General features: G+C 71.9%; 115 protein-coding genes and 1 pseudogene (1 of these 116 cut by a window edge). 39 read left to right on the top strand and 77 right to left on the bottom strand.

Translation table 11 applies throughout. The features are described 5' to 3' along the window. From AB0H75_RS00580 to AB0H75_RS00530, 11 genes are all read left to right on the top strand, one after another. Positions 1–111, top strand: partial view of an acyl carrier protein gene (locus tag AB0H75_RS00580; RefSeq protein ID WP_367787797.1) — the end only. Its footprint begins 135 nt before the window's first position; 111 of the gene's 246 nt are visible here — the last part of the coding sequence; the start codon falls outside the window, past its left edge; the stop codon is at positions 109–111. A 244-nt stretch (positions 112–355) separates the two neighbouring features. Continuing rightward, positions 356–1,486, top strand: a complete 1,131-nt coding sequence (locus AB0H75_RS00575; protein ID WP_367787795.1) for an SDR family NAD(P)-dependent oxidoreductase — start codon at positions 356–358, stop codon at positions 1,484–1,486. Positions 1,487–1,701: 215 nt separating this feature from the next. Beyond that, entirely contained in the window at positions 1,702–3,009 is a 1,308-nt protein-coding gene (locus AB0H75_RS00570; RefSeq protein ID WP_367787793.1) for an AMP-binding protein, read from the top strand. An 88-nt stretch (positions 3,010–3,097) separates the two neighbouring features. Next, entirely contained in the window at positions 3,098–4,123 is a 1,026-nt protein-coding gene (locus AB0H75_RS00565) for an acyl-protein synthetase (RefSeq protein WP_367787790.1), read from the top strand. Beyond that, the gene (locus tag AB0H75_RS00560; RefSeq protein WP_367787787.1) at positions 4,123–5,421 is read left to right on the top strand and encodes an acyl-CoA reductase; all 1,299 of its coding nucleotides are present in this window, start codon (positions 4,123–4,125) and stop codon (positions 5,419–5,421) included. The genes AB0H75_RS00565 and AB0H75_RS00560 overlap by 1 nt, the downstream gene beginning before the upstream one ends. Further along, positions 5,418–7,712 carry a hypothetical protein gene (locus AB0H75_RS00555; RefSeq protein ID WP_367787785.1) on the top strand — a complete coding sequence of 765 codons (2,295 nt, stop codon included), beginning with the start codon at positions 5,418–5,420 and terminating at the stop codon, positions 7,710–7,712. Before AB0H75_RS00560 ends, AB0H75_RS00555 begins: the two co-directional genes overlap by 4 nt. 107 nt (positions 7,713–7,819) lie before the next feature. Next, positions 7,820–9,172, top strand: coding sequence for a glycosyltransferase (locus AB0H75_RS00550; protein ID WP_367787782.1), 1,353 nt, complete (start codon positions 7,820–7,822; stop codon positions 9,170–9,172). A gap of 8 nt (positions 9,173–9,180) precedes the next feature. Next, positions 9,181–9,882 (top strand): class I SAM-dependent methyltransferase, encoded by a 702-nt coding sequence (locus AB0H75_RS00545; RefSeq protein WP_367787780.1) that lies wholly within the window; start codon positions 9,181–9,183, stop codon positions 9,880–9,882. A 218-nt stretch (positions 9,883–10,100) separates the two neighbouring features. Continuing rightward, positions 10,101–10,814, top strand: a complete 714-nt coding sequence (locus AB0H75_RS00540; protein ID WP_367787778.1) for a polysaccharide deacetylase family protein — start codon at positions 10,101–10,103, stop codon at positions 10,812–10,814. Between the two features lie 63 nt (positions 10,815–10,877). After that, on the top strand, positions 10,878–12,353 hold the full coding sequence (locus tag AB0H75_RS00535; RefSeq protein ID WP_367787776.1) for a hypothetical protein: 1,476 nt from the start codon (positions 10,878–10,880) through the stop codon (positions 12,351–12,353). Between the two features lie 25 nt (positions 12,354–12,378). After that, complete coding sequence (locus tag AB0H75_RS00530) at positions 12,379–13,512, top strand: glutamate--cysteine ligase (protein ID WP_367787774.1); 1,134 nt, start codon at positions 12,379–12,381, stop codon at positions 13,510–13,512. 43 nt (positions 13,513–13,555) lie between these two features. Here AB0H75_RS00530 and AB0H75_RS00525 read toward each other — a convergent pair whose 3' ends face one another. The 3 genes from AB0H75_RS00525 to AB0H75_RS00515 are packed head-to-tail and all read right to left on the bottom strand — an operon-like array spanning position 13,556 to position 16,820. Continuing rightward, positions 13,556–14,023, bottom strand: a complete 468-nt coding sequence (locus tag AB0H75_RS00525) for a response regulator (protein WP_367787771.1) — start codon at positions 14,021–14,023, stop codon at positions 13,556–13,558. Next, on the bottom strand, positions 14,020–15,645 hold the full coding sequence (locus AB0H75_RS00520) for an ATP-binding protein (RefSeq protein WP_367787768.1): 1,626 nt from the start codon (positions 15,643–15,645) through the stop codon (positions 14,020–14,022). Before AB0H75_RS00520 ends, AB0H75_RS00525 begins: the two co-directional genes overlap by 4 nt. Continuing rightward, positions 15,642–16,820, bottom strand: a complete 1,179-nt coding sequence (locus AB0H75_RS00515; RefSeq protein WP_367787765.1) for a PP2C family protein-serine/threonine phosphatase — start codon at positions 16,818–16,820, stop codon at positions 15,642–15,644. Before AB0H75_RS00515 ends, AB0H75_RS00520 begins: the two co-directional genes overlap by 4 nt. Positions 16,821–17,107: 287 nt before the next feature. Here AB0H75_RS00515 and AB0H75_RS00510 point away from each other — a divergent pair. Together AB0H75_RS00510 and AB0H75_RS00505 are read left to right on the top strand one after the other, a co-directional pair. Next, a pseudogene (locus AB0H75_RS00510) lies at positions 17,108–17,218 on the top strand (RNA polymerase subunit sigma-70); the annotation flags it as partial. A gap of 20 nt (positions 17,219–17,238) precedes the next feature. Beyond that, on the top strand, positions 17,239–17,601 hold the full coding sequence (locus tag AB0H75_RS00505; RefSeq protein ID WP_367787762.1) for a hypothetical protein: 363 nt from the start codon (positions 17,239–17,241) through the stop codon (positions 17,599–17,601). 16 nt (positions 17,602–17,617) lie between these two features. On the opposite strand, the gene guaA is transcribed toward AB0H75_RS00505, so the two are convergent. Next, positions 17,618–19,165 carry a glutamine-hydrolyzing GMP synthase gene (gene guaA / locus AB0H75_RS00500; RefSeq protein WP_367787759.1) on the bottom strand — a complete coding sequence of 516 codons (1,548 nt, stop codon included), beginning with the start codon at positions 19,163–19,165 and terminating at the stop codon, positions 17,618–17,620. A gap of 97 nt (positions 19,166–19,262) precedes the next feature. Between guaA and AB0H75_RS00495 the strand changes: the two genes are divergently transcribed. After that, positions 19,263–20,246, top strand: coding sequence for a hypothetical protein (locus AB0H75_RS00495; protein ID WP_367787756.1), 984 nt, complete (start codon positions 19,263–19,265; stop codon positions 20,244–20,246). Here AB0H75_RS00495 and AB0H75_RS00490 read toward each other — a convergent pair whose 3' ends face one another. Together AB0H75_RS00490 and AB0H75_RS00485 are read right to left on the bottom strand one after the other, a co-directional pair. Beyond that, positions 20,247–21,095 (bottom strand): SDR family NAD(P)-dependent oxidoreductase, encoded by an 849-nt coding sequence (locus tag AB0H75_RS00490; RefSeq protein ID WP_367787753.1) that lies wholly within the window; start codon positions 21,093–21,095, stop codon positions 20,247–20,249. A 10-nt stretch (positions 21,096–21,105) separates the two neighbouring features. Beyond that, the gene (locus tag AB0H75_RS00485; protein ID WP_367787750.1) at positions 21,106–22,599 is read right to left on the bottom strand and encodes a DUF885 family protein; all 1,494 of its coding nucleotides are present in this window, start codon (positions 22,597–22,599) and stop codon (positions 21,106–21,108) included. A 65-nt stretch (positions 22,600–22,664) separates the two neighbouring features. On the opposite strand from AB0H75_RS00485, the gene AB0H75_RS00480 reads away from it, so the two are divergent. After that, a complete protein-coding gene (locus AB0H75_RS00480; RefSeq protein WP_367787748.1) occupies positions 22,665–23,408 on the top strand; it encodes an N-acetyltransferase in 744 nt (247 codons plus the stop codon). Positions 23,409–23,429: 21 nt separating this feature from the next. Here AB0H75_RS00480 and AB0H75_RS00475 read toward each other — a convergent pair whose 3' ends face one another. The 3 genes from AB0H75_RS00475 to AB0H75_RS00465 form a co-directional block, all read right to left on the bottom strand. Continuing rightward, positions 23,430–24,407: a PLP-dependent cysteine synthase family protein gene (locus AB0H75_RS00475; protein ID WP_367787745.1), complete on the bottom strand. Its 978-nt coding sequence runs from the start codon at positions 24,405–24,407 to the stop codon at positions 23,430–23,432. Between the two features lie 162 nt (positions 24,408–24,569). Further along, the gene (locus AB0H75_RS00470; RefSeq protein ID WP_367787742.1) at positions 24,570–26,231 is read right to left on the bottom strand and encodes an FAD-dependent oxidoreductase; all 1,662 of its coding nucleotides are present in this window, start codon (positions 26,229–26,231) and stop codon (positions 24,570–24,572) included. Beyond that, positions 26,228–27,733, bottom strand: coding sequence for a succinic semialdehyde dehydrogenase (locus AB0H75_RS00465; RefSeq protein ID WP_367787739.1), 1,506 nt, complete (start codon positions 27,731–27,733; stop codon positions 26,228–26,230). Before AB0H75_RS00465 ends, AB0H75_RS00470 begins: the two co-directional genes overlap by 4 nt. A 73-nt stretch (positions 27,734–27,806) precedes the next feature. On the opposite strand from AB0H75_RS00465, the gene AB0H75_RS00460 reads away from it, so the two are divergent. Further along, positions 27,807–29,984: a protein kinase gene (locus tag AB0H75_RS00460; RefSeq protein ID WP_367787737.1), complete on the top strand. Its 2,178-nt coding sequence runs from the start codon at positions 27,807–27,809 to the stop codon at positions 29,982–29,984. A gap of 31 nt (positions 29,985–30,015) precedes the next feature. Continuing rightward, positions 30,016–32,043, top strand: a complete 2,028-nt coding sequence (locus tag AB0H75_RS00455; RefSeq protein WP_367787734.1) for a beta-propeller domain-containing protein — start codon at positions 30,016–30,018, stop codon at positions 32,041–32,043. A gap of 66 nt (positions 32,044–32,109) precedes the next feature. Here AB0H75_RS00455 and AB0H75_RS00450 read toward each other — a convergent pair whose 3' ends face one another. Next, complete coding sequence (locus tag AB0H75_RS00450) at positions 32,110–33,834, bottom strand: glycerol-3-phosphate dehydrogenase/oxidase (RefSeq protein ID WP_367790443.1); 1,725 nt, start codon at positions 33,832–33,834, stop codon at positions 32,110–32,112. A gap of 62 nt (positions 33,835–33,896) precedes the next feature. Further along, positions 33,897–34,667: a DeoR/GlpR family DNA-binding transcription regulator gene (locus AB0H75_RS00445; RefSeq protein WP_367787731.1), complete on the bottom strand. Its 771-nt coding sequence runs from the start codon at positions 34,665–34,667 to the stop codon at positions 33,897–33,899. Between the two features lie 127 nt (positions 34,668–34,794). Here AB0H75_RS00445 and AB0H75_RS00440 point away from each other — a divergent pair, with 127 nt between their 5' ends. From AB0H75_RS00440 to AB0H75_RS00425, 4 genes are read left to right on the top strand one after another with little or no spacing between them, the layout of a single operon-like run. Beyond that, positions 34,795–35,667 (top strand): SIS domain-containing protein, encoded by an 873-nt coding sequence (locus AB0H75_RS00440; protein ID WP_367787728.1) that lies wholly within the window; start codon positions 34,795–34,797, stop codon positions 35,665–35,667. After that, positions 35,664–36,797: an N-acetylglucosamine-6-phosphate deacetylase gene (gene nagA, locus AB0H75_RS00435; RefSeq protein ID WP_367787725.1), complete on the top strand. Its 1,134-nt coding sequence runs from the start codon at positions 35,664–35,666 to the stop codon at positions 36,795–36,797. The genes AB0H75_RS00440 and nagA overlap by 4 nt, the downstream gene beginning before the upstream one ends. Next, positions 36,797–37,705, top strand: a complete 909-nt coding sequence (locus tag AB0H75_RS00430; RefSeq protein ID WP_367787723.1) for a 1-phosphofructokinase family hexose kinase — start codon at positions 36,797–36,799, stop codon at positions 37,703–37,705. Before nagA ends, AB0H75_RS00430 begins: the two co-directional genes overlap by 1 nt. 10 nt (positions 37,706–37,715) lie before the next feature. Next, positions 37,716–38,540: a class II fructose-bisphosphate aldolase gene (locus AB0H75_RS00425; RefSeq protein WP_367787721.1), complete on the top strand. Its 825-nt coding sequence runs from the start codon at positions 37,716–37,718 to the stop codon at positions 38,538–38,540. Between the two features lie 17 nt (positions 38,541–38,557). Here AB0H75_RS00425 and AB0H75_RS00420 read toward each other — a convergent pair whose 3' ends face one another. From AB0H75_RS00420 to AB0H75_RS00405, 4 genes are all read right to left on the bottom strand, one after another. Beyond that, the gene (locus tag AB0H75_RS00420) at positions 38,558–39,340 is read right to left on the bottom strand and encodes a phosphotransferase family protein (protein ID WP_367787718.1); all 783 of its coding nucleotides are present in this window, start codon (positions 39,338–39,340) and stop codon (positions 38,558–38,560) included. 40 nt (positions 39,341–39,380) lie between these two features. Beyond that, positions 39,381–39,797, bottom strand: a complete 417-nt coding sequence (locus AB0H75_RS00415) for a nuclear transport factor 2 family protein (protein ID WP_367787715.1) — start codon at positions 39,795–39,797, stop codon at positions 39,381–39,383. A 123-nt stretch (positions 39,798–39,920) separates the two neighbouring features. Further along, positions 39,921–40,742 carry an alpha/beta fold hydrolase gene (locus AB0H75_RS00410; protein ID WP_367787712.1) on the bottom strand — a complete coding sequence of 274 codons (822 nt, stop codon included), beginning with the start codon at positions 40,740–40,742 and terminating at the stop codon, positions 39,921–39,923. Then, the gene (locus tag AB0H75_RS00405; RefSeq protein WP_367787709.1) at positions 40,739–41,326 is read right to left on the bottom strand and encodes a TetR/AcrR family transcriptional regulator; all 588 of its coding nucleotides are present in this window, start codon (positions 41,324–41,326) and stop codon (positions 40,739–40,741) included. The genes AB0H75_RS00410 and AB0H75_RS00405 overlap by 4 nt, the downstream gene beginning before the upstream one ends. A gap of 135 nt (positions 41,327–41,461) precedes the next feature. Here AB0H75_RS00405 and AB0H75_RS00400 point away from each other — a divergent pair, with 135 nt between their 5' ends. After that, positions 41,462–41,725, top strand: a complete 264-nt coding sequence (locus AB0H75_RS00400) for a hypothetical protein (RefSeq protein WP_367787706.1) — start codon at positions 41,462–41,464, stop codon at positions 41,723–41,725. Further along, entirely contained in the window at positions 41,722–42,480 is a 759-nt protein-coding gene (locus AB0H75_RS00395; RefSeq protein WP_367787704.1) for a hypothetical protein, read from the top strand. The genes AB0H75_RS00400 and AB0H75_RS00395 overlap by 4 nt, the downstream gene beginning before the upstream one ends. Before the next feature lie 110 nt (positions 42,481–42,590). On the opposite strand, the gene AB0H75_RS00390 is transcribed toward AB0H75_RS00395, so the two are convergent. Beyond that, positions 42,591–43,712: a GuaB3 family IMP dehydrogenase-related protein gene (locus AB0H75_RS00390; protein ID WP_367787701.1), complete on the bottom strand. Its 1,122-nt coding sequence runs from the start codon at positions 43,710–43,712 to the stop codon at positions 42,591–42,593. A 7-nt stretch (positions 43,713–43,719) separates the two neighbouring features. Next, positions 43,720–45,201 (bottom strand): IMP dehydrogenase, encoded by a 1,482-nt coding sequence (gene guaB / locus AB0H75_RS00385; RefSeq protein ID WP_367787698.1) that lies wholly within the window; start codon positions 45,199–45,201, stop codon positions 43,720–43,722. A gap of 477 nt (positions 45,202–45,678) precedes the next feature. Here guaB and AB0H75_RS00380 point away from each other — a divergent pair, with 477 nt between their 5' ends. Further along, a complete protein-coding gene (locus AB0H75_RS00380; RefSeq protein WP_367787696.1) occupies positions 45,679–46,689 on the top strand; it encodes a LuxR C-terminal-related transcriptional regulator in 1,011 nt (336 codons plus the stop codon). 165 nt (positions 46,690–46,854) lie between these two features. Beyond that, complete coding sequence (locus tag AB0H75_RS00375; protein ID WP_329585425.1) at positions 46,855–47,232, top strand: DUF5319 domain-containing protein; 378 nt, start codon at positions 46,855–46,857, stop codon at positions 47,230–47,232. Between the two features lie 231 nt (positions 47,233–47,463). Here AB0H75_RS00375 and AB0H75_RS00370 read toward each other — a convergent pair whose 3' ends face one another. Next, positions 47,464–48,099 carry a sigma-70 family RNA polymerase sigma factor gene (locus AB0H75_RS00370; RefSeq protein ID WP_242372127.1) on the bottom strand — a complete coding sequence of 212 codons (636 nt, stop codon included), beginning with the start codon at positions 48,097–48,099 and terminating at the stop codon, positions 47,464–47,466. A 281-nt stretch (positions 48,100–48,380) separates the two neighbouring features. On the opposite strand from AB0H75_RS00370, the gene AB0H75_RS00365 reads away from it, so the two are divergent. Beyond that, positions 48,381–49,376, top strand: coding sequence for a serine hydrolase domain-containing protein (locus AB0H75_RS00365; RefSeq protein ID WP_367787693.1), 996 nt, complete (start codon positions 48,381–48,383; stop codon positions 49,374–49,376). Here the strand turns inward: AB0H75_RS00365 and AB0H75_RS00360 are convergent. Beyond that, positions 49,373–49,996: a hypothetical protein gene (locus AB0H75_RS00360; RefSeq protein WP_367787690.1), complete on the bottom strand. Its 624-nt coding sequence runs from the start codon at positions 49,994–49,996 to the stop codon at positions 49,373–49,375. The genes AB0H75_RS00365 and AB0H75_RS00360 overlap by 4 nt on opposite strands. A gap of 43 nt (positions 49,997–50,039) precedes the next feature. Continuing rightward, positions 50,040–50,411 (bottom strand): winged helix-turn-helix transcriptional regulator, encoded by a 372-nt coding sequence (locus tag AB0H75_RS00355; protein ID WP_367787688.1) that lies wholly within the window; start codon positions 50,409–50,411, stop codon positions 50,040–50,042. Positions 50,412–50,466: 55 nt separating this feature from the next. Here AB0H75_RS00355 and AB0H75_RS00350 point away from each other — a divergent pair, with 55 nt between their 5' ends. Further along, entirely contained in the window at positions 50,467–50,853 is a 387-nt protein-coding gene (locus AB0H75_RS00350) for a DUF4440 domain-containing protein (RefSeq protein WP_367787685.1), read from the top strand. Positions 50,854–51,028: 175 nt separating this feature from the next. Here the strand turns inward: AB0H75_RS00350 and groL are convergent, their stop codons facing one another. The 3 genes from groL to AB0H75_RS00335 all read right to left on the bottom strand — a co-directional run bounded on the left by groL (position 51,029) and on the right by AB0H75_RS00335 (position 54,084). Next, a complete protein-coding gene (gene groL, locus AB0H75_RS00345; protein ID WP_367787682.1) occupies positions 51,029–52,648 on the bottom strand; it encodes a chaperonin GroEL in 1,620 nt (539 codons plus the stop codon). Between the two features lie 71 nt (positions 52,649–52,719). Beyond that, positions 52,720–53,034 carry a co-chaperone GroES gene (gene groES, locus AB0H75_RS00340; RefSeq protein WP_203885800.1) on the bottom strand — a complete coding sequence of 105 codons (315 nt, stop codon included), beginning with the start codon at positions 53,032–53,034 and terminating at the stop codon, positions 52,720–52,722. Between the two features lie 195 nt (positions 53,035–53,229). Beyond that, complete coding sequence (locus AB0H75_RS00335) at positions 53,230–54,084, bottom strand: NAD-dependent epimerase/dehydratase family protein (RefSeq protein ID WP_367787679.1); 855 nt, start codon at positions 54,082–54,084, stop codon at positions 53,230–53,232. A 90-nt stretch (positions 54,085–54,174) separates the two neighbouring features. On the opposite strand from AB0H75_RS00335, the gene AB0H75_RS00330 reads away from it, so the two are divergent. The 3 genes from AB0H75_RS00330 to AB0H75_RS00320 all read left to right on the top strand — a co-directional run bounded on the left by AB0H75_RS00330 (position 54,175) and on the right by AB0H75_RS00320 (position 58,129). Further along, positions 54,175–54,738, top strand: coding sequence for a MarR family winged helix-turn-helix transcriptional regulator (locus AB0H75_RS00330; RefSeq protein ID WP_367787676.1), 564 nt, complete (start codon positions 54,175–54,177; stop codon positions 54,736–54,738). A gap of 11 nt (positions 54,739–54,749) precedes the next feature. Then, a complete protein-coding gene (locus AB0H75_RS00325) occupies positions 54,750–55,928 on the top strand; it encodes a methyltransferase domain-containing protein (RefSeq protein ID WP_367787673.1) in 1,179 nt (392 codons plus the stop codon). 194 nt (positions 55,929–56,122) lie between these two features. Continuing rightward, positions 56,123–58,129 carry a hypothetical protein gene (locus tag AB0H75_RS00320; RefSeq protein ID WP_367787671.1) on the top strand — a complete coding sequence of 669 codons (2,007 nt, stop codon included), beginning with the start codon at positions 56,123–56,125 and terminating at the stop codon, positions 58,127–58,129. A 51-nt stretch (positions 58,130–58,180) separates the two neighbouring features. Here AB0H75_RS00320 and tsaD read toward each other — a convergent pair whose 3' ends face one another. The 12 genes from tsaD to AB0H75_RS00260 all read right to left on the bottom strand — a co-directional run bounded on the left by tsaD (position 58,181) and on the right by AB0H75_RS00260 (position 68,848). Then, positions 58,181–59,212, bottom strand: a complete 1,032-nt coding sequence (tsaD, locus tag AB0H75_RS00315; RefSeq protein WP_367787668.1) for a tRNA (adenosine(37)-N6)-threonylcarbamoyltransferase complex transferase subunit TsaD — start codon at positions 59,210–59,212, stop codon at positions 58,181–58,183. Continuing rightward, positions 59,205–59,636: a ribosomal protein S18-alanine N-acetyltransferase gene (gene rimI / locus AB0H75_RS00310; RefSeq protein WP_367787665.1), complete on the bottom strand. Its 432-nt coding sequence runs from the start codon at positions 59,634–59,636 to the stop codon at positions 59,205–59,207. Before rimI ends, tsaD begins: the two co-directional genes overlap by 8 nt. Positions 59,637–59,701: 65 nt before the next feature. After that, complete coding sequence (gene tsaB / locus AB0H75_RS00305; protein WP_367787662.1) at positions 59,702–60,379, bottom strand: tRNA (adenosine(37)-N6)-threonylcarbamoyltransferase complex dimerization subunit type 1 TsaB; 678 nt, start codon at positions 60,377–60,379, stop codon at positions 59,702–59,704. 144 nt (positions 60,380–60,523) lie between these two features. Then, positions 60,524–61,447 (bottom strand): aminoglycoside phosphotransferase family protein, encoded by a 924-nt coding sequence (locus tag AB0H75_RS00300; protein WP_367787659.1) that lies wholly within the window; start codon positions 61,445–61,447, stop codon positions 60,524–60,526. Beyond that, on the bottom strand, positions 61,444–61,983 hold the full coding sequence (locus AB0H75_RS00295; protein ID WP_367787657.1) for a class F sortase: 540 nt from the start codon (positions 61,981–61,983) through the stop codon (positions 61,444–61,446). The genes AB0H75_RS00300 and AB0H75_RS00295 overlap by 4 nt, the downstream gene beginning before the upstream one ends. 4 nt (positions 61,984–61,987) lie before the next feature. Then, positions 61,988–62,683 carry a hypothetical protein gene (locus tag AB0H75_RS00290; protein ID WP_367787655.1) on the bottom strand — a complete coding sequence of 232 codons (696 nt, stop codon included), beginning with the start codon at positions 62,681–62,683 and terminating at the stop codon, positions 61,988–61,990. A gap of 131 nt (positions 62,684–62,814) precedes the next feature. Next, positions 62,815–63,261, bottom strand: coding sequence for a tRNA (adenosine(37)-N6)-threonylcarbamoyltransferase complex ATPase subunit type 1 TsaE (gene tsaE / locus AB0H75_RS00285; protein WP_367790438.1), 447 nt, complete (start codon positions 63,259–63,261; stop codon positions 62,815–62,817). 23 nt (positions 63,262–63,284) lie between these two features. Next, positions 63,285–64,337 carry an alpha/beta fold hydrolase gene (locus tag AB0H75_RS00280; protein WP_367787652.1) on the bottom strand — a complete coding sequence of 351 codons (1,053 nt, stop codon included), beginning with the start codon at positions 64,335–64,337 and terminating at the stop codon, positions 63,285–63,287. Positions 64,338–64,356: 19 nt separating this feature from the next. Continuing rightward, positions 64,357–65,487, bottom strand: a complete 1,131-nt coding sequence (alr, locus tag AB0H75_RS00275; RefSeq protein ID WP_367790435.1) for an alanine racemase — start codon at positions 65,485–65,487, stop codon at positions 64,357–64,359. A gap of 120 nt (positions 65,488–65,607) precedes the next feature. Then, the gene (locus AB0H75_RS00270; RefSeq protein ID WP_367787649.1) at positions 65,608–67,068 is read right to left on the bottom strand and encodes an NAD(P)H-hydrate dehydratase; all 1,461 of its coding nucleotides are present in this window, start codon (positions 67,066–67,068) and stop codon (positions 65,608–65,610) included. A gap of 9 nt (positions 67,069–67,077) precedes the next feature. After that, positions 67,078–67,428 (bottom strand): holo-ACP synthase, encoded by a 351-nt coding sequence (locus AB0H75_RS00265; protein ID WP_367787647.1) that lies wholly within the window; start codon positions 67,426–67,428, stop codon positions 67,078–67,080. 7 nt (positions 67,429–67,435) lie between these two features. After that, the gene (locus AB0H75_RS00260; RefSeq protein ID WP_367787644.1) at positions 67,436–68,848 is read right to left on the bottom strand and encodes a PhoX family phosphatase; all 1,413 of its coding nucleotides are present in this window, start codon (positions 68,846–68,848) and stop codon (positions 67,436–67,438) included. A 183-nt stretch (positions 68,849–69,031) separates the two neighbouring features. Here AB0H75_RS00260 and coaA point away from each other — a divergent pair, with 183 nt between their 5' ends. From coaA to AB0H75_RS00230, 6 genes are read left to right on the top strand one after another with little or no spacing between them, the layout of a single operon-like run. After that, complete coding sequence (gene coaA / locus AB0H75_RS00255) at positions 69,032–69,934, top strand: type I pantothenate kinase (RefSeq protein WP_367790432.1); 903 nt, start codon at positions 69,032–69,034, stop codon at positions 69,932–69,934. Positions 69,935–69,985: 51 nt separating this feature from the next. Then, positions 69,986–70,912, top strand: coding sequence for a DUF389 domain-containing protein (locus AB0H75_RS00250; RefSeq protein WP_367787641.1), 927 nt, complete (start codon positions 69,986–69,988; stop codon positions 70,910–70,912). A 40-nt stretch (positions 70,913–70,952) separates the two neighbouring features. Then, positions 70,953–71,861, top strand: a complete 909-nt coding sequence (locus tag AB0H75_RS00245; RefSeq protein ID WP_367787639.1) for an ABC transporter ATP-binding protein — start codon at positions 70,953–70,955, stop codon at positions 71,859–71,861. Further along, positions 71,854–72,711 (top strand): ABC transporter permease, encoded by an 858-nt coding sequence (locus tag AB0H75_RS00240; RefSeq protein ID WP_367787638.1) that lies wholly within the window; start codon positions 71,854–71,856, stop codon positions 72,709–72,711. The genes AB0H75_RS00245 and AB0H75_RS00240 overlap by 8 nt, the downstream gene beginning before the upstream one ends. Next, positions 72,708–73,622, top strand: coding sequence for an ABC transporter ATP-binding protein (locus AB0H75_RS00235; protein ID WP_367787636.1), 915 nt, complete (start codon positions 72,708–72,710; stop codon positions 73,620–73,622). The genes AB0H75_RS00240 and AB0H75_RS00235 overlap by 4 nt, the downstream gene beginning before the upstream one ends. After that, on the top strand, positions 73,622–74,338 hold the full coding sequence (locus AB0H75_RS00230) for an ABC transporter permease (RefSeq protein WP_367787634.1): 717 nt from the start codon (positions 73,622–73,624) through the stop codon (positions 74,336–74,338). The genes AB0H75_RS00235 and AB0H75_RS00230 overlap by 1 nt, the downstream gene beginning before the upstream one ends. A gap of 90 nt (positions 74,339–74,428) precedes the next feature. Here AB0H75_RS00230 and glmM read toward each other — a convergent pair whose 3' ends face one another. From glmM to rplM, 3 genes are read right to left on the bottom strand one after another with little or no spacing between them, the layout of a single operon-like run. Next, entirely contained in the window at positions 74,429–75,775 is a 1,347-nt protein-coding gene (gene glmM, locus AB0H75_RS00225; RefSeq protein WP_367787633.1) for a phosphoglucosamine mutase, read from the bottom strand. 1 nt (position 75,776) lies between these two features. After that, the gene (rpsI, locus tag AB0H75_RS00220) at positions 75,777–76,301 is read right to left on the bottom strand and encodes a 30S ribosomal protein S9 (protein WP_367787631.1); all 525 of its coding nucleotides are present in this window, start codon (positions 76,299–76,301) and stop codon (positions 75,777–75,779) included. Positions 76,302–76,328: 27 nt separating this feature from the next. Then, positions 76,329–76,772, bottom strand: a complete 444-nt coding sequence (gene rplM, locus AB0H75_RS00215) for a 50S ribosomal protein L13 (RefSeq protein WP_367787630.1) — start codon at positions 76,770–76,772, stop codon at positions 76,329–76,331. Between the two features lie 371 nt (positions 76,773–77,143). Between rplM and AB0H75_RS00210 the strand changes: the two genes are divergently transcribed. The 3 genes from AB0H75_RS00210 (at position 77,144) to AB0H75_RS00200 (ending at position 82,281) form a co-directional block, all read left to right on the top strand. Then, on the top strand, positions 77,144–77,857 hold the full coding sequence (locus AB0H75_RS00210) for a CAP domain-containing protein (protein ID WP_367787629.1): 714 nt from the start codon (positions 77,144–77,146) through the stop codon (positions 77,855–77,857). Between the two features lie 129 nt (positions 77,858–77,986). Next, positions 77,987–78,985 (top strand): hypothetical protein, encoded by a 999-nt coding sequence (locus AB0H75_RS00205; RefSeq protein ID WP_367787627.1) that lies wholly within the window; start codon positions 77,987–77,989, stop codon positions 78,983–78,985. A 1,421-nt stretch (positions 78,986–80,406) separates the two neighbouring features. Then, positions 80,407–82,281: a hypothetical protein gene (locus tag AB0H75_RS00200; RefSeq protein ID WP_367787625.1), complete on the top strand. Its 1,875-nt coding sequence runs from the start codon at positions 80,407–80,409 to the stop codon at positions 82,279–82,281. On the opposite strand, the gene truA is transcribed toward AB0H75_RS00200, so the two are convergent. The 39 genes from truA to AB0H75_RS00005 form a co-directional block, all read right to left on the bottom strand. After that, positions 82,246–83,130 carry a tRNA pseudouridine(38-40) synthase TruA gene (gene truA / locus AB0H75_RS00195; RefSeq protein WP_367787622.1) on the bottom strand — a complete coding sequence of 295 codons (885 nt, stop codon included), beginning with the start codon at positions 83,128–83,130 and terminating at the stop codon, positions 82,246–82,248. The genes AB0H75_RS00200 and truA overlap by 36 nt on opposite strands. A 74-nt stretch (positions 83,131–83,204) precedes the next feature. Further along, a complete protein-coding gene (rplQ, locus tag AB0H75_RS00190; RefSeq protein ID WP_367787619.1) occupies positions 83,205–83,792 on the bottom strand; it encodes a 50S ribosomal protein L17 in 588 nt (195 codons plus the stop codon). A 105-nt stretch (positions 83,793–83,897) separates the two neighbouring features. After that, the gene (locus AB0H75_RS00185; protein ID WP_020542283.1) at positions 83,898–84,914 is read right to left on the bottom strand and encodes a DNA-directed RNA polymerase subunit alpha; all 1,017 of its coding nucleotides are present in this window, start codon (positions 84,912–84,914) and stop codon (positions 83,898–83,900) included. Positions 84,915–85,011: 97 nt separating this feature from the next. After that, on the bottom strand, positions 85,012–85,638 hold the full coding sequence (rpsD, locus tag AB0H75_RS00180) for a 30S ribosomal protein S4 (RefSeq protein ID WP_367787615.1): 627 nt from the start codon (positions 85,636–85,638) through the stop codon (positions 85,012–85,014). Positions 85,639–85,661: 23 nt separating this feature from the next. Further along, entirely contained in the window at positions 85,662–86,066 is a 405-nt protein-coding gene (rpsK, locus tag AB0H75_RS00175; RefSeq protein WP_020542285.1) for a 30S ribosomal protein S11, read from the bottom strand. 45 nt (positions 86,067–86,111) lie between these two features. Next, positions 86,112–86,492: a 30S ribosomal protein S13 gene (gene rpsM / locus AB0H75_RS00170; RefSeq protein WP_080043219.1), complete on the bottom strand. Its 381-nt coding sequence runs from the start codon at positions 86,490–86,492 to the stop codon at positions 86,112–86,114. Positions 86,493–86,704: 212 nt separating this feature from the next. After that, the gene (gene rpmJ, locus AB0H75_RS00165; RefSeq protein ID WP_003956441.1) at positions 86,705–86,818 is read right to left on the bottom strand and encodes a 50S ribosomal protein L36; all 114 of its coding nucleotides are present in this window, start codon (positions 86,816–86,818) and stop codon (positions 86,705–86,707) included. Between the two features lie 85 nt (positions 86,819–86,903). Further along, positions 86,904–87,125 carry a translation initiation factor IF-1 gene (infA, locus tag AB0H75_RS00160; protein WP_030451477.1) on the bottom strand — a complete coding sequence of 74 codons (222 nt, stop codon included), beginning with the start codon at positions 87,123–87,125 and terminating at the stop codon, positions 86,904–86,906. A 296-nt stretch (positions 87,126–87,421) separates the two neighbouring features. Further along, a complete protein-coding gene (locus AB0H75_RS00155) occupies positions 87,422–87,835 on the bottom strand; it encodes a hypothetical protein (protein ID WP_367787610.1) in 414 nt (137 codons plus the stop codon). A 100-nt stretch (positions 87,836–87,935) separates the two neighbouring features. Continuing rightward, positions 87,936–88,343 carry a DUF1707 domain-containing protein gene (locus AB0H75_RS00150; protein ID WP_367787607.1) on the bottom strand — a complete coding sequence of 136 codons (408 nt, stop codon included), beginning with the start codon at positions 88,341–88,343 and terminating at the stop codon, positions 87,936–87,938. A 35-nt stretch (positions 88,344–88,378) separates the two neighbouring features. After that, on the bottom strand, positions 88,379–89,188 hold the full coding sequence (gene map, locus AB0H75_RS00145) for a type I methionyl aminopeptidase (protein ID WP_367787604.1): 810 nt from the start codon (positions 89,186–89,188) through the stop codon (positions 88,379–88,381). A 110-nt stretch (positions 89,189–89,298) separates the two neighbouring features. Further along, positions 89,299–89,949, bottom strand: coding sequence for an adenylate kinase (locus AB0H75_RS00140; protein WP_367787602.1), 651 nt, complete (start codon positions 89,947–89,949; stop codon positions 89,299–89,301). Then, positions 89,949–91,253: a preprotein translocase subunit SecY gene (secY, locus tag AB0H75_RS00135; protein WP_367787599.1), complete on the bottom strand. Its 1,305-nt coding sequence runs from the start codon at positions 91,251–91,253 to the stop codon at positions 89,949–89,951. Before secY ends, AB0H75_RS00140 begins: the two co-directional genes overlap by 1 nt. 171 nt (positions 91,254–91,424) lie before the next feature. After that, entirely contained in the window at positions 91,425–91,880 is a 456-nt protein-coding gene (gene rplO / locus AB0H75_RS00130) for a 50S ribosomal protein L15 (RefSeq protein ID WP_367787596.1), read from the bottom strand. 2 nt (positions 91,881–91,882) lie between these two features. Continuing rightward, the gene (gene rpmD / locus AB0H75_RS00125; protein WP_020542293.1) at positions 91,883–92,065 is read right to left on the bottom strand and encodes a 50S ribosomal protein L30; all 183 of its coding nucleotides are present in this window, start codon (positions 92,063–92,065) and stop codon (positions 91,883–91,885) included. A 2-nt stretch (positions 92,066–92,067) separates the two neighbouring features. Beyond that, positions 92,068–92,697, bottom strand: coding sequence for a 30S ribosomal protein S5 (gene rpsE, locus AB0H75_RS00120; protein ID WP_043623468.1), 630 nt, complete (start codon positions 92,695–92,697; stop codon positions 92,068–92,070). 27 nt (positions 92,698–92,724) lie between these two features. Further along, positions 92,725–93,108: a 50S ribosomal protein L18 gene (gene rplR / locus AB0H75_RS00115; protein ID WP_367787592.1), complete on the bottom strand. Its 384-nt coding sequence runs from the start codon at positions 93,106–93,108 to the stop codon at positions 92,725–92,727. 2 nt (positions 93,109–93,110) lie between these two features. After that, positions 93,111–93,653 carry a 50S ribosomal protein L6 gene (gene rplF / locus AB0H75_RS00110; RefSeq protein WP_367787589.1) on the bottom strand — a complete coding sequence of 181 codons (543 nt, stop codon included), beginning with the start codon at positions 93,651–93,653 and terminating at the stop codon, positions 93,111–93,113. A 16-nt stretch (positions 93,654–93,669) separates the two neighbouring features. Beyond that, entirely contained in the window at positions 93,670–94,068 is a 399-nt protein-coding gene (gene rpsH / locus AB0H75_RS00105; RefSeq protein ID WP_080043229.1) for a 30S ribosomal protein S8, read from the bottom strand. Positions 94,069–94,226: 158 nt separating this feature from the next. Continuing rightward, the gene (locus AB0H75_RS00100) at positions 94,227–94,412 is read right to left on the bottom strand and encodes a type Z 30S ribosomal protein S14 (RefSeq protein ID WP_219467984.1); all 186 of its coding nucleotides are present in this window, start codon (positions 94,410–94,412) and stop codon (positions 94,227–94,229) included. A gap of 4 nt (positions 94,413–94,416) precedes the next feature. Beyond that, positions 94,417–94,992: a 50S ribosomal protein L5 gene (gene rplE, locus AB0H75_RS00095; RefSeq protein WP_367787585.1), complete on the bottom strand. Its 576-nt coding sequence runs from the start codon at positions 94,990–94,992 to the stop codon at positions 94,417–94,419. Then, the gene (rplX, locus tag AB0H75_RS00090; RefSeq protein WP_367790429.1) at positions 94,992–95,288 is read right to left on the bottom strand and encodes a 50S ribosomal protein L24; all 297 of its coding nucleotides are present in this window, start codon (positions 95,286–95,288) and stop codon (positions 94,992–94,994) included. The genes rplE and rplX overlap by 1 nt, the downstream gene beginning before the upstream one ends. An 8-nt stretch (positions 95,289–95,296) precedes the next feature. Continuing rightward, a complete protein-coding gene (gene rplN, locus AB0H75_RS00085) occupies positions 95,297–95,668 on the bottom strand; it encodes a 50S ribosomal protein L14 (protein WP_043623452.1) in 372 nt (123 codons plus the stop codon). 191 nt (positions 95,669–95,859) lie between these two features. Continuing rightward, positions 95,860–96,168 carry a 30S ribosomal protein S17 gene (gene rpsQ / locus AB0H75_RS00080; protein WP_367787582.1) on the bottom strand — a complete coding sequence of 103 codons (309 nt, stop codon included), beginning with the start codon at positions 96,166–96,168 and terminating at the stop codon, positions 95,860–95,862. Continuing rightward, a complete protein-coding gene (gene rpmC, locus AB0H75_RS00075) occupies positions 96,161–96,397 on the bottom strand; it encodes a 50S ribosomal protein L29 (protein ID WP_055507390.1) in 237 nt (78 codons plus the stop codon). The genes rpsQ and rpmC overlap by 8 nt, the downstream gene beginning before the upstream one ends. After that, positions 96,397–96,816 (bottom strand): 50S ribosomal protein L16, encoded by a 420-nt coding sequence (gene rplP / locus AB0H75_RS00070; protein ID WP_020542304.1) that lies wholly within the window; start codon positions 96,814–96,816, stop codon positions 96,397–96,399. The genes rpmC and rplP overlap by 1 nt, the downstream gene beginning before the upstream one ends. A 2-nt stretch (positions 96,817–96,818) precedes the next feature. Next, positions 96,819–97,658 carry a 30S ribosomal protein S3 gene (gene rpsC, locus AB0H75_RS00065; protein ID WP_367787579.1) on the bottom strand — a complete coding sequence of 280 codons (840 nt, stop codon included), beginning with the start codon at positions 97,656–97,658 and terminating at the stop codon, positions 96,819–96,821. After that, the gene (gene rplV, locus AB0H75_RS00060) at positions 97,658–98,011 is read right to left on the bottom strand and encodes a 50S ribosomal protein L22 (RefSeq protein WP_020542306.1); all 354 of its coding nucleotides are present in this window, start codon (positions 98,009–98,011) and stop codon (positions 97,658–97,660) included. The genes rpsC and rplV overlap by 1 nt, the downstream gene beginning before the upstream one ends. Positions 98,012–98,042: 31 nt before the next feature. Further along, positions 98,043–98,321 carry a 30S ribosomal protein S19 gene (gene rpsS / locus AB0H75_RS00055; protein WP_026214153.1) on the bottom strand — a complete coding sequence of 93 codons (279 nt, stop codon included), beginning with the start codon at positions 98,319–98,321 and terminating at the stop codon, positions 98,043–98,045. Between the two features lie 11 nt (positions 98,322–98,332). Continuing rightward, on the bottom strand, positions 98,333–99,169 hold the full coding sequence (rplB, locus tag AB0H75_RS00050; RefSeq protein ID WP_367787575.1) for a 50S ribosomal protein L2: 837 nt from the start codon (positions 99,167–99,169) through the stop codon (positions 98,333–98,335). Positions 99,170–99,270: 101 nt separating this feature from the next. Beyond that, positions 99,271–99,573, bottom strand: coding sequence for a 50S ribosomal protein L23 (gene rplW / locus AB0H75_RS00045; RefSeq protein ID WP_132337002.1), 303 nt, complete (start codon positions 99,571–99,573; stop codon positions 99,271–99,273). Beyond that, the gene (gene rplD, locus AB0H75_RS00040) at positions 99,573–100,223 is read right to left on the bottom strand and encodes a 50S ribosomal protein L4 (protein ID WP_367787573.1); all 651 of its coding nucleotides are present in this window, start codon (positions 100,221–100,223) and stop codon (positions 99,573–99,575) included. The genes rplW and rplD overlap by 1 nt, the downstream gene beginning before the upstream one ends. After that, complete coding sequence (rplC, locus tag AB0H75_RS00035) at positions 100,220–100,873, bottom strand: 50S ribosomal protein L3 (RefSeq protein WP_367787570.1); 654 nt, start codon at positions 100,871–100,873, stop codon at positions 100,220–100,222. Before rplC ends, rplD begins: the two co-directional genes overlap by 4 nt. A gap of 14 nt (positions 100,874–100,887) precedes the next feature. Further along, positions 100,888–101,196 (bottom strand): 30S ribosomal protein S10, encoded by a 309-nt coding sequence (gene rpsJ / locus AB0H75_RS00030; RefSeq protein ID WP_012887830.1) that lies wholly within the window; start codon positions 101,194–101,196, stop codon positions 100,888–100,890. A 255-nt stretch (positions 101,197–101,451) separates the two neighbouring features. Then, positions 101,452–102,645, bottom strand: coding sequence for an elongation factor Tu (tuf, locus tag AB0H75_RS00025; protein WP_367787567.1), 1,194 nt, complete (start codon positions 102,643–102,645; stop codon positions 101,452–101,454). 111 nt (positions 102,646–102,756) lie between these two features. Beyond that, on the bottom strand, positions 102,757–104,856 hold the full coding sequence (fusA, locus tag AB0H75_RS00020; protein ID WP_367787564.1) for an elongation factor G: 2,100 nt from the start codon (positions 104,854–104,856) through the stop codon (positions 102,757–102,759). A gap of 40 nt (positions 104,857–104,896) precedes the next feature. Beyond that, the gene (gene rpsG / locus AB0H75_RS00015) at positions 104,897–105,367 is read right to left on the bottom strand and encodes a 30S ribosomal protein S7 (RefSeq protein WP_020542314.1); all 471 of its coding nucleotides are present in this window, start codon (positions 105,365–105,367) and stop codon (positions 104,897–104,899) included. Positions 105,368–105,369: 2 nt separating this feature from the next. After that, positions 105,370–105,744: a 30S ribosomal protein S12 gene (gene rpsL / locus AB0H75_RS00010; protein WP_020542315.1), complete on the bottom strand. Its 375-nt coding sequence runs from the start codon at positions 105,742–105,744 to the stop codon at positions 105,370–105,372. 498 nt (positions 105,745–106,242) lie between these two features. Continuing rightward, complete coding sequence (locus AB0H75_RS00005; RefSeq protein ID WP_367787560.1) at positions 106,243–110,118, bottom strand: DNA-directed RNA polymerase subunit beta'; 3,876 nt, start codon at positions 110,116–110,118, stop codon at positions 106,243–106,245. Positions 110,119–110,242: the final 124 nt, after the last annotated feature.

The following is a 110,242-nucleotide window of genomic DNA, read 5'->3' as shown; positions in this document are numbered from 1 at the left end:
ATGGAGGACGAGTTCTCCATCATGATCGACACCGACGAGATGATCGACATGAGCTCGTTCGCCAGAGCGGCCGAGCTTCTCGAGAAACACGGCATCGACGCCGCCGTCTGACCCGCGCGCTCCGGGTCGCGGGCACCTCTCCGCAGGGGTCCGCGACCCGGAGGCCGTCGGGGAGGGCGGGAGGTCGGCGACCGGGACGTTCCAGGCGTCGGGGGACGCCACCTGACCACACGAACCAGCCCAGCCCACCTCCGGGCCACCGGAGGTGTCACGAGACCGGGCCAGCCATCGTCCGAGCCATTGGGGGCGGCATGACAACGGACCAGGCAGCGTCTGCCGAGCACGGGAGGGCGCGATGACACCGGAGCAGGAGACCACCGGGGGCCACCCCCGCACGGCACCGTCCGAAGGCCCCGGCGACCCTACACCACCACCCCGCCCCAGCTCCGCCGTCGGCCAGGCGCCCACGCCGGGCAGCCCCGCCGTCGGCCGGACGCCCACACCGGGCACCGCCGCCGCCGTCACGACCGCCGCCGCCGGGGGTGAGCAAGCGGCCTCCGATCCCGAGCTTTCAGGGGCGGAGGAGCAGGAGCGCATCGATCTCGCGCGAGCCGTCCCCGGTCTCGGCACCCCGTGGCCGGAGCCGGACTTCGCGACGGCATGGGCCGGTCTGGGCAGCCGCTCGGCGGCGGCGTCCGCATCCGTCCCCGCGCAGGCCCACGCCACCCACCGGCGGCAGATCCAGCCGGTGGGCGCCCGCGTCGTCCTCGTCACCGGCTCCACGACGGGGATCGGGCGCGCGGTGGCGGTCCGGCTGGCCGCGCACGGCGACCGCGTCGTCCTGCACGGCCGCGACGAGGAGCGGGCCGAGAAGGCCGCCGCCGAGGTCGCGGCGCAGACCGGCGGCCTGACGGACTCCGTCCACGGCGACGTCGCCGACCCCGCCCTCATCTCGGCCATGATGCGGCGGATCCAGCAGCGCCACGGCCGCCTCGACGCGCTCGTCGTCAACGCCGGCATCCACGCCGCCGGGCTGCTCGGCATGGTCCGCCACGAGACGGTCGGCCGGCTCTTCGAGGTCAACGCCGTCGGCGCGACCCACACCCTGCAGGGGGCGATCCGGCTCCTGCGGCGCGGCACGTTCCCTGCGGTGGTGCTCGTCTCCTCGGTCATGGGCCGCGCGGGCGGCCCGGGGCAGGCCGTCTACTCCGCCTCCAAGGCGGCGCTCATCGGCCTCGCCCTGGCCGCCGCCAAGGAGCTGGGCCGCTCGGGCATCAGGGTCAACGCCGTGGCTCCCGGCTACATCCAGACCGACATGCTGGCCACGCTCGACCCCGAGACCCGCACCTCCACGATCGCCGCCACCCCGCTCGGCCGCCTCGGCCGTCCCGACGACGTCGCGGGCGCGGTCGCGTTCCTGCTCTCCCCCGACGCCGATTTCATCACCGGCCAGATCCTGGGCGTGGACGGAGGTCTGGTGCCATGACGAACCACCGGCGGCAGCCGCCTCCACCACCACCGGCACCACCACCTGCCTTCGCGAAGCCTGCCCCGCAGCCCCTGCCGGCGGCCTCCGCGGCACACCACCCGCGCGCCCATCCGTACGGCCACCCGGCGCCGCCCGGGGAGACGGCCGCGGCGGGCGGGCCGGCGGCGGGCGCTCCGGCGATCGGGGCAGCCGGTTCCGCGGGCGATGACCCGATGTTCCCGCATCCGCAGGCTCAGCTCATCATCGCCGGGGAGGCGGTGGTGCTGGGGGTGGGCGAGCTGGAGCGGCGGATCACGCGGACGGCGGAGGTGCTGGCGCGGCTGCGACCCGGGCCGCTGTTCTGCGGCATGCGCAACAACCTGGCCTCCGTGCTCCGTTACCTGGCCGCCTTCCGCTCCGGGCGGCCGGTGGCGCTGCTGGACCCCGATCTGTCGCCGGGTGCCCTGGCCGAGCTCGCGGGGCGGTTCCGGCCCGCGGCGCTGGTGGGGTTCACGCACGCCGCCGACGGGGTGCCGCCGGTCCGCCGCGACGCGCCCGACCCGCACCCCGACCTCGCCGTCCTCCTCGCCACCTCGGGTTCCACGGGCAACCCCAAGCTCGTCCGCCTGTCGCGCCGGGCCGTCCTGTCCAACGCCGCCGGCATCGCCACGGCACTGTCGATCACCCCCGGCGAGATCGCGCCCACGAGCCTCCCGCTGCACTACAGCTACGGCCTCTCGGTGCTCAACAGCCATCTCGCGGCGGGCGCGACCGTGGTGCTGACCGAGGCGGGGCTGCTGGAGCGATCGTTCTGGGCCCATCTGGACGCGCACCGCTGCACCTCGCTGGCCGCCGTCCCCTACCAGTACGAGATGCTCCGCCGCCTGCGCTACGACCGTTGCGAGCATCCGACCATCGCCACCCTCACGCAGGCCGGCGGGCGGCTCGCCCCGGCGCTGGTCACGGAGTTCGCGGCCAAGGCCGACCGGTTCTTCGTCATGTACGGGCAGACGGAGGCCACCGCGCGCATCGCCGTCCTGCCGCCCGACCGGCTGGCCGACAAGCTCGGCTCAGTGGGCGTGAGCGTGCCCGGCGGGCGGCTGGAGATCCAGGACGGCGAGGTCGTCTACCACGGGCCCAACGTCATGATGGGCTACGCCGAGACGGCCGCCGACCTGGCTCGCGGCGACGACCTCGGCGGCGTGCTGCGCACCGGCGACCTCGGCCACCTCGACCCTGACGGCTTCCTGCACATCACCGGGCGGCTCAAGCGCATCGCCAAGATCTTCGGCGTCCGGGTGAACCTCGACGACGTGGAGCGCCTGCTGCGCAACACCGGGCCGGTCGCGGCCACCAGCGGCGACGACCGGGTGACGGTGTGGGTCGAAGGGCTGGACGCGACCGGTTGCGCGGGGCTCGCCCGGCGGCTCGGCGCCGAGCTGCGGCTCCACTGGAGCGGGTTCGACGTCCGGCCGATCGATCGCCTGCCCCTGCTCGCCACCGGGAAGATCGACTACCGATCCCTGGAAGGCCGCTCGTGAGCGGGCCGGGGCGCGGCGGGCGGCGAGGGCCGGCGGCCTCGGCGCCGGAGGCGGCGGGAGCAGGGCTCGGGAGCGTGGAGGGCCCGGCATGAACGTCTTCAGCCTGCGCGAGGAGGAGCGCGAGGCGCGGCTCGTCGAGGAGCTGGCCGAGCTGACCGCGTGGCACCGGCAGGCGTGCCCGCCGTACAGGCGGATCCTCGACGCGATCGGGGCGCGGCCGCCGTACGAGCGGCTGGTGGACCTGCCGTGGCTGCCGGTGCGGCTGTTCAAGACGCACGAGTTGCGCAGCGTGCCGCGGGAGCGGGTGTTCCGGGTGCTCACCTCCAGCGGCACCACCGGGCAGCGGCCGAGCCGGATCTACCTCGACCGGGAGGCGGCGGCCGCGCAGACGCGCATGCTGGCCGCGACGCTCAAGGTGGTGCTGGGCGAGCGGCGGCTGCCCATGCTGGTGGTCGACAGCCGGACCGTGGTACGCAGCGCGACGCTCAGCGCCCGCGGGGCCGGGGTGCTCGGGATGATGAACTTCGGCAGGGACCACACGTTCGTCCTCGACGAGCAGGGGCGGGTGGACGCCGAGGCGGTCAAGGGGTTCCTGGCCCGGCACGGCGGGCGGCGGTTCCTGGTGTTCGGGTTCACGTTCATGGTGTGGCTCTACCTGCTGGACCTGGGGGTGGACCTGTCGCAGGGGGTGCTCGTCCACTCGGGGGGATGGAAGCGGCTGGCCGAGCAGGCGGTGGACAACGCCGAGTTCCGGCGGCGGCTGGGGGCGGAGTGCGGGCTCGTCCTGATCCACAACTTCTACGGGATGGTCGAGCAGATCGGGACGATCTTCCTGGAAGGGCCCGAGGGAGACGGGCTCTACTGCCCGGATTTCGCCGACGTGGTGATCCGGGATCCGGAGACCTGGGAGGAGGCGCCGCCCGGTGTGCCAGGGCTGGTCGAGGTGGTCAGCACGCTGCCCGCCTCCTATCCCGGGCACGTGCTGCTCACCGAGGACCTGGGCGTGGTGCGCGGGGTCGATGACGGGGCGTGGCCGGGGAAACGGTTCGAGGTGCTCGGCAGGCTGCCGCGGGCTGAGGTGCGCGGCTGTAGTGACACCTTCGGGCAGGGCTGATGACGGGCGAAGGGCTGGATGCCGTGACGGCCACCGCTCCCGATGACGGGCACGGGAGCGAGGGCGGGTGTGTGGTGCGGGTGCGGTTTCCCGCTGTGGAGGCCGTGCCCGTCGAGGTGCTGCTCCACGGGCTGCGGGACCGGCGCTCCCCCGGTGCTGGGCTGGAGGTCGGGGACGAGCGGGTGCGCGGGTTCCTGGCGGCGCTCGGGAAGCGGCTGCTGCGGCCCACGCTGGCGCGGCGGTATCCGGAGCTGGGGTCCCTCGGGTTCTTCCTGCGGCCCAGCGAGCTGGCCCGTACCGTGGACGCGCTGGCGGGGGCGCGAGTGCGGGTGCCGCGCGGCCTGGTCTTCCACGTGCCGCCGGCGAACGTGGACACCGTCTTCGTCTACTCGTGGGCCCTGTCCGCGTTGATGGGCAATCGTAACGTCGTGCGGCTCTCGCCACGGGCCGGGGCGGTCGCCGACGTGATCGTGGAGACGCTGCGGGAGGCGCTGGCCGAGGCCGATCCCGTCGTGGGCGAGACACAGCGGATCGTCTCCTACGACCGGTCCCGCGAGGCCGTGACGTCGGCGCTGTCGGCGGCGTGCGACCTGCGGGTGGTGTGGGGCGGCGACCGTACGGTGCGGGAGGTGCGGCGGCATCCGCTCGCGCCGCACGCCCGGGACCTCGCCTTTCCCGACCGCTCGTCGTTCGCGGTGGTGCGGGCGGCGGCGTGGTCGTGCGCGCCCCGGGACGCGCGGGTGACCGTGGCGGAGGGGTTCGTCAACGACACCTACTGGTTCGACCAGGCCGCCTGCTCGTCGCCGCGGACGGTGTTCTGGGTGGGCGCGGAGGGCGACTGCGAGACGGCGCGGGCCGACTTCACCGACCACGTGACGCGGGTGCTCGGCCGGCGCGGGTGGGGCGGGGACGCGGGGATGGCGGTGGAGAAGCGGGTGGCCACGTACGGGCTGGCCGCCGACGGCGTCGCCGAGAGCGTGGAGTTCCGGGGGAACGCGCTGGCCAACGTGACCTTGGCGGACGGGGTGCCGCTGCCGAGGCGGTGGCTGGGGGCCGGGACGTTCGTGCACTGCCGGATCGGGGCGCTGGCGGAGCTGGCCGCGGTGGTGGAGCGGCGGGATCAGACGATGACGCACTTCGGGTTCGGGCGGGAGGAGCTGGAGGAGCTGGCCCGGCGGCTGGGCGGGCGGGGGGTCGACCGGATGGTGCCGGTGGGGAGCGCGCTCAGCTTCGACCGGGTCTGGGACGGGGTTGACCTGCCGGTCGAGTTCACGCGGCTGGTGACCGTCGTCCGATGACGGGCGGGGTCCCCGGGGTTCCCGGGGTCGAGCGGGAAGAGGCCGGGCCGGGGGCGCGCGGACGCGGGTGGCTGCCTGCTCTGGTGGTGGTCGCCGGGGCGGCCGGGGTGTTCCTGTGGTGCGGGGTCTCCGGGCGGGATCTTCTCGCGTTCGGGGCGTACCTCGGGGGTGGGGTGGCGCTGCCGGGAGTGTTGTTGTGGCGGGCGCTGACCGGTGGCGGGCGGTCGGTGGCCGAGGACGTCGCGGCCGGGCTGGCGCTCGGGTACGCGGTGGAGGTGCCGGCCTACCTCGCGGCCAGGGCCGCCGGGGTGCCGGTGCTGGTGATCGGGCCGGCGGTCGTGGTGGTCGGCGCGTTCGTGGCCGTCCCCCGGTTGCGGCGGCACTGGCGGGGCGCGGGTGTTGCCGGAAGCGGTGCGGGCGCGGGTGCGGGTACGGGTGTTGCCGGAAGCGGTATGGGCGCGGGCGCGGGGCGGGAGAGGGTGCCGGGCTGGTGTGCGTGGGGGTTGGCCGGGGTCGTCGGGTATCTGGTGGTGTGGAGTGCCCTGTTCCTCTACCGGGTGCCGGTGGGCCGGGCGTACGTGGACCTGCCCTATCACCTGGCGCTGGTCGGGGAGCTCAAGCGGCAGGTGCCGCCCACGTTCCCGTCCGTCCTGGGCGAGCCGCTGTCCTACCACTGGTTCGTGCACGCCGAGATGGCGGCGACGAGCTGGGTGACCGGGATCGAGCCGGTCACGCTGGTCTACCGGCTGTCCACGTTGCCGATGACCGCCGCGCTCGTGGTGCTGGTGGCCGTGCTGGGGCGGCGGGTCGGGGGTGGCTGGGGGGCCGGGGCGGCGGCGGTCGGGGTGACGTACTTCCTGTTCGGGCCCGTGTTGCGGGAGGGCGTGGTCTTCACGTCGCGGTCGATGTTCACCGCCTGGGCGAGCCCTACGCAGACGTTCGGCGGGCTGCTGTTCGCGCCCGTGGTGTTGTTGCTGGTGGGGCGGGTGCGGGGGCGGAGCTGGGTGGCGCTCGGCCTGTTGCTGGCGGCGTTGACCGGGGCCAAGGCCACCTTCCTGCCGCTGCTGCTGGCCGGGCTGGTGCTGGTGGCCGTGGTGCGGTGGGTGGTGGAGCGGCGGGTGCCGGGCGAGTGGCTGGGGGCGGCGGCGCTCGTGCTGGGGTTCCTGGTGGTCGCGCAGGTGGTGGTGTTCCGGAGCGGGGGGCAGGGGACGGTGGTCGCGCCACTCGCGACGGCGCGGGGGCTCTGGGGGGCGGTGGCGGGGATCCGGCCGCCGGAGCTGGCGGCGGTCCCGGTCGCTCCGGTGGCGGTGCTGGCCTGCGTGCACCTGTTCTGCCTGGCGTGCGTGTGGGGCGGGGTGGCCGGGCTGGGGCGGCGGGTGTGGGAGCCGCCGTGGTCGTTGCTGGTGGGGATGGGGGGTGCCGGGATCGGGGCGGTTCTGGTGCTCGGGCATCCGGCGGAGTCGCAGCTCTACTTCCTGGAGAGTGTCCGGCCTTACCTGTCGGTCGCGGCCGTGTGCGGGGTGGTGACGGCCTGGCGGGCGCGGGCGGGCATGGGGCGGATGGTCGCGTGGGCAGGGGTCGGGGCCGTGGTGGCGTGGGTGGTCGCGGGGGCGGGGGGGCTCCTGGTGGCGGAGCACGTACGGCCGGAGGCGGGGGCGCTCCCGACGGTGGAGGCCGTGCGGCCGGGGGCGGGGGTGCTGGGATGGGTGGTGGGGCCCTATCTGGTGCTGGCGGTGGTCGCTCTGGTGGTGTGGCGGCGCGGGGCGGTGCTGGCCGTGGCCGGGTTGATGGCGGGGTACGGAGTGCCGGCGTCCGTACGGGAAGTGGTCGAGCACGTGGTGCCCGGCCCGGACCTGCGGGAGCGGGAGGTCCCGCGCGGCGGGCGGGAGGCGGCCCGGTGGATACGGGGGCACTCCGCGCCCGGCGACGTCGTGGCCACCGATCTGCACTGCCGGCCGGTCACCGCGCCGGCGTGCGACAGCAGGCATTACTGGGTGGCGGGGTTCAGCGAGCGGCGGGTGCTCGTGGAGGGGTGGGCGTACGCCGAGAGCACGCTGTCGCGGACCAGGCTGTTCGGCGGGTCGTACCTGGAGGTGCCGTTCGCGGACGGGGCACGGCTGGCGGCCAATGACGCGGTGTTCGCCGCGCCGACAAGGGAGAACGTCCAGAAACTTGCCCGCGTTTATGGCGTCCGGTGGCTTTTGAGCAGGAATGACAGCAAACTCGATGGATATGCCGCCCTGCGGTTCCGGAACCGAGAGTTTTCCGTTCACGAGCTCGTTCCGAGGTAAAAGTATTTCCAGCTCACGGAATGGCGAACAGAAAACGCGGACGCCTCGCCGCACGTCACATCACCATTTCCCTGAACGACGGCCACAGGCAGAGATCAGGGAGCTCGATGGACACGCGCGCCGCCACGCAGCCGACCCCCCGCGTCCTGGACACGGCGGCCCGGCCGGCGAGCGTCGACATCGTCATCCCCGTGCTCAACGAGGAGCGCGCCCTGCCCGGCTGCGTACGCACGCTGGCCGCTTTCCTCGACGACGGTTTCCCGCTGCCGTGGCGCATCACGATCGTGGACAACGGCAGCACCGACGCCACCTGGCCGGCCGCGACCAGGCTGGCCGGTGAGCACGAGCGGGTGTACGCGCGCAGGATCGGCGTGCGCGGGCGGGGGGCGGCGCTGCGGGCGGCCTGGCAGGAGAGCCAGGCCGACATCGTGGCGTACATGGACGTCGATCTGTCCACGGATCTCGACGCCCTGTTCCCGCTGGTCGCGGCGGTGGCGAGCGGGCACTCCGAGATCGCGATCGGCACCCGGCTGGGGCACGGCGCGCGTACCCACCGCTCGGTGCGCCGCGAGGTGATCTCGCGGGCCTACAACGCGCTGCTCAGGCACGGGTTCGGGGCCGGGTTCAGCGACGCCCAGTGCGGGTTCAAGGCGGCCAGGGCAGGCGTGGTGCGGCCGCTCATGGACAAGGTCGAGGACGACGGCTGGTTCTTCGACACCGAGTTGCTGCTGCTGGCCGAGCACAACGGGCTGCGCGTCCACGAGGTGCCGGTGGACTGGATCGAGGACGCCGACTCGCGCGTACGGGTGGTCAGGACGGCGATCGACGACCTGAAGGGGCTGGCCAGGGTCGCGTGGTCGATGGCGGCGGGGCGGGCCCGGGTGCCGGTCGCCCGCCCGGAGCCGATGCCACGGCACCCGGACGCGGTCCTGGGCCGGGCACGCCCCGCGCGAGCGGCACGGTCCGTACGAACGGCACGGCCCGTACGGGCGGCCCGCGCGGCACAACCCCCACAACCCGGACGGGCGGCACGGGCGGCACGGGCGGCGCAGCCCCCGCAGTCCGGGCGGGCGGCGTGGGCCGCGCGGCCCGCCAGGTTCGGGGCGGTGGCGGGCGGCGGGTTCTCCGTCGCGCTCTACGTATTGTGCTCCGTCCTCCTGTACGCGTTGTTCTATTTGCCGCTGCGCGAAATCCAGGAACCCGTTCCAGCCAATATGTGCGCGCTCGTCCTGACCGGAATGGCCGGTGCGGCGGCGGGCCGCCGGACGGGCGGCGTGCGGCGTACCTCCCCGCATTTCCGCGCGGTCGTGTTCGTCGCGGCGAATTACGCGCTCACCTCCGCCGCCCTGCACCTGCTGCCGCCCCGCGCCGGGCGGCCGGCCGAGGTGGGTGCGGTCGTGGCCGCCTACTGCCTGCTCATGGTGATCCGTGTCACCGCTTCACCCCTCACGAGAAATTGAGACACACGATGGAGACCGAGGAAATCCGCCGGCTGATCGCGCTCGAGGACAGCCACTGGTGGTACCGCGAGCGGCGGGCGATCCTGCGCCGGGAGCTGCGCGAGCTGGGCCGGCCCGGAGTGGCCCTGGACGTGGGCGCGGCCGGCGGCGGGAACACCCGCGTGCTGGCCGAGGCGGGCTGGGACGCCACGGCCACCGACACGAGCGAGGCGGCCCTGGAGGTCGCGCGGCAGCGTGGCGTCAACGCGGTCCGGGCGGACGCGCGGGCGCTGCCGTTCGAGTCGGGCAGCGTCGATCTGGTGACCGCGTTCGACGTGCTGGAGCACATCCGCGAGGACCACCTGGTCACCGAGGAGATCGCCCGGGTGCTGGCGCCGGGCGGGCACGCGCTGATCGCGGTGCCGTGCGACATGACGCTGTGGTCGGCGCACGACGACGCGGTGGGGCACCTGCGGCGCTACCGGCGGGAGTCGCTGACCGTCGTGGTCGAGAAGGCCGGGCTGGAGGTGGACCGGATCTGGAGCTGGAACGTGCTGCTGCGGCCGCTGGTCACCTGGCACCGCCGCCGCCGTTCGGTGGGCAGTGACCTGCACGAGATGCCGCTGCTGGTCAACGCGGGGCTGTCGGCGGTGGTGCGGGCCGAGCGGTATCTGCCGGTCAGGTCGTTGCGGGGGGTGAGTCTCTTCCTGCGGGCCCGCCGGGGCCGGTGACGCGGGCTCACCGCGCCCGCCGGACACAGCGGGCGGAGCGGACGGAGCGGGCGCGGCGGACGGAGCGGGCGCGGCGGACGGAGCGGGCGCGGCGGACGGAGCGGGCGCGGCGGGCGGAGCGGGTGCGGCGGGTTCGGGTCACGGTTTGGTGAGGCTCGGGTCACGGACGGGTGAGGCCCGGATCACGGGCACTTGGTGTTGGCTTTACTCTTTACCCCGTGGTGACTCATGCCCTCCTCGCCGCTGCCCTGACGTTGACCGCCGCCCCGGCCGCCGCTCCGGCCGCGGCCGCCGCGTCCGCCCCCGCCGCGTCCGCGCAGGCGCCGGTGGACTGCGCGCGGGTGAAATGCCTGGCGCTGACCTTCGACGACGGCCCGGGCCCGCAGACGCCGGCCCTGCTCAAGACCCTGCGGAAGGCCGGCGCGAAGGCCACGTTCTTCCTGGTCGGCAAGAAGGTCGAGCAGCGCCCGCGGATCGCCAGGCAGACCCTGGCGCAGGGGCACGCGATCGGCAACCACACCTACTCGCACACCTCGCTCCCCCGGCTGCTCGACGAGGAGATCAGCCAGGAGATCCGGGTCGCCCAGACCGTGATCGAGAAGGCCACGGGCTACCGGCCGACGATGTTCCGCCCGCCGTACGGGCACACCGACGAGCGCGTGCTGCGCACGGCCGACGAGGCGAACCTCGCGCAGGTCCTGTGGAGCGGCACGACGCTCGACTGGTCGCTCCAGGACGCCGCCAAGATCAAGAAGACCGTCCTCAAGCTGGCCAGGCGCGACGGCGTGATCCTCATGCACGACACGGTGCCGGCCACCGTCAAGGCCATGCCGGACATCCTCATGGAGCTGAAGAAGCAGGGCTACCATCTCGTCACGGTGCCCACGCTGCTGCGCGGCAAAGGCCCGAAGTCCGGAGTGAGCTACCCCTAGGAGGAGCCGGCCACCCGGCCCGGGATTGCGAGAGTCATGGGGAGCGACGCCACGGTGACGACCGTGACCAGGCCGAGGGGGCCGTGGGCGGCGCTCGCCACCTTCCTCGCCGTTCAGGCGGTGCTCGGATGCTGGTGGGCGGCCTTCTACCCCGGCCTGTTCAGCCGCGACTCGGTCCTGTACCTCAGCCACACGGTGGTCGGCCCGTGGGTGAGCGACCATTCGGTGCTCTACGACGCGATCCTGTGGCTGAGCTTCACCGAGACCGGTGACCTGGGCGCGGTGACGTTCGCGCAGACCACGGCCATGGCCGGGGCGCTGACGTTCCTGGCGCAGTCGCTGAAGGCGCTGGGCGCGCCGCGCCGGCTCACCACGGTGGTGGCGGTGCTGATGCCGCTGGCGCCGCCCGTGGGGGCGTTCACGGTCACGTTGTGGAAGGACGTGCCGTTCACGATCTGCGCGGTGGCGATCGCGGGCGTGTGCGCGCGGTTCGCGGCCGCGCGGCGGGTGACCGGGCTCGGGCTGGCCGGGCTCGGGGCGCTGATGCTGGCGCTGGGGCTGTTCCGGGCGAACGGCTTCCTGGTGGTGGGCGTGGCCGTGGTCGCGCTGGTCGTCGTCGTACGGACGGCGCGGGTGCGGCTGCTGCTGGTGGGCACGGTGACGGCGGCGCTGCCGCTCGTGCTGACGAACGTGGTGCTCCCCCAGGTCGGCATCGTGGCGCCGGCCAAGACGTACGTCTACCACACCGCGTTCGGCGACATCGCGGTGGCCTTCCGCGACCGGCCGCGGCTCTTCGGCACCCGGGACCGGGCGCTGCTGGAGTCGGTGGCGCCGCTGGACCGCTGGTGGTGGGGCGGCACCTGCTACACGATCAACACGCTGATCTGGCGCAAGGATTTCAGCTGGCAGCAGGCCGACGCGCACGCCGGCGAGCTGCTCGGCCTGTGGAGGCGGCTGCTGACCGAGGATCCCCGGCTGATCGTGGACGCCCGGCTGTGCCGGGGGTCGATCGCGTGGCGGCCGGTGGGCGACCCGCTGATGACGGGCGGCTCGACGTACCGCCTCTCGCTGCGGCCGACCGCCGACAGTTACGTCGGCCCGGGCAAGGTGGCCGACTTCCCCGGCCGGTGGGTGTACTCGCTGCGGCCGCTGTCGCACGAGCTGTACCACGTGGCCGAGCCGTGGCTGACGGGGTCGCTGGCTCCCGAGTACGACTGGGCGTTGTGGCGCGGGGCGTCGTGGGCGTACCTGTCGTACCTGGCGGTGGCGCTGGGGGCGGTGGCCCGGCGCAACCGGTACGTGCTGGGGGTGGCGGCCGTGGTCGCCGGGCAGCAGCTCGCGGTCCTGGCCAACATCTCGGCCCAGGACTTCCGCTACATGGCCTCGCCGATCCCCATCGGGGCGCTGCTGGTGCCGCTCCTGCCGGCCGGCGCGTGGCGGCTTTCGCGGGCTCTGGCCCGGCGGGCGGCGTGGTCGCGGCCGGCTCGCGTACTGACCAGGTGCAAAAGCCTCATTTCTGGAAAGAGAACCCCTCTCTGAACCGGGCGTAGAGGCGGGAGACATCATGGCAGATTGGACAGGACCGTTGACGGTGGGTGTCGAGGAGGAGTTCCACGTCGTGGATCTCCGCACCAAGTACCTGTCCACCCGTTCAGGACCGCTGCTCGAAGCCCTCCCCCAGAGCCGCTTCTCCAAGGAGCTGCAGCGTTCCACGGTCGAGGCCAACAGCGAGCCGTTCGCCCGGCTGGAGGATCTCGCCAAGGACCTCTGCGAGCTGCGTGACATGGTCATCCAGACCGGGCAGGAGCTGGGCCTGGGCATCGTGGCGGCCGGCACCGTGCCGCTGGCCGACAAGTCGAGCATGAAGATCTCCGACGACCCGCGCTACGAGCGCATGCTGGACGACTACCAGCTCCTCACCCGCGAGCAGCTCATCTGCGGCACGCAGGTGCACGTGCAGGTCGAGGACAAGGACCTGGCGACGGCGGTGGCGCACAGCGTGACGCCGTGGCTGCCGCCGCTGCTGGCGCTGTCGTGCAGCTCCCCGTTCTGGTTCGGCGAGGACACCGGGTACGCCAGCTACCGCACGCTCGTGTGGCAGCGCTGGCCCACGTCCGGGCCGATGGCCAAGTACGAGTCGGCCGCCGACTACGAGCGCATGATCGACAACCTCATCCAGGCCGGGACGATCACCGACCCCGGCATGATCTACTTCGACGTGCGGCCGTCCGCGCACGTGCCCACGGTGGAGCTGCGGGTCTGCGACTCCTGCCCCCGCGTGGACGACATCGTGCTCATCGCCGGGCTGTTCCGGGCGCTGGTGACCCGGGAGCTGGCGGCGGTGCGGCGGGACCCGCACCGGGAGATGCAGCTCGAACCGGTACGCGCCGCCACCTGGCAGGCGACCCGCTCCGGGCTGGAGGGCGACCTCGTCGACCCGGTCGAGGGCGTGCCGCGGGCCGCCGCCGAGGTGTTCATGAACCTGGTGGACGGGCTGCGGCCGGAGCTGGAGGAGACCGGCGACTGGGAGCTGATCTCCAACCTGGCCCGCGACGCCCTGGCCCGGGGCAGCTCGGCCGCCCGGCAGCGGCGCGCGTTCGAGCGGGAGGGGCGGTTGTCGGACGTCGTGGACCTGCTGCTCGAAGAGACCCGGGCGTGCACCTGGACCGGCCCGTCGTCCTACCGGCCGGCGGCATAGCGGCCGGCCCGGCACCGGCCCGGCGCCGGCTCGGCCCCGCCGCTCAGACGTCGTCGTGCGTGCCCACGGCGCGCTGGCGGCCGGGCAGGCGGACGACCGTGACGAAGAACTCGTCGATCTGGCGGATGACGGTCAGGAACCGGTCCAGATCGACGGGTTTGGTCACGTACGCGTTGGCGAACAGGTCGTAGCTGCGCAGGATGTCCTCCTCCGCCGAGGAGGTCGTCAGGACCACGACGGGGATCGCGCGCAGCTCCGGGTCACCCTTGATCTTCTCCAGGACCTGGCGGCCGTCGTACTTCGGCAGGTTGAGGTCGAGGAGGACGAGGTCGGGGCGGGGCGCGTCGGCGTACCCGCCGCGCCGGTAGAGGAAGTCCAGCGCCTCCAGGCCGTCCCTGACGACGTGGAGGTTGTTGTGGATCTTGTTGTCCTCGAACGCCTCGCGAGTGATCAGCTCGTCGCCGGGATCGTCCTCGACGAGAAGCACCTCGATGGCCTGCGGAGTGGTCATGCGCTGCTTTCCTGGGTGGCAGTGGCAGTGGCGGTGGCAGTGGCGGTGGCGGCATCGGAAACGGTGTCGGAACCAGTGTCGGGCAAAGTGAAGCAGATCCGGGTGCCACCGGTGTAATCGGTGTCGAGCCAGATGCGGCCACCGTGATTCTCGACGATCTTCCGGCACATGGCCAGACCGATGCCGGTGCCACCATAGGTCTCGCGGCTGTGCAGGCGCTGGAAGATGACGAAGATCTTCTCGGCGAACTCGGCCTCGACGCCGATGCCGTTGTCGGACACCGACAGCAGCCATTCGCCCTCGTCGCCGCGCCCGCACTCGATGCGGATCTCCGGCGCCTCGCCGGGACGGCGGAACTTGACGGCGTTGCCAACGAGGTTCTGCCAGAGCAGGCCGAGCAGGGTGCGGTCGCCGATCACGGTGGGCAGCCCGGCCGGGCGCTCGACGCGGGCGCCGGACTCCTCGATGGCCGTGGACAGGTCGTCGAGGGCCTTGTCGAGGGCCTCGCCCAGCTCGACCGGCTTGCGGTCGTCGTACATGCGGCCCACCCGGGAGAAGCTCAGCAGGTCGTTGATGAGCACCTGCATGCGGGTCGCGCCGTCCACCGCGAAGTGGATGTACTGGGTGCCGCGCTCGTCGAGCACCGAGCCGTACCGCTTCTGCAGGAGCTGGCAGAACGTGGCGATCTTGCGCAGCGGCTCCTGCAGGTCGTGCGAGGCCACGTACGCGAACTGCTCCAGCTCGGCGTTCGAGCGGCGCAGCTCCACCGCCTGCGCGTCGAGGTCGGCGGTCTGGGCGCGCAGCCGGCCCTGGGCCTCGTTGGACTCCTCCAGCGCGCGGACGAGCTTGGCGCGCATCAGGTCAAGGTCACGGGAGAGCTCGCGGAGGTCGGCCGGGCCGCGCGCGGGCATGGGATGGTCGAAGTCGCCGGTCGCGATGTGCCGGGAGGCCACCCGCAGCTCGTCCAGGGGGCGGCCGACCGCGCGGCGCAGCAGCACCGTCATCGAGACGCCGGCCAGCAGGAACAGCACCAGCATGGCGACGAAGGCCCAGTTGCGGATCCGCTCGGCCCGCTGCAGCTCGGCCCGCTCGGCGGCGCGGGCCTGCGACAGCTCGGTGGAGAGCTGGTCGAGCCGGGCGCGGACGACGTCGAAGGTGCGCTTGCCGCCCTCGTCGCCCGAGGGGACGGCGCCGCCGGACTCCTTGGCGGCGATGACGGGCCGGGCGTAGTCGCGCCGCCACGCCTCGGCCGCGACGCGGACCGCCTGCACGTCGGCGACCAGGCGCGGGCGCTCCTGGAGGAGGGACGCGATCCGGTCGGCGCTGCGCTGCTCGGCGCCCACGCCCAGGGTGTACGGGTCCAGGAAGTCACGCCGGCCGGACAGCAGGTAGCCGCGGACGCCGGTCTCCTGGTTGAGCAGCGCGTTCTCCAGCTGGGCGGCCTCGATCCTGGCCGGCGAGATGCGCTCGGTGAGCTGGTCGGACAGGCGGGCGGTGCGGTCCAGCATGATCGTGCCCACCACGGCACAGGTGATCACCAGGACCGTGACGACCGCGAGCACGGCCACGAACCAGCCGTGAATCGTCAGGCGGCGCCAGCCGCTCTCTGAAGTGTTGTTCACAGCTCGTCTTTCCAGCGGAGGTGGACCACGGCGAGGTCGTCGGCGGCGGTCTCGGGGGCGGCGGTCTCGACGTCCTCGACGAGCGCGTTGAGGAACGCCTCGCCGTCGAGGTGCGCCCGCCGCCTGGCCAGCTCCAGCAGGCCCTCCTCGCCCAGCCAGCGGGCCGGCTCGCCCGGCAGGCGGCGCTCGAACAGGCCGTCGGTGAACAGCGTCAGCCCGCCGCCGGGAGGCAGCTCCATGACGTGCTGCTCCCAGTCGAACTCGATCGGCAGGCCGAGCGCGGGGCCCTGCGCCGGGTCGGCCAGCTCGACCCCGTCAAGCGTGTGCAGGAGCATGCCGGGGTGGCCGGCCCGCCAGACGCGTACCGTGCGCTGGTCGGGCTCCAGCACGAGCGTGGTCATCGTCACGAAGATCTCGGGGCTGGAGCGCTCGGCGTCCAGGATGCGTTCGAGCTGCCGCAGCAGCGCGCTGCCCGTCACGCCGCTCAGCACCAGCGCGCGCCAGGCGATGCGCAGGCAGACGCCGAGCGCCGCCTCGTCGGGGCCGTGGCCGCACACGTCGCCGATGACCGCGTGGACGACCTTGTCGTCGGACTCGACGACGTCGAAGAAGTCGCCGCCCAGGGTGAGGGAGCCGCGGCTGGCCTGGTAGCGCGAGGCGACCTGGATCGGCATGGTCTGCAGCAGCGGGGTCGGCAGCAGGCCGCGCTCCAGGCGGGCGTTCTCCTTGGCCCGGACGCGCTCGGCGTGCAGCGCCACCGCCGCCTGCTCGGCCTGCTTGCGCTGCATGGCGTAACGCAGCGCCCGGCCCAGCCACTCGGCCTCCACCCGGCCCTTGACCAGGTAGTCCTGGGCGCCGGCGGTCACCGCGGCGAGGCCCGCCTGCTCCTCGGCCAGGCCCGTCAGCACCACGACGGCCGCGTCGCCGGCCTCCTCCAGGACGGCGGACAGCGCCGAGAACTCGAACGCGTCAGGCAGGTCGAGGTCGAGCAGCACGCACTGGGGCCGCAGCCGGACCAGCGCCTGGCGCGCCTCCTTCACCGAGCGCGCCCACTCCAGGCGTACGGTCAGGCCGCTGTCCTCCAGCAGCTCACCGACGATCAGCGCGTCCTGTGGATCGTCCTCCACGAGCAGGACCAGCGGCGGCCGGCCGTTGTGCTCACCAGCTTGGGCCATACTGGCGTGTCTTCCTTCCCGCCCGCGCCAGATGCCTGCCGCACCGACCGGCGCCTCAGGCGTCCCGACACCGACCTGGTTGCGGAGGTGGCGCAGAGCCAAAGTCTCTTCCCTCCATTCTCAGGGATATGCGCAGGGGGCCGAACAATTTTTTCGGCGGTACGGCGGGGCGTGAAAGCATGACGGGGCTCCGGGCAAGAAGGGGCGTTCACGTTCCTCCGACGCTAGGGATGCCCGCATGGCCGTGCCACCCGAGCTGGATCCACCGGTACATCGCCCGCCGCCTGTCCGAGGACGCCGCGGCGCTGGGCATTCCGGCCGGCACCGTCGCCTCCCGCCTCAACCGCGCCCGCGAGCAGCTGCGCAAGGCGCTCGGCGGCGCCAATCCCCTGGAGGAGACGCGGGCCTGCTGCGGGAGATGCCGGTCGCTCCGGCCGTGCGGGCCGCCGCCCTGCGCCTGCTCGCCGGGCTGCCGGCGAGCAAGGTGGTGGGCCCGACCGACCCGCTGGGACGGCCGGGGCTGGCGGTGACGTTCGTGAAGAGCGAGGGCCTCACCGCCGAGTTCGGCGCCGACGGCGAGGTGGCCGAGCGGTTCGCCACCGTTCTCGACCCGCGTACCGGCACCGTGCCGGCCCACGTGGAGATCGCCGCCGAGCGCGCGGAAGGGCTCGCCGAGGGCACGCTCATGAGCTACAGGGCGTGGGCGGACGGCGCCGGGTGGCGCGACGAGCGGCCGAAGCGGCCGCGCGGCTGCGAGCTGAGCGACCGCCCGCTGCCCTGAGCCACGGGGCGGCGGCTCACTCCCACTCGATGGTGCCCGGGGGCTTGCTGGTCACGTCGAGGACGACCCGGTTGACCTCGCGGACCTCGTTGGTGATGCGGGTGGAGATGCGGGAGAGCACGTCGTACGGGACCCGCGCCCAGTCGGCGGTCATCGCGTCCTCGGAGGTGACCGGGCGCAGCACCACCGGGTGGCCGTAGGTGCGGCCGTCGCCCTGCACGCCCACCGACCGGACGTCGGCCAGCAGCACCACCGGGCACTGCCAGATCTGCCGGTCGAGGCCGGCGCGGGACAGCTCCTCGCGGGCGATCGCGTCGGCCTCGCGCAGGATCTCCAGGCGCTCGCGGGTGACCTCGCCGACGATGCGGATGCCGAGCCCCGGCCCGGGGAACGGCTGCCGCCACACCATCGCGGCGGGCAGGCCCAGCTCCTCGCCGGCGCGGCGCACCTCGTCCTTGAACAGCGTGCGCAGCGGCTCGACCAGCGTGAACCGGAGGTCTTCTGGCAGGCCGCCGACGTTGTGGTGGGACTTGATGTTGGCGGTGCCGGTGCCGCCACCCGACTCCACGACGTCGGGGTAGAGCGTGCCCTGCACCAGGAACTCGACCGGGCCGTCGGCCATGATGGCGCGCTGCTCGTCCTCGAAGACGCGGATGAACTCGCGGCCGATGATCTTGCGCTTCTCCTCGGGGTCGCTGACGCCTTCCAGCGCCTTGAGGAAGCGCTCGGCGGCCTCGACCACGCGCAGCCTGACGCCGGTGGCGGCGACGAAGTCGCGCTCGACCTGCTCGGCCTCACCCTTGCGCAGCAGGCCGTGGTCGACGAAGACGCAGGTCAGCCGGTCGCCGATGGCCCGCTGGACGATCGCGGCGGCCACCGCCGAGTCGACCCCGCCGGACAGCGCGCAGATCGCCCGGCCGTCGCCGACCTGGCGGCGCACGGCCTCGACGGACTCCTCGACGATGTTGAGCATGGTCCAGGACGGGCGGCAGCCGGCCGCGTCGAGGAAGTGCTTGAGCACCGCCTGACCGTGCTCGGAGTGCAGCACCTCGGGGTGGAACTGCACGCCGTAGAGCCCCCGGCCGGGGTGCTCGAAGGCCGCGACCGGCGTCTCGCCGGTGGAGGCGGTCACCCGGAAACCCTCGGGCGCGGCGGCCACGCTGTCGCCGTGGGACATCCACACCCGCTGGCTGGCCGGCAGCCCGGCGAAGATCACGCCCTCGTCCAGTACCTCCAGGTCGGTGCCGCCGTACTCGGCCACGCCGGTGCGGGCGACCTCGCCGCCGAGCGCCTGGGCCATGGCCTGGAAGCCGTAGCAGATGCCGAACGTGGGCACGCCGGTCGAGAACAGGCCGTGCGGCACGGGCGGCGCGCCCTCGGCGTAGACCGAGGAAGGGCCGCCGGAGAGGATGATCGCCTTGGGGTTCTTCGCCATCATCTCCTCGACGGGCATCGTCGAGGGGACGATCTCGGAGTAGACGTGGCACTCGCGCACCCGCCTGGCGATGAGCTGCGCGTACTGCGCGCCGTAGTCGACCACCAGCACCGTGTCGAATTCTGACACCGAGAGAACCCCCCATAGGCGACGTGCGGTGGCCCCAGTCTATCGGTCCCTGTTATTACGCCTGGCCTGGCACCGGCTCCCGTGCTAACACAGAACGATGGATCTTGTCTGGCCGGCGACCGCCTGGGCTCTCTGGGTCGCCACGCTGGCCGCCGCCGTCAAGGTGGCCGGTCGCGGGCGGCCTGCCGGGGCCCCGCCGCCCGCCGGGCCGCCGCCGCCTCCGCAGGCGGTGGCCGAGCTGCTGCGGGGGGCGCGGGCGCAGGAGGTGTTCCACGCGGCGCTGTTCGAGCTGGCGGAGCGGGGCTGGGCGGCGGTCGAGGGCGATCGGCTCTCCCTGTCGGCCGCCGGCCCGGCCCCCGCGGGGTCGCCCGCCGCCGGATCGGTCCCCGCTGTGGAGGAGTCGCCGCCCGCGCCGCCCGCGCCGTACGAGCGGTGGGTGCTGGAACGGGTGCGCGAGCGGCTGGCGGGCGCCGCGCGGGCGCGGGTCGTGGACCTCATGCCGGACGGCGCCGAGCTGGAGAGCGAGCTCATGCCGCTGGTCAGGGAGCACGCGATCGGCCTCGGGCTGGCCCGGCGGCGCTGGCCCAGCATGATCGTGCCGGTGGTGCTGGCCGTCGCGCTGGTCGTCCCCTGGTTCGCCACCGTCTCCCGGGCCGGGGTGTCGTGGCTGGGGGGCATCGCGACGATGGTGTCGTTCGTGGCGGGCGGGAGCCTGCTGCTGGGCGGGCGGGGGTTCCTGCTCACCGAGCGCGGGCGGCGGGTCGCGGCGGACGCCGTCCCGCCGGCCCACCAGCAGGAGTGGATCTTCACGGGCAGCGGCTGGCAGGGCGGCCGGATCGAGCCCGCCGGGTCCGGCGCGGCCGGGCGCCGGGAGGTGGCCGGGCACGTCGTCAGGCGCTGGTACGACGCCGAGCGGCACAGGCACTACGTCGCGCTGCACGACGGGCGCTCGGAGCAGGCCGTCGCGTACGCGGTGGAGCCGGGCGACTACAAGGACGTGCTGCCGGGCGACTGCGTGCGGCTGCTGGTGCGGCCCGGCGGGGAGGTGACCCGCGTCCTGGCCCACGAACGCCACTGGTGATCACCGAGGGGACGGCAGGTCTCCGGAGAGCAGGGTCTCGTACTGGCGGCGCAGGCCGTCGGCGTGCCCCGGATCGGTCAGCACGAGGAAACGTTCCTCGCGGATGGCCGCCACCGCCAGCTCGGCGACCTCGGCGGGGTCGATGCCGCGCCCGGCCCGCCTGACGACGCGGTCGCGGGCGTCGAGCTCGTCCTGGCTGGGCGTGGCGGCCAGGGCGGGCGGGCGGGTGCGGGCCGAGTCGGCGATCCCGGTGCGCACCGCGCCCGGGCACAGCGCGGTCACCCGGAGCCTGGCGCCCGTGGCGGCCAGGTCCTGGGCCAGCGCCAGGGAGGCGGCCAGGGCGGCGTGCTTGGTGACGGCGTATCCGCCCGATCCCGCCGCGACCGACAGCCCCGCCACCGACACGGTGTTGACGACGTGTCCCTCGCCGCCCTGCTCGATCATGCGCGGCACGAACGCCCGGATGCCGTGCAGGACGCCCCACACGTTGACGCCGAGCAGCCAGGAGAAGTCCTCCACGGTCCGCGTCCACATGTGGCCGCCCTGGTAGACGCCGGCGTTGTTGCACAGGACGTGGACGGCGCCCAGCTCGCCGAAGCAGCGGTCGGCCAGGTGGGCGACGGCCGCCGCGTCGGACACGTCGGTGATCTGCGTGAGCACCTCGACGGGCGGGGAGCCCGTCCGAGGAGTGGCCTGCCTGGCCAGCGCGGCCGTCTCCGCCAGCCCGCCGTGATCGACGTCGGCCAGCATGAGCACCGTGCCCTCGGCCGCGAACCGCAGCGCCAGGGCCCGGCCGATCCCGCCGGCCGCGCCCGTCACCACCGCCACCTTGCCGGCGAGCTCCCGCACCCGCCCGACGCTACAGCACCGCGCCGATCAGTCCCAGGGGCGGCGAGCCGAGGTCCAGCAGCGCCTTGTGGAAGCGCTGGACGCTGAAACCGGCCCCCCACTCCTCGCGGGCCCGCTCGCGCAGGTCGAGGATGAGCAGCTTGCCCCACGTGTAACGCCCGTACGTCGGGTCGAACGTGGCCCGCCGCGCCTCCGACAGCGCCGCCGGGCCGACCAGGTGGGTGTCGGACTCGAAGCGCCGCGCGCCCTCCTCGACCGTCATCTGCCCGGTGTGCACGCCGATCGCGCAGGCCAGCCGGGTGACGCGGATGAGCGCCTCCAGCCAGACGCCGATCTCGAAGCGCGGGTCGTCCGGCTCGAACCCCTCCTCGACGCACAACTCCTCGGCGTAGTGCGCCCAGCCCTCGACGAACGCCATCGACATCAGCAGCCTGCGTACCTCGGACGGCGCCCGGCGCAGCGCCCGCGCGTGCGAGAAGTGCCCCGGCGCGACCTCGTGGACGTTGATCGCCGGCAGCGTCGCGTGGCTGAAGACCTCCAGCCACTCCTCCTGCTCCCGCTCCGGCCAGGACGGGTCCGGCGGCGTGATGTGGTACCAGGACGGGCCCTCCGGCTCGCCCGGCGCGTTCCAGGCCATCATCGCCATCGCCCAGCGGCGCGACTCCGGAGCCGGGCCGACCAGGCACTCGCCGTCGTGGTAGGGGACGAGGTCCTTCTCCCGGGTGAACGCGATGGCCTTCTCCGTGCCGGCGCGGGCCGCCTCGATGACCTCGTCCGCGCTGGGGTGCTCCTTGACCAGCTCCCGCGCGACCTCCAGCGGCGGCTGCCCGGAGCGTCCCAGCTTGGCGCAGGACTCGGCGAGCAGCGCCATGAGCCGGTCGCGCTCGGCGTCGGCGCGCTCGGCCAGCCGGCCCAGGTCCACCGGCAGGCCCTCGGCGGTGCCCATGAGCCTGGCCAGCGCGTCCGCGCCGAGGGAGGCGTCGGGGTCGCCCTCGGCGGCGGCGCGTTCGAGGTGGGCGACGAGCCGGCCGTGCGCCGCCAGCGCGGCCTCGTCGGTGACGCCGGCCGCCAGGCCCTTGACCGCGCCCGTCAGGGACCGCGCGACGGGCGCGCTGACCTGGTCGAGCGAGGCGATCGCGGCGTCCACGGCGGCGGGCCAGAGGGCGAGGTGGGCGGCCCTGGCCCGCGCCCGCTCCTCCTCGGGGCCGTAGTCGCGGTCGTAGCAGGCCAGTTCGAGGTTGGACAGGTGCAGGAGCGGGTTCTTCCTGTGCATCTCCAGCTCCCCGAACTGGAAACGCAGGCTCTCCTCGAACACCCGCAGGTGCTCGGCGTCGTGCGGGTCGTCGGGCGCGGCGCCCTCGCCGAGCCGCGCCAGCCCGGCACGCACGCCCTCGGGTGACAGGTCCTGGACGCGGCCGTCGTACTCGTGCCGGCCGCCGCCCTCGCGCGCCTCGGCCACCATGAGGTCGGCGACCGCACGCAGCCTGGGGTTGAGTTCCGTCATGGGCCGACGCTAGCGCACCCTCCGGCGGGTGCTCCCGGGCCTGGCGCGATGTGACAATGACCGGCATGGCCCTTGAGATCACGACCCTGGCCGAGCGGCCGGAGTTCGCGCCGGCGTTGTGGACGATGGACCACACGTGGCCGGAGTTCATGCTCAACGATCCGCTCGCCGACCTGTTCTATCCCTTCACCGACACCACGTACGCCGGGTACGTCCTGGTGGCCGACGACGACGCCGAGCCGGGGCGGCCGGTGGCGCGGGCCTGCATGATCCCGTACCGGTCGGAGGCCGCCGAGCTGCCCGACGACGGCTGGGACGGCGTGATCCGCCTCGGCTGGCTGGCCCGCGAGCGCGGCCAGAGCCCCAACGGCATCTCCGCGCTGGAGATCAGCGTCCGCCGCGACCAGCAGGGCAAGGGCCTGTCGTCGGTCATGCTGGGCGCGATGCGCGACCACGCCGCCCGCCTCGGCTTCACCGAGCTGGTCGCCCCCGTCCGCCCCAACCGCAAGCACCTGGAGCCCCGCACCCCGATGTCCGAGTACGCCTGGCGCACCCGCGAGGACGGGCTGCCGCACGACGCCTGGCTGCGCGTGCACGTACGGGCCGGCGGCAAGATCGTCAAGGTGGCGCCGCGCTCGATGGTGGTGGCCGGCACGCTGGCCGAGTGGCGGTCGTGGACCGGCCTGCCCTTCGACCGCCCCGGCGACGTCGAGGTGCCGGGCGCGCTGGCCCCCGTCCGCTGCCACCCCGGCGAGGACCACGCGGTCTACGTCGAGCCGAACGTCTGGGTCAGCCACCCCCTGACCTGACCGCCGGCGCCCGGCGGGAGGTCAGGCGGTGGTGCGGTGGCGCAGCTCGCCGGTGTGCCGCTCCACGTCGAGGCCCTTCGCGGCCGTCCAGGCGTCGTCGTGGTACGTCGCCAGGTGGCGGTCGGCGGCGTCGCCGAGCAGGGCGACGAGGGTGCCGCTCTCGCCCCGCGCGTGCATGCGCCCGGCCAGCTCCAGGGCCGCCCAGAGGGCGGTGCCCGAGGCGGCGCCGGCGGGCAGGCCGGTGAGCTCTCTGATGCGGCGGGCGGCGGCGACGCTCGCCGCATCCGGGACGGGGATGACCAGGTCCACGAGGTCGGGACGGAACCCGGGCTCGACTCGGGGGCGGCCGATGCCCTCGATCCGGGAGGGCATGCCGGTGGCGTAGTCAGGGGCGTCGAGGGTCCAGCCGGGGAAGTAGGCGGAGTTCTCGGGGTCAGCGACGGCGACGCGGCAGCTCAGGGCGTGGTCGCGGATCCACCGGCCCAGCGTGGCCGAGGTGGCGCCGGTGCCCGCGCCCGTCACCACCCAGTCGGGCCGCACCTGGGCGAACAGCTCCTCCGCCAGGTCGTGTGGGGCGGCGCGGCCGAACTGGTCGAGGAAGTGGCCGTCGAGGGCGCGGGCAGCGTCGTAGATGGCCAGGGGCGGGGTGACGAAGCGGCACTCGCCGCCCAGCGCCTCCACCGGGCGGGCCCGGGCCTCGGTGCGCTCGCCGGGCATGATCACGATGTACGGCAGCCCGAGCCGCCGCGCGAACCACGCCTGCGCGACGGCCGCGTCGCCCCCGGTCGCCTCCACCACGATCGTGCCCTCGCCCACCAGCCCGTCGGCGATGGCCTGGCGGAACAGGGCTCTGGCGTGGCGGTGCCGGAGGCTGCCGGTCGGCTGCCGCGACTCGTCCTTGAGGAGGAGCCTGATCCCGGGGGCGGCGACCGGGAGGTCGATCAGCGGGGTCGGCGGGCCGGGGGCCAGGACGCCGAGGGCGGTGGTGTTCCAGCTCACCCTCCCACCCTGTCAGAGGCGGCGGCTCAGAGGGACGTCCGTTCGCCCGGGGCGAGGAGGTGGAGGCGGCGGGCGCCCAGGATCTCGGCGGCGGTCACCGCGTCCTCGCTGGTCAGCGTCAGGTGGTCGTCGCCGATCGGGTAGTCGCCGGGCGCGTCGACCTTATTCCGGCGGGAGGGCCGCGGGAGCGCCGGCGGGGACGGCCGGGCGGCGCGGGCGGACCGGGGCGAGCCGGACGTACGGCGAGCCGAGCGGCGGCCGGGGGTCGGGCTCGCCCGCGTTCGGCCAGAGGGACAGGGCGCGCTCGGCCTGGGCGGTGATGGTGAGCGACGGGTTGACGCCCAGGTTGGCCGAGACCGCCGAGCCGTCCACGACGTGCAGCCCCTCGTGGCCGTACACCCGGTGGTAGGGGTCGATGACGCCGGTCGCGGGCGAGTCGCCGATGGCGCAGCCGCCGAGGAAGTGGGCCGTGGTCGGGATGTCGAACAGGTCGAGCCAGGTGCCCCCGGCCACCCCGCCGAGCTCGGCGGCGGCGTGCCGCACGGCCTCGTGCCCGGCCGGGATCCAGGTCGGGTTGGGCTCGCCGTGGCCGCGCGAGGAGCGCAACCCCCAGCGGGTGCGGCGCACGGTGATCGAGTTGTCCTTGGCCTGCATGACCAGCGCGATGACGGTCCGCTCGGACCAGCGCCGCAGGTCGAGCAGGCGCAGCGCGCGCAGCGGCTGCCGGGCGACCTCACGGGCGAAGGCGCGGCGGCGGTTCTGGCCGCCGTCCACCAGCAGGGTGCGCAGCAGGCCCATGGCGTTGGAGCCGTCGCCGTAGCGGACGGGCTCGATGTGGGTCTCGGCGTCGGGGTGGATGGAGGAGGTGATCGCGACGCCGGTGTTGAGCTTGTCGCCGTGCCGCTCCATGCGTTCGACGCCGAGCAGCGCCTCGGAGTTGGTCCTGGTGAGCCGGCCGAGGCGGGGCGAGAGCCGGGGCAGCACGCCGTCGTCGCGCAGCTTGTGGAGCAGGCGCTGGGTGCCGTACGTGCCTGCGGCGAAGACCACCTGGGCGGCGGTGAACACGCGGCGCTGCCGCAGGGAGCCGGTGCGGCGGGCGAGCACCTCGTAGCCGCCGGACGGCAGGGGGCGCACGGAGGTGACCGTGCACTCGGCGTGGACGCGGGCGCCGGCCCGCTCGGCGAGGTACAGGTAGTTCTCGGTGAGCATGTTCTTGGCGCCGTGGCGGCAGCCGGTCATGCACTCCCCGCACTGGATGCAGCCGCGCCGCGCGGGGCCCGCCCCGCCGAAGTACGGGTCCACGCCGTCGGGGCCGAAGTGCACGCCGACGGGCGCGAGGTGGAAGGTGTGGGCCACGCCCATCTTCTCGGCGACCCTGGTCATGATCTCGTCGGCGCGGGTGAAGGTGGGGTTGACCACCGCGCCGAGCATGCGCTTGGCCTGGTCGTAGTGGGGGGCCAGCTCCGCCCGCCAGTCGGTGATGCCCGCCCACTGGGGGTCGTCGAAGAACGGGTCCAGCGGCTCGTACAGGGTGTTGGCGTACACCAGGGACCCGCCGCCGACCCCGGCGCCCGCCAGCACCATCACGCCCGTGCCGCGCTCGCCGCGCAGCACGTGGATGCGCTGGATGCCCTTGAGCCCCAGCCAGGGCGCCCACAGGAAGTCGCGGGCGCGCCAGGACGTGGCCGGCAGCGTGGTGGCGTCGAAGCGGCGGCCCGCCTCCAGCACGCCGACCCGGTAGCCCTTCTCGGCCAGGCGCAGCGCCGCGACGCTGCCGCCGAACCCGGAGCCGATGACGATGACGTCGAAGCCGGGCGCGCTCACCGGATGCGCAGCTTCCGCATCGCCTTGAGCGTGCCGGCCAGGAACCCGGCCCACGCCTCGGGGGTCAGGTCGAACGGCGGCTCGAAGCCCAGCCAGCCGGCCTGCGCCGCCACGGTCTGGGACTCGGTGTAGCGCAGCAGGCCCTCCGCGCCGTGGCGGCGGCCGAGGCCGCTCGCCTTCATGCCGCCCATCGGGGCGTCGTAGGAGGCGTACGCGGAGCCGTACCCCTCGTTGAGGTTGACCGTGCCGGCCTTGATCCGGGCGGCCAGCGCCCGGCCGCGCGCCAGGTCGCGGGTCCAGATGGAGGCGTTGAGCCCGTAGTCGGTGTCGTTGGCCAGCCGTACGGCCTCGTCGTCGGTGGCGAACGGGTAGAGCGCCACGACCGGGCCGAACGTCTCCTCGCGGCACAGCCGCATGGCCTCGGTGACGCCGGTGAGCACGGTCGGCTCGTAGAACAGCGGGCCGAGGTCGGGGCGGGCCCGGCCGCCGGCCAGCAGCGTGGCGCCCTTGGCGAGGGCGTCGTCCACGTGGGCGGCCACCGCGTCGAGCTGGCGGCGCGAGGTCAGGGAGCCCATCTGGACCGACCAGTCGTGGCCGGCGCCGAGCTTGAGGTTCTTGACCTGCTTGACGAAGCGGCGGGCGAAGTCGTCGAAGACGGACTCGTGCGCGTACAGGCGCTCGACCGACAGGCAGAGCTGGCCGGCGTTGGTGAAGCAGGCGCGCAGCGCGCCCTGGACGGCGACGTCGAGGTCGGCGTCGTCGAGCACCAGCATCGGGTTCTTGCCGCCGAGCTCCAGCGAGCAGCCGATGAGCCGCCTGGCCGCCGCCTCGGCGATCTTCCGGCCGGCCCGCGTGGAGCCGGTGAAGGCCACGTAGTCGGCGCCGTCCAGCAGCGCGTCGCCGAGGTCGTCCGGCTCGCCCAGCACGACCTGCCAGACCTCGCGGGGCAGGCCCAGCTCGGTGAGCAGATCGAGGGTCCAGAGCGTGGAGCGGGCGGTCTGCGTGTCGGGCTTGTGGACCACGGCGTTCCCGGCCAGCAGGGCGGGGACGGTGTCGGTGACGCCGAGCGAGAGCGGGTAGTTCCACGGGGAGATCACCGCGACGACGCCCTTGGGCCGGCGCAGCTCGCTCACCCGGGTGGCGACCGGGAAGATGCCCTGGCGGCGGGCCGGGGCGAGCAGGCGGGCCGCGCGGCGGGCGTAGTAGAGGCTGCACCCCGCGACGTCGAGCACCTCCTCCATCGCGTGCTTGCGGGCCTTGCCGGTCTCGTCCTGGACGAGGTCGAGGATCTCCTCGCGCCGGTCGAGGATCGCGTCGTGCAGGAGCAGGAACGGCTCGGCGCGCGCGGCGGCGGGCCTGGCCGCCCACGCGGCCTGGGCGGCGCGGGCCCGCGCGTACGCCAGCCTGACGTCGTCTGCGTCGTTGATCGGCAGCTCGGCAATGGTTTCTCCGGTGAAGGGGGAGATGATGTCCTGTGTCCTGCCGGTGGCGGTGGCGCGCATGGCAGAAGGATATTCCGCAGGCTTACCCGCGGGTAGTTTTTGCGGATTCGTGGGCTGGCGCCAGAATCCCTACATGGCATCCTTCGCTCCGCTACGTCCCGGAGATCCGCAACGGCTCGGGGGCCTGGATCTCCTCGGCCGGCTCGGCGAGGGCGGTCAAGGCGTCGTCTACCTCGCCGAGGACTCCTCGGGCACGCGCGTCGCGGTCAAGTGGCTGCGGCCCGACCTGTCCGGCGACGCCGTGAGCGTGGAGCGGTTCCTGCGCGAGGTCCAGGTGGCCCAGCAGGTCGCGCCGTTCTGCACGGCCGCCGTCCTCGGCACCGGCGTGGAGCAGGACCGGCCGTACATCGTCAGCGAGTACATCGAGGGGCCCTCGCTGCAGCGCGTGGTGCAGGAGGAGGGGCCGCGCGCCGGCTCGGTCCTGCACCGGCTGGCCATCGGCACGGCCACCGCCCTGGCCGCCATCCACCAGGCCGGCATCGTGCACCGCGACTTCAAGCCGGCCAACGTCATCATCGGCGCGGACGGGCCGCGGGTGATCGACTTCGGCATCGCCAGGGCGCTCAACGCCACCTCGACGATCAGCAGCATGGTCGTGGGCACGCCGTCGTACATGCCGCCCGAGCAGGTCATGGGGCACACCGTGGGGCCGGCCGCGGACATGTTCGCCTGGGCCGGCGCCATGGTGTTCGCCGCGTCGGGGCGGGCGCCGTTCGGCAGCGACACCATGCCCGCCGTGATCAACCGCGTCCTCAACCAGCAGCCCGACCTGGGCGCGCTGGAGGGCCAGCTCCTGGACGTGGTCACCGCCTGCCTCAACAAGGACCCGGCGCAGCGGCCCACCGCCGAGCAGGTGATCATACGCCTGCTCCAGCACCCGGCGCCCAACGCGGGCATCCTCGCCCAGGCCGCCGCCGAGGCCGCGCCCCGGACGCCGCCGAACGGGCACCCGCCCCAGGGCGGCTACCCGCCGCCGCCCGGCCACCACCCCGGCGGCCCGGTCTCCGGCCCCGTGCCGCACCCGCACTCCGGCCCCGTGCCGCCGCCGCCCGGCGGCTCCCCCCAGCCCTGGCAGCCGACGCGGCCGCCCGGCCCGCCGTACGGCCAGCCCACCTACCCCGGCATGTACGACCGGCCGCGGCGCAGGAGCCGCGGCCCGCTGATCGCCGGCGTCACGGTGGGGGCCGCGTTACTCCTGCTCGCCGGCGTGATCGTCATCGTCACGCTGGACAGGTCCGGCGAACGCACGACGGCGCTCCCGACGACGACCTCCCCGACCGCCGAGCGCTCCAGCCGGAGCGCCGCGCCCAGCCCGTCCCAGGTCGCGGACGTCCCGCGCACGGGCACCGAGAGGAAGCTGCCCGGCGGCGACATCCACCTGTACGAGAACCCCGGCGACGCCATCACCCTGACCTCCTACGAGGTCTACGACAAGAAGAAGAAGGACTGGACCGACTACGCCAGGGGCTCGCTGACCGGCTCGTTCACCAAGTACGCAGGCAACTGGGAGTCGATGGTCTCCCCCGACGGCCGCTACCTGGCCGGCCGGGGCCGCGACTACACCTCCGACTCCTACGACTTCGTCGTCATCACCGACCGGCGGAGCGGCGAGCGCGTCACGATCAAGACGGTCAAGGATCCGCTGATCAGCAGCATCAGGGCCTGGTCGCGGGACGGTTCGAGGATCCTGCTCAACATCGAGCGCAAGACCGGCGCGGACAAGTGGGTCTACCTCGGCTTCGTGCTCGTGGACGTGGCCGCCCAGAAGGCCACCGTGGTCAACGTGAGCGACACCGCCGTCCGCGACACCGCCTTCGGCCTCGACGCCGAGGGCACGGGCGCGGTCAACGTCTACGGCGAGGAGACCAACCGCGGCCTGCGCTTCTTCGACGCCGAGGGCAAGGCCACCCGCTCGCTGCCGGGCATCGGCACGCTGTCGGCCGGCACGCAGGACATCTTCTCGCCCTCCGGCAGGACGTTCGTCACCAACTGCCCGAACGGCGGCGACGGCGACCACTGCATCTGGGACACCGCCACCGGCAAGCGGGTGCGTAAGTTCAGCTCCGACTGCGACAAGGTGCTCGGCTTCTACGACGAGACCCACCTCTACTGCTGGGAGCAGAACAACCACGACGCCGACGAGGTCCAGGTGGTGGACTTCACCGGCACGCTGCTGCGCAAGCTGCTGGCGGTGCCGGACGACCTCGACGTCAGCCCGGCCTTCACCGTCAACCCGCGGCGGGGCTCCTGAACCGTCCGCCCCCACCAGCCGTGATAGGGGCATGAAGACGTTGATCCGAACGGCCGCGACCGCCGCCGCGCTGGCGGCGGTGGCGACCGCCTGCACCGCGTCCCCGGGCTCCCCGGAGCAGCGGCCGGCCCGCGCGAAGCCGTCGCCGCTGGGCGCGGTCCGCCTGGTGGCCTACACCGGTTGCGACGACCTGCTGGCGGGCCTGCGCGAGCACGCCGCCAGGAACGTGACCGCCTGGGGGCTGGGCCCCGTGGTGCCGCTGGCGATGGAGCGCTCGGACACGGCGTCGATCACCCCCAACGCGAAGGCGGACACCACCGAGCACTCCACCACGAACGTCCACGAGGCCGGCGTGGACGAGCCGGACCTGGTCAAGACCGACGGGAAGCGGGTGGTGACGGTCACGAACGGCACCCTGCGGATCATCGACACCGCCACCCGCGAGGTGCGGGCCTCGCTCAGGCTGACCGAGGGCGACGAGCGCTACTACGCCCCCGCCGACCTGCTGATGTCCGGCGACCGGGCGCTGGTGCTGTTCCGCGGCGGCTACGGCGACGTCATGGTCAAGTCCACGTCCTTCGCCCCCCTGGGCGACACCCGGTACGTGCTGGTGGACCTGGCCGGCGACCGGCCCAAGGTCATGGGCACGGTCAAGCCGCAGGGCACGTACGTGGACGCCCGGATGGTGGGCTCCACGGTCAGGATCGTCACCCGCGACCAGCCGCGCATCGAGTTCCCGCAGGCCGGCGAGAACACCTCCGAGGCCGAGCAGATCAAGCGCAACCAGGCCGTGGTCCGCCGGGCCCCGCTCGACGCCTGGCTGCCGAAGCTCCAGATCACCGACGCCGCCGGCGCGGTCAGGAACGAGACGGTCCCGTGCGAGCGGATCAGCCACCCCGCCGACTACACCGGCACGTCCCTGCTGACCGTCCACACCCTCGACCTGGCCACGGGGCTCACCGCCGCCGGCACCGACCCGATCGCCCTGGCCGCCGACGGCGACATCGTCTACGGCACCGGCACCAGCCTGTACGTCGCCAGCAACCCCCGCTGGTGGTGGCCACTGCCCCCGGCCCCGGCCGACCAGACCCCGGCGCCGGCCGACCAGACCCCCGCCCCCACCGACCGGACCCCGGCCACCGGGAACGACGCCCCGGCCGAGGAGCCCACGCCGAGCGAGCCCGTCCCGGCCCCGACGACCCCGACGACCCCGGCGGTCCCGCCCGAGGAGACCGAGATCCACCGCTTCGACGTCGGCTCCCCCGGCGCGCCCGCCTACGTGGCCTCGGGCAAGGTCTCCGGCCGCCTGCTGAACCAGTACTCGCTGTCGGAGTACGAGGGCCACCTGCGCGCCGCCACCACGGCCGTCTCACCCGACGGCCGCAGCAGCTCCAGCACCGTCCACGTGCTCGACGCCCGCACGCTCGCCAGGACGGGCGAGGTCGGCGGCCTGGGCGAGGGCGAGCGCATCTACTCGGTGCGCTTCATCGGCCCGGTCGGCTACTGCGTCACCTTCCGCCAGGTGGACCCGCTCTACACGCTCGACCTGCGCGACCCGGCCAGGCCGCGGGTGACCGGCGAGCTGAAGATCACCGGCTACTCGGCGTACCTGCACCCGGGGGCCGAGGGGCGGCTGATCGGCATCGGCCAGGAGGCCAGCGCGCAGGGTCGGACGATGGGCACGCAGATCTCGTTGTTCGACGTCAGCGACCCGGCCGCGCCGCGCCGCCTGTCGCGGTTGTTCCAGAAGGAGTCGGGCTCGGAGGCCGAGTGGGACCCGCACGCCTTCCTGTACTGGCCGAAGACCGGGCTGACGGTGGTGCCGCTGTACCAGCAGGACCAGTCGGGCGCGCTGGTGCTCAGGATCGACGACTCCGGCGTGACGAAGCTGGGCATGATCAAGCACCCGACGCAGCAGCAGGAGGGCGACTACGCGTACCAGCCCGGCATCCAGCGCTCGATGGTCATCGGCTCCTCGATCTGGACGCTGTCGCAGGAGGGCCTCCAGGTCAACGACACCGCGACGCTGGCCTCACAGGCGTGGATCCCGCTGCGCTGAGGCGCCGCCCGGCCCGCGGGCGATGTGCAGGGCGATGTACAGGGCCCCGGCTCGCCCCCGGCCCGGTCATGCCCGCTCCGGCGCGACGACGGGGACGATCTCCGGCGCGCCCAGCCGGATGGCGTCCGCCTCCTGGTCGGAGTCCTGCTCCTGGGAGCAGCGCTCGGCCTCGACGCGCTTGGTGAAGTACTCCACCTCCCGCTTGACCTGCTCACCGGTCCAGCCGAGCGGCCCGGCCAGCAGCTCGGCGGCCTCCTGCGCCACCGCCTGGCCCCGGTGGAAGGTCTCGATGGAGATGCGGGTGCGCCGGGTCAGCACGTCGTTGAGGTGGCGGGCGCCCTCGTGCGTGGCGGCGTACACGATCTCGGCGCGCAGGTAGTCGTCGGCCCCGGTCAGCGGGCGGCCCAGCGACGGGTCGCCCTCGACCACCTCCAGCACCTCGCCGGTCAGCGAGCCGTAGCGCTGGAGCAGGTGCTCGATCCTGGCCACGTGCAGGCCGGAGGAGTGGGCCAGGCGGTGGCGGGAGTTCCACAGCGCCTGGTAGCCCTCGGCGCCCACCAGCGGGACGCGGTCGGTGCACGACGGCGGCACCCGCTGGTCGAGGCCGTGCACCACCGCGTCCACGGCGTCGCGGGCCATCACCCGGTACGTCGTGTACTTGCCGCCCGCGATCATCACCAGCCCCGGCACCGGATGCGCGACCACGTGCTCCCTGGACAGCTTGGAGGTCTCCTCCGACTCCCCCGACAGCAGCGGGCGCAGCCCGGCGTAGACGCCCTCCACGTCATCGCGGGTCAGCGGCACCGACAGCACGGCGTTGACGTGGTCGAGCAGGTAGTCGATGTCGGCGCGGGAGGCCGCCGGGTGGGACTTGTCCAGCGTCCAGCGGGTGTCGGTGGTGCCGATGATCCAGTGCCGGCCCCACGGGATGACGAACAGCACCGACTTCTCGGTACGCAGGATGAGCCCGGTCAGCGAGTGGATGCGGTCGCGCGGCACGACCAGGTGGATGCCCTTGGACGCGCGCACGTGGATCTGGCCGCGCCCGCCCACCAGCTCCTGGATGTCGTCGGTCCACACGCCGGTGGCGTTGACCACCTGCCGGGCCCGGATCTCCAGCTCGGCGCCCGACTCCAGGTCGCGGGCCCGCACGCCGGTGACCCGCTCGCCCTCGCGCAGGAACCCGACGACCTGCGTGCGCGGGGCGACGTGCGCGCCGTACGTGGCCGCCGTGCGCAGCAGGGTCATGACGTAGCGGGCGTCGTCCACCTGCGCGTCCCAGTACTGGACCGCGCCGGTGAAGGCGGACTTCTTCAGCGCCGGGGCCAGCCGCAGGGCGCGCGAGCGCGACAGGTGCCGGTGGCCGGGGACGCCGCGGGTCAGGCCGGTGGCGAGCCCGAGCGTGTCGTACAGGGCCACGCCCGCGCCCACGTACGGGCGCTCCCAGAAGCGGTGCGTCATGGGGAACAGGAACGGCACCGGCCTGACCAGGTGCGGCGCGATGCGCTGCAGCAGCAGCGAGCGCTCCTGGAGCGCCTCGCGCACCAGCTCGAAGTTGAGCTGCTCCAGGTAGCGCAGGCCGCCGTGGATGAGCTTGGAGGAGCGCGAGGAGGTGCCGGAGGCGAAGTCCCGTGCCTCGACCAGGCCGGTGTCCAGGCCGCGGGTGGCCGCGTCGAGCGCGACGCCCGCCCCCACCACGCCGCCGCCCACCACGACCACGTCCAGCTCCCGTGCGGCCATGCGCTCCAGCGCCGCCGAGCGCTCGGCGGGCCCGAGCCGGGCCGCGCACATCCCCGACGCCATGACACCCCCTGAGTACGTCCTGAGGCTCCCTACATACCCAGGGAACCGCCTCAGGCGCGCACGACCTTGACCCCGGCGTCGCTGAGCCCGCCGGCCAGCTCGTCGGAGAGCCGGTCGTCGGTGACCAGCGTGTCGATCTGGCCGAGCGGGCAGATGCGGGAGAACGCCCGCTTGCCGATCTTGGAGGAGTCGGCCACCACGACGACCTGCGCGGCCCGGCTGATCAGCAGGTGGTTGACGCTGGCCTCGCCCTCGTGGTGCGCGGAGGCGCCCAGCTCGACGTCGAGCGCGTCCACGCCGAGGAAGGCGATGTCCAGCGTCACCTGCTCCAGGACGCCGCCGGCCAGCGGGCCGATCAGCTCGTACGACTGCGGCCTGGCCACCCCGCCGGTCACCACGATCTTGACGTGCTGGCGGACGGTTAGCTCGGCGGCGATGTTGAGCGCGTTCGTGACGACCGTGAAGCCGCTCTCCAGGGCGGGCCTGGTGGCCAGGGTGCGCGCCAGCTCGGAGGTCGTGGTGCCGCCGTTGAGCCCGACCACCGCGCCCGCCATGACCAGCTCGGCCGCCGCGGCCGCGATGCGGTGCTTCTCGTCGGTGTGCCGGGCGGTCTTGTAGCGCAGCGGCAGGTCGTAGCTGACGCTCTGCGCGACCGCGCCGCCGCGGGTGCGCATGAGCATCTGCTGCTGCGCGAGCTGGTCGAAGTCCCGCCGGATGGTCGCGGTGGACACCTCGAGCGCCTGGGCCGCCTCCTCGACCGACAACCGGCCCCCCTGGGCGAGCAGTTCGAGGATGGCGTTCCAGCGGTCGTAGCGGGACACGTGGCCTCCTAGCGGATGGGGTCAGGAGCAAGCGTGGCACAGCGGGCGAGCCTGAGCCACCACTGCCCAATCATGCGCTTTCCTGCTATAAACGATGCAGAAACAATCAATCCTGAGGAGGCCCGGCGTGACCACCCACACCGAAGCCGAGATCGCGTCCCAGCCGGAGTGCTGGCGGCGCGCCGTCGCGAGCGTTCCCGCCGAGCTGCTGCCGCGCGAGGGAGAGCGGGTCGCCGTGGTCGGCTGCGGCACGTCGTGGTTCGTCGCGATGGCCTACGCCACCCTGCGCGAGCGGGCCGGGCACGGCGAGACCGACGCCTTCGCCGCCTCCGAGTTCCCCGCCGGCCGCGCCTACGACCGGGTGCTGGCGCTGAGCCGGTCCGGCACCACGACCGAGGTGCTGGAGCTGCTCGGCCGCCTCACCACGCCGAGCACGGCCATCACCGCCGACCCCAGGACCCCGATCATGGACGCCGCCGGCCAGGTCGTCGTGCTCGACTACGCCGACGAGCGCTCGGTCGTGCAGACCCGCTTCGCCACCACGCAGCTCGCGCTGCTGCGCGCCAGCCTCGGCGAGGACCTCACGCGCGCGATCGCCGACGCCGAGCGGGCCGTGGCCGAGCCTCTTCCCGCCGGGCTGGTCGAGGCCGAGCAGTTCAGCTTCCTCGGCACGGGCTGGACGGTCGGCCTGGCCCAGGAGGCGGCGCTGAAGATGCGCGAGGCGTCCCGGTCGTGGACGGAGGCGTACCCGGCGATGGAGTACCGCCACGGCCCCATCAGCATCGGCGCGCCCGGCCGCGTCACCTGGATGCTCGGCACCGCCCCCGAGGGCCTGCGCGCCCAGGTCGAGGAGACCGGCGCGACGTTCGTCGAGAGCGACCTCGACCCGATGGCCGAGCTGATCCGCGCCCAGCGGGTGGCCGTCGCCCGCGCCTTCGCCCGCGGGCTCGACCCCGACGAGCCGCTGCACCTCACGCGATCTGTGATCCTTTCTTCATGAGCCTTACTCTCGCCGACGCCAGGATCGTGACCCCCGAGGGAGTGCACGAGGGGTGGCTGACCATCGAGGACGGCCGCATCACGCATGTCGGCCAAGGAAGCGCCCCCGGCCCGGGCCTGAGCGTGGGCGGGCGGCACGTCGTGCCCGGCTTCGTGGACGTCCACAACCACGGGGGCGCGGGTGGTTCGTTCCCCACCGGCGACCTCGACCAGGCACGCCGGGCCGCGGAGCTGCACCGGCGCCACGGCACCACCACCATGATGGCCAGCCTCGTCACCGACGCCCCCGAGGGGCTGGCCAGGGCCGCGGCGGCGCTGTCCGAGCTGTGCGAGGAAGGGCTGCTGGCGGGCATCCACTTCGAGGGCCCCTACATCGCGCCCGGCCGCTGCGGGGCGCACGACCCGGCGCTGCTGCGCGAGCCGTCGCCGGGCGAGCTCGCCGAGCTGGTCAAGGCCGGGCGCGGGCACGTGCGCATGGTCACCATCGCGCCCGAGCTGCCCGGCGCGCTCGACACGATCCGGCTGGCCGCCGCCGAGGGCGTGATCGCCGCCATCGGGCACAGCGACGCCGACTACGACACCACGATCGCGGGCATCGAGGCGGGTGCGAGCATGGCCACGCACCTGTACAACGCGATGCCGCCGCTCGGGCACCGCGCGCCCGGCCCGATCGCGGCGCTGCTCGACGACGAGCGCGTGACGGTCGAGCTGATCAACGACGGCGTGCACGTGCACCCGGCCATGCTGCGGCTGGCGTACGAGGTGGCCGGCCCCGGCCGCACGGTGCTGATCACCGACGCCATGTCGGCCGCCGGGCTCGGCGACGGCGACTACCTGCTCGGCTCCATGCGGGTGCGGGTGGACGACGGCGTGGCCCGGCTCGCGGAGGGCGGCTCGATCGCGGGCTCCACGCTGACCATGGACGTCGCCTTCCGCCGGGCCGTGCGCGAGCTCGGCCTGTCGCTGCCCGACGCGGTCCAGGTCGCCTCGCTGACGCCCGCCCGGGTGCTGGGCCTGGCCGGGCGCGTCGGCTCCATCGGCGTCGGCAAGGCCGCCGACCTGGTCGTGCTCTCCCCCGAGCTGGAGGTCGACGGCGTCATGAAGGACGGCGTCTGGATCGCGGAGCCCTGATGATCCTCACGGTGACGCTCAACATGGCGCTCGACGTGACCTACGAGGTGCCCGCCGTCGACTGGGACGGCGTCAACCGGGTCGGCGCGGTGCACCGGCGCGCGGGCGGCAAGGGCGTCAACGTGGCCCGCGTGCTGGCCGCGCTCGGCCAGGAGGTGCTGGTCACCGGCCTGGCCGGCGGGCCGACCGGGCGGGCGATCGAGGACGACCTGCGGGCGGCCGAGCTGCCGGCCGCGGTGTTCGCCATCGGCGGCGACTCCCGCACGACGCTGGCGGTCTGCGAGGGCGGCGAGACCCCCCGCACGGCGCTGTTCAACGAGCCGGGGCCCGAGGTGACGGCGGCCGAGCTGGCGGCGTTCACCCGCCACTACACCGCCCTGGCCGGGCGCGCCGACGCCGTGGTGATCTCGGGCAGCCTGCCGCGCGGCGTCCCCGCCGACCTCTACGCCACGCTCGCCGGCCTCGCGCCCGCGCCCGTCATCGTGGACGCCGACGGCGAGCCGTTGCGCCACGCGCCGAAGGGCCGGCCCGCCGTGGTCAAGCCCAACGCCGAGGAGCTGGCCAGGGCCGTGCCGGGCACCCCGGGCGAGGGCGCGGAGGCCCTGCGCGCCCAGGGCGCCGGAGCGGTCGTGGTGTCCCTGGGCGCCGACGGGGTGCTGGCCGTCACCGGCGAGGGGACGTTCCGGGCGCGGATGCCGTACACCGTGCGGGGCAACCCCACCGGCGCGGGCGACGCGCTGGTGGCCGGGCTGGCGCTGGGCCTGGTCGAGGGCGCCCCGTGGCCGGAGCGGCTGCGGCGGGCCGCGGCGCTCGGCGCGGCGGCGGTGGCCGCGCCGGTGGCCGGCGCGTTCGACCGCGACGTCTACGCCGACATCCATCCCCGGATCACCGTCACCCCGGCATCGTAAGGAGCCTCCCATGCCCCTCGCCCCCATCGGCGACCTCGTCCGCCAGTCGCCCGCGGGAGTCGGCGCCTTCAACGTGATCCTGCTGGAGCACGCCACCGCCATCGTGGCCGGCGCGGAGGCCCTGGGCCTGCCGGTCGTGCTGCAGATCAGCGAGAACTGCGTGCGTTACCACGGGGCGCTGGAGCCGATCACGCTGGCCGCGCTGGCGGTGGCCCGGCGCGCCGAGGTGCCGGTCGCCGTCCACCTCGACCACGCCACCGACCGCGCGCTGGTGGAGGAGGCGGTGGGGCTCGGGCTGGGCTCGGTCATGTACGACGCCTCGGCTCTGCCCGACGACGACAACGTCCGCACCACGGCCGAGGTGGCGGCCTGGTGCCACGAGCGCGGCGTGTGGGTGGAGGCCGAGCTGGGCGAGGTGGGCGGCAAGGACGGCGTGCACGCGCCCGGCGCGCGTACCAAGCCGCACGAGGCGGTGGCGTACGTGGCCGCGACCGGCGTGGACGCGCTCGCCGTGGCCGTGGGCAGCTCGCACGCCATGACCACCAAGGACGCCGAGCTGGACCTCGGCCTGATCGCCGAGCTGCGTGCCGCGGTGCCGGTGCCGCTGGTGCTGCACGGCTCGTCGGGCGTGCCGGACGAGACGCTGCGGGCGGCCGTCCGGCACGGCATGAAGAAGATCAACATCGCGACGCACCTGAACAAGGCGTTCACCGGCGCCATCCGCGACCACCTCGGCGACGATCCGCGGGTGGTCGACCCGCGCAAGTACGTCAAGGCCGGCCGCGACGCGGTGACCCGCGAGGTCAGCCACCTGCTGGGAGTGCTGGCGGGCTGACCCTCCCGGCGCGCCTCTCACGCCCCCAGCACCGCCAGCACCCGCTCCGCCTGCCGCCGGAAGGTGCCGGGCGGATTGCGCGGATTGCGCGGGTCGTCGTACGAGAGCAGGAACAACCACGTCAGGGCGTGCATCCTGCGGCACTCGCGTAACCGGCGCTCCTCCTGCGGGCCCAGCTCGAACCGGCCGGCGATCTCCACCTCGCCGTCCACCCACATGGACACGTGCTCGGCCAGCTCGGCCAGCTCGTACGCGCGGTCGCTGCGGCCGGAGTCCTCGAAGTCGACGACGCGCACGCGGCGGCCGTCCCACAGGAAGTTGGCCAGGTTGCCGTCCCCGCCCCCGAACACGGGCGTGATCCCGCTCCCGTCCGGCCGCCGGCTCTCCAGCCACCGCAGCCCCTCGCGCGCGGCCCGCGCGGCCAGGGGGTCGCCGAGTCGCCGGCCCGCCCGTTCCATGATCCAGTCGCGGACCGCCGCGCACTGCCAGGGCCGCACGGGCACCTGCTCCAGCACCGGCGCGGGGATCGCGGCGTGCAGCTCGGCCAGCGCCGCGGCCAGGGCCACGCCGTGCTCCTCCCGCACGGGCAGCCCGCGCAGCGGCACCCCGTCGATCCGGCTCATCGTCACCGCGCCCGCCTCGAACGCGACCGGCCGCGGCGCCAGCCCCGGCGCGTACTCGGCCAGCAGGGTGAGCGCGCGCCACTCGCGCTCGGCCGCGCCGGGCCGGTCGCCGAGGTAGCGCTTGGTGACGAGGTCGCCGTCGTAGGTCAGCTCGTGGGTGTGCTGGAGATCGGCCATCGGGGCACCCTACGGCACCGGCGCGCCGGCCGAGGCCCCGCTACGCGCGCCGGGCGCGGACCGCGTCGGCCAGCTCGGCCGTGGCCACCGGGTCGGAGTAGTCGCGGGAGTGCGCGATCAGGCCGTCCCTGACGCGCACCACCATGATGAACGACCGCTCGACGGGCCGGCTCGTGTCCAGGAGCACGCTGTGCATCACGAACTCCAGGATGACCACGTCGGGATCGGCGGTCTCGTGGATGGTCACGTCCTCGATCCGCTCGTGCCGGACGACCGCCGCCGACCGCTGGAACCTGGCCCGGTGCTCCTCCCGGCCCACGAAGTGGTCCGGCCACCCCTCGGGCGCGAACGGGATCTCGATCACGGCGTCCTCGGTGTAGAGGTCGGCGAGCCCCCCTTCCACCGCGGCCTTCAGGAAACGCTCGGCCACCTCGCGGGCACTCGGGAACTCGGGCATGGCAGACCCCCAGAAGATGCGGAACGACTGATCCGCTTACAACTTACGGAACAGCCGTTCCGCTTGTCAACGCCCGACACCCGACACCCGACGCCCGGCGCCCGGCGAAGCGACGGCCCCCGCTCAGCCCAGCAGCACCCGCACCAGCAGCTCGGCGAACTCCTCCGGCCGCTCGGTGTAACCACCGTGCCCGCCGGGGAACTCGACCGGCTCGCGCCCGAGCCGCCGGGCCAGCTCCGCCGCCGGCCGGTACGGCAGGTGCCCCCGCGTCTCCCGCCCCACCGCCAGGACCAGGCGGTCACCGGCGCCCGCCAGGGCGTCCAGATCGGGCTCGTACGCGGTGAACTGGCGCAGCTCGTGCTCCATGAACAGCGGCAGGTTCGCGAACGTCCTGGCGACCCGCTCGGCGGCCCGGGGCGGCAGCGTCGCCGGGTCCGGCAGGGGCCGCAGCGTACCGCCGATCCCCTCCATCATGTGCGCCGCGGCGGCCGCCAGCCCCTCGGCCCGGAAGATCTCGTACACCTGGCCGAAGAAGGCCAGCTGCTCGGCGGCGTCCGGCAGCACGGCCACGCACGGCGGCTCGTGGACCACCGCCCGGCGCACCCGGCCCGGATGGCGGGCGAGCAGGTCGAGCGCGACGATGCCGCCGTCGCTGCCGCCGAAGACGTACGCGCTGCCGCCGCCGAGGTGGTCGATGAGCCGGGCGGCGTCCTCGCTCTGCGTCTCGACCCGCTGGTCCACGGGCTCGGGGCTGTCGAGGCGGCTGCGCGAGTAGCCGCGCGGGTCGGCGGCGACCACGGTGAAGTGCCCGGCCAGCACGTCGGCCACGCCGTCGAAGGTGCCGGCGTCGCCGCCGCCGCCCGGCACCAACAGCACCATCGGGCCCGCGCCGCGGACCTCGTAGAACAGCTCGGCGCCCGGGACGCGCAGGGTTCCCGTCCTCATCGTTCCTCCTCGTTCGCTCGGGGCCAGTGCAGCAGCAGCACGTGCAGCGCCTCGACGGCCCGCCCCCAGGAGACGTCCACGTCCCGGGGGTGCTGGAAGCCGCCCGCGGCCTCCAGGCTGGTGTAGCCGTGGAAGGTGCTGCGCAGCAGCCGCACGGCGTCGGTCAGGTCGGGCTCCTCCAGGTCGTAGGCGCGCAGCATGCCGTACGTCAGCTCGCCGGTACGCAGGAACGGCGCGAGGTCGGCCACCTCGGCGAGGTCCACCTTGCTCTGCGTGGCGGCGTAGCGGCCGGGGTGGCGCAGGGCGTAGTCGCGGTAGGCGCCCGCGAAGGCCGCCAGCGCGTCCTTGCCGGACCGCCCGGCCACCGCGGCCGCGATGAGGTCCACCATCTCGCCCGCGGCCAGGGTGGCCACCCGGGTGCGCAGGTCGCGCAGGTTCTTGACGTGCGAGTACAGGCTCGCGTCCTTGACGCCGAAGTGGCGGGCCAGCGCCGACACGGTGACGTTGTCGAACCCGACCTCGTCGGCCAGCTCGGCCGCCGCCCGGGTGATCCGCTCCACCGTCAGCCCCGCACGCGCCGCCATGAGCCCTCCCTTTCCTAGAAACTCTAGGCTATATCCTAGAGCATCTAGGAACGGGCCGTGCACCACGGGAACGTCCCTCCCGCGGCTGGTCACACTGTTGCCACCATAGGAAGATCATAGGTATATATCGACAACATGAATCGCAGATCCACGCGGAAACCGGCGCTCCTGATCCTCACGGCCCTGGCGGCCGGGCCGCGACACGGCCACGGCATCGTCACCGACGCCCTGAAGGTCTCCAGTGAACGGGTGCGGCTGCGTGCCGGCACCCTGTACGCCGCACCCGACCGGCTCCAGGGCGAGCAGCGCCGCTCCACCGCCGGCACCGCCACCGCCACCGCCACCGCGCGACCGCGGCGTGGCCCGGCCGCCCCGCCGGCCCTCGGCGGCGCCTCGTGACGGCGCTGGAGCGGCGTTACCGCCGGCTGCTGGCCTGGTATCCGAAGGACCACCGGGCGCGGCACGGGGAGGAGATGCTCGCCGTGCTGCTGGCGGCCGCGGCGCCGGGCCGGAGCCGCCCGGCCGGGCGGGACGTGCTCGACCTGGTGCGCGGCGGCCTGGCGATCCGGCTGCGCCGGGTCGCGCCACCCGGGTCGCGGCGGCGCTGGCGGGCCGCCGTCGATCTGGCCGCCCTTCTCGCCCCTCTTCTGCTGCTCGGAGCCGGCCTGTTCCGCGCCGCCGGGTACGCCGGCCGGCTCGCCTTCGACCTGGCCCTCCCGGCGCTCGTCTTCGCCCTGCCGTACGGGCTGGTCGTGCTGCTGGCGTGGCTGGGGCGGCGATGGGCGGCGATCGCCTGCGCGTGGGCCGTGGCGGCGTTGAACGCGGCCGAGCCGATGGTCCGGCTGTCGTCCCTGCCCGAAGGGACCACCGTGGTCGGCGACGTGCTTCTCGTCTCGGGACGGCCGTCGATCGCCGCCGGCATGGTGTTGTCCGCCCTGCCGGCGTGCGTCAGCGCGGCGATGCTGACCCTCGCGCCGTCGCCCGGTCCCGGCCCCGGGGGCCGCCGGACCGCTGTCGTCCTGGCGCCGTTCCTCGTCGTCGCCGCCGGGCCGTCGTGGTTCACCCATCCGGCGAGCCTGGCCGCGGTCGCCGTCACGACGGCGGCGCTGCTGGGCGTCACCGCGTGGCTCGCCCGCACCGGGGAGCCGGCCTGACGCCCTACGCGCCCGGGGCGCGCCGACGGCCCGGACGTCGTCCAGAGGTCACGCGCGGCGTTCCCGGTCCTCCGGGAAGGACCGGGCGACGGGCCGTACGGGCGGGGCCGTCAGCGCTGGATCGGCGCGACGACCACCTCGACGCGCTGGAACTCCTTGATGTCGGAGTAGCCGGTGGAGGCCATGGTGCGCTTGAGCGCGCCCATCAGGTTCATCGACCCGTCGGCCACGCTGGACGGCCCGTGCAGGATCTGCGCCAGCGTCCCCACGGTGCCGAACTCGACCCGCCGCCCCCTGGGCAGGTCGGGGTGGTGCGCCTCCGAGCCCCAGTGGAAGCCGCGCCCGGGGGCCTCGGCCGCGCGGGCCAGCGGCGAGCCCACCATGACGGCGTCGGCCCCGCAGGCGATGGCCTTGGCGATGTCGCCGGAGGTGCCCATGCCGCCGTCGGCGATCACGTGGACGTACCGGCCGCCCGACTCGTCCATGTAGTCGCGCCGCGCCGCCGCCACGTCGGAGATCGCCGTGGCCATCGGCACGGCCACGCCCAGCACGTTGCGGGTGGTGTGGGAGGCGCCGCCGCCGAAGCCGACCAGCACCCCGGCCGCGCCCGTGCGCATGAGGTGCAGGGCGGCGGTGTAGGTGGCGCAGCCGCCCACGATGACCGGGACGTCGAGCTCGTAGATGAACTGCTTGAGGTTGAGCGGCTCGGCCCGCCCCGAGACGTGCTCGGCCGAGACGGTGGTGCCGCGGATGACGAAGATGTCGACGCCCGCGTCGATCACGGCCTTGTGGTACTGGACCGTGCGCTGCGGCGACAGCCGCACCGCCGTGGTCACCCCGGAGGCGCGGATCTCCTCGATGCGCCGGCCGATCAGCTCTTCCTTGATCGGCGCGGCGTAGATCTCCTGGAGCCGCTTGGTGGCCGCAGCCGCGTCGAGCGCCGCGCACTCCTCCAGCAGCGGCTGCGGGTCCTCGTAACGCGTCCACAGCCCTTCGAGGTCGAGCGGGGCCAGGCCGCCGAGCCGGCCGATCTCGATGGCGGTGGCCGGCGACACCACGCTGTCCATGGGGGCCACGACGACGGGCAGCTCGAACCGGTAGGCGTCGATCTGCCAGGCGATCGAGACCTCCTCCGGGTCGCGGGTGCGCCGCGAGGGCACCAGACCGATCTCGTCCAGCGAGTACGCCCGCCGCCCGGTCTTCCCCCGGCCGATCTCCACCTGCTGCGTCATGAACTCATTACCTTCTGTGATAGTTCGGAGCTTCCACGGTCATCTGGATGTCGTGGGGGTGGCTCTCCTTGAGGCCCGCCGCGGTGATCGGCATGAGCTGCCCGTCGGTGTGCATCTGCTCGATCGTGCGGCACCCCGCGTACCACATGCCCTGGCGCAGGCCGCCGACGAGCTGGTGCGCGACGGCGGCGACCGGGCCGCGGTAGGGCACCTGGCCCTCGATGCCCTCGGGGATGTACTTGTCCTCGCCGCCGACGTCGGCCTGGGCGTAGCGGTCCTTGCTGAAGGAGGTGCCGCCGCGCTCGCGGTTGCGTACCGCGCCCAGCGAGCCCATGCCCCGGTAGGACTTGAACTGCTTGCCGTTGATGAAGATCAGCTCGCCGGGCGACTCCTCGCAGCCGGCCAGCAGCGAGCCCAGCATGACCGTGTCGGCGCCGGCCGCGATGGCCTTGACGATGTCGCCGGAGTACTGGAGGCCGCCGTCGCCGATGACCGGCACGCCCGCGGGCCCGCACGCCTTGGCCGCCTCGTGGATGGCGGTGACCTGCGGCGCGCCCACCCCGGCCACCACCCGGGTGGTGCAGATCGAGCCGGGGCCGACCCCGACCTTGACCGCGTCGGCGCCCGCGTCGACCAGCATCTGGGCGCCCGCCCTGGTGGCGATGTTGCCGCCGACGACCTGGACCCCGCTGTTGGCCTTGATCTTGGCGATCATGTCGGCCAGGCCCTTGGAGTGGCCGTGGGCGACGTCCACGACGATGACGTCCACCCCGGCCTCGATGAGCGCCTTGGCGCGCAGCTCGGCGTCGCCGCCGACGCCCACGGCCGCGCCCACCAGCAGCCGGCCGTCGGAGTCCTTGGTGGACAGTGGGTACTGCTCGCTCTTGGTGAAGTCCTTGACCGTGATCAGGCCGCGCAGCCGCCCGTCGGCGTCGACCAACGGCAGCTTCTCGATCTTGTTCTGCCGCAGCAGCGCGAACGCCTCGTCCCTCGACACCCCGACCGGGGCGGTGACCAGCGGCATCTTCGACATGACCTCGCGCACCGGGCGCGACTGGTCGCTCTCGAAGCGCATGTCGCGGTTGGTGACGATGCCGACGAGCGCGCCCGACGCGTCGGTCACGGGCACACCCGAGATCCGGTAGGTCGCGCACAGCCGCTCGACGTCGGCCAGCGTGTCGTCGGGGCTGCAGGTGACGGGGTTGGTGACCATGCCGGCCTCGGACCGCTTGACCAGGTCGACCTGCTGGGCCTGCTCCTCGACCGACAGGTTGCGGTGCAGGACGCCGATGCCGCCCTGCCGGGCCATGGCGACCGCCATGCGGGCCTCGGTGACGGTGTCCATGGCGGCCGAGACCAGCGGGATGGACAGCGTGATGCCGCGCGACAGGCGGGAGGCGGTGTCGGCCTCGCCCGGTTGCAGGTCGGAATAGGCCGGCACCAACAGCACATCATCGAAGGTCAGACCGGTTTCGGTGAACTTGGACATGCTGCGGCCCCCTCTGCCGTTGCCTTGATTGGCCTAAGTCTATGGCCTGCGGCGAGGGGCGCCGGCGGGGGATGCCGGGAGGACGATGACCCCCACGGTCCGTCGTTCTCCCGGCACCCGTTCGCGAACCGGACTCCGCAGCAAAAAGTGCCGGGGGATGGGACGGTCGGTGATCCGCCCCATCCCCCGGCCACCGACACCCGGTGCGGCGGCGCTGTGCACCACCGAACCCCCCTCCGCGTCCTGATGGGCCGCACCGCCCCACCTTGCTCGGATGCCGACGCTATGTAAATCCTGCGTTACGCACCGGCACACCGCAATGTCCAAACGTGCAACTGCACGAAGCTGCATCCGGCCGGTACCTGGAGCTCCCGGATGATCGCGGAGCGGTGATGAGTCGTTCCAAGCAGCGGACACCGGCGTAATGCGGCGTTATCCTCGCGGCACGCCCGTGTTCCCCCTACGGAGCCGCACACCATGCGCAACGACTCCCGCACCCGATCAGACCCGCTGGAGACGCTGGGTCTCGATCCGGCCCAGCGCGCGCTCTACACGGCCATCCTGCGCCTGCACAGGGCCACCCGCACCGACATCGCACAGGTCATGGACGGGCCGGAGGAGAAGATCGGCCGCCAGCTCGACGACCTGGTCAAGCTCGGGGTGGTGGACGAGCGCTCCGGGGAGTACCTGGCCAGGCACCCCGCCGCCGCGCTCGGCCGGGTGATCGCCCAGCGCCTCGACCGGCTGGCCGAGGAGAGCCGGATGATCGACTCGGCTTTCGGCTCCATCCGCACCTTCATCCGCGACTACGACGCCGGCCGCGACTACCGCAGCGGCTCGTTCACGATGGAGCCGGCCAACGGCGCGGACGCGCTCTACGAAAGCGTGCTCGGCATCGCGGTTCAGTCGCCGGGCATGGAATTCGTCACCGCAATACCGGACGAACGCACTATGGCGGACTTTGTCCGTAAATTTGCAGATCCTTGGATTGACGCGCAAAAACGAAAACTGCTCACTGTTCGCGCCGTCATTCCCGTCGCCACGCTCGCGCTGCCCGGCGCCCGCGCGCAGCTCACCGAGCTCACCGGCACCGGCGGCAGCGTACGGACCCTCGACCGCGTGCCGAGCTGGTTCATGACCGCCGGCGCCGAGGTCGCGGGCCTGCCGCCGTTCTGGGGCGGCAACCTGCCCGACCACGCCTACAACTTCTACCTCGTCCGCACCCCGATCGTCGTCGGCGTGCTGCGCGCGCTGTTCGACGAGCTGTGGGCGCGGGCCGTGCCGCTCCCCTGGAGCCGCAAAGGCGAGGGGATGGTGCAGGTGCTGCGCCTGGCCGCGCAGGGCATGTGCGACGAGTCGATCGCCCGCCAGCTCGGCATCTCGGTCCGCACGGTGCGCTCCAGGTTCGCCGGCGCGATGGCCGAGCTGGGCACCCAGTCGCGCTTCCACACCGGCGTGGAGGCGGCCAGGCGCGGCTGGCTGGGCTGACGAACGGGCAGGCCGGAGCGTGCCGGGCCGGCCGGGCCGGGCGGGCCGCACGGGGGCCGCACGGGGGCCGCACGGGGGCCGCACGGGGAGCCTCACCGCGATGGGACACTCACCGCCGGTGCCGGATACTCACCGCCGGGGCCGCATCGGTCATATGGTGGGAAGGTGCTGGAAGACGTCCCCCGCGACCCGTTCGCGGACGACCCGAACGACCCTTCCTCGGCGATGGGCGCGCTCGACGACGCGGAGCCACTGACCGCAGCCGAGCGCGACGAGGCCATCACCGACCTCGCCGACGTCGAGGTCTTCCGTTCCCTGCTCGAACCGCAGGGGGTGCTGGGTCTCGTGCTCGACTGCCCGGAATGCGGCGAGCAGCACTATTTCGACTGGGAGCTGCTGCGCGGCAACCTCCGGCAAATGATCGAGAAAGGCCAGCCACAGGTCCACGAGCCGGCCTTCCATCCCGATCCCGCCGACTACGTGACCTGGGAGTACGCCAGGGGCTACGTCGACGGCGTCATCGACACGGAGGAGCGCCGCTGACCGAGCCCACCGGCCGCTGAGGAGCGGCCCCCGCCACGGTCACCGGCCTCGGCACGCCGGGGCCGCCCTCGGAACGCGCGAAGCCACCCGGCGGGGCCGGCTGGTCGAGGACGTCCGCGACCAGGGCGGCCAGCACGCGCGCCGCCGGGTCACCCGCGTGAGCGGAGCCCGGACCCGGCAGCTCTCCACGACCGAGCACATCGAGCAACGCGTCGGTCTCGTCCTCCGGGGTCAAGCGGACTCCAGCTCCGCCATCTGCCGCAACCTGGCCAGCGCCCGATGCTGGGCGACGCGGACCGCACCTGGTGACATACCGAGTACATTACCGGTCTCCTCGGCCGACAGCCCGGAGACGACCCGCAGCAACAACAATTCCCGCTGGTTGTCCGGGAGCCGGGCGAGCAGCCTGCGGGCGTGCTCGACCTCGATGTAGCGGACCACGGTCTCCTCCGGGCCAGGGCCCTCGTCCGGCCCGTCCGGCAGGTCCTGGGTCGGCACGGCCGAGCGCACCGAGCTGCGCAGCGCGTCGGCCACCTTGTGCGAGGCGATGCCGAAGACGAAGGAGGCGAAGGGCCGTCCCATGTCCCGGTAACGCGGCAACGCGGACAACACCGCGATGCAAACCTCCTGGGCTACGTCATCTGCAATGTGATATTGCCCTGAAACCCTGCCCAGCCTGGCGCGGCAATACCGCACCACCATCGGCCGCAACTCGCCGAGCAGGGATTCGATCGCGCTGCGATCCCCCTGTACGGCGAGGCTCGTCAGTTCTCTAAGGTCGGAGTCATCCGTCCGTGCCGGAAGTCTCGACGCGAGCCTTACCCCAATTTTGGCGTCGGCGACGCTTCCCTCGCTCACGATAGGCATGATGCCCGCACTGATCCGGCCTGTCGTCATGGCGAACGGCTACGGATTGGTCACATTGACGCGACGATAACCAACAGTAATCAAGCGACCACACTAAGCCTTACTGCTGACATAATATTTCACTTGATAAGCAGGAATGTACGACAATTGCCAGGGTGGGGACGCTTATCAGCGACCATCGGTTTACTCCATTTATCCACCTTTTCCCCCACTTCCACCCAACCGCGAAACCCGGCAAGCGGCGTTGACACACGAGACGGCCGTCAACCATGATTGACGCCATGAGCGACCCCCTGGACGACCTCGTCCGCGAGAGCGCCGCCCGCCTGGCCGCCCGGCGCCCCGGCGCGCTCGCGCTCGGCGCGGTCCGCGGCGAGGAGAGCACGATCCACGGCACCGGCCCCGGGACCGTCTTCGAGATCGGCTCGATCACCAAGACGTTCACCTCGCTCGTCCTCGCCCGCCTGGCCGTGCGCGGCACGGTCGCCCTCGACCAGCCCCTGCGCGAGCTGCTGCCCGCCGGGACCGCCGTGCCGCGCCGCGACGGGCGCGAGATCGAGCTGGCCCACCTGGCCTGCCACACCTCCGGCCTGCCGCGGATCCCCAAGGGGCTGCTCCCGCGCGGCCTGTTCTCCACCGACCCGTACGCCTCCTGCACCGAGGAGGCGCTCCTGGACGGCCTGGGCCGCACCCGCCTGCGCTCCACCCCCGGCCGCCGCTTCCACTACTCCAACCTCGGCGCGGGCCTCCTGGGCCTGGCGCTCGCCCGCCGGGCCGGCGTCAAGGACTACGACGAGCTCGTCCGGGCGGAGATCTGCGACCCGCTGGGACTGTCCGACACCCAGGTCGTCCTGGACGCGGAGCGGGCCGCCCGCCTCGCCCCCGGCCACTCCCGCTTCGGCCGCCCCCGCCCGCCCTGGCACCTGGCCGGCCTGGCCGGCGCGGGCGGCCTCCACTCCACGCCCGCCGACCTGCTGCGCCTGGCCCGCCTCACGTTCGGCGACGCGCCCGACGAGCTGTCGCGCGCCTTCGACCTGGTCCGCGCCACCGGCCATCCCATCGGCGGGGCCGCCACGGCCCTTCCCGGCTGGGTCGCCCTCGCCGACGCCCGCGACAGGACCGGCCCCCGCATCCTGTTCCACAACGGGGGGACCGGCGGCTACCGGAGCATCCTGGCCGTGGTCCCGGAGCGCCGCACGGCGGTCGTCGCGCTCGGCGCCTGCGCCCGCTCCCTCGACCGGCCCGCCCTGGACCTCCTCAGGACGCTGAGCGCCTAGCGGGACTCCTGGCCCTGGCCGGGGGACCGGTCGGCGTCCAGGAGGTCCAGGTAGCCGCGCACGGCCTCCCACAGGTGGTGCTCCGGGTACCGGCCCAGGCCGCGGTGCCGCCGCCGCCACTTGCGGTCCCAAAAGGAGCGCTGCACCTCCCGCAGGTGGTCGAGCGCCGCCTCCAGCTCCTCGGCGGTGCGGGCCCGCGCCTCCCGCTCGCTCCCCGGCGAGCCGGGCCGCAGCAGGTCGGGACGGCGGTCGCGGAGCGCGCCGAGCACACCCTCGTCCACCCCGTCCGCGTGCGACCAGAAGCGCACCGGCTCCCTGACGTGGTGGTTCCACGCCGGGTCCCGGTGGGAGCGCCACCAGTAGTCCACCCCGCCCTTGTCCAGCTCCAGGAAGTCGACCAGCCAGGCGGCGCCGGGCGGCTGGGAGCCCCACGTCACCTCCGCGGGCGGCAGGTTCACCACGAGCACGACCTCCAGGCGGCCGACGGGGTCGGCCCCCTCCACCAGCTCGCCGAAGACGTACGCCGCCAGCAGGAACGGCTCCGCCGCGGCCACCCGGCGCGTCTGGTCGCACGTCTCGGCGAGCCGCCGCAGCCGCCGCACCGCCAACGGGTACTTCATCCGGCCACCTCCCGTCGGCCCTCCGCCGACCCGACCAGGGTATTCACTCCTCCTCAGCGCCCCAGTCCCACAGCGCCTGCAACACGGGGCCGAGCCTGCGCCCGCGCGGGGTCAGCGCGTAGCGGGTGCGCGGCGGCCAGCCGGGCCGCCGGGAGCGGACGAGCACCCCGGCCCCGGTCAGATGGGCCAGCCGGTCCGACAGGACCTTGTCCGACAGCTCGGGGAGGGCCTGGCGCAGCTCGGTGAACGTGCGCTCGCCCCGCAGCAGCTCGCGGACCACCAGCGTGGTCCACCGGCCGCGCAGCGCGGCGAGGGTGACCTCCACCGGGCAGGACGGGCTCGGCGCGGCGACGCCGGCACGCGGGTCGTCGGGCAGGCCCGGCCGGGCGGTGTGACCAACCGTTTGGTGAGCCACGAGGGCGCCTCCTAGCGTTGCCGCGATCGGGAATCTGCGAAGGGAAGTGTGCACCATGCGGCTTGCGGAACGGCCGGAGGACGTGCCCGCGGTGTTCGCCGAGCGGTTCAACAGCGGCGACCCGGCGGCGCTGGCGGAGGTCTACGAGGAGGGGGCGCTCTTCGTCCCCGAGCCGGGCCGGCCGCTGGACGGCGCGGCGGCCAGGGCGGCCAACGCCGCGTTCGTGGCGCTGGGGCTGCCGATCGCGGTGCGGCCCCGGCACGTGTACGCGACCGGCGACCTCGCCCTGCTGATCGTGGACTGGGAGATCGACGGCACGGACGCCGGCGGCGAGCGCGTCCACGTCGCGGGCACCGCCACGGACGTGGCCAGGCGCGGCCCGGACGGCCACTGGCGCTACGTCATCGACAACCCGTTCGGCACCGCCGCCGAAGCCCGCTGAAGCCCGTCGAAGCCCGCTGAAGCCCGCTGGAGCCCACCGAACGCCCACCGAAGCCCGTCGAACGCCCCGCGGAGCCTCCGGCGGAACGCCCGGAAAGCCGTACGGCCCGCGTCCCGCCGCCGCGCGGGGCGGCGGGGGGACGCGGGCCGTGAGGATCGATCGGCGGGAAGCCGGATCAGTGGCCGTGGCCGTGACCGTGGCCCTGGCCGGCGGCCGGAGCCTCCTCCTCGGGCTTGTCCACCACGAGCGCCTCGGTGGTGAGCAGCATGCCCGCGATCGAGGCCGCGTTCTGGACGGCGGAGCGGGTGACCTTCACCGGGTCGATGACGCCCTGGCCGATCAGGTCGCCGTACTCGCCGGTCGCGGCGTTGAGGCCGTGGCCGGCGGGCAGGTCGGAGACCTTGTGGGTGACGACGTAGCCCTCCAGGCCGGCGTTCTCGGCGATCCAGCGGGCCGGCTCGACCAGCGCGCGGCGGACGATGCCGACGCCCGTGGCCTCGTCGCCGCTGAGGCCGAGGTCGTCGAGCTCCTTGGAGACGTGGATGAGCGCGGAGCCACCGCCGGAGACGATGCCCTCCTCGATCGCCGCGCGGGTGGCGGAGATCGCGTCCTCCAGGCGGTGCTTCTTCTCCTTCAGCTCCACCTCGGTGGCCGCGCCGACGCGCAGCACGCACACACCACCGGCGAGCTTGGCCAGGCGCTCCTGGAGCTTCTCGCGGTCCCAGTCGGAGTCGGACTGCTCGATGGCGAGCCTGATCTCCTTGACGCGGTCCTCGATGGCGGCGGTGTCGCCGGCGCCGTCGACGATGGTCGTGGTGTCCTTGGTCACCACGACGCGGCGGGCGGTGCCGAGCACCTCCAGGCCGACGTGCTCCAGCTTGAGGCCGACCTCCTCGCTGACGACCTGGCCGCCGGTGAGGATGGCCATGTCCTGGAGCATCGCCTTGCGGCGGTCGCCGAAGCCGGGGGCCTTGACGGCGACGGAGGTGAAGGTGCCGCGGATCTTGTTGGTGACCAGGACGGCCAGGGCCTCGCCCTCGACGTCCTCGGCGACCACGAGCAGCGGCTTCTTGGTCTGGGCGACCTTCTCCAGCAGCGGCAGGAAGTCCGCGATGGAGGAGATCTTGCCCTGGGTGAGCAGGATGTAGGCGTCCTCCAGGACGGACTCCATCCGCTCGGGGTCGGTCACCATGTAGGCCGACAGGTAGCCCTTGTCGAACTGCATGCCCTCGGTGAACTCGAGCTCCATGCCCATGGCGTTGGACTCTTCGACGGTGAGGACACCGTCCTTGCCCACCTTGTCGAACGCCTCGGCGATCAGCTCGCCGATCTTGGCGTCCTGGGCGGAGATCGTCGCGACGTTGGCGATCTCCTTCTTGTCGCCGACCTCGCGGGCCGTCGCGAGCAGCTTGTCGCTGACGGCCTTGGCGGCCTGGTCGATGCCGCGCTTGAGCGACAGCGGCGAGGCGCCGGCGGCGACGTTGCGCAGGCCCTCGCGGACCATGGCCTGGGCCAGGACGGTCGCGGTGGTGGTGCCGTCGCCCGCGATGTCGTTGGTCTTGGTGGCCACTTCCTTGGCGAGCTGGGCGCCGAGGTTCTCGTAGCGCTCCTCCAGCTCGATCTCACGAGCGATGGTCACGCCGTCGTTCGTGATCGTCGGAGCACCGAACTTCTTGTCGATGACGACGTTGCGGCCCCGCGGGCCCAGGGTTACCTTCACGGCGTCCGCGAGGGCGTTGACGCCACGCTCAAGGGCGCGGCGCGCGTTCTCGTCGAACTCCAGGATCTTCGCCATGCTGAAAGTCCTCTCCTGGCGTCGAAAGCCCCGGCCGCCCGCAAGAGCGCCCGGGGCTCGACGCGTCCGGCCTACTTCTCGATGATCGCGAGAACGTCGCGGGCGGAGAGCACGAGGTACTCCTCGCCGCCGTACTTGACCTCGGTGCCGCCGTACTTGCTGTAGAGGACGATGTCGCCCTCGGAGACGTCGAGCGGAATCCGCTTCTCGCCGTCCTCATCCCAGTTGCCGGGGCCCACCGCGAGCACTCGGCCCTCCTGCGGCTTCTCCTTGGCGGTGTCCGGGATGACCAGGCCGGAAGCGGTGGTCTGCTCGGCCTCAAGCGGCTGGACCACGATGCGGTCGCCGAGCGGCTTAACGGGAACCTTGGTGGCGGTCGTCACGATCGGACCTCCCCTTCAGATGTGAATGATCAGAAGAGGCGACCAGCTGGGCCTGCCGTCGCGGGTGTCAGACCTGCCTCGTCGCACGTTGGCACTCTCAAGGGGAGAGTGCCAACAGGAAACATATGCAAGAGGGCCTTGACAGTCAACACGAACGCGTCCGCGTCTGCTGACAGCGATCAGAACTCCAGGTGACGTTCAGGCGTACGAGCCCTCCGCGAGGTCCGCGACGACGCCGGGGCGGCTGGGGTTCCAGCCGAGCTCCCGGCGGGTACGGGCGGCGCCGATCCGCTGGCTGAGGGCCAGGGCCTCGGCGAAACCCGCCCCGAGCACCCGCGCGGCCTCCTCCAGGGGCCAGGGCTCGGCGGCCTCCTTCACGCCGGCGGCGCGGGCGGCCGCCTCGGCCACGGCGGTGACGGGCACGGCCTCCTCGCTGATGGCGTGGTAGACGGACGGGCCGCCCCGCTCCACGGCCGCGACGATCAGCTCGGCCAGGTCGTCCACGTGGACGAACGTCCAGGTCGGCACCCGGTCGCCGGACGTGACGTACACGCCGGCGCCGCGCTCGGCGGCCTGGGCGCGCAGGAGCGCGGGGATGCCCGCCCCCCGGCCGTGCACGACGCCGGGCCGCACCACGGAGCCGCCGCCGCCGATCACCAGCCGCTCCACCTCGTCCCGGTACGCCACGAGCTGAATCGGCCGGGTCGGGCTGTCCTCGTCGCCCCCGTCGATCTCGCCGAGCACCCACACGCCGCTGACGTAGACCAGCCGCTTCCCTTCGGCGGCGGGCACGCCGATGGCGGCGAGGTCGGCGTCCCGGTCGCCGGTGAGCTGGCCGGCGTGCACGACCACGTCCACGTCGGGCGTGACCGCGGCCCGCAGCGCGGCGGCGTCGGCCAGGTCGCCGTGGCGCTCCTCGGCCGCGCCGGGCACCCGCCTCGCGCCGTCCGCCGCCGGGCGGACGAACGCCACCACCTCGTGCCCCTCCCCGGCCAGCCGCTCCACCACGGCCGCCCCGATGTAACCGGTCGCGCCGATCACCAGCACTCTCATCGTCCCACCTCAAAAATTTCGACATCGAAGTTTTCTGCGCCGAACGGTATACCACGACGTCGAACATTTCAATGTCGTACGATTGACGGCATGGATGACGCGATCGACGAGATCATCGGTCAGTGGGCCCGCGCGCGGCCCGGCGTCGACGTGTCCCCGACGGGCGTGGTCGGCCGCGTCTCGCGGGCCTCGCGGCTGCTGGAGCGCGGCGTCAGGGAGTTCCTGGCCGAGCACGGGCTGGAGGCGTGGGAGTTCGACATGCTGGCCACCCTGCTGCGCGCCGAGGACGCCCGCATGTGCATGAAGGACCTCTCGGCCGTCGCCATGGTCAGCCCCGGCGCGCTCACCAACCGCGTGGACCACCTGGTCGAGCGCGGCCTGGTGGATCGCGGCCCGGCGCCGCGCAACCGGCGCATGACGCTCGTCGCCCTGACCGAGAAGGGCCGGCGCGTGGCCGACGACCTCCTGGAGCGGCACGCCGCCCACGAGGCCCGCCTGCTGTCCGGGCTCTCCGCCGGCGACCGCGACGCCCTGGCCGCCCTGCTCCGCAAGCTCCTGCTCTCCCTGGGCGACGCCCCGGCCCCGAGCTGCACCCCGTCCCCGGAAGGCACCCCACCGGCGGCCCAGGTCACGGAGAGGTCGGCGGAGCGGTAGCGTCGGGGGACGTGGACCTCGAAGCCTTCCGACAGCTCCTGACCCCGCGCGGCCGGCAGGCGCTCGCCGAGGCCGGGGAGCTGACGGCCGCCGGAGCCGACCCGGTCGCCGCCGCCACGAAGCTGCGCAGGACGTACGACGCCGCGCTCACCTCGGCCGCCCTCACCCAGGCGGGCCTGCGGGCGCGGGCGCGGGCGAAGTTCGGCGCGGACGCGGAGCTGATGTACTTCACCCCGCACGGCCTGGAGCAGTCCACCCGCAGGGAGGTGGCCGAGCACCGCGCCCGCCGGCTGGCCGGGGCGAGCGTGGTGGACGCCTGCTGCGGCATCGGCGGCGACCTGCTGGCCCTGGCGCGGGCCGGCTGCACCGTGACGGCCGTCGACATCGACCCGCTGACCGCCGCCGTGGCCAGGGCCAACGCCGAGGCGCTGGGCGTCGCCGGCCGGGTGACGGTGCTCGTGGGCAACGCGGGCGGCGTGCGGCCCGAGGACTACGACGTGCTCTTCGCCGATCCGGCCAGGCGGACGAGCCGGGGCCGGACGTTCGACCCGATGGCCTACTCCCCGCCCTGGCCGACCATGCTCGCCCTGGTGGCGCGGGCCGGGCGCGCCTGCGTCAAGGTCGCCCCCGGCATCCCGTACGACTACATCCCCGAGGGCGCCGAGGCCGAGTGGGTCTCCTACAAGGGCGAGGTCAAGGAGGCCGCCCTCTGGACGGGCGAGCGCCGCCTGCGGCTGGTGCGCCGCGCCACGCTGCTGCCCGGCGGCCACACGCTGGCCTCCGCCGGCTCCGCGGAGCAGGCCGAGGTGGGCGCGATGGGCCGCTACGTCTACGAGCCCGACGGCGCCGCGATCCGGGCGCACCTGGTGCGCGAGGTGGCCGGGCTGGTGGGCGGGCGGCTGATGGACCCGCAGATCGCCTACATCGCGGCCGACGAGCCGGTGGACACCCCGTGGGCCACCCGGTACGCGGTGGACGAGATCATGACATTCTCGCTGAAAAAGCTGCGCGCGGCGCTCCGCGAGCGGAAAATCGGAAATGTCACCATCAAGAAGCGCGGCTCCGCCGTGGACATCGAGCGGTTGCGCGCTGATTTGCGGCTTAACGGGGAGAATTCTGCGGTCGTCATCCTGACTCGCGTACTCGACCGGCCATATGCACTTATCTGCGACACCTCCCAGCCTGTCTGACCTTGGAAAACGGTCAATATCCCGTCAGCTACGATCTTTCAATTCAGCAATGACGGACCTTGATCGAAAGGCTAAGGTTGGCGGGCGGGAGTTCTCCCCCTGATGCGGTCACCCGCGTTCTCGCCATTGATGTGCAAACCGGACCCCGTCCCACCGCTGCGCGGCAAACCGTCGGCGAGCGAAGGAGCTTTTCGGTGGACAATTCCAACCACACGACCCTTCTCGCGGCAGGAGGCTACACCGCCATTTCCGACCGGATGCGTGACCTCCTCACCCGCGCCTCCCAGGACCACGTGTACGAGCAGCGCACGCAAGGGGCCGTCCTCGACGAGATCCGCCAGCGGCTCGAAGGCATGGAATGGCTGCTGCGGGAGGTCCGCGAGCGCGAGCTGGGCGGCCTGAGCGGCACCCTGGAGTCCGTCAGCGGGCGGCTGGAGGACATCGCCGACAAGCCGCCCATGTGGGCGGAGGGGCTGGCTCAGCACGTCGAGGCGGTCCGCGACCACGTGGACGCCGTCGGCGACCGGGTGGGCCACGTGGACGCCCGCGTCGCCCCGGTGGCCGAGCTGCCGAGCCTCTGGGCCGACCTGGGCACCGTGGGCGACAACGTGGACGAGGCGCTCAAGCGCCTGCGGTCCGTGCTCGACACCACCGACGGCATCACCAAGGGCATGTCCGAGTTCGCCGCCATGCTGGCCGGGCTCAACTCCAGCATGGAGGCCGCCGCCAGCCGCTTCACCCGGCTCGACAGGTCCGTGGCCGAGCTGGCCGCCCGTACCGACCGGGTGGAGGCGGCCGTCGGCGAGCTGTCGGAAGGCGTCAACGAGCGGCTGACCGACGCGGCCGAGCAGCTCGCGAGCCAGGTCGAGGCCGCCGGGCAGCGCCTGGGCGCGCGCCTCGACGACGGCGCGGCCCGCCTGGAGGAGACCGGCAGGCGGCTCACCGCCCGCCTCGCCGAGACCGACCAGCGGGTGACCACCCGGCTGGAGGAGGCCGACGAGCGCATCGCCGCCCGCCTCGCCGAGACCGACGAGCGCATCACCACCCGCCTGACCGAGACCGACGAGCGCATCGCCACCCAGCTCGCCGAGACCGACGAGCGCATCACCACCCGCCTGACCGAGACCGACGAGCGCATCACCGCCCAGCTCGCCGAGACCGACGAGCGGGTCGTCACCCGGCTGACGAAGACCGACGAGCGGGTCGCGGCCCGGCTGACGGAGACCGGCGCGCTGCTCGCCGCCCGCCTCCAGGAGGCCGGCGAGCGCCTGGACGGCCGCCTGGCCGCCGCCGAGCAGCGCCTGACCGCCCGCCTCGACGAGGCCGACCGGCACCTGGCCGTGCAGCTCGGCGAGAGCGAGCAGCGCCTCACGGCCCGCCTCGACGGCGTGGACGCCCGGCTCGACCGGTCCGAGGGCCGGCTGGCCGGACTCGACTCCAGGCTCACCGGGTTCGACGGGCGGCTGGAGTCGGCCGACGAGTGCCTGTCCGACATCGACACCCGCCTCGACGGCCTGGACGGCCGCGTGAGCGGCGTGGACAAGCGGCTGACGCACGTCGACGGCCAGCTCGGCACCCTGGACAAGCGCCTCGGCACCCTGGACGGCCACCTGGGCCGGCACGACGACCGCTTCGACGCGCTCGACGCCCACCTCGACGTGCGCTGCACCGCGCTGGACGAGCGCGTGGCCGCCACCGACCAGCGCGTCGGCGAGGCCGCCAACCGCGCCGAGGGCCGCTTCAACAAGCTCGACACCCAGCTCGACGCGCTCGACGAGCGGCTGGGAGAGGCCGAGGAGCACCTGGGCGGCCGCTTCGACGGGCTCGACACCCGCGTCACCGGCCTCGGCACTCACCTCGACGGCCTGGCCGCCCGCACCGAGCGGGCCGGCGAGCACCTCGACGCGATGAACGGCCGCATCGAGGCGGTCGGCCGGCGCGTGAGCGAGCTGCCCGCGTCCCTGAGCCTGCCGGAGCTGCTCGACACGCAGGCCGGCGAGCAGGCCGAGCGCCTGACGGCCGCCGCCGAGGCGCTGACCGCGCTGGTGGGCGCGCGGCCCGATCGGGACGAGCTGGCCCGGACGGTCACCCAGATCGTCGAGCCGGCCGCCGGCGACCTCACCAAGCGCCTGAGCGCCCTGGAGGAGACCATGCTGGCCCTGGCCGAGGCCCTGCTGCGCCCCAGCCGGGGCAAGGACTGAGCACCCCTCCGAGCGGCGTCGCGGGGGGCGTGCCGTCCCCGGCGGCGCCGCTCAGACGTGCACGGTGGTGATCGGGAGCGACGAGTCGGCGGGGATCTGCAGGCTGGAGGGCTCGATCCCGGCGGCGACCAGGTCGGAGCCCAGCGCGGCCACCATCGCCCCGTTGTCGGTGCACAGCCCCGGCCGCGGCACCCGCAGCCGCACCCCGGCCGCGTCGCACCGCTCCTGGGCCAGCGCCCGCAGCCGCGAGTTGGCCGCCACGCCGCCGCCGATCAGCAGGTCGTCCACGCCGTACTTGCGGCAGGCCTGCAGCGCCTTGCGGGTCAGCACGTCGACCACGGCCTCCTGGAAGGAGGCGGCCACGTCGGGCACGTGGACGCTCTGCCCCGCCGCCTCCCTGGCCTCGACCCAGCGCGCCACGGCGGTCTTGAGCCCCGAGAAGGAGAAGTCGAGCGTGCCGTCGTCGATCTTGCCGCGCGGGAAGGTGACGGCGGTGCCCGAGCCCTCGCGGGCGGCCCGGTCGATGTGCGGCCCGCCGGGGAACGGCAGCCCCAGCACCCGCGCCACCTTGTCGAACGCCTCCCCGGCCGCGTCGTCCACGGTCGAGCCGAGCGAGATCACGTCGTCGGTCACGTCGGGCACCAGCAGCAGCGAGGAGTGCCCGCCGGAGACCAGCAGGGCGATGCACGGCTTGGGCAGCGGCCCGTGCTCCAGCTCGTCCACGGCCACGTGGGCGGCCAGGTGGTTGACGCCGTAGAGGGGGACGCCGAGCCCCAGCGCGTACGACTTGGCCGCCGCCACCCCGACCAGCAGCGCCCCCGCCAGCCCCGGCCCGGCCGTGACGGCCACGGCGTCGATGTCGGAGAAGCGCAGCCCGGCCGCGGCCAGCGCCGCCTCGACCGTGGGCGTCATGGCCTCCAGGTGGGCGCGCGAGGCGACCTCGGGCACCACGCCGCCGAACCTGGCGTGCTCGTCCATGCTGGAGGCGATGGTGTTGGCCAGCAGGGTGTGGCCTCTGACGATGCCGACGCCGGTCTCGTCGCAGGACGTCTCGATGCCGAGGACCAGGGGTTCGTCAGTCATCCAGCTTCCTTCTCATCATGATCGCGTCGGTGCCGTCGTCGTAGTAGCGGCGGCGGGTGCCGATCTCCTCGAACTCGAAACGCCGGTAGACCGCCTGGGCGCGCGGGTTGTCGGCGCGTACCTCCAGGAAGATCTCGCGCGCTCCCCTGCGCCGGGCCTCGGCCAGCAGCTCGGTCAGCAGGGCGCCGCCGATGCCCCGGCCCTGGTGCTTCTCCATGACCGCGATGGTCTGCACGTCGGCCTGGTCGGCCGCGGCGGCGAGCCCGGCGTAGGCGACGATCTCGTCCTCGACCAGGGCCACCACGTAGTGGCGCGAGCGCGGCATGTCGGCCAGCTCGCCGCGCATCATGCCCTCGCTCCACGCGTCGAGCGGGAACGTGGCCCGCTCGATCGCCATGACCGCCGGCAGGTCGTCCGCCGTCATGGGCCGGACCCTCACGCCGCCGCCCGGTCTCGCGCCGTCGTCGGGTCTCATGCCGTCGTCCGGTCTCACGCCGTCGCCCGCTTGCCCTCGCCCGGCGCGAGCACCTTCTTCGGGGCGCCGGGCACGACGGCGTCGGGGCGGCGCAGGTAGATCGGGCGCGGCGGGTCGAGCGGGGTGCCCGCGGCCAGCCGCTCGACGGCGAGCGCGGCCAGCGCCCCGGCGTACGGGTAGGGCGGCGCCTCGTGCCCCTTGGCCTCCAGCACGTCGCGGTAGAGGTCGGCGCCGGCGCCGATGACCGGCAGCCCGCCGGCCGGGACGTCGGCGGGACGGTCGACGAACGGCCCGTCCGCGCGGGTGCGCAGGTCGGTGTAGCGGGCCCAGAAGACCTCCTTGCGCCGCGCGTCGGTGGCGGCCAGGAACGGCTCGGTGAGGCCGCTGCCGTAGGCGAGCGCGTCGAGCGTGCAGACGCCGTAGGCGGGCACGCCCAGCGTGGTGGCCAGGCCCTGCGCGGTCATGAGCCCGACGCGCAGGCCGGTGTAGGGGCCGGGGCCGCTGCCGGCCACGACGGCCGTCACGTCACGCAGGGCCGCTCGTGCCTCGTCCAGCACGAGCTCGATGGTGGGGGCGAGGAGTTCGCCGTGGCGCCGGGCGTCGATCGTCGTGTGCTCGGCGAGCACGCGCTCGCCGTCGTGGAGCGCGGCGGTGACGGCGGGCGTCGCGGTATCAAAGGCCAGGACCAGCACGACTGATTAGCCTACCGGCAGCGGACCGCTCACCCGGCCGTAACGCCGGCCCCGCCCCGCGGAAACGCCTCCCGCGCGAGCCTCCGCCTCCCGCGCGAGCCTCCGCCTCCCGCGCGAGCCTCTGCCCCCGCGCGAGCCTCCGCCTCACGCCCAGCCCGTACGCCGCCGCAGCCATTCCAGCGCGACCACGCCCTGCGCCCGCTGGAACTCCCGCACCTTCGGCAGCCCCGGCGGGGCCGGCCGGCGCGACTGCCGCATGAAGTACCCGGCCACGGCGGCGACGACGGCGGTCACGGCCGGATCGGGATCGGCGAACAGCTCCCACGGCGGCGGCCCGCCCTGCATCCCGACCGACGGCAGCATGCCCACCCGGTCGTACCAGGGCGCGGCCCGGCAGGCCCACGGCCAGTCCACGACGTAGACGCGCTCCCCGGCGATCAGGATGTTGTCGGCCCGCAGGTCGGCGTGGACGAGGCTGTCGCCGGCCGCGGCCTCCTGCCAGCCGGACTCCAGCTCGGCCAGCTCGCCGAGGTGGCGCAGCGCCCAGGGGGCGAGCCCCGCGGTGTCCTCCCCGGCCAGCAGGCGCCAGCCGCGGAACACCTCGCCGTAGACCTCGTGGATCGGCGGCGCGTCGATCGGCGACGGGGTGAGCGCGCCGGTCATGCGGTCGAGGGCGGCCAGCACCAGGTCGAGCTGGTCGCGCCGCCAGGGCAGCTCGGGATGGGCGCCCTCGACGTCCTCGAAGACCAGCGTCACCCAGCCCTCCAGCTCGAAGCCGGTCAGCAGCCGGGGCGCGGGCACGCTCTCCGGCAGGGCGGCGGCGATCCTCAGCTCGGCGCGGTAGATGCGCGGGGTGTCGGGGTTGGGCTCGGGGCCGACGGCCTTGACGAAGGCGCGCCGGCCGTCCTCGGTGCGCAGCCGCACGGCGGCGGCCGGGGAGAACCCGCCGTCCTGGGTGCGTGCCTCGGCCACCCGCCCGCCGAGGAAGTCCTCGACCGCCGCGCGGACCGCCGGGTGCACCTCGGACCAGGGCACCCGGGTGCCGCCGGAGGCCGGAGGATGGCTCATGCCCGGGAAGCGTAGACGATGATGTTGTCCACGTACTCGCCCTTGGCGTAGTCGAACCTGCCGCCGCAGGTGACCAGCTTCAGGCCGTCGTCGAGGTAGACGCGCCGGGTGGGGAAGCTGTCCTTGTGCACCTGCTCGATCGCGTCCACCTTGAACGTCACCGTCTTGCCGTCGCTGCGCTCGACCTTGACGGTCTGGCCCTTGCGTAACTCCCTGAGCTTGTAGAACACGGCGGGCGCGGTCTTGGTGTCCACGTGGCCGATGATCACCGAGGCGCCCTTCTCGCCGGGCACGGCGCTGCCCTCGTACCAGCCGGCGACCTTGGGCTTCTCGTACGGCGGCAGCTCGACGTCGCCGCTCCTGGTCAGGCCCAGCTTCATGAGCGGGGCCTCCAGGTCGATGGAGGGGATGTCGATGCTCTCGGGCACGACGTTCGCGGCGGGCGTGGACGCCTGCTGCTGCGCCCCCTTGCCGAAGGCGAACAACACCAGGCCGGTGACGACCCCCGCGACGACGACCCGTCCCGGTCGTGCCATCGCGTTACGCCTTGCGCCGCTTGACCGCCCAGCCGATGCCCGCGATCGCCACGAGGCCGACGACCACGCCCGCCGGGCCGAAGGGGATGGAGGAGTCCTCGTCGAAGTCCTTGGCGTACGTGCCGCCGCCGCCCGCCCGGGGCGCCCGGGTGGGCACGTGGGTCGGCAGCGCCTCGCCGGCCACGACCCGGAGCCTGGCGGTGCCCGCGTCGTTGGTGCCGTCGCACTTGACGCTGACGGTGTAGGTGCCGCGCCGGACCGTTCCCGAGACCTCCGCCGAGCCGCGTACCCAGGGCGAGCCGCCGACGGTGCCGGTGGGGGTGGGGCTGCCGGCCCCGGAGGGCACCGGGTTGAGCGTGGCGCCGGTGACGAACGCCCGCGAGGTGGCGGTGCCGGTGTGCGCCGGGCCGCCGGTCGGCACCGGGCAGTTGGCCAGGATCCACACCGTGGAGGTCTCGCCGGCGGTGACCCGGTCGGGGTTGAGCTGGACCTGGATGCTGGGCCTGGTGACGACGGGCTGGGGGCTGGTGGCCGAGATGGTGGGGGTGGCCGTGCCGGAGGCTGTGGGTGTGGATGTGGGGCCGGACTCGGCCGAGGCTGTGCAGCCGGTCAGACCGACCATGACGATGGCTCCCGCGTACGCGACACGCCTGACCTTGAGCACCGGCCGCACCCCACTTTGCCGTCCTGGCACCAGCATCCACCCGAATCGTGGATGTCGCCCTCCCTGATACCCAGAAAATCTGGGCGAATCCCTAACCAACGATCATGATTGGTATCACCGGTCAGGTACGTCAAGGGTGACAGCTTTATCGGAGCATGGCCGGACTTTTATCCTTCGAGCCGATCAACCGGCGTGTCGGCCCAGCGGGGGCCCACGGCGCGCACGGTGACGACGCGGGCCTCGTCGCCCGCCTCGTCGCCCGCCTCGCGGTCGATGTGGAGCTCCAGCCGGTCGTCGGCCAGGCCCTCGACCAGCCCCTCGCCCCACTCGACGACGGTGACGGACTCCTCCAGCGAGGCGTCCAGGTCGAGGTCGTCGACCTCCAGGTCGCCGCCCAGCCGGTAGGCGTCCACGTGGACGAGCGGCGGGCCCTGGCGCAGCGAGGGGTGCACGCGGGCGATGACGAACGTGGGCGAGGTGATGGGCCCGCGGACCTTGAGCCCTTCGGCGATGCCCTGCACCAGCGTGGTCTTGCCGGCGCCGAGCGGCCCGGACAGGACGATCAGGTCACCGGCGCGCAGGTGGGCGGCCAGGCGGGCGCCGTACGCGCGCATGGACTCGGCGGTCGGGACTCTCACTACGGCTCCACTCTCTTGATCAGGTCGCGCAGCGCGTCGTTGACCACGCCGGGACGTTCGAGCTGGATCAGGTGGGAGGTGTCGGGCACCTCGGTGAGCTGGGCCTTGGGCAGGGCGGCCGCGATGGCCCTGCTGTGGTCGGGCGGAGTGAGCCAGTCGTGGTCGCCGACCATGATCGCGGTGGGCACCGGGTCGAGCACGTGCAGCGCGGCCAGCTTGTCGTGGTTCATCAGGGCCGGGTAGAAGTCGGCGATCACCTGGGTGGGCGTGGCCCTGATCATCGACTCGGCGAAGTCGACCACGGTGGGGCTGACGTTCTTGGAGTCGCCGAAGCCCATGTAGCGGGTGATCAGGAAGGCGAGGTCGCTGCCGGCGTGCCGGGTGCGGTCGATGAGCGTGCCGCGCTTGCCCAGCATCGACACGGTGGAGGGCGCGAACCTGTGGACGACCTTGGACAGCGCCGCAGGCAGGCCCAGCGTCAGCTCGGCCAGCCTGCCCGCCGAGGTGGCGAGCAGCGCCACGGCGCGGATCCTCTCGCCGAACAGCCCGGGATGGCGGTCGGCCAGCGCCATGATCGTCATGCCGCCCATGGAGTGGCCGACCAGCACGCACGGGCCGGGCACGAACTCCTCGATCACCTCGGCCAGGTCGTCGCCCAGCCGGTCGATCATGGACTCGTCGGCCTGGGCGCGCTGGGAGCGCCCGTGGGAGCGCTGGTCCCACAACACCAGCCGGTAGTTCTCGCGCAGGTCCTTGCGCTGGTAGTGCCAGGACTCCAGGCTGAGGCAGTAGCCGTGGCAGAACACGACGGTCAGCGGCGCGTCGTCGGGGCCGTCGACCTCGACGTGCAGCGCCACCCCGTCGCTGGTGATGTGTGTACGCTCCCTGCCGCGCAGCTCCCCGAACGGCTCGCTGGCCTCGGCGTCGGGACGCAGCCTGATGCGGCCGACCGCGTAGCGCTTGGCCATGGCCGCCGCCGCGACCCCGGCGGACGCCGCGCCGACGAGCGCGCCGGCGATCCCTGCCCTGCGGCGCCGTGTTGTCGTCGTCATCTCCCCGATCCTTCTCCGCTCAAGCCGCCGTGCTGGTGTGGACCCGCGGCACCCGCGAGCCGATCCTGGTCACGATCTCATGCGTGATCGTGCCGAGCGTATCGGCCCACTCCTGAACGGTCGGCTCGCCCCCGTCACCCGGGCCGAACAGCACGACCTCATCGCCGGCGGCGAGCGGGTCGTCCCCCATGTCGATCATGAACTGGTCCATGCAGACCCGGCCCGCGACCCGCCTTCGCCGCCCGCCCGCGAGCACCTCCGCCCTTCCCGTGGCGTGCCGGAGTATGCCATCGGCGTAGCCGATGGGGACGAGGGCCAGCGTGGTCTCGCGGTCGGTGGTGTAGAGGTGGCCGTAGGAGACCCCGGAGTCCCGCGGGACGCGCTTGACCAGCGCGGCCCGCGCCACCAGGGTCATGGCCGGGCGCAGCCCGAAGTCGCCCTGCTCGGGGATCGGGCTGAGGCCGTACATCGCGATGCCCGGCCGCACCAGGTCGTAGCGGGCCTCGGGCAGGGTCAGGGCGGCGGCGGAGTTGGCCAGGTGCCTGATGACGTGCGAGCCGGCCGCGCCCGCCTGCTCGGCCAGCTTCAGCGCCGTCTCGTACGCCTCCAGCTGCTGCCGCACCGAGGGATGGCCCGGGATGTCGGCGCAGGCGAAGTGCGACCACAGGCCGACGATCTCGACCACGCCCTCGGCCCGCAGCTCCAGCGCCCTGCGCAGCAGCTCCGGCCAGGCGGCCAGCGGGGCGCCGCCCCTGCTCATGCCGGTGTCGGCCTCCAGGTGCAGCCTGGCGGCGCGGCCGGCGCGGCGGGCGGCGGCGGCGATCTCGTCGAGCAGCCGCACGTCGGCGGCCGACAGCTCCACGTCGTGCTCCAGGGCCTGCGCCAGCGGCTCGCCCGGGGTGATGAGCCACGCCAGGATCGGCGCGGTCACGCCGCCCGCGCGCAGCTCCAGCGCCTCCCGGACGAAGGCGACCCCGAGCCGGCTCGCGCCGCCCTCCAGCACGGCCCGCGAGCACGGCACCAGCCCGTGCCCGTAGGCGTCGGCCTTGACGGCGCCCATCAGCTCGGCGCCGCCCGCCCGCTCCTTGAGCAGGGCGACGTTGCGCCTGATCGCGGCCAGGTCGACCCGCGCCTCGGCGGGCGTGGCCATCCGGGAGTACATCCTTCTAGTGTGGCAGCTCAGCGCCGTGGTCGAGCGCGATTTCCGCCCTGGGCGGTGACCGGAACGTGACGTCGCGTCAGGCGGTCCGGCGGTGACGCCCCGTCGCGCTCAGGCGTCCGCCCCGGTGACCGCGCGGATGGCGGCCGGCAGGCAGGTCGCGACGTCGGCGGCGGCCAGCGGGGCGCCGTCGGCGGCCAGCCGGCCGGCCAGCCCGTGCAGGTGGGCGGCGCAGGACCCGGCGTCGTACGGCCCGAGCCCCTGGGCCATCAGCGCGCCCGCCAGCCCCGACAGCACGTCGCCGGTGCCGCCCGTGGCCAGCCAGGACGTGCCGGTCGTGTTGACCCGGACCGGCCTGGACTCCTCGGCCACCACCGTGGTCGAGCCCTTGAGCAGCACGGTCACGCCCAGCTCGGCCGCCGCCGCGCGGGCGTGCTCCAGCCGCGCCGCCTCGATGTCCGCGCGCTCGGCGCGGATCAGCCTGGCCAGCTCGCCGGCGTGCGGCGTGATCAGCGTCGGCGCGTCGCGGAACAGCAGCGAGCGGTCGCGCGCCACCACGGTCAGCCCGTCGGCGTCCACGAGCACCGGCAGGCGGGTGCTCAGCACCTGGGCGGCCAGCTCGTGCGCCCAGTCGCCGGTGCCGAGGCCGGGCCCGAGCACCCACGCCTGCACCCGGCCGACGTCCTCGATCGAGGGCCGGTCGAGCCGCGTGATCACGGCCTCCGGCCAGGCGGCGCGCACCTGCGCCACGGGCTCGGCCGGGCCGGCGTAGCGGACCATGCCCGCCCCGGCCCGCAGCGCCCCGCCCACGGCCAGCACGGCCGCGCCGGTGTAGAGGTCGCTGCCGGCCAGCACGCCGAGCACGCCCCTGCGGTACTTGTCGGACTCCTTGCCGGGGCGGGGCAGCAGGTCGTCCACGTCGCCGTCGGTGAGCGCGGCCACGTCGGGGTCGGGCAGGAAAGGGCCGAGCCCGATGTCCACCAGCTCGACGCGGCCCGCGCACGCCGCACCGGGGTCCACCAGCAGGCCGGTCTTGCGGGCGCCCATGGTGACGGTCACCTGGGCGCGTACCGCCGCGCCCTCGACGCGGCCGGTGCCGGCGTCCACGCCGCTCGGCACGTCCACGGCGACGACGGGGGCGCGGGCGGCGTTCGCCGCCGCGACCAGCCCCGCGTACGGCTCCCGCAGCGCCCCGGAGACCCCGATCCCGACGAGCCCGTCCACGATCAGGTCGGCCCGCTCCAGCGCGTCCCGCGGGTCGGGACCGGTCGCCCGGCCGCCGGCGCCCAGCAGCGCGGCCAGCCCGTCCTCGTGCGTCTTCGACCCGGCGAGGACCGCCTCCACCCGGGCGCCGCGCCGGGCCAGCCGCTCGCCCGCGTAGAGCGCGTCACCGCCGTTGTCGCCGCTGCCGACGAGCAGCACGACCCGGCTGCCGTAGACGCGGCCCAGCAGGCCGGCGCAGGCGGCGGCGAGCCCGGCGGCGGCGCGCTGCATGAGCGTGCCCGGCGGCAGCCCGGCCATGAGGGCGTGCTCGGCGGCGCGGATCTGGTCGGCGGTGTAGGCGGTGCGCATGATCCGAAGCTATCCCTCAGCGATCACATAGGCCACGGCCACGCCCGCGTCGTGGCTGAGCGAGAGGTGCCAGCGCTTGACGCCCAGCTCGTGGGCGACCTCGGCGACCCGGCCGCTGACCCGCAGCTCCGGCCTGCCCAGCTCGCCGCGGCACACCTCGGCCTCCTGGTGCTCCAGCCCGCGGGGCGCGCCCAGCGCCTTGGCCACGGCCTCCTTCGCGGCGAACCTGGCCGCCAGCGACTGCGCGGGCAGCGGCCGCTCGCCCTCGGTGAACAGCCGCTCGCGCAGGCCCGGGGTGCGTTCGAGAGCCCGCTCGAAGCGCGCGATGTCCACCACGTCCACGCCGATGCCCAGGATCATGTCCTCATTAGAACAGCCCGCGCTCCCAGGGGCCCCAGATGGCGAACGTCCTGCCCTGCTTGGCCTGGACGTTGACGTAGAGGGTGTGCCCGCCCGGCCCGAACGTGGAGCCGGCGAACTCGGCCCCGGGGTCGCCGGGGATCGGCTGGAGCCGGCAGAAGTCGAACAGCTTCCCGTCCCGGGTGAGGCCGCGCAGGTAGTTGTCGCCGTCGCCGTCCTCGCACAGCACGAGCGTGCCGCGCCTGCTGACGGTGACGTTGTCGGGCAGGTCGAGCACCGACGCGCGCGGCGACTCGTAGACCAGCCTGAGCCGGCCGCTCCACGTCTCGTACGCCCACACCTGGCCGCGGCCCTTGCCGAAGCCGTCGGGCATGGGGTCGGCCGGGGAGGTGTCGCCGCCCTGGGTGGAGACGAAGTAGACCGTGCCCTGGTGGTGGACCGCGCCCTCCAGCCGGGCGAAGATCGCCGCGCCCTTGGCCCGGCCCTGGCGGCCGACGGCCTGCACGGCCTCGTGGTACGCCGGCCGCCCCCGGAACTCGGGGTCGGGGTCGTCGATGTCCACCCACTCGGTGGCGTACGCCGCGCCCGCCGGCTGCCCGAGGGACAGGTCCTTGCGGTCGGCGTCGGCGACGGCCAGCATCTGCAGCCGCCCGCCGTCGAGCAGCCCGCCGGCCAGCACCGGGTGCTTGGGCGGCAGGTAGCGGTAGAACCCGGACGGGTGGGAGAAGTTGTCCTCGGTCAGGTAGATCGCCCCGGAGGAGGGGTCGAAGGCGGCCGACTCGTGCGGGAAGCGCCCGGCCGCCCTGATGGGCCTGGCCGTGGCGGCGCGGCCGAGCGGCACCTCGAAGATGTAGCCGTGTTTCTCGGTGAGCCTGGCGTTGCCCTCGCCGCCGGCGTCGTCGGCCACGTCGGGGCCGTTGACGGTCTCCTCGCAGCTCACCCAGGCCCGCCAGGCCATGGGGCCGCCCGAGCAGTTGAGCATGGTGCCGGTGAGCGACGGGCGGCTGTCGATCACCTCGCCCTGGCGGGTGACCCGCAGCGTCGAGGTGCCGCCGCCGGCCATCGGGTCGTAGGCGCGGTCGCGGTCGCCGAACGCGCCGACCGCGCCGCCGACCTCGTGGTTGCGGACCAGGATCGCGCTGCCGCCCGGCCCGGCGAAGGCCGCCATGCCGTCGTGCCGGCCGGGCACCTCGCCGCCGTCGCTGAACCGCTCGCCCGCCGCGCTGAAGGAGCGGTAGCGGAACCCGTCGGGCAGGTGCAGGCGTACCTTGCCGTCCCGCAGGTCGCGGACGGGGCGCGGCGGCCCGTAGCCGCTGGGGGCGGCCTGGGCGCCGCCCTGCCGCCCCGCGCAGGCGACTCCGGCGAAGGGGCCGGCGATGCCGGCGGCGGCCAGGCGGGCGAGGAAGCGGCGACGGTCCACGCCTCGGAACAGTAGCCCGCCGCCAACCGCCGCATGACGATTTCGCCGGACCGATCTTCGTTCCCCGAACTGGCTCTCGATAATCCCCATGATTTATCCACAGGCTGTGGAGGAACGAGCCGGGGGCCGCCCAAGATCCCGCGCCCCGCTCATCGCTACGCTGCCTAGGTGAACAACGGCTACGTGGAACTGAGCAGGGAGCAGTGGAGCGAGCTCCGCAAGAACACGCCCTTGACTCTCACCGCCGAAGAGCTGGAGGAGCTGCGCGGTCTCGACGACCCGATCGACCTGACCGAGGTCACCGACATCTACCTTCCGCTGACCCGGCTGCTCAACCTGCACTTCACCGGATCCAAGCAACGCAGCAGCGTGCTGAGCGCCTTCCTCGGCCATCCCGAGGGGCGCGTGCCGTACATCCTGGGCATCGCCGGGAGCGTCGCGGTGGGCAAGTCCACCACGGCGCGGCTGCTGCACACGCTGCTGGCCCGCTGGCCCGAGCACCCGCACGTGGAGCTGGTCACCACCGACAGCTTCCTCTACCCCAACGCGGTGCTGGACTCCAAGGGGATCATGCAGCGCAAGGGCTTTCCCGAGAGCTACGACCGGCGGGCGCTGGTCAGGTTCGTGGCGGCGGTCAAGGCGGGGGTCGCCGAGGTGGGGACCCCGGTCTACAGCCACCTCGAATATGACATCGTGCCCGGTGCCGTACAGACCGTGAAGAGCCCGGACATCCTCATCATCGAGGGACTCAACGTCCTGCAACCCGCCCCGCCCACCTCCCTCGCCGTCAACGACTACTTCGACTTCTCCATCTACGTCGATGCCAGGGCCGAGGACATCCGCACCTGGTACGTCGAGCGCTTCCACAAGCTGCGCCGCACCGCCTTCGAGGACCCGAAGTCGTACTTCCGGCACATCGCGCAGCTCTCCCACGACGAGGCCACCGCCTTCGCCGTCAACGTCTGGCGGGACATCAACGAGCGCAACCTGGTCGAGAACATCGCCCCCACGAGGGGCCGGGCCGACCTCGTCCTCAAGAAGGGCCCCGACCACTCCGTCCGGCACGTACGACTGCGCCGGACCTGACCCCACCCCTCCCCGTCCATCCCGTACGGGGTGATCCGCGACAATGGGCTCGTGCTGCACCTGCGACTCATCAGCCCGGCCGCGCGCACCGACGAGGTGACGGCGGTGTTGGAGGAGTGCCCCGGCGTCACCAACATCGTCGTCCTGGCCGGCGCGGGCCGGGTGCCCGAGGGCGACGTGATCCTCTGCGACGCGGCCAGGGAGTCGGCCAACGAGGTCATCAGCCGGCTCGACTGGCTCAAGGAGGAGGGCTCGATCGCCGCCGAGCAGGTGGACCTGTCGCTGTCCAAGGTGGCGGTCGAGGCGGTCGAGGAGGCGCCGGGCGACCCGGACGACGCGGTGGTCTGGGAGGAGCTGGCGCAGCGGGTGTCGTCCGACTCCCGCATCACCTGGGCGTACCTGACCTTCCTCACCATCGCCACCCTGCTGGCGAGCGTCGGCGTGCTGCAGAACTCGCCGATCCTCATCGTCGGCGCGATGGTGCTCGGGCCCGAGTTCGGCGCGATCGCCGCCGTCTGCTTCGGCCTGCTGCACCGCCGCGGCCACCTCATCGCCACCTCGCTCCGCACGCTGGTCATCGGCTTCCTGGTGGCCGTCGTCGTCACCTTCGCCTGCGCGCTGGCCATGCACCTGCTCGGCTGGATCGGCATGGAGAACCTGCGCGGCAACGCGGAGATGCAGTTCATCGTCAAGCCCGACCGGTGGTCGTTCATCGTGGCGCTGCTGGCCGGGACGGCCGGGGTGCTGTCGGTCACGGCGGGCAAGTCCTCGGCCCTGATCGGGGTGTTCATCTCGGTCACCACGGTCCCGGCGGCCGGCTACGCCGCGGTCGCGCTGGCGCTGGGCGACTGGACCGAGGTCGCCGGCTCGGTCTCCCAGCTCGCGGTCAACGTGCTCGGCATGGTCATCTCGGGCACTCTCACCCTGATGGTCCAGCGCAGATTCTGGCCTCAAGTAGGACGACGTTCATCCGTATGACCGAGGCCACGGCCGGGACCGCCCGGGTAGGGTCCGGCTCATGCACATCCTCGCCACCGAGGGGCTGACCAGACGTTTCCCCACCGTCACCGCGGTCGACCAGCTCACGGTCGCCGTCGGCCCCGGCGTGACCGGGCTGGTAGGGGCGAACGGCGCGGGCAAGTCGACGCTGATCAAGATCCTGCTCGGCCTGCTGCCGCCCAGCAGCGGCACGGCCCGCGTCCTGGACCTGGACGTCACCTCCCAGGGCGCCGAGATCCGCAGGCAGGTCGGCTACATGCCCGAGCACGAATGCCTGCCCCCCGACGTCTCCGCCACCGAGCTGGTCGTCCACCTCGCCCGGATGTCCGGGCTGCCCCGCACCGCCGCCCGCGAGCGCGCCGCCGACGTGCTGCGCCACGTCGGCCTGGCCGAGGAGCGCTACCGCCCGGTCGGCGGCTACTCCACCGGCATGAAGCAGCGGGTCAAGCTGGCCCAGGCGCTCGTCCACGACCCGAAGCTGATCTTCCTCGACGAGCCCACCAACGGCCTCGACCCGCGCGGCCGCGACGAGATGCTGGCGCTGGTGCGCCGCATCGGCACCGAGTTCGGCATCAGCGTCGTGGTCACCTCCCACCTGCTGGGCGAGCTGGAGCGCATCTGCGACCACGTGATCGTCATCGACGCCGGGCGGCTGCTGCGCTCGTCGGCCATCGGCGAGTTCACCCAGGCCACGCAGACCGTCACGGTCGAGGTCGAGGAGGGCGCGGAGGCGCTGGCCGCCCGGCTGGCCGAGGCCGGGCAGACCGTCTCGCCGCAGGGCCGGCTGCTGGTGGTCAAGGTGCTGGGGCCGGAGACCTACGACGCCGTCCGCGACGCCGCCGCCGAGCTCGACCTGTGCCTGATCCGGATGGAGCAGGGCCGCCACCGCATCGAGGACGTCTTCAGGGAGGAGGCCGTGGGTGTCTGAGATCTACGACATCGGCTACCGGCACTACGACGGGCCCCGGCTCGGCCGCGCCCACACGCTGCGGGCGCTGGCGGCGCACAGCCTGCGCGGCGTCTTCGGCCTCGGCCGCCCGGCCCGCAGCAAGATCATGCCGTTCGCGCTGTTCGCCATCATGCTGCTGCCCTCCGTGGTGAGCATCGCCCTGATGGCCCTGCTCAAGCAGCGCGGCATCCCCTACAGCGGGTTCGCCGTGGTCATGCAGGCGGTGGTGGCGATCTTCCTGGCCTCGCAGGCGCCCACCGTGGTCGCCCCCGACCTGCGCTACCGCGTGCTGCCGCTCTACCTGTCGCGGCCGGTCTCGGTCACCGAGTACGTCACCGCCAAGGTCGCCGCCATGACCGCGGCGCTGTTCCTGCTCGTCGCGGTGCCGCTCACGCTCACCTTCGTCGGCGAGCTGGTCGTGGACATGCCGGGCGCCCCGGCCACCGGCGAGTACGCAGGCGCGATGCTCATGGCCCTGGTGCTGGCCGTGCTGCTGTCGGTGTTCGGGCTGGCGCTGGCCTCGTTCACGCCGCGGCGCGGGCTCGGCGTGGCCTCGGTGATGGTCGTCTACCTGATGTCGTCGGCGGCGGTCCCCGTGGTCTACGGCGCGCTCGCCTCGACCGGCCACCAGGCGGAGGGCGCCTGGGCGTGGCTGCTGAACCCGTTCTGGCTGGTGGACTCCGTGCAGTCCTGGTTGTTCGGCACCCCGCCGCACTCCATCGAGGGCCCCTACCCCAGCGGGCCGGCCTCCGCGGCGATCCTCGTGCTGCTGATCGCCGCCGGCCTGGCCGCCCTCGCCCTGCGCTACCGGAAGGCGGCCGCGCGATGAAGATCGAGCTCTCACAGGTGTCCCGCTGGTACGGCAACGTCGTGGCCGTCAACGACGTGACGATGACGATCGGCCCCGGCGTCACCGGCCTGCTCGGGCCGAACGGCGCGGGCAAGTCGACGCTCCTGCACATGATGGCCGGGTTCCTGGCCCCGTCGGGCGGCACGGTCACGCTGGACGGCGATCGTGTCTGGAAGAACCACCATATTTACCGAAATATCGGGTTGGTCCCGGAACGTGAGGGCGTGTATGGCTTCCTCACCGGCTGGCAGTTCGTCCTGTCCGCCGCCCGGCTCCACGGCCTGCCCGACCCCGTCGAGGCCGCCCGCAAGGCCCTGGCCACCGTGGAGATGGAGGAGCCGAAGGACCGGCGGGTGGAGACGTACTCCAAGGGCATGCGCCAGCGCGTCAAGGTCGCCGCCGCGCTCGTCCACGACCCGCCCGTGCTGCTGCTGGACGAGCCGTTCAACGGCATGGACCCGCGCCAGCGCCTGCACCTCATGGACCTGATCAGGGGCATGGGCACGGCCGGCAAGACCATCCTGTTCAGCTCGCACATCCTGGAGGAGGTCGAGCGGGTCGCCCAGCACATCGAGGTGCTGGTCGCCGGGCGGCACGCCGCCTCGGGCAACTTCCGCGAGATCCGGCGGCTGATGACCGACCGGCCGCACCTGTTCATGATCCGTTCGAGCGACGACCGCAAGCTCGCCGCCGCCCTCATCCGCGACCCCTCGGCCGGCGGCATCACGCTGCGCCCCGACGGCCTGGAGGTCCAGGCGACCGAGTTCCGCCGCTTCGCCCGCCTCCTCCCCAAGCTCGCCCGGTCCGAGGGCGTCCGCCTGCACCAGGTCTCCCCCGCCGACGAGGACCTGGAGAGCGTCTTCTCCTACCTGATCAACCGGAGCACCTGATGAACACCGTCGTAGCGGGGATCACCTACCGCGCTCTGCTCGGCCGCCGCCGGATCATCCTGCTGCTCCTGCTGCCCCTCGCGCTGATCGGGCTGGCCGTGCTGTTCCTGCTCGTCGGCGAGGGCGGCCAGCGCAACGCCGTGCTGCTGCTGCAGACCTTCGCCATCGGCACCATGCTGCCGCTGCTCGGCCTGATCGCCGGCACCGGCGTCATCGCCCCGGAGATCGACGACGGCACGATCATCCACCTGATGTCCAAGCCGATCTCCCGCCCGGTCATCGTCCGCACCAAGTTCGCCGTCGCGGTCTCGCTGCTGGCGGTCTTCGCGGCGGTGCCGACGTACGTGGCGGGCTGGCTCCTGGTCCGCGACGAGGCCGGCATCGCGGCCGGCTTCGCCCTCGGCTCCCTGGTCTCCGGCATCGCCTACGCGGCCGTCTTCCTGCTGCTGGGCGTCGTCACCCGGCACGCGGTCACGATCGGCGTCATCTACGCCCTGGTCTGGGAGAGCCTGGTGGGCAACCTCGTCCCGGGCGCCCGCAAGTTCTCCATCCAGCACTGGGGCCAGTCCGTGGCCGCCCAGATCACCGACTCCCCGTTCTTCCGCGCCGACGTCACGCTCGGCTTCGCCATCCCGGCCCTGCTCGTCGTCACGATCGCGGGCGTCCTCTGGGCCGGCCACCGCCTGCGTGCCTTCTCCCTCACCGGGGACGAATAATCGGCGGGCGGGCGGGAAGGGCGACAGGTCCAGGGGTAAGCGAAGGGCCCGCGGAGCGTTCCGCGGGCCCTTCACCCTGAAGCGGGCCGGTCAGGCGCAGGCCGTGCGCACCACGTCGGCGAGCCGGTTGGCCACCTGGGTGGCGTGCTCCTCCGACGCGGCCTCGACCATCACCCGGATCATCGGCTCGGTGCCGCTCGGCCGGATCAGCACCCGGCCGGTCTCCCCCAGCTCCGCCTCGGCCGCGGCCACCGCGGCCGCCAGCTCGCCGGCGCCGGCCTTGGCCTTGTCGACGCCCTTGACGTTGATGAGGATCTGCGGCAGCGGCGTCATCACCGCGGCCAGCTCCTTCAGCGGCACGCCCGCCTTGGCCACCACGCCCAGCAGGTGGAGCGAGGTGAGCAGGCCGTCGCCGGTGGTGGCGTGGTCCAGCATGATGACGTGGCCCGACTGCTCGCCGCCGAGGTTGTAGCCCTCGGACTTCATGCGTTCCAGCACATAGCGGTCGCCCACCGCGGTCTCCACCACGGAGATGCCCGCCTCGCGCATCGCCAGCTTGAAGCCCAGGTTGGACATCACGGTCGCGACCACGGTGTCCTTGGCCAGCAGGCCCTCGTCGTGCATGGCGCCGGCCAGGATCGCCATGATCCGGTCGCCGTCCACGATCTCGCCCGTGTGGTCGACCGCGAGGCAGCGGTCGGCGTCGCCGTCGTAGGCCACGCCCAGGTCCGCGCCGCGCGAGACGACCACCTGGCGGAGCCGGTCGAGGTGGGTGGAGCCGTACCCGTCGTTGATGTTGAGACCGTCGGGGCGGGCCCCGATGGCCTCGACGCGGGCGCCGGCGCGCACCAGCGCCTCGGGCGCCACCATGTGGGCGGCGCCGTGGGCGCAGTCGACCACCACGCTGAGCCCGTCGAGCGGGCGGTTCATCGTGGTCAGCACGTGCGAGATGTAGCGGTCGGCCTCGCCGTACGCGTCGCGCACCCGGCCCACGCCGGAGCCGACGGGGAAGCTCCACTCCTCGCCGAGCCGCCGCTCGATCTCGTCCTCGACCGCGTCCGACAGCTTGAAGCCGCCGCGGGCCAGGAACTTGATGCCGTTGTCCGGCGCCGCGTTGTGCGAGGCCGACAGCATGACGCCGAGGTCGGCGCCGAGCGCCGCCGTGAGGTGGGCGACGGCCGGAGTGGGCAGCACGCCGAGGCGCAGCACATCCACGCCGGACGCCGCGAGGCCGGCGACCACGGCCGCCTCGAGGAACTCTCCCGAGGCACGCGGGTCCCGGCCTACGACCGCCACCGGATGACGCCCGGTGGCGGCGAACGCGCCTGCATCGCCGAGGACGTGGGCCGCCGCCACGGACAGGTCCATGGCGAGCTGGGCCGTGAGGTCGCGGCCCGCGACCCCTCTCACCCCGTCGGTGCCGAAAAGGCGCGCCAACTCAGCGCTTGCTGTACTGCGGAGCCTTGCGGGCCTTCTTGAGGCCGTACTTCTTCCGCTCCGTGGCGCGGGCGTCACGGGTGAGGAAGCCGGCCTTCTTCAGCGGCGGGCGGTTGACCTCGACGTCCAGGATCGCCAGCGCGCGCGACAGGCCCATGCGCAGCGCGCCGGCCTGCCCGGTCACGCCGCCGCCGTCGATGCGGGCGATGACGTCGAACGCCTCCTCGGCGCCGAGCACCACGAAGGGCTCGTTGACGATCTGCTGGTGGACCTTGTTCGGGAAGTAGGTGTCGAGCGAACGACCGTTGATCGTCCACTTGCCGGTGCCGGGGACGATGCGCACGCGGGCGATCGCCTCCTTACGGCGGCCGGTGCCGTACGAGTTGCCCGTGGTGACGGGCTTGCGCACGGGAGCGTCGGCGCTGGCGGCGGACTCGGTGGTGTACTCGGAAGGGAAGTCCTCGCCGGAGTAGTCCTCCAGCTCGGCCGTCTCTACGGCCGTCTCGACACCGGTGGGCTCAGCCACGGTTCTCCTCTGAATCTTTCGCTACTGCTACTGGGCGATCTGGGTGATCTGGAACGGCACGGGCTTCTGCGCCTGGTGCGGGTGGTCGGAACCCGCGTAGACCTTCAGCTTCTTCGCCATCTTCCGGCCGAGGGAGTTCTTCGGCAGCATGCCCTTGACGGCCTTCTCGACGGCCTTCTCCGGCCGCTTCTCCATGAGCTCGCCGTACGAGACGGAACGCAGACCGCCCGGGTAACCCGAGTGGCGGTACGCCCTCTTCTGCTCAAGCTTGTTGCCGCTCAGCGCGACCTTGTCCGCGTTGATGACGATGACGAAGTCACCGGTGTCGACGTGGTTGGCGAAGATCGGCTTGTGCTTGCCGCGGAGCAGGGTCGCGACGTGGCTGGCCAGCCGGCCCAGCACGACATCGGTCGCGTCGATGACGTACCACTGACGCTGGACGTCGGCGGGCTTCGGTGAGTACGTGCGCACGGTCGTAGCCTTCTTTATGCTCGCGTCTTCGGCGCTGTCAGGATGTGACAGCCACATTGGTCGGTCGGTGCGGGCACACGACGGCCCGGACCTTCCGTCTCCGCACGATGGGAGATGACGCCGGACGCGCCGCGCATTGGTCACGCAGGACCTATGCACACAACGAACGATTAGGTTACCCGCCCGCCTGTCTGCAGGTCAAAAGACCGGTACCCGCGGACGAGTCTACCCGACTCAGAACGGTTCGATTTCGTTTCCCTGGGACCCCTTCTTTCCCAGGACCCGACATCCCTATCGTTGACTGCGGTATGTGGCAGAACTCTCACACCCGGCCAACCCAGCGGGGCGCTCGGCGCCGGAGCCATCTGGGTGTGTTGACCTGCCTCATGGCGGCGGTGTTGTTCACCGGCGTACTGATCGGTCGATTGACGGACAGCCCGAGCGCCAGCCCGCACGTCTATCTCAACGGCACCGTCCCGCCCGCCGCCGCCACCGCCAACCCGGCCCCGACCTCGGCGAAGAAGGCGCTGCAACAGCTGGAGAGCATCCCGAGGGAGGTCACCACCAACCGGCTCCCCGGCCGCGGCGGCGCGACCCCCAGGCCCAGCGCCAAGCGTACGGACAGCCAGATCCCCGGCTTCTCCGACAACCAGCAGGACCCCACGCAGGTGCTCGGCGGCGACCAGGGAGCCGAGGTGGCGCTCGTCCCCGGCATGGCGTCCGAGGTCGTCTCCCTCACCAACGCCGCCCGGGCGCGGCGCGGCTGCGGGCCGCTGCGGGTGGACGCCGGGCTCACGCGCTCGGCCCGTACGCACTCGCTGGAGATGGCGCGCACCGGGCAGCTCACCCACAACTCCCCCGACGGCGCCTCCCCCTGGGACCGCATGGAGCGGGCCGGCTACCGCTACGGCGCCGCGGAGAACATCGGCGCCGGCTACAGCACGGCCGACGAGGCGGTGCGCGGCTGGCTCGGCAGCGACGACCACCGCAGGAACATCCTCGACTGCCGGCTGAAGACCATCGGCGTCGGCGTCGCCTCCGGCCCCGACGGCCCGTGGTGGACCCAGGACTTCGGGACCCGCTGACCTCCTCCCCGCCGGGGAAGCCGCGCGAGCGTTCGATCTGCGGTGGAGTGCCGTTTTCCGTCCCGTCCGGTGGCGGGCGCCGTCGCGATCGAGGAGATGCGGCGACCCTCGGCGCGGTAATGTCGCCGCATGGGTTTCCCCGAGCAGCCTGACCCCGACCAGCCCGGCCCCAGGCAGCCTGGCCCCAGGCCGCCCTATCCGGAGCAGCCCGGCACCCCTCAGGAGGGCGCCCCCCGCCGCTCCCGCCGGGCCCGCCCCGCCTACGACGTCCCTCCGCAGACGCAGCAGGGGCCGCAGGCGCAACAGGGGCCGCAAGCGCAGCAGGGGCCGCAGCCGGCGTCCGGCGAGCCGGCCGCCACCGGGGCGCCGCAACAGGTCAACAGCAGGATCGGCTGGAGCCCTTACGACGAGGGCCCGCGCTCGCGCGCGCCGCTGTGGTTCGCGATCGGCGGGGTGCTGCTGCTCGGCGCGCTCGGCGCCGGCATCGCCGTCATGTGGAACGCCGACAGCCCCAGCACGGCCGAGACCGCCGAGCCGCTGCGCACCTCGGCCCCGCTGCCGTCGGTCCCGCCCGGCAAGTACGGCTACGCGGAGAACCGCTCCACCGACCCCGACCCCATCTCGGTGAAGGAGCTCTTCGGAAAGAAGGGCAAGTTCACCGCCGCCGGCCGCGGCTACGAGATGACGGTCACCAGCAAGGACAAGAAGTGCACCGACGGCGCGCTGGGCGACAAGCTGCAGAAGGCGCTCAAGACCGCCAAGTGCACCCAGCTCGTCCGCGCGAGCTTCCGCGACAAGGCGGGCAAGGTGATCGGCACGGTCGGCGTGGCCAACCTCTCGACCGCCAAGAACGCGAGCAAGGTCGCCAAGGCCGGCGACACGAAGAACTACGTGAAGCCGCTCGCCGGTAAGGACAGTGTCACCAAGCTTCTAGGGTCGGGCAGCGGCGGGGCCCGCATCTGGACCCACGGCCATTACGCGATCATGGTGTGGTTCCAGAACAAGGACGGCGCCAAGCCCGATTCCAAGGGACAAAAGCGCATTTCCCAGGCCATTGACGACATCACGAAAGCCACGGTCTTCAAGGCACTGGACAACCGGACGCTGAACGGCAGCGCGACGGCGTAACCCGTCTTCGTAGGCCCTAACTCCCCCAAACGGGATGCCCGTTGCCCCTGGGAACGCCCATACCGGCGTAATGATCACCCCTCTCTCGCTAGGCTCGCCCTATGCGTGGTCAGGAACCCGGGTCCGAACACGATCGCAGGGACGCCGACAACACGGCCGGACCTGCGACGCCGCCGCCGAGCTTCGGTCAGCCCCACGGACGGGGGCGAGACGTCCCGCCGGTGTTCACTCCCGGCGAGGAGGAGCCGGGCGACGAGCCGCAGTTCGTCGTCCCTCCCGTTCTCACGTCCCCACCGCTCAGCGAGCCGCCCGGGACGGGGCCCGGGTCCGGGTCCGGATACGGGTCCAGGCCCGGGACCGGCGCCGGAGCTGAGGCGGAGGCCGGGGCGTCCCAGCCGTGGGAGGTCCCCGCAGAAGCCGACGCCCCGTACGACTGGCACGCCGACAACCCCACCACGGACCCCGGCCGCCCTTCCCACACCCCCCGCCACCCGGCCACTCCCCCGACCCTCTCCACCCCCGCACACCCAACTCCCCCGAACCCCACACACCCGGCCGCACCGAACGCCGGTCACCCCACACACCCCGACCTCGGCCACCCAACCGCACCGAACGCCGGCCACCCGGCTGCGCCGAACGCCGGCCACCCAGCGCACCCCGGCCTCAGCCACCCGGCCGCGCCGAACGCGGGCCCCCCAATCCCTTTCACTCCTAGCCACCCGGCTCCACCCAACGCCGCGCAACCGGCCCCCTTTACCCCAGGCCACCCGGACCCCCTCGCCCCCGGCCACCCGGCTCCGCCGAACGCCGGCCACCCGGGCCCCTTCGGCCCCGACCATCCGGCTCCACCCAACGCCAGCCACCCGGGCCCCTTCGGCCCCGACCATCCGGCTCCGCCGAACGCCGTCCACTCGGGCCCTTTCGGCCCCGGTCACCCGGTTCCGCCGAACGCCGCTCATCCAGCGCAGCCCGGCCCCGGACATCCCGGGCATCCCGTCCAGACCGGCCACGGCCCGTCGGCCCCTTCCGGCCCGATACACCCGGGCCACCCCCAGCCCCGCTCGGCACCCCCTGCCCCGCCAGGCCACACCCCGACCCCCCGACCCCCCTCCGAGCCCCACATCCCGCCGCCGCACGCCGAGGGTCCCGCACCGCACGCCCGGCAGCCGCACGCCGAAGGTCTCGCGCCCTACGCCCCGCAGCCCCATGCCGGGGGCCCCGCCCCCCGCGTCCCGCAACCGGACGCCGAGGGTTCCGTGCCGCAGGACCCGCGGCCGCACGCCGGCAACCCCTGGGCTGGGCCGTTGCAGGAGGGGCAGACCTCAGCCGGCCGTGTGCCCCCCGTAGGGCCCGCTCCTTGGCCCGCCGCTCCGGCGGCCGGCGAGGGGAGTCCGCAGTCTGCCGAGCAGGCGGCGCAGGACATGCCGCCCTGGCCCGCGCACCCGGCCGTGCCCGGCACGCCATCGTGGGAGCCGCCCCCCGCCTTCACCGCGGCGGCGGCGGGCATGCCCGTATGGCCCGCTCCCGTCTCGGACCCGCACGCCGTACCCCCGTGGCCCGCCGCCACGGGCGAGTTGGTGGCCGAGCCCGACGAGCCGCCGCAGCCCTCCGCCTTCGACCCCGACGCCACCGAGCCCGAGGGCGTCCCCCGGCCACCCCACCACCCCGCCGCGGGCACCCCGGACCAGCCCTCTCCCGGCCCGGCCGCCCCGCCCTCCGACACCACCCGCCCGGGCATCCGGCATACGAGCGGCCCGCACCCTGCCACGCCCCCAGCCGGCGCGCGTACCAGCGGCCCGCATCCCGCCACGCCTCCGGACGACCCGCGCCACAGCGGCCCGCACCCCATCGCCGGGCCCGCGGGCCTCTCGCACCCCGCCTCCGGCCCGAACGTCCCGCCGCCCGGCCAGGCCATCGCCTCCGGCCCGAACGTCCGGCCGCCCGGCCAGGCCGCCCCCCACGGCACCGGCCCCACGCCCGGCAACGACCCCACGCCTGAGAACGCCGCACACGGGAACCCAGCCCACGGGAACTCAGCCCACGGGAACCCAGCACAGGACAACCCCGCGCACGGGAACCCCGCCCAGGGCGACACCCCCGCGACCGCCCCGGAGCCCCCCCAGCACCAGGGCCACACGGTCCCCCTGGCCGCCCCCGTGGCCATCGACCGCGAGGCCACTCTCCCACCTCCGGCCGAGAACGCCGCCCCTGACCACGACACGCCCCAGCCCTCGGACGACCCCACCCCGTCCACCCCGGACGACGCCTCCACCGGCCCTCAGGAGCTCGTCGACCCCCCGGAGCCCGGCGACGTCCCGGTCTGGCCGCCCACCCCTGTCCCCGCCGCCCCGCCACCACACCACCACCAACAACAGCTCCCCGACCTCCCCTTCTCCAGGGACACCTGGGGCCAGCGCAAGTCCACCAGCCTGGACCTGCCGACCCCGCCCCAGGGTGTGGCCACGACCGCGCAGAAGGGCACGGCGAGCGCCCCGGCGTTCCCGCCGGGGGCGTTCAAGCAGCCGCCGTTCCAGATCCCGCCCCCGCCGCCACCCCCGTCGGGCGGCGGCGGCAAGCGGGCGCTGCTGGTGACCCTGGGCGCGCTGGCCCTGGCGGGGATCGCCACGGGCGGCTTCTTCGCCTACCAGGCGGTGAGCAGCCCCAGCCCCACCACGGCCGCCGCCAGGACCGCCGCCCCGTCCGACCCGGGCCAGGGACAGGGCCAAGGGCAGCAGACGACCGCCTCCACCGACGGCCCCGGCGCGTCCATCCTCAACTCCGAGCAGACGGACCCGCAGAAGCTGTCGCTGTCGGAGGCGTTCCCGAAGAAGAAGGTGAGCGCGGCCGGGACGACGTTCAAGCGGGTCAAGGCCGTCATGGAGACGACCTGCGGCAAGGCCGCCACGGGCGCCTTCGCCGAGGCGCTCGACGCGCAGAAGTGCACCCGTGTCCTGCGCGCCACCTACGTGGACGGCAAGAAGCGCTACGCCGTCACCACGGGCATCGCGGTCCTGCCGACCAAGGAGGCGGCCACGGCGGCCGACCAGGCGAAGGATCTGGCCAAGAACGTCTGGTTCCGCCCCCTGCCCGGCCCTGAGGGCTCGGGCGGCGAGCGGGTGCAGATCGCCGGCGGGTACGCGGCCGGCCTGGTCTGGGGCCGGTACATCGTCTTCAGCTACGCCACGCACGCCGACGGACGTAACCCGTCCGAGAAGGACAAGACGCTGCCGAAGGTCAGCGGCGCCTTCCGCGACCAGACCTCACTGGTCCTGGAGCGCCGCGTCACCAAGGACTGAGAGGGTCCGTACTCGCCGCGTGGCCTGGGCACGCGCGGCGAGTGCCCCCTCGTCCGCCGGGTAGCCGACCTCCTCCAGGCACAGCCCGTGGGCGGGCGCGACGTGGATGCCCGAGTCCCGGACGGCCCGCGCCAGCACCTCGCCGGGCCACTCCACCGGGCGCCGCCCGTCGCCGGCCGCCAGCAGCGAGCCGACCAGCGCCCGCACCATCGAGTGGCAGAACGCGTCGGCCACGACGGTGGCCACGAGCACGCCGCCCGGCTCGCGTACCCAGTCGAGCCGCTGCAGCTCGCGGATGGTCGTGGCCCCCTCGCGCTTCTTGCAGAAGGCGGCGAAGTCGTGCTCGCCGAGGAGCCGGGCCGCCGCGGCGTTGAGCGCGCCGAGGTCCAGGGGCCGGTTGTGCCAGAGGATCTCGTGCCGCCGCAGCGGGTCCACGCCGCCCGCGGCGTCGCACACCCGGTACGCGTACCGCCGGTACAGCGCCGAGAACCGGGCGTCGAAGCCCGCAGGAGCCACGCAGACGCCGTGAACCCGTACGTCCGGGGGCAGAACCCCACCCAACCGCCGGACGAGCGCAGCGAGCCGCTCGTCCACGCTCTGCGGTTGCGGCCGGTTGCCGTCCAGCTCGGCCAGCGATTCGTCGGGCACGTCCACGTGGGCGACCTGGCCGCGCGCGTGCACCCCGGCGTCGGTGCGTCCGGCCACGGTCAGCATGGCGGGCTCGCCGAGGCGCAGGATCCGCCCGAGCGCCGTTTCCAGCTCGCCCTGGACCGTGCGCCGCCCGGGCTGCCTGGCCCAGCCGGAGAAGCCGGCGCCGTCGTAGGCGAGGTCGAGGCGGAGCCGTACCACGATGAACCCTCCCTATGGAAAAGGGCCCGGCCCCCGCGGAGGGGTTCCGGGCCCGATTCAGCCTGCCTGGAAGATCAGGCTTCGTCCTTCTTCGCCGCGGCCTCAGGAGCCTCGGCCTCGGCGGCCTCGCCCTTCTCGGTCTCGGCGGCCTCGGTCTCGGAAGCCTCCGAAGCCTCGGCGGCCTCGGCCTTGGGCTCCTCGGCCTCGGAAGCCTCAGGACCCTCGGCGGCCTCGGTCGCCGGAGCGGCGGCCGGGGCGGCGGTCTCGGCCGGAGCCGTGGTGCGGCGCGTGGTGACGGCGTTCAGCGGCTCGGTGACCAGCTCGATGACCGCCATCGGGGCGTTGTCGCCCTTGCGGGCCCCGATCTTGGTGATGCGGGTGTAGCCACCGGGACGCTCGGCGAACGTCGTCGCGATCTCGGTGAAGAGGTGGTGAACGACGCCCTTGTCCTTGACGACGGTCAGGACCTGGCGACGGTTGTGGATGTCGCCCTTCTTCGCCTTGGTGATCAGGCGCTCCGCCAGCGGGCGCAGGCGCTTGGCCTTGGTGACCGTCGTGCGGATCTTGCCGTGCCGGAACAGGTCGGTCGCCAGGTTGGCCAGGATCAGCCGCTCGTGCGCCGGGCTGCCGCCAAGACGTGCACCCTTGGTGGGCTTGGGCATGGGATCTTCTCCTCAGGAGTCAACCCGCCCCGGCCGTGCCAGGTACCGGAGTCGGGCCGCCAGACCCCCTTCTGCGAGGGGGCCCGCGCTATCTGTGTGTGGTGATCAGTACTGCTCGGTCTCGACGTACGCGCTGTCGTCGTCGTCGTAGCCGCCGCCGGCCACCGCGCTCGGGTCGAACCCGGGAGGGGAGTCCTTGAGCGACAGCGACATCTCGTGCAGCTTCTGCTTGACCTCTTCGATCGACTTGGCGCCGAAATTCCTTATGTCGAGCAGGTCCTGCTCGCTGCGCGCGACCAGCTCGCCCACGGTGTGGATGCCCTCGCGCTTGAGGCAGTTGTACGAGCGGACGGTGAGGTTGAGCTCCTCGATCGGCAGCGCCAGGTCGGCCGCCAGGGCGGCGTCGGTGGGCGACGGGCCGATGTCGATGCCCTCGGCCTCGACGTTGAGCTCGCGGGCCAGGCCGAACAGCTCGACGAGGGTCTTGCCGGCCGAGGCCACCGCGTCGCGGGGCTTCATGGCGGGCTTGGTCTCGACGTCCAGGATGAGGCGGTCGAAGTCGGTGCGCTGCTCGACTCGGGTGGCCTCGACCTTGTACGTGACCTTGAGCACCGGCGAGTAGATCGAGTCGATCGGGATGCGCCCGATCTCCTGGCCCGGCTGCTTGTTCTGGGCGGCGGAGACGTAGCCGCGGCCGCGCTCGACGGTCAGCTCCATCTCCAGCTTGGCCTTGCCGTTGAGCGTGGCGATGCGCAGCTCGGGGTTGTGCACCTCGACACCGGCCGGGGGCGCGATGTCGGCGGCGGTGACCTCACCGGGGCCCTGCTTGCGCAGGTACATCACGACCGGCTCGTCGTGCTCGGAGGAGACGACCAGCTCCTTGAGGTTGAGGATGATGTCGGTGACGTCTTCCTTGACCCCGGGAACGGTCGAGAACTCGTGCAGCACGCCCTCGATCCGGATGCTCGTCACGGCCGCGCCCGGAATGGACGACAGCAGCGTGCGACGCAGCGAGTTGCCGATGGTGTAGCCGAAGCCCGGCTCCAGCGGCTCGATCACGAACCGGGAGCGGGTGTCGTCGAGGGACTCTTCGAGAAGAGTCGGGCGCTGAGCGATCAGCATGTGCGGGTTCTCCCCTTTTTCGTGTGGCGCCCGCTATATGACGCCACTCCGATGAAAAGCGTAACCGAGGTGCGGCGAACCACACCTCGGTCGAGGCTCACTTCGAGTAAAGCTCGACGATGAGCTGCTCCTGAACCTGGGTGTCGATCTGCTGCCGGACCGGCAGCTGGTGCACCAGGACGCGGAGCTTGTCCGGCACGACCCCGAGCCACGCCGGGATGGTGCGCTCGCCCGCGGTCGCGCGCGCGACCTCGTAGGGCAGGAGGTTGCGCTTGTTCTCGCGGACCTCGATGATGTCGTGCTCGCGCACGCGGTACGACGGGATGTCGACCTTCTTGCCGTTCACCAGGATGTGCCCGTGGCGGACCTGCTGGCGGGCGGCGTCCCGCGACTGGGCGAAACCGGCGCGGTAGACCACGTTGTCGAGGCGGCTCTCCAGGATCTGGAGCAGCACCTCACCGGTCTTGCCCGACTTGCGGGTGGCCTCCTCGTAGTAGTTCGCGAACTGCTTCTCGAGGACGCCGTAGATGCGGCGGGTCTTCTGCTTCTCGCGAAGCTGAAGCTGGTACTCGGACTCCTTGGGGCGTCCGCGGCCGTGCTCACCCGGCGGGTAAGGACGGATCTCGATGGGGCACTTGGCGGATTCGCACTTGCTGCCCTTGAGGAAGAGCTTGGTCTTCTCGCGACGGCAGAGCTTGCAGTCCGCGCCCGTGTAACGAGCCATTTCTCTATATCTCCTGGGCTATCTCAGACGCGGCGGCGCTTCGGCGGCCGGCAACCGTTGTGCGGAACCGGGGTGACGTCCTGGATCGAGCCCACCTCCAGGCCGGTGGCCTGCAGCGAGCGGATCGCGGTCTCACGGCCGGAGCCGGGACCCTTGACGAAGACGTCGACCTTGCGCATGCCGTGCTCCATGGCGCGGCGGGCGGCGTTCTCGGCGGCCATCTGGGCGGCGAACGGGGTGGACTTGCGGGAGCCCTTGAAACCCACGTGGCCGGCGCTGGCCCAGGAGATCACGTTCCCGTTGGGGTCGGTGATCGAGACGATGGTGTTGTTGAACGTGCTCTTGATGTGGGCATGCCCGTGAGCGACGTTCTTCTTCTCCTTGCGGCGCACCTTCTTCGGGGCGCCCTGGCGGCTCTTAGGAGGCATTGTTTGCCGTTACTCCTGAGGTCTTCGGTCCAGCGGCTGCGAGGACTACTTCTTACCGGGCTTCTTCTTGCCGGCGACGGTCTTCTTCTTGCCCTTGCGGGTGCGCGCGTTGGTCTGCGTGCGCTGACCGTGGACCGGAAGGCCCTTGCGGTGCCGGATGCCCTGGTAGCACCCGATCTCGATCTTGCGACGGATGTCGGCCTGAACCTCGCGGCGCAGGTCACCCTCGATCTTGAAGTTCGCCTCGATGTAGTCACGCATCGGAACGAGCTCGGTGTCGCTGAGCTGGTGGACCCGCAGGTCCCCGCTGACACCAGTGGCCTCGAGGATCTCCTTGGCGCGGGTGCGGCCGATCCCGTAAATGTAGGTGAGAGCGATCTCCAGCCGCTTTTCGCGGGGGAGGTCGACGCCGACCAGGCGAGCCATGGCGGGCATTCTCCTTTTCTGTGGCGGAGGTCTTGCGCCGCACAACCCCTCCCCATGCCCGGGGTGAGGGCCCCGGCCTCCGACCGGGGGTCTCCTGGACGGTTCGGCCGGAGGCCGCCTGTCCAGGCTGGGACGCGCTTACTGAGTGCGGGCTCCTCATACGTCGAGCCCGCTCCCTCATTCGGGGCGGACTCGGAGGAGCCTTGCGGCGACTAGCCCTGGCGCTGCTTGTGGCGCAGGTTGTCGCAGATCACCATGACGCGACCGTGCCGGCGGATCACCTTGCACTTGTCGCAGATCTTCTTGACGCTCGGCTTTACCTTCATTGTCCTTCGTTCCTCAGACGTGCTTCCTTGCGAGCGGAGCTCGCGCCTGACGGCGGAGGCCCTCGCTACGCTGCGGATTCCGCCGTTACTTGTATCGGTAGACGATCCGCCCACGAGTCAGGTCGTAGGGGCTCAGCTCAACGACTACCCGGTCGTCCGGCAGGATCCGGATGTAGTGCATCCGCATCCGTCCGCTGATGTGGGCCAGGACCTTATGGCCGTTGTCGAGCTGCACCCGGAACATGGCGTTCGGGAGCGATTCGACCACAGTGCCCTCGATCTCGATGGCGCCGTCTTTCTTGGCCAAAATTCCTCGCGTTTCACTGATCGGTCGTCTGAGGCTCCGGTTCACTACGCAGCCGCGACCTTCACGCTTCGGAGAGAGCGGCGATCGGCAAGGACCACCGACGCGTGATAAGTCATAGTGAGCCGACTAAGGAGTGTACGACACCTGAGCCCAAAACGCGAAATGCGTGCCAGGTGTCCTGACACAACCACGTCATAGTGTACCCCACCGCCACACCGAAAGGCCCGCCGGGGGAGAGAACCCGGCGGGCCTTCTACGGGGACGAACTTCTCCTTCTACGGGGACGAGAGGATCGGTCAGTAGATGCGGTGGACCGGGCCGCAGTACTTCTTGGGCGCGCTCCAGCAGGTGTAGGTGTAGAGCTTCTTGATCCCCGGCTGCGACCACTGCTCGTGGTGCGAGCCGTTCCAGCCGCGGTAGAAGGAGTGCCAGCTGCCGCCGGAGTAGTACCGGAACCAGACGTAGCCGCGCTTCGCGTGCGACTTGCCGTACCAGTGCGTGTAGACCCGGTTGCCCTTCTTCCAGGTCTTGCCGTAGGTGTAGGCCTTGCGGTTGCTGGAGTAGTACTTGCCCCAGCTGTGGACGGAGCTCGCGGACGTGGCGGCCGTCTGGGCGCCCGCGGTGGCCGCCTGGGCGGCGGGAGCGGCCATGGCGAGCCCGGTGACCGCCAGCGAGCCGGCGAGAGCGGTGGCCGCGAAGAGCTTACGCATGTGGATTCCTTCGGTAGTCGTGTGCCGACACCGCTCACGTTAGGAATCCGGACGTATCCGCACTGCGCACGAATGCACACAGTGCAGTAGTGCACAGTCGCTAGCGCTGCTTGGGCTGGTTGTTGCCGAAGATGGTGCTCATCAGCAGGATCACGCCCCACGGGCCCATGACCCACAGCGGCCAGGGGTAGACGACCTCGCCCGAGGTGAGGCTCACGATTAACCAGATCACCCAGTTGATGCCGCTCGCCATCGCCCACGCGCCCCAGGCCGCCTTCATGCCCGTGTGCATGTCGCGCTTCTGCACCGGCTGGGACGCCTTGGCCGGGCGGTGGCGCAGGTCGACCTCGGGCAGGTCGGCCGTCAGCTTGGCCAGGTCACCGTAGGTCCTGCTCTTGTAGAGCTGTTCGAGCCGATCGTTGAACTCGTCCATGGTGATGCGGCCCTGCGCGGTGTGCTCGCGGAGGACGGCGGCAACCCGGTCGCGGTCGGCATCGGAGGCACGCATCTCAGGGCTGTTCTTGGCCATCCCACCACTCCAGGTCAGTTCTGCGGCCGGCTCAGGCGCCCTTCGCCCCCGTCCAGGGCGGTCAGCACCCAAGGACCATTATGTGTCACGGCGACGCTGTGCTCGAAGTGCGCGGAGTACTTCCCGTCCACGGTGACCACGGTCCACTCGTCCGCCAGCACCCGGGTGCGCTCGGTGCCCAGGTTGACCATCGGCTCGATGGCCAGGCACATGCCCTCCTCCAGCACCGGGCCGCGGCCGGGCCGGCCGTGGTTGGCGATCCACGGGTCCATGTGCATCTCGGTGCCGATGCCGTGGCCGCCGTACTCGGGCGGGATGCCGTAGCGGCCCTGGGACTTGACGTAGCGCTCGACCTCGTGGCCGATGTCCGACAGGTGCCGGCCGGGCCGCAGCGCCAGGATGCCGCGCCACATGGCCTCCTCGGTCACCCGGATCAGCTCCAGCAGCTTGGGGTCCACCTCGCCGACCGGGACCGTGACGGCCGAGTCGCCGTGCCAGCCGTCCAGGATGGCGCCGCAGTCGATCGAGATGATGTCGCCCTCGCGCAGCTTGCGGGCGTTGGTCGGGATGCCGTGCACGACCTCGTCGTTGACGGATGCGCAGATCGTCGCGGGAAAGCCCTGGTAGCCCTTGAACGACGGGATCGCGCCCTCTCCCCTGATCGCCTTCTCGGCGATGGAGTCGAGGTCGAGCGGCGTCATGCCCGGCTCGACCGAGCGCTTCAGCAGGTCGAGCGTGCGCCCGACCACCAGCCCGGCCGCCCGCATCTTCTCCAGCTGCTCCGGCGACTTGATCTGGATGCCGTGACGGTTTCGTTTGAACATGTTCTGCCCCCCTGGGTCTCAACGGGCCACGGTGGGGGCCCAATTCCCCCACAATAGCCGCGAGGTGGCACGGGACCCCGTGCCACCTCCGCATGTCGATGCCGCCGCAGCTACCCCATGAAAGGGTGGATCGCCTCCATGGCCCGCCGGGTGACCTCCTCGACCGGCCCGGTGGCGTCGACCCCGACGAGGATGTCCTCGCCGGCGTAGTAGGAGATCAGCGGCGCGGTCTGCTCCTGGTAGACCTCCAGGCGGTGCCTGACGGTCTCTTCCTTGTCGTCGTCGCGCTGGAAGAGCACGCCTCCGCACGCGTCGCACCTGTCGTCCTTCTTGTCGTCGAAGTCGACGTGCCAGATGCGGCCGCACTGGCTGCAGGTGCGGCGGCCGGCCAGCCGCCGGACCACCTCGTCGTCGTCCACGACCAGCTCCAGGACCAGGTCGAGCGCCTGGCCCCAGTCCTTGAGCATGTCGCGCAGGATCTCCGCCTGCGCGACGTTCCTCGGGAACCCGTCGAGCAGGAACCCGTCCTGCGCGTCGGGCTCGGACAGGCGGTCGCGGACCATGGCGATGGTGACCTCGTCGGGCACCAGGTCGCCGCGGTCCATGTACGTCTTGGCCAGCTTGCCGAGGTCCGTGCCTCCGGAGACGTTGGCACGGAAGATGTCACCTGTCGAGATCTTCGGGATGGACAGGTTCGATGCGATGTACTGGGCCTGCGTCCCCTTACCCGCTCCGGGGGGCCCCACCAGAACGAGACGCACTACCGCAGGAAGCCTTCGTAGTTACGCTGCTGCAGCTGGCTCTCGATCTGCTTCACCGTGTCCAGGCCGACGCCTACCATGATCAGAATACTCGTCCCTCCGAACGGGAAGTTCTGGCTCGCACCGGACACCGCCAGGGCGACGATCGGGACCATGGAGATCAGACCCAGATAGAGCGACCCCGGGGCGGTCAGGCGGGTGAGCACGAAGTTGAGGTACTCAGCCGTCGGCCGGCCGGGGCGGATGCCCGGAATGAACCCACCGTACTTCTTCATGTTGTCGGCGACTTCAGCGGGGTTGAACGTGATGGACACGTAGAAGTACGTGAAGAAGATGATCAACAGGAAGAACGTGGTCATGTAGATCGGGGTGTCGCCCGTGGCCAGGTTCTGGGAGATCCACCGGATGACCACGTTGTCGCTCGTCGAGAAGAGCGAGGTGATGAGCTGTGGCAGGTAGAGCAGCGAGGAGGCGAAGATGACCGGGATGATGCCGGCCTGGTTGACCTTCAGCGGGATGTAGGTGGAGGTGCCGCCGTACATCCGGCGCCCGACCATCCGCTTGGCGTACTGGACGGGGATGCGGCGCTGCGCCTGCTCCACGAAGACCACCGCGGCGATCATGAAGACGCCGACCACCATGACCACCGTGAAGGTGAACGGGTTGGCCTTGAAGATGTTGACCAGCTCGGACGGGAAGACCGCCACGACCTGGGTGAAGATCAGGATGGACATGCCGTTGCCGACGCCGCGGTCGGTGACCAGCTCGCCCAGCCACATGATGACCGAGGTGCCGGCCGTCATGATGATGACCATCGTCACGATGGTGAAGATGTTGTCGGGGTCGATCAGCACGTCCTGCTGGCAGTTGGGGAACAGCTGCCTGGTGCGGGCCAGGGCGATGAAGGCGGTCGACTGCAGGATCGCGAGGCCGATGGTCAGGTAACGCGTATACTGCGTGATCTTGGTCTGGCCGGCCTGGCCTTCCTTCTTCAGCGCCTCAAGACGTGGAATCACCACGACGAGCAACTGGAGGATGATGCTCGCGGTGATGTACGGCATGATGCCGAGCGCGAACACCGAAAGTTTCAGCAGCGCACCGCCGCTGAAGAGCTGCACCATCCCATAAAGGTTGCCGGTGGACGAGTTGCGTGCCTGGTCGAAACAGGCCGCCAGATTCTGGACGTGAACTCCCGGAGTCGGAAGAACCGAGCCGAGACGGAAAAGCGCGATGATGCCCAGCGTGAAGAGCAACTTCTTGCGCAGGTCCGGCGTCCGGAACGCCCGGGTAAACGCGGTCAGCACGGTCCCTCCTGCGCGCCTATTCGGCGATCTGAGTATGCGATGGTGCGGGGATCTGCCATCTGAGTCTCATTGTCAAAACGAGCCGGACAGAAGCCTGCCGTCTCGCGAACTCTAACGCACTACGGGCGTGGGGGCCCATTGTCAGAGCCCCCACGCCTCGTCATAGCGTTGCTACAGCTCGGTAACGGAGCCACCGGCAGCGGCGATCTTCTCCTTCGCCGCGGCGGAGAAGGCGTGCGCCTGCACGTTCACCGCGACGGAGATCTCGCCGGTGCCGAGCACCTTCACGAGCTGGTTCTTGCGAACGGCGCCCTTGGCGACCAGCGCCTCGACGGTGATGTCGCCACCCTCGGGGAACAGCTCGCCGATGCGGTCCAGGTTGACGACCTGGTAGGACGTCTTGAACAGGGCGTTGGAGAAGCCCTTGAGCTTCGGCAGACGCCTCTGCAGCGGCACCTGGCCACCCTCGAAGCCCGGGAGCATCGTGGTGCGGGCGTGCGTGCCCTTGGTGCCGCGACCGGCCGTCTTGCCCTTGGAGCCCTCGCCACGACCCTTGCGGATCTTGGCCTTGTTGGCGCCGGGGGCCGGACGGAGGTCGTGAATCTTGAGCGGAGCCTTGTCAGTCATGACTAGTCGACCTCTTCCACCTCGACGAGGTGCGTCACCACGGCGACCATCCCGCGAATCTCGGGACGGTCCTCCTTGACGACGACATCGCCGATTCGCTTCAGGCCAAGCGAACGCAGCGAGTCGCGCTGGTTCTGCTTGCCACCGATCTTCGAGCGAACCTGAGTGATCTTCAGGCGTGCCATGACTAGCTCACCGCCTTAGCGGCCGCCGCCTCCGCCAGGCCCTCGCGCTGAGCCTTGAGCATGGCGGGCGGGGCCACGTCCTCGATCGGCAGGCCACGGCGGGCGGCGATCTCCTCGGGCCGCGAGAGGCCCTTCAGAGCGGCCACGGTGGCGTGCACGATGTTGATCGGGTTGTCGGAGCCGAGCGACTTCGACAGGACGTCGTGGATGCCGGCGCACTCCAGCACCGCGCGCACCGGGCCACCGGCGATGACGCCGGTACCGGCCGAGGCCGGACGCAGGAAGACGACACCGGCCGCCTCCTCGCCCTGCACGGTGTGCGGGATGGTGCCCTGGATGCGGGGCACCTTGAAGAAGTGCTTCTTGGCCTCCTCGACGCCCTTGGCGATGGCCGCGGGCACCTCCTTGGCCTTGCCGTAGCCGACGCCGACCAGGCCGTTGCCGTCACCGACGACGACGAGGGCGGTGAAGCTGAAGCGACGACCACCCTTCACGACCTTGGCCACTCGGTTGATCTTCACTACGCGCTCGATGTACGAGACGCCCTTGTCGGCGGCGCCACCGCGGCGATCGTCACGACGGTCCCGCCGCTCGCCACCGGTGCCGCCACCGCGACGCGGAGCTGCAGCCATCAGTGGTTCCTCATCTCAGTTGCCATGTCAGAATTCCAGCCCGCCCTCGCGGGCGCTGTCCGCCAGCGCGGCGATGCGCCCGGCGTAGCGGTTGCCACCGCGGTCGAAGACGACCTGGGTGATCCCGGCTTCCTTGGCCCGCTGAGCGAGGAGCTCGCCGACCTTCTTGGCCTTCTCGGTCTTGTCCGCCTCCAGGGTGCGCAGCGAGGGGTCCATGGTGGACGCGCTCACCAGCGTGTGGCCGACGGAGTCGTCCACGATCTGGACGAACATGTGACGCGTGGAGCGGTTGACGACCAGGCGCGGACGCTCGGCCGTACCGACGATGTTCTTGCGGACGCGGCGGTGGCGGCGGGCCCGCGAGACGGTGCGGGCAGCCGTGTGCTTGCTGAACGCAGTCTTCGGAGCCATGCCTACTTACCAGCCTTTCCGACCTTGCGGCGGATCTGTTCGCCCTGGTAGCGCACGCCCTTGCCCTTGTAAGGGTCGGGCTTGCGCAACTTGCGGATGTTCGCGGCGACCTCGCCGACCTTCTGCTTGTCGATGCCGTCCACGTGGAACAGGGTCGGCTTCTCGACGCGGAAGGTGACGCCCTCGGGGGCGTCGACGATGACCGGGTGACTGAAGCCCAGCGAGAACTCCAGCTGCGTCGGGCCCTTGGCCTGGACGCGGTAACCGACGCCGACGATCTCCAGGGACTTGGAGTAGCCCTGGGTGACGCCCTGCACCATGTTGGCGATGAGCGTGCGCGACAGCCCGTGCAGGGCACGGACCTTGTTCTCGTCGTTGGGCCGGGTGACGGCGATGGAGCCGTCGTCGTCCCGAGCCACAGCGATGGGCTCGGCGACGGTGTGCGTAAGCGTGCCCTTGGGGCCCTTCACCTGAACGTCCTGGCCGTCGATCGTGATGTCCACGCCGCTGGGCACAGGGATGGGCAGCCGTCCGATACGCGACATGCTGTGTTCCTCCCCTCTACCAGACGTAGGCGAGGACTTCCCCGCCCACACCACGCTTGCCGGCCTGCTTGTCGGTCATGAGGCCGTGGGACGTCGAGATGATCGCGACGCCCAGCCCGCCCAGGACTCGAGGCAGATTGTCCTTCTTCGCATAAACCCGCAGACCGGGCTTGGAAACCCGGCGCAGGCCCGAGAGCGACCGCTCACGGGTCGGCCCGAACTTGAGCTCCACCACGAGGTTCTTGCCAACCTTGGCGTCCTCGACGGTCCAAGCCTGGATGTAGCCCTCCTGCTGGAGGATCTCGGCGATGTGCGCCTTGATCTTCGAGTACGGCATCGACACGCTGTCGTGGTACGCCGAATTCGCGTTGCGCAGACGCGTGAGCATGTCTGCGATCGGGTCGGTCATCGTCATGGCCAGTGGCCTTCCTCGCCGCGGTTTCCAGTCGGCCAAGCAGCGCTCTGCCGGTGGACCTTCGGCGCGGTCATGGACGCCCCTGACGGGCGTCCGGTTCTTCTACGGAATATGAGTGCCTCGATGGGCGGCACCAGGGCCGCCCACCAGGGTACCTACTACCAGCTCGACTTGGTGATGCCGGGCAGCTCGCCCCGGTGCGCCATCTCGCGGAAGCACACGCGGCACAGGCCGAACTTCCTGAAGACGGCGCGCGGGCGGCCGCAGCGCGAGCAGCGGGTGTAGGCCCGGACCTCGAACTTCTGCTTGCGCCCCGCCTTGGCGATCAGCGACTTCTTCGCCATTGGATCAGGCCTCCTTGAACGGGAAGCCGAGGAGCTTCAGCAGCGCCCGGCCCTGGTCGTCGTTGGTCGCGGTGGTCACGATCGTGATGTCCATGCCACGCGGCCGGTCGACCTTGTCCTGGTCGACCTCGTGGAACATGACCTGCTCGGTCAGACCGAAGGTGTAGTTGCCGTTGCCGTCGAACTGCTTGGGCGAAAGGCCACGGAAGTCCCGGATACGGGGCAGCGCCAGCGACAGCAGCCGGTCCAGGAACTCCCACATGCGGTCGCCGCGCAGCGTCACGTGCGCGCCGATCGGCATGCCCTCGCGCAGCTTGAACTGGGCGATGGACTTGCGGGCCCGGACGACCGCCGGCTTCTGGCCGGTGATCGCGGTGAGGTCGCGCACGGCGCCCTCGATCAGCTTGGAGTCGCGAGCCGCCTCGCCGACACCCATGTTGACCTTGATCTTGGTCAGCCCGGGGATCTGCATGACGTTCTTGATGTCGAACTGCTCGCGAAGCTGCGCGACGATCTCCTCGCGGTACTTCGTCTTGAGCCGCGGCGTCGGGCGCTCGGTCTCAGTGGTGGTGGCGGTCATCAGCTGTCCTCACCCGTCTTCTCGTCGGCCGTCTTGTCGTCGGCCTTCTTGTCGGCGGGCTTGTCGTCCTTGAGCTTCTTCACGTTCGAGACGTGGATGGGGCCCTCCATGGTCTGCACGCCGCCGGTCTTGGCGCCGCGCGGACCCTGGTGGGTCTCCTTCGCGTGCTTCTTGATCATGTTGATGCCCTCGACCACCACGCGGTCCTCGCGCGGGAGAGTGGCGATGACGCGGCCCTTGGCGCCCTTGTCCTTGCCGGCGATGACCTGGACCAGGTCACCCTTCTTCACGTGCAGCTTCGACATCACAGCACCTCCGGTGCGAGCGAGATGATGCGCATGAACTTCTTGTCACGCAGCTCGCGGCCGACCGGGCCGAAGATACGAGTGCCACGAGGGTCGCCGCTGTCCTTGATGATGACGGCGGCGTTCTCGTCGAAGCGGATGTAGGAGCCGTCGGGCCGGCGGCGCTCCTTGACCGTGCGGACGACGACGGCCTTGACCACGTCGCCCTTCTTGACGCCCGTGCTGCCCGGCAGCGCGTCCTTGACAGTGGCGACGATGACGTCGCCGATACCGGCGTAGCGTCGGCCCGAGCCGCCGAGCACACGGATGCAAAGGATCTCCTTCGCACCAGTGTTGTCGGCGACCTTGAGCCGCGACTCCTGCTGGATCACGTTGAACTCCTGTTAGTCGCGCCGGTTCTCATCGCTGAGCCTGGCGGAACCCGTTGTTGTCTTGTTCCCACGGCCACAGCCCCGCTGGGGCCGCACCGCAGGCGACGCGAGGCCCGGAAGGACCCCGCGTCCTTGGACGCCGTCATGGGGGCTCTGGGAGCCCCCACGAGGCGCGGTACATCCGAGAGGGCCTACTTGGCCTTCTCGAGGATCTCCACGACCCTCCACCGCTTGGTGGCGGAGAGGGGACGGGTCTCCATGAGCAGCACGCGGTCACCGACGCCGCAGGCGTTGGCCTCGTCGTGCGCCTTGTACTTGGTCGTCCGGCGGATGACCTTGCCGTACAGGCGGTGCTTGACGCGGTCCTCGACGGCGACGACGACGGTCTTGTCCATCTTGTCGCTCACCACGAGGCCCTCGCGCACCTTGCGGAAGTTCCGCTGGGTGCCCTCGGCCTCGGTGGCGCCGGTCTCGGTGCTGGTGGTGGTCTCGTCAGCCATCGCTCGACTCCTTCTCGACCGTGACGATGCCGAGCTCGCGCTCGCGCATCACGGTGTAGATACGGGCGATCTCGCGGCGGACGGCGCGCAGCCGCCCGTGGCTCTCCAACTGACCGGTCGCCGCCTGGAAGCGGAGGTTGAACAGCTCCTCCTTCGCCTCCTTCAGCTTCTGGACCAGGGTGTCCTGGTCCTCGAGCCGCAGCTCGCCGGCGGTCAGGCCCTTAGCCATCACGCCTCACCCACTTCACGCTTAACGATCTTGCACTTCATCGGCAGCTTGTGGATCGCACGCTGAAGCGCCTCGCGTGCGACCGGCTCGGCCACGCCGGACAGCTCGAACATCACGCGTCCGGGCTTGACGTTGGCGATCCACCACTCGGGCGAGCCCTTACCGGAGCCCATGCGGGTCTCGGCGGGCTTCTTGGTGAGCGGACGGTCGGGGTAGATGTTGATCCACACCTTGCCGCCACGGCGGATGTGACGGGTCATGGCGATACGAGCCGACTCGATCTGCCGGTTGGTCACGTAGGAGTGCTCAACCGCCTGGATGCCGAACTCGCCGAACACGACCCTGGTGCCGCCCTTGGCGGCTCCGCTGCGGTCGGGCCGGTGCTGCTTGCGGTGCTTGACCCTGCGCGGGATCAGCATGGTCAGCTCCCTTCAGCACCCGGCTGCGCGGCCGGGCCGGTCTCGGGGGCGGCCTGCGAGGCCGCTTCGGTACGGGGGGCGCGGTCACCGCGGCCGCCACCGCGACGGGGGCGGTCGCCACCACGGCGCGGACGGTCGCCGCCACCGCGACGGTCGTCACGCTCGCGACGCTGGCCGGCTCGGGCGCCGGCGGCGGCCGCCTCGCGCTCGGCGCGGCTGGTCGGAGCCTCGCCCTTGTAGATCCAGACCTTCACGCCGATGCGGCCGAAGGTCGTACGGGCCTCGTAGAAGCCGTAGTCGATGTCCGCGCGGAGCGTGTGCAGCGGCACGCGGCCCTCGCGGTAGAACTCCGAGCGCGACATCTCGGCGCCGCCCAGACGACCCGCGCACTGGACACGGATGCCCTTGGCGCCGGACTTCATGGCCGACTGCATCGCCTTGCGCATGGCGCGGCGGAAGGAGACACGGCTGGAGAGCTGCTCGGCCACGCCCTGCGCGACGAGCTGGGCGTCGATCTCCGGGTTCTTGACCTCGAGGATGTTGAGCTGGACCTGCTTCTTGGTCAGCTTCTCCAGGTCGCCGCGGATGCGGTCCGCCTCGGCGCCGCGCCGGCCGATCACGATGCCGGGACGCGCGGTGTGGATGTCCACCTGCACGCGGTCCGTGGTGCGCTCGATCTCGACCTTGGAGATGCCGGCCCGCTCCATGCCCTTCTGGAGCATGCGGCGGATCGCCACGTCCTCGGCGACGTACGACTTGTACAGCTTGTCGGCGTACCACCGGCTCTTGAAGTCGGTCGTGATGCCGAGGCGGAACCCGTGCGGGTTAACCTTCTGGCCCACTATCGGGTCCTTCCCTTCGGCTCGCGGGACTCCACGATCACAGTGATGTGGCTCGTCCGCTTGTTGATCCGATAGGCACGACCCTGGGCACGCGGACGGAACCGCTTCAGCGTCGGGCCCTCGTCGACCCACGCCCGGCTGACGACGAGCGTCTGCGGGTCGAGGTCGAAGTTGTGCTCGGCATTCGCCATGGCGCTGCTGAGCACCTTGTAGATCGGCTCGCTCGCCGACTGGGGAGCGAACTGCAGCACGGCCTGCGCCTCCGAAGCGGGCAGCCCGCGAATGAGGTCCACCACACGGCGGGCCTTCTGGGGCGTGACGCGGACGAACCGCGCCTGAGCCCTGGCTTCCATCGCTTACTCCTCTGAATGCTTCTGAAGGCGTCTATCGCCGGCTGCGCCGGTCTTCCTTGACGTGGCTGCGGAACGTCCGCGTCGGAGCGAACTCTCCGAGCTTGTGGCCGATCATCGACTCGGTGATGAAGACCGGGACGTGCTTGCGGCCGTCGTGCACGGCGATCGTGTGCCCGAGCATGTCGGGAACGATCATGGAGCGCCGCGACCACGTCTTGATGACGTTCTTGGTGCCCTTCTCGTTCTGGACGTCGACCTTCTTCTGAAGGTGGTCGTCCACGAAGGGACCCTTCTTAAGGCTACGTGGCATTTCGGCTGCTCCTACCGCTTCTTCCTCTTGCTCCGACGACGGATGATCAGCCGGTCGCTGGCCTTGTTGGCCTGGCGGGTGCGGCCCTCGGGCTTACCCTTCGGGTTCACCGGGTGGCGACCACCGGAGGTCTTGCCCTCACCACCACCGTGCGGGTGGTCGACGGGGTTCATCGCGACACCGCGGACGGTGGGGCGCTTGCCCTTCCACCGCATACGGCCGGCCTTGCCCCAGTTGATGTTGGCCTGCTCGGCGTTGCCGACCTGGCCGACCGTCGCCCGGCAGCGCACGTCCACCATGCGCATCTCACCGGACGGCATACGCAGGGTGGCGTACTGGCCTTCCTTGGCGAGCAGCTGGATCTGGGCGCCCGCGGAGCGGCCGAGCTTGGCGCCGCCGCCCGGACGGAGCTCCACCGCGTGGATGAAGGTACCGGTCGGGATGTTGCGCAGCGGCAGGCAGTTGCCCGTCTTGATGTCGGCCGCGGGGCCGTTCTCGATTCGGTCGCCCTGCTTGAGGCCCGTCGGCGCGATGATGTAGCGCTTCTCGCCGTCGGCGTAGTGCAGCAGAGCGATGTTGGCGGTGCGGTTGGGGTCGTACTCGATGTGCGCGACCTTCGCCGGAATGCCGTCCTTGTCGTGCCTACGGAAGTCGATGATCCGGTAGGCGCGCTTGTGGCCGCCGCCCTGGTGGCGTGCGGTCACCCGGCCGTGTACGTTGCGGCCGCCCTTGTTGTGAAGGGGCGCAAGCAGCGACTTCTCGGGCTCGCTGCGGGTGATCTCGGAGAAGTCCGAGACACTCGCACCGCGGCGACCGGGAGTCGTCGGCTTGTATTTACGGATGCCCATCTTTTTCGTTCATCCTTCGTCGGTTACATGGGTGAGCCCGCCGCACCGGGGTGCGGCGGTCTCGGCCCGCGGACCTCGCGGCCCGCCTGTCTCTCTGGCTGCTAGCCGATCTGACCGAAGATGTCGATCCGATCGCCCTCGACCAGGCTCACGATCGCGCGCTTGGTGTCGGGACGCTTGCCGTAGCCGGTGCGGGTGCGCTTGCGCTTGCCCTGCCGGTTGATCGTGTTCACGCTGGTGACCTTGACCCCGAAGATCTGCTCGACGGCGATCTTGACCTGGGTCTTGTTCGCGGTCTTCCTCACCAGGAACGTGTACTTGTTGTTCTCATCGATCAGGCCGTAACTCTTCTCGGAGACGACCGGCTTGATGATGATGTCGCGCGGGTCGGCGATCTTCTCCATCAGGCCTCTTCCTTCCCGCTGTTGCTCAGGCGAGCGACGACCTGGTCGTAGGCCTCCTGGGTGAAGACCACGTCGTCGTGCACGAGCACGTCGTAGGTGTTGAGCTGCCCGGCGTCCAGCAGGTGGACCTCGGGCGCGTTGCGCAGGCTCATCCACGTCAGCTCGTCGGCCTCGTCGACCACGACGAGGACGCGCGGGGACTGCGTGATCTTGCGCAGGGCCTCCAGCGCCGCCTTGGTCTTCGGGGTCTCGCCCGAGACCAGCGAGCTGACCACGTGGACGCGGTTGCCGCTCGCGCGGTCGGACAGGGCGCCGCGCAGCGCGGCGGCCTTCATCTTCTTGGGCGTGCGCTGCGAGTAGTCGCGCGGCACGGGACCGTGGACGGTGCCACCGCCGGTGAACTGCGGCGCGCGGGTCGAGCCCTGGCGGGCGCGGCCGGTGCCCTTCTGGCGGTACGGCTTCTTGCCGCCGCCGGAGACCTCACCGCGGGTCTTGGTCTTGTGGGTGCCCTGCCGGCGAGCGGCGAGCTGGGCCACGACCACCTGGTGGATCAGCGGAACGTTGACCTTGGCCCCGAAGATGTCCTCGGGGAGGTCGACGGTGCCGGTCTTCGCGCCGCTGGCGTCGAGGACGTCAATAGTGGTGCTCACTTGGCAGCCCCCTTCTTGGCAGCGGTACGGACGAGGACCAGGCTGCCGTTCGCGCCGGGGACCGCACCCTTGATGAGGATGAGACCCTTCTCGGCGTCCACGGAGTGAACCTTGAGGCTCTGCACGGTGGTGCGGACGTTACCCATCCGGCCAGCCATGCGCAGACCCTTGAAAACGCGGCCCGGGGTGGCGCAGCCACCGATGGAACCCGGCGAGCGGTGCTTGCGCTGCGTACCGTGCGACGCGCCCAGACCACCGAAGCCGTGCCGCTTCATGACACCGGCGAAGCCCTTGCCCTTGCTCTTGCCCGTCACGTCGACGAACTGGCCGGCCTCGAAGGTGTCGGCCAGCAGCTCCTGGCCGATGGTGTAGTCGCTCGCGTCGTCGGTGCGGATCTCCGCGAAGTAACGGCGCGGGGTGATGTCGTGCTTGCGCAGGTAGTCGCCGAGCGGCTTGTTGACCTTCCGGGGGTCGACCTGCCCGTAGCCGAGCTGGATGGCGGAGTAGCCGTCCTTGTCTGCGGTGCGGACGCGGGTCACCACGCACGGACCGGCCTCGACCACGGTGACCGGAACGATCCGGTTGTCCGCGTCGAAGACCTGGGTCATGCCGAGCTTCTTGCCCAGGACGCCCTTGATCGTCTTAGCCATGTCAGTGCGTTCCCTCAGAGCTTGATCGAAATGTCGACACCCGCAGGAAGGTCGAGCCGCATGAGCGAGTCGACGGTCTTGGGGGTCGGGTCGATGATGTCAATCAGCCGCTTGTGCGTGCGCATCTCGAAGTGCTCGCGGCTGTCCTTGTACTTGTGCGGCGAGCGGATGACGCAGTACACGTTCTTCTCGGTCGGCAGCGGCACCGGGCCCGCGACCTTCGCGCCAGTCCGCGTCACCGTCTCGACGATCTTCTTGGCCGAGCTGTCGATGACCTCGTGGTCATAGGCCTTAAGCCGGATGCGGATCTTCTGTCCCGCCATAGTGGCCTCGGTGTCCTTCGCTGTCGTCTGAAAAAGTATCGTGCGGCCTGTTGCCGCTGGTGTTCAGGCAGGTCGAAGCCTGCGTGACCCCACGAGGCAGACGCAGTCGATCTGCCTTTTCTTCCGTGATCCGGCAGTGACTTCGGTCACTGAGCCGAACCCACTGCTGGATCACGGCGCCTGTGCGCGGGGTCTTACGTGGTGCGGCGGTCGGTCCCGAAAGGTCCGGGGCCGACCGCCGCCCCGACGGTCTAGCTACTTGATGATCTTCGTGACCCGACCGGCGCCGACGGTGCGGCCACCCTCACGGATCGCGAACTTGAGGCCTTCCTCCATGGCGATGGGCTGGATCAGCTCAACGCGCATCTCGGTGTTGTCGCCCGGCATGACCATCTCGGTGCCCTCGGGGAGGTGCACCACGCCGGTCACGTCCGTCGTGCGGAAGTAGAACTGCGGACGGTAGTTGTTGAAGAACGGCGTGTGCCGGCCGCCCTCGTCCTTGGACAGGATGTAGACCTGGCCCTCGAACTCGGTGTGCGGGGTGGTCGTGCCCGGCTTGATGATGCACTGGCCGCGCTCGACCTCGTCGCGCTTGATGCCGCGGAGCAGCAGGGCGGCGTTGTCACCGGCGTGACCCTCGTCGAGCATCTTGTTGAACATCTCGATGCTGGTGACGGTGGTGGTGGTCTTCTCCGGCTTGATGCCGATGATGTCGACCTGCTCGTTGACCTTGACGACACCGCGCTCGATACGGCCGGTGACGACCGTGCCGCGACCGGTGATCGAGAAGACGTCCTCGACCGGCATGAGGAACGGCTTGTCCGTCTCACGCGGCGGCTCGGGCACGTTCTCGTCCACGGCGTTCATGAGCTCGATGATGCTGTCGGCCCACTTCTGGTCGCCCTCAAGAGCCTTGAGCGCGGATACGCGGACCACCGGCAGGTCGTCGCCGGGGAACTCCTGAGCGGACAGGAGCTCGCGGACCTCGAGCTCGACGAGCTCCAGGATCTCCTCGTCGTCCACCATGTCGGCCTTGTTGAGGGCCACGACGATGTAGGGGACGCCGACCTGGCGGGCCAGGAGGACGTGCTCCTTCGTCTGCGGCATCGGGCCGTCGGTGGCGGCGACCACCAGGATGGCGCCGTCCATCTGGGCGGCACCGGTGATCATGTTCTTCACGTAGTCGGCGTGACCGGGGCAGTCCACGTGGGCGTAGTGGCGCTTCTCGGTCTGGTACTCGACGTGCGCGATGGAGATCGTGATACCGCGGGCCTTCTCCTCCGGCGCCTTGTCGATCTTGTCGAACGGGGTCGCCTTGTTCAGCTCGGGGTAACGGTCGTGAAGCACCTTGGTGATCGCCGCGGTCAGCGTGGTCTTGCCGTGGTCGATGTGCCCAATGGTGCCGATGTTCATGTGCGGCTTGGTCCGCTCGAACTTGGCCTTAGCCACTGGTTCTCTCCTTGAGAATCTGACTGACTTTCGTCTACACACTCGGGCCCGGGAGGTCCCAGGACCCTGGAGCGGCGGGGTGGCTCGCACCACCCCGCCAGGGACCGGAACCTACTCGCCCCGGGCCTTCGCGACGATCTCCTTGGCGATGCCCGGGGGCACCTCCGCGTAGGAGTCGAACTGCATGCTGTAGCTCGCGCGCCCCTGCGTCTTGCTACGCAGGTCACCCACGTAGCCGAACATCTCAGACAGCGGCACGAGCGCCTGGACGACGCGGGCGCCGGCCCGCTCGTCCATCGCCTGGATCTGCCCGCGGCGACCGTTGAGGTCACCGATGACGTCACCCATGTAGTCCTCGGGCGTGGTGACCTCGACGGCCATCATCGGCTCGAGAAGAACGGCGTCCGCCTTGCGCGCGGCCTCCTTGAAGGCCATCGAGCCGGCGATCTTGAAGGCCATCTCCGAGGAGTCGACGTCGTGCGCGGCACCGTCCTGGAGCGTCACCTTCACGCCCACCATCGGGTAGCCGGCCAGCACGCCGAACTCGGCGGCCTCCTGGGCGCCGGCGTCGACCGACGGGATGTACTCCCTCGGGACGCGGCCACCCGTGACCTTGTTCTCGAACTCGTAGCCGTCGTTGCCCTCGCCGAGCGGCTCGAGGTCGATGATCACCCGCGCGAACTGACCGGAACCACCGGTCTGCTTCTTGTGGGTGTAGTCGACCTTCTCCACCTTGCGGCGGATGGTCTCGCGGTAGGCGACCTGCGGGCGGCCGACGTTGGCCTCGACCTTGAACTCGCGACGCATGCGGTCGACGAGGATCTCCAGGTGAAGCTCGCCCATGCCCCAGATGACCGTCTGGCCGGTCTCCTCGTCGCGGCGGACCTGGAAGGACGGGTCCTCCTCGGCCAGGCGCTGGATCGCGGTGGACAGCTTCTCCTGGTCGCCCTTGGTCTTGGGCTCGATGGCGACGTTGATGACCGGGGCCGGGAACGTCATCGACTCGAGCACGACCTGGTTGGCCGGGTCGGACAGCGTGTCACCGGTCGTGGTGTCCTTCAGACCCATGACGGCGACGATCTGGCCGGCGATGGCCGTCGGGCGCTCCTCGCGCTTGTTGGCGTGCATCTGGTAGATCTTGCCGATCCGCTCCTTCTTGCCCTTCACAGAGTTGATGACCTGTGAACCGGCCTCGAGCGTGCCCGAGTAGATGCGGATGTAGGTGATCTTGCCCAGGTGCGGGTCGCTGGCGATCTTGAAGGCCAGGGCGGAGAACGGCTCGCTCGGGTCCGCGTGACGCTCGACGACCTTCTCCTCGTTGCCGACCGCGTGGCCCTTGAAGGCCGGGATGTCGGTCGGGGCGGGGAGGTAGGCGACGATCGCGTCGAGCAGGGGCTGCACGCCCTTGTTCTTGAACGCGGTGCCGCACAGCACCGGGTTGATGGCGCTGGCCAGCGTCGCGCGGCGGATGGCCGCGACCAGCTGCTCCTCGGTGGGCTCGGCGCCCTCCAGGAAGAGCTCCATCAGCTCGTCGTCGTTCTCGGCGACCGTCTCGATGAGGCGGTCGCGCCACTCGCGAGCGGCGTCGGCGTGGTCGGCCGGGATGTCGACGGTGTCGTACATCTCGCCCTTGGCCGCCTCGGCGCTCCAGAGCAGGCCCTTCATCGTGATGAGGTCGATGACGCCCTTGAAGTCGGCCTCGACGCCCCACGGGAGCTGGATGACGGCCGGCGTGGCGCCCAGACGGCTCACCATCATCTCGACGCAGCGGTGGAACTCCGCGCCGACCCGGTCCATCTTGTTCACGAAACAGATGCGCGGGACGTTGTAGCGGTCCGCCTGACGCCACACCGTCTCTGACTGGGGCTCAACACCGGCGACACCGTCGAACACGGCGACCGCGCCGTCGAGGACGCGGAGCGAACGCTCCACCTCGATGGTGAAGTCGACGTGACCCGGGGTGTCGATGATGTTGATCGTGTGACCGAGCCACTCGCAGGTCGTCGCGGCAGACGTGATGGTGATGCCGCGCTCCTGCTCCTGCTCCATCCAGTCCATCGTGGCAGCGCCCTCGTGGACCTCACCGATCTTGTAGTTGATGCCGGTGTAGAACAGGATGCGCTCGGTCGTGGTGGTCTTGCCCGCGTCGATATGGGCCATGATCCCGATGTTGCGGACCTTGGCCAGGTCAAGAGCGGTCGTAGCGGCCACTGTAACTCGCGTCCTCGTCGTCTCGTCGGACCCGCCGGGGTTACCAGCGGTAGTGGGCGAAGGCCTTGTTGGACTCGGCCATCTTGTGGGTGTCCTCGCGCTTCTTGACGCTCGCCCCGAGGCCGTTGCTGGCGTCGAGGAGCTCGTTCATGAGGCGCTCGGTCATGGTCTTCTCGCGGCGGGCGCGGGAGTACTGCACCAGCCAGCGCAGGGCCAGGGTGGTGCTGCGCGCGGCGCGCACCTCGACCGGCACCTGGTAGGTCGCGCCACCGACACGGCGGCTGCGGACCTCGAGAGTGGGCTTGACGTTGTCCAGAGCGCGCTTCAGGGTGACGACCGGGTCGTTGCCCGTCTTCTCCCTGCAGCCCTCGAGGGCGCCGTACACGATCGACTGCGCGATGGAACGCTTGCCGTCCAGGAGCACCTTGTTGATCAGGGCGGTCACCAGCGGCGAGCTGTAAACCGGGTCAGCCATGAGCTGACGACGGCCAGGAGAACCCTTACGAGGCATGGTTAGCTCTTCTCCTTCTTCGCGCCGTAGCGGCTACGGGCCTGCTTGCGGTTGCGGACACCCTGAGTGTCGAGCGAACCGCGGATGATCTTGTAGCGAACACCGGGCAGGTCCTTCACACGACCGCCACGCACGAGCACGATGGAGTGCTCCTGGAGGTTGTGACCCACACCAGGGATGTAAGCCGTGACCTCGATGCCGTTCGTGAGCCGAACGCGGGCCACCTTGCGCAGTGCCGAGTTGGGCTTCTTCGGAGTCGTGGTGTAAACGCGCTGGCACACGCCGCGCCGCTGCGGACTCCCCTTGAGGGCAGGAGTCTTGGTCTTGGAGACCTTGTCCTGCCGGCCCTTGCGGACCAACTGCTGAATAGTGGGCACTGCCACTCCGTTTCGTGCCTTGGCCGGTGTTACGTCATTGGTGGTGCTTTCGCAGGTACTGCCGGTGTCATGACCTGCTGATTTTCTCCGTCCCGGTGCCCCCGCGCTCGGGCGTGTCGCGTTGTTCACGCAGACGTCCCGCGAGGTTTACGAGCCGGAAGACCGTCCTGCGCTTGTCATGAGCGCACGGTCGAGAGCCCGCATGAAGACGGGCACGATGCTCAAGACTACCCAGGCCTGAGCGACACGTCAAAACGGCGCAGCAGGGCCGACAAGCCATGCCACTCCGGGTCGTCAGGGCCTCGTCTCATGCGGCCCGTCTACAGCTCCGGGCCAATGATATAGGGCCGCGGGCCGTTTCGTTCGCGGTACGCCCAAGCGTCACCGGACCGCGATCTGGACGGGCCCGCCCGCCGGGCCGATCCACCGGCCCCGCGGGCGACGCGAAGCGCCCGGCCCCCTCGGGAAGAGGGGCCCGGGCGCGTCACTCGTCACAGGTTACCGGTTGTACTGGCCGAAGTCGTACTCCTCCAGCGGCACGGCCTCGCCGCTGCCGGTGCCGAAGGTGTAGTCGGCCGCCGAGCCGTCGTAACCGCCGACGGTGTACATGGCGGCCTTGGCCTCCTCGGTGGGCTCCACCCGGATGTTGCGGTATTGGGGCATGCCCGTACCGGCCGGGATGAGCTTACCGATGATGACGTTCTCCTTCAGGCCCAGGAGCGAGTCGGACTTGGCGTGGATCGCCGCGTCCGTCAGGACCCTGGTGGTCTCCTGGAAGGAGGCCGCCGACAGCCACGACTCGGTGGCCAGCGAGGCCTTGGTGATGCCCATGAGCACCGGACGGCCCGCGGCCGGCGTGCCGCCCTCGGCCACCGTCTCGCGGTTCATCTGCTCGAAGCGCGGCCGCTCGACCAGCTCGCCGGGCAGCAGGTCGGTGTCGCCGGACTCCAGGACGTTGACCCGCTTGAGCATCTGCCGGACGATGATCTCGATGTGCTTGTCGTGGATCGACACACCCTGCGACCGGTAGACCTGCTGGACCTCCGCCACCAGGTGCAGCTGCACGGCCCGCGGGCCGAGGATGCGCAGCACCTCGTTGGGGTTGACCGCACCGGCCACGAGCTGGGTGCCGACCGAGACGCGCTGGCCCTCCTGCACGAGCAGGCGCGAGCGCATCGAGACCGGGTAGGCGATCTCCTCCGAGCCGTCGTCCGGAGTGATGACGATCTTCCTGGTCTTGTCGGTCTCGTCGATCCTGACCCGGCCCTCGGCCTCGGAGATCGGGGCGACACCCTTGGGGATGCGCGCCTCGAACAGCTCCGTGACACGGGGCAGACCGTGGGTGATGTCGGCGCCCGCCACACCACCGGTGTGGAAGGTCCGCATGGTCAGCTGCGTGCCGGGCTCACCGATCGACTGGGCGGCGATGATGCCGACCGCCTCGCCGACGTCCACCAGCTTGCCGGTGGCCAGCGAGCGGCCGTAGCAGGTGGCGCAGACGCCGATCTTCGCCTCGCACACCAGCGCGCTGCGGGTGCGGACGGTCTCGACGCCGGCCTCGACCAGCTTCGTCACGTGGATGTCGTTGATGTCGACACCCGCCGGGACGATGACCTTGCCGTCCACCTCGACGTCCTCGGCCAGGATGCGCCCGTGCACGTTGGACTCGGCGTTCTCCGCCTTGACCAGGTTGCCCGAGGCGTCCCGCTCGCCGACGTGCAGCGGGACCGCGCGGTCGGTGCCGCAGTCGATCTCGCGCACGATGACGTCCTGCGCGACGTCCACCAGACGACGGGTCAGGTAGCCCGAGTCGGCGGTACGCAGCGCGGTGTCGGCCAGACCCTTCCGCTGACCGTGGGTGGAGATGAAGTACTCCAGCACCGACAGGCCCTCGCGGAAGGAGGCCTTGATCGGCCGCGGGATCGTCTCACCCTTGGTGTTGGACACCAGGCCGCGGATGCCGGCGATCTGCCGGACCTGCATCTTGTTACCGCGGGCGCCCGAGTTGACCATCATCCAGACCGGGTTGGTCGCCGGGAAGGCGTTGACCATGTCGGTCTCGACGTCGGCCGTCGCGTGCGTCCAGATCTCGATGAGCTCCTGGCGGCGCTCCTCGTCGGTGATCAGACCGCGCTCGTACTCGCGCTGGACCTTGTCGGCCCGGCGCTCGTAGTTCTCCATGATGTCGGTCTTGTTGGGCGGCGCGACGACGTCCTCGATCGAGATCGTGACGCCGGAGCGCGTCGCCCACCGGAAGCCGGCGTCCTTGAGCGCGTCGAGCGAAGCGGCGACCTCGATCTTGGGGTAGGTCTCCGCCAGCTCGTTCACGATCTGGGACAGCTGCTTCTTGCCGACCTGGAAGTCGACGAACGGGTAGCTCGCCGGCAGCGTCTGGTTGAACAGGCACCGCCCGAAGGTGGTCTCCAGCCGCACCGGGTCGCCCTGCTCCCAGCCCTCGGGGGCCACCCACTCGCGCGGCGGCAGGACGTCCTTGAGCCGGATCTGGATCTTGGCCTGGATGTCCAGCTCGCGGCGGTCGAAGGCCATCTGCGCCTCGGCCACCGAGCCGAACACGCGGCCCTCGCCCTGGGCGCCCTCCTTCATGGTCGTCAGCCAGTAGAGGCCGATGACCATGTCCTGGGTCGGCATGGTGACGGGCTTGCCGTCGGCCGGCTTGAGGATGTTGTTGGTCGAGAGCATCAGGATGCGCGCCTCGGCCTGGGCCTCGGCCGACAGCGGCAGGTGCACGGCCATCTGGTCGCCGTCGAAGTCCGCGTTGAACGCGGTGCAGACGAGCGGGTGGATCTGGATGGCCTTGCCCTCCACCAGCTGCGGCTCGAACGCCTGGATGCCCAGGCGGTGCAGCGTCGGAGCGCGGTTGAGCAGCACGGGGTGCTCGGTGATGACCTCTTCGAGCACGTCCCACACCACCGGGCGGGCGCGCTCGACCATCCGCTTGGCCGACTTGATGTTCTGGGCGTGGTTGAGGTCGACCAGCCGCTTCATCACGAACGGCTTGAACAGCTCCAGCGCCATCTGCTTGGGCAGGCCGCACTGGTGCAGCTTGAGCTGCGGGCCGACGACGATGACCGAACGGCCGGAGTAGTCGACTCGCTTGCCCAGCAGGTTCTGGCGGAAGCGGCCCTGCTTGCCCTTCAGCATGTCGCTGAGGGACTTCAGGGGGCGGTTGCCGGGGCCGGTGACCGGGCGGCCGCGCCGGCCGTTGTCGAACAGCGCGTCCACGGCCTCCTGGAGCATCCGCTTCTCGTTGTTCACAATGATCTCGGGGGCGCCGAGGTCGAGCAGACGCTTGAGGCGGTTGTTGCGGTTGATGACCCGGCGGTACAGGTCGTTGAGGTCGGAGGTCGCGAAGCGGCCACCGTCGAGCTGCACCATCGGGCGCAGGTCCGGCGGGATCACCGGGATGCAGTCGAGCACCATGCCGCGCGGCGAGTTGGTGGTGTTGAGGAACGCCGAGACCACCTTGAGCCGCTTGAGGGCGCGGGCCTTCTTCTGGCCCTTGCCGCTGCGGATGGTCTCGCGGAGGTTTTCGGCCTCGGCGTCGAGGTCGAAGCCGATCAGGCGGTCCTGGATCGCCTGCGCGCCCATGCCGCCCTTGAAGTAGCGGCCGAAGCGGTCGCGCATCTCGCGGTAGAGCAGCTCGTCACCTTCGAGGTCCTGGACCTTGAGGTTCTTGAAGCGGCTCCAGACCTCCTCCAGCCGGTCCAGCTCGCGCTGGGCGCGGTCGCGGAGCTGACGCATCTCGCGCTCGGCGCCCTCACGGACCTTGCGGCGCTGGTCGCCCTTGGCGCCGGCGGCCTCCAGCTCGGCCAGGTCGGTCTCGAGCTTCTTCTGCCGGGCCTCGATGTCGGCGTCGCGGCGCTGCTCGATGTGCTGCCGCTCGACGGAGATCTTCGCCTCCAGCGAGGGCAGGTCACGCTCACGCATCTCGGTGTCGACATGCGTGATCATGTAGGCCGCGAAGTAGATGACCTTCTCCAGGTCCTTCGGGGCCAGGTCGAGCAGGTAGCCGAGGCGCGAAGGGACGCCCTTGAAGTACCAGATGTGCGTGACGGGCGCGGCCAGCTCGATGTGGCCCATCCGCTCACGGCGCACCTTGGCGCGGGTCACCTCGACGCCGCAGCGCTCACAGATGATGCCCTTGAAGCGGACGCGCTTGTACTTGCCGCAGTAGCACTCCCAGTCGCGGGTCGGGCCGAAGATCTTCTCGCAGAAGAGCCCGTCCTTCTCCGGCTTGAGGGTGCGGTAGTTGATGGTCTCCGGCTTCTTGACCTCGCCGTGGGACCACTGACGGATGTCGTCGGCGGTCGCCAGGCCGATCCTGAGCTCGTCGAAGAAGTTGACGTCCAGCATTTGTGCGATCTCCCCCTCAGACTTCTTCCACGCTGCTCGGCTCGCGCCGGGACAGATCGATGCCGAGCTCCTCCGCCGCGCGGAAGACGTCCTCGTCGGTGTCGCGCATCTCGATCGACATGCC

Origin of the sequence: Nonomuraea sp. NPDC050783, assembly GCF_040802095.1 — a bacterium.
Classification (GTDB): domain Bacteria; phylum Actinomycetota; class Actinomycetes; order Streptosporangiales; family Streptosporangiaceae; genus Nonomuraea.
Note: the sequence above shows the minus strand (reverse complement) of the source record. Positions and strands in the feature narration are given on the sequence as shown.

What these genes read in the sequence shown, in the direction of transcription:
- AB0H75_RS00575 (WP_367787795.1), top strand. Translation starts at nt 356, where the DNA reads ATGACACCGGAGCAGGAGACCACCGGGGGCCACCCCCGCACGGCACCG.
- AB0H75_RS00570 (WP_367787793.1), top strand. Translation starts at nt 1,702, where the DNA reads ATGTTCCCGCATCCGCAGGCTCAGCTCATCATCGCCGGGGAGGCGGTG.
- AB0H75_RS00565 (WP_367787790.1), top strand. Translation starts at nt 3,098, where the DNA reads ATGAACGTCTTCAGCCTGCGCGAGGAGGAGCGCGAGGCGCGGCTCGTC.
- AB0H75_RS00560 (WP_367787787.1), top strand. Translation starts at nt 4,123, where the DNA reads ATGACGGGCGAAGGGCTGGATGCCGTGACGGCCACCGCTCCCGATGAC.
- AB0H75_RS00555 (WP_367787785.1), top strand. Translation starts at nt 5,418, where the DNA reads ATGACGGGCGGGGTCCCCGGGGTTCCCGGGGTCGAGCGGGAAGAGGCC.
- AB0H75_RS00550 (WP_367787782.1), top strand. Translation starts at nt 7,820, where the DNA reads ATGGACACGCGCGCCGCCACGCAGCCGACCCCCCGCGTCCTGGACACG.
- AB0H75_RS00545 (WP_367787780.1), top strand. Translation starts at nt 9,181, where the DNA reads ATGGAGACCGAGGAAATCCGCCGGCTGATCGCGCTCGAGGACAGCCAC.
- AB0H75_RS00530 (WP_367787774.1), top strand. Translation starts at nt 12,379, where the DNA reads ATGGCAGATTGGACAGGACCGTTGACGGTGGGTGTCGAGGAGGAGTTC.
- AB0H75_RS00525 (WP_367787771.1), bottom strand. Translation starts at nt 14,023, where the DNA reads ATGACCACTCCGCAGGCCATCGAGGTGCTTCTCGTCGAGGACGATCCC.
- AB0H75_RS00515 (WP_367787765.1), bottom strand. Translation starts at nt 16,820, where the DNA reads ATGGCCCAAGCTGGTGAGCACAACGGCCGGCCGCCGCTGGTCCTGCTC.
- AB0H75_RS00505 (WP_367787762.1), top strand. Translation starts at nt 17,239, where the DNA reads ATGCCGGTCGCTCCGGCCGTGCGGGCCGCCGCCCTGCGCCTGCTCGCC.
- AB0H75_RS00495 (WP_367787756.1), top strand. Translation starts at nt 19,263, where the DNA reads ATGGATCTTGTCTGGCCGGCGACCGCCTGGGCTCTCTGGGTCGCCACG.
- AB0H75_RS00485 (WP_367787750.1), bottom strand. Translation starts at nt 22,599, where the DNA reads ATGACGGAACTCAACCCCAGGCTGCGTGCGGTCGCCGACCTCATGGTG.
- AB0H75_RS00480 (WP_367787748.1), top strand. Translation starts at nt 22,665, where the DNA reads ATGGCCCTTGAGATCACGACCCTGGCCGAGCGGCCGGAGTTCGCGCCG.
- AB0H75_RS00465 (WP_367787739.1), bottom strand. Translation starts at nt 27,733, where the DNA reads ATGCGCGCCACCGCCACCGGCAGGACACAGGACATCATCTCCCCCTTC.
- AB0H75_RS00460 (WP_367787737.1), top strand. Translation starts at nt 27,807, where the DNA reads ATGGCATCCTTCGCTCCGCTACGTCCCGGAGATCCGCAACGGCTCGGG.
- AB0H75_RS00455 (WP_367787734.1), top strand. Translation starts at nt 30,016, where the DNA reads ATGAAGACGTTGATCCGAACGGCCGCGACCGCCGCCGCGCTGGCGGCG.
- AB0H75_RS00450 (WP_367790443.1), bottom strand. Translation starts at nt 33,834, where the DNA reads ATGTGCGCGGCCCGGCTCGGGCCCGCCGAGCGCTCGGCGGCGCTGGAG.
- nagA (WP_367787725.1), top strand. Translation starts at nt 35,664, where the DNA reads ATGAGCCTTACTCTCGCCGACGCCAGGATCGTGACCCCCGAGGGAGTG.
- AB0H75_RS00430 (WP_367787723.1), top strand. Translation starts at nt 36,797, where the DNA reads ATGATCCTCACGGTGACGCTCAACATGGCGCTCGACGTGACCTACGAG.
- AB0H75_RS00425 (WP_367787721.1), top strand. Translation starts at nt 37,716, where the DNA reads ATGCCCCTCGCCCCCATCGGCGACCTCGTCCGCCAGTCGCCCGCGGGA.
- AB0H75_RS00420 (WP_367787718.1), bottom strand. Translation starts at nt 39,340, where the DNA reads ATGGCCGATCTCCAGCACACCCACGAGCTGACCTACGACGGCGACCTC.
- AB0H75_RS00415 (WP_367787715.1), bottom strand. Translation starts at nt 39,797, where the DNA reads ATGCCCGAGTTCCCGAGTGCCCGCGAGGTGGCCGAGCGTTTCCTGAAG.
- AB0H75_RS00410 (WP_367787712.1), bottom strand. Translation starts at nt 40,742, where the DNA reads ATGAGGACGGGAACCCTGCGCGTCCCGGGCGCCGAGCTGTTCTACGAG.
- AB0H75_RS00405 (WP_367787709.1), bottom strand. Translation starts at nt 41,326, where the DNA reads ATGGCGGCGCGTGCGGGGCTGACGGTGGAGCGGATCACCCGGGCGGCG.
- AB0H75_RS00400 (WP_367787706.1), top strand. Translation starts at nt 41,462, where the DNA reads ATGAATCGCAGATCCACGCGGAAACCGGCGCTCCTGATCCTCACGGCC.
- AB0H75_RS00390 (WP_367787701.1), bottom strand. Translation starts at nt 43,712, where the DNA reads ATGACGCAGCAGGTGGAGATCGGCCGGGGGAAGACCGGGCGGCGGGCG.
- guaB (WP_367787698.1), bottom strand. Translation starts at nt 45,201, where the DNA reads ATGTCCAAGTTCACCGAAACCGGTCTGACCTTCGATGATGTGCTGTTG.
- AB0H75_RS00380 (WP_367787696.1), top strand. Translation starts at nt 45,679, where the DNA reads ATGCGCAACGACTCCCGCACCCGATCAGACCCGCTGGAGACGCTGGGT.
- AB0H75_RS00370 (WP_242372127.1), bottom strand. Translation starts at nt 48,099, where the DNA reads ATGCCTATCGTGAGCGAGGGAAGCGTCGCCGACGCCAAAATTGGGGTA.
- AB0H75_RS00365 (WP_367787693.1), top strand. Translation starts at nt 48,381, where the DNA reads ATGAGCGACCCCCTGGACGACCTCGTCCGCGAGAGCGCCGCCCGCCTG.
- AB0H75_RS00360 (WP_367787690.1), bottom strand. Translation starts at nt 49,996, where the DNA reads ATGAAGTACCCGTTGGCGGTGCGGCGGCTGCGGCGGCTCGCCGAGACG.
- AB0H75_RS00350 (WP_367787685.1), top strand. Translation starts at nt 50,467, where the DNA reads ATGCGGCTTGCGGAACGGCCGGAGGACGTGCCCGCGGTGTTCGCCGAG.
- groL (WP_367787682.1), bottom strand. Translation starts at nt 52,648, where the DNA reads ATGGCGAAGATCCTGGAGTTCGACGAGAACGCGCGCCGCGCCCTTGAG.
- AB0H75_RS00335 (WP_367787679.1), bottom strand. Translation starts at nt 54,084, where the DNA reads ATGAGAGTGCTGGTGATCGGCGCGACCGGTTACATCGGGGCGGCCGTG.
- AB0H75_RS00330 (WP_367787676.1), top strand. Translation starts at nt 54,175, where the DNA reads ATGGATGACGCGATCGACGAGATCATCGGTCAGTGGGCCCGCGCGCGG.
- tsaD (WP_367787668.1), bottom strand. Translation starts at nt 59,212, where the DNA reads ATGACTGACGAACCCCTGGTCCTCGGCATCGAGACGTCCTGCGACGAG.
- rimI (WP_367787665.1), bottom strand. Translation starts at nt 59,636, where the DNA reads ATGACGGCGGACGACCTGCCGGCGGTCATGGCGATCGAGCGGGCCACG.
- AB0H75_RS00300 (WP_367787659.1), bottom strand. Translation starts at nt 61,447, where the DNA reads ATGAGCCATCCTCCGGCCTCCGGCGGCACCCGGGTGCCCTGGTCCGAG.
- AB0H75_RS00295 (WP_367787657.1), bottom strand. Translation starts at nt 61,983, where the DNA reads ATGGCACGACCGGGACGGGTCGTCGTCGCGGGGGTCGTCACCGGCCTG.
- AB0H75_RS00290 (WP_367787655.1), bottom strand. Translation starts at nt 62,683, where the DNA reads ATGCTGGTGCCAGGACGGCAAAGTGGGGTGCGGCCGGTGCTCAAGGTC.
- tsaE (WP_367790438.1), bottom strand. Translation starts at nt 63,261, where the DNA reads ATGCGCGCGTACGGCGCCCGCCTGGCCGCCCACCTGCGCGCCGGTGAC.
- AB0H75_RS00280 (WP_367787652.1), bottom strand. Translation starts at nt 64,337, where the DNA reads ATGACGACGACAACACGGCGCCGCAGGGCAGGGATCGCCGGCGCGCTC.
- alr (WP_367790435.1), bottom strand. Translation starts at nt 65,487, where the DNA reads ATGGCCACGCCCGCCGAGGCGCGGGTCGACCTGGCCGCGATCAGGCGC.
- AB0H75_RS00270 (WP_367787649.1), bottom strand. Translation starts at nt 67,068, where the DNA reads ATGCGCACCGCCTACACCGCCGACCAGATCCGCGCCGCCGAGCACGCC.
- AB0H75_RS00265 (WP_367787647.1), bottom strand. Translation starts at nt 67,428, where the DNA reads ATGATCCTGGGCATCGGCGTGGACGTGGTGGACATCGCGCGCTTCGAG.
- AB0H75_RS00245 (WP_367787639.1), top strand. Translation starts at nt 70,953, where the DNA reads ATGCACATCCTCGCCACCGAGGGGCTGACCAGACGTTTCCCCACCGTC.
- AB0H75_RS00235 (WP_367787636.1), top strand. Translation starts at nt 72,708, where the DNA reads ATGAAGATCGAGCTCTCACAGGTGTCCCGCTGGTACGGCAACGTCGTG.
- AB0H75_RS00230 (WP_367787634.1), top strand. Translation starts at nt 73,622, where the DNA reads ATGAACACCGTCGTAGCGGGGATCACCTACCGCGCTCTGCTCGGCCGC.
- AB0H75_RS00205 (WP_367787627.1), top strand. Translation starts at nt 77,987, where the DNA reads ATGGGTTTCCCCGAGCAGCCTGACCCCGACCAGCCCGGCCCCAGGCAG.
- AB0H75_RS00200 (WP_367787625.1), top strand. Translation starts at nt 80,407, where the DNA reads ATGCCGCCCTGGCCCGCGCACCCGGCCGTGCCCGGCACGCCATCGTGG.
- rplQ (WP_367787619.1), bottom strand. Translation starts at nt 83,792, where the DNA reads ATGCCCAAGCCCACCAAGGGTGCACGTCTTGGCGGCAGCCCGGCGCAC.
- AB0H75_RS00185 (WP_020542283.1), bottom strand. Translation starts at nt 84,914, where the DNA reads ATGCTGATCGCTCAGCGCCCGACTCTTCTCGAAGAGTCCCTCGACGAC.
- rpsD (WP_367787615.1), bottom strand. Translation starts at nt 85,638, where the DNA reads ATGGCTCGTTACACGGGCGCGGACTGCAAGCTCTGCCGTCGCGAGAAG.
- rpsK (WP_020542285.1), bottom strand. Translation starts at nt 86,066, where the DNA reads ATGCCTCCTAAGAGCCGCCAGGGCGCCCCGAAGAAGGTGCGCCGCAAG.
- rpsM (WP_080043219.1), bottom strand. Translation starts at nt 86,492, where the DNA reads ATGGCTCGCCTGGTCGGCGTCGACCTCCCCCGCGAAAAGCGGCTGGAG.
- rpmJ (WP_003956441.1), bottom strand. Translation starts at nt 86,818, where the DNA reads ATGAAGGTAAAGCCGAGCGTCAAGAAGATCTGCGACAAGTGCAAGGTG.
- AB0H75_RS00155 (WP_367787610.1), bottom strand. Translation starts at nt 87,835, where the DNA reads ATGCGTAAGCTCTTCGCGGCCACCGCTCTCGCCGGCTCGCTGGCGGTC.
- AB0H75_RS00150 (WP_367787607.1), bottom strand. Translation starts at nt 88,343, where the DNA reads ATGCGTGCCTCCGATGCCGACCGCGACCGGGTTGCCGCCGTCCTCCGC.
- map (WP_367787604.1), bottom strand. Translation starts at nt 89,188, where the DNA reads ATGTTCAAACGAAACCGTCACGGCATCCAGATCAAGTCGCCGGAGCAG.
- rplO (WP_367787596.1), bottom strand. Translation starts at nt 91,880, where the DNA reads ATGACTGACAAGGCTCCGCTCAAGATTCACGACCTCCGTCCGGCCCCC.
- rpmD (WP_020542293.1), bottom strand. Translation starts at nt 92,065, where the DNA reads ATGGCACGCCTGAAGATCACTCAGGTTCGCTCGAAGATCGGTGGCAAG.
- rpsE (WP_043623468.1), bottom strand. Translation starts at nt 92,697, where the DNA reads ATGGCTGCAGCTCCGCGTCGCGGTGGCGGCACCGGTGGCGAGCGGCGG.
- rplR (WP_367787592.1), bottom strand. Translation starts at nt 93,108, where the DNA reads ATGGCTCCGAAGACTGCGTTCAGCAAGCACACGGCTGCCCGCACCGTC.
- rplF (WP_367787589.1), bottom strand. Translation starts at nt 93,653, where the DNA reads ATGTCGCGTATCGGACGGCTGCCCATCCCTGTGCCCAGCGGCGTGGAC.
- rpsH (WP_080043229.1), bottom strand. Translation starts at nt 94,068, where the DNA reads ATGACGATGACCGACCCGATCGCAGACATGCTCACGCGTCTGCGCAAC.
- AB0H75_RS00100 (WP_219467984.1), bottom strand. Translation starts at nt 94,412, where the DNA reads ATGGCGAAGAAGTCGCTGATCGCCAAGGCGGGGCGCAAGCAGAAGTTC.
- rplE (WP_367787585.1), bottom strand. Translation starts at nt 94,992, where the DNA reads ATGACCGCCACCACCACTGAGACCGAGCGCCCGACGCCGCGGCTCAAG.
- rpsQ (WP_367787582.1), bottom strand. Translation starts at nt 96,168, where the DNA reads ATGGCTGACGAGACCACCACCAGCACCGAGACCGGCGCCACCGAGGCC.
- rpmC (WP_055507390.1), bottom strand. Translation starts at nt 96,397, where the DNA reads ATGGCTAAGGGCCTGACCGCCGGCGAGCTGCGGCTCGAGGACCAGGAC.
- rplP (WP_020542304.1), bottom strand. Translation starts at nt 96,816, where the DNA reads ATGCTGATCCCGCGCAGGGTCAAGCACCGCAAGCAGCACCGGCCCGAC.
- rplV (WP_020542306.1), bottom strand. Translation starts at nt 98,011, where the DNA reads ATGGAAGCCAGGGCTCAGGCGCGGTTCGTCCGCGTCACGCCCCAGAAG.
- rpsS (WP_026214153.1), bottom strand. Translation starts at nt 98,321, where the DNA reads ATGCCACGTAGCCTTAAGAAGGGTCCCTTCGTGGACGACCACCTTCAG.
- rplB (WP_367787575.1), bottom strand. Translation starts at nt 99,169, where the DNA reads ATGGGCATCCGTAAATACAAGCCGACGACTCCCGGTCGCCGCGGTGCG.
- rplW (WP_132337002.1), bottom strand. Translation starts at nt 99,573, where the DNA reads ATGGAGAAGATCGCCGACCCGCGCGACATCATCATCAAGCCGGTCGTC.
- rplC (WP_367787570.1), bottom strand. Translation starts at nt 100,873, where the DNA reads ATGGCTAAGACGATCAAGGGCGTCCTGGGCAAGAAGCTCGGCATGACC.
- rpsJ (WP_012887830.1), bottom strand. Translation starts at nt 101,196, where the DNA reads ATGGCGGGACAGAAGATCCGCATCCGGCTTAAGGCCTATGACCACGAG.
- rpsG (WP_020542314.1), bottom strand. Translation starts at nt 105,367, where the DNA reads ATGCCTCGTAAGGGTTCTCCTGGCCGTCGTCAGCTCATGGCTGACCCG.
- AB0H75_RS00005 (WP_367787560.1), bottom strand. Translation starts at nt 110,118, where the DNA reads ATGCTGGACGTCAACTTCTTCGACGAGCTCAGGATCGGCCTGGCGACC.